The 113,109-nt window shown below is 59.5% G+C and carries 111 protein-coding genes and 1 tRNA gene (1 of these 112 running past the window's edge); 56 read left to right on the top strand and 56 right to left on the bottom strand.

Features of this window, described 5'->3' with window-relative positions; translation table 11 throughout:
- The 4 genes from ertC to OK142_RS17635 form a co-directional block, all read left to right on the top strand.
- On the top strand, positions 1-642 hold the 3' portion of the coding sequence (ertC, locus tag OK142_RS17650) for a thiohydantoin desulfurase (RefSeq protein WP_498684245.1). 450 nt of this gene lie to the left of the window's left edge; 642 of the gene's 1,092 nt are visible here — the last part of the coding sequence; the start codon falls outside the window, past its left edge; the stop codon is at positions 640-642.
- Position 643: 1 nt separating this feature from the next.
- Complete coding sequence (gene ertB, locus OK142_RS17645) at positions 644-2,302, top strand: thiourocanate hydratase (RefSeq protein WP_498684244.1); 1,659 nt, start codon at positions 644-646, stop codon at positions 2,300-2,302.
- 130 nt (positions 2,303-2,432) lie between these two features.
- Positions 2,433-3,713: an MFS transporter gene (locus tag OK142_RS17640; protein WP_498684256.1), complete on the top strand. Its 1,281-nt coding sequence runs from the start codon at positions 2,433-2,435 to the stop codon at positions 3,711-3,713.
- Between the two features lie 142 nt (positions 3,714-3,855).
- Positions 3,856-5,520, top strand: coding sequence for an HAL/PAL/TAL family ammonia-lyase (locus OK142_RS17635; RefSeq protein WP_498684242.1), 1,665 nt, complete (start codon positions 3,856-3,858; stop codon positions 5,518-5,520).
- Between the two features lie 174 nt (positions 5,521-5,694).
- On the opposite strand, the gene OK142_RS17630 is transcribed toward OK142_RS17635, so the two are convergent.
- Genes OK142_RS17630 through OK142_RS17615 form a run of 4 tightly spaced genes read right to left on the bottom strand, consistent with a single transcriptional unit; the run spans position 5,695 to position 11,004 of the window.
- Positions 5,695-7,305, bottom strand: a complete 1,611-nt coding sequence (locus OK142_RS17630) for an ABC transporter ATP-binding protein (protein WP_498684241.1) — start codon at positions 7,303-7,305, stop codon at positions 5,695-5,697.
- Between the two features lies 1 nt (position 7,306).
- Entirely contained in the window at positions 7,307-8,437 is a 1,131-nt protein-coding gene (locus tag OK142_RS17625; protein ID WP_003498066.1) for an ABC transporter permease, read from the bottom strand.
- The gene (gene oppB, locus OK142_RS17620; RefSeq protein WP_003498068.1) at positions 8,430-9,353 is read right to left on the bottom strand and encodes an oligopeptide ABC transporter permease OppB; all 924 of its coding nucleotides are present in this window, start codon (positions 9,351-9,353) and stop codon (positions 8,430-8,432) included. The genes OK142_RS17625 and oppB overlap by 8 nt, the downstream gene beginning before the upstream one ends.
- 55 nt (positions 9,354-9,408) lie before the next feature.
- Entirely contained in the window at positions 9,409-11,004 is a 1,596-nt protein-coding gene (locus OK142_RS17615; RefSeq protein WP_498684234.1) for a peptide ABC transporter substrate-binding protein, read from the bottom strand.
- A gap of 486 nt (positions 11,005-11,490) precedes the next feature.
- Between OK142_RS17615 and OK142_RS17610 the strand changes: the two genes are divergently transcribed.
- Positions 11,491-11,862 carry a PepSY domain-containing protein gene (locus OK142_RS17610; RefSeq protein ID WP_082185200.1) on the top strand — a complete coding sequence of 124 codons (372 nt, stop codon included), beginning with the start codon at positions 11,491-11,493 and terminating at the stop codon, positions 11,860-11,862.
- A gap of 192 nt (positions 11,863-12,054) precedes the next feature.
- Here the strand turns inward: OK142_RS17610 and OK142_RS17605 are convergent, their stop codons facing one another.
- Complete coding sequence (locus OK142_RS17605) at positions 12,055-12,840, bottom strand: COG4705 family protein (RefSeq protein WP_003498073.1); 786 nt, start codon at positions 12,838-12,840, stop codon at positions 12,055-12,057.
- 28 nt (positions 12,841-12,868) lie between these two features.
- The gene (locus tag OK142_RS17600) at positions 12,869-13,132 is read right to left on the bottom strand and encodes a hypothetical protein (RefSeq protein ID WP_003498075.1); all 264 of its coding nucleotides are present in this window, start codon (positions 13,130-13,132) and stop codon (positions 12,869-12,871) included.
- A 373-nt stretch (positions 13,133-13,505) separates the two neighbouring features.
- On the opposite strand from OK142_RS17600, the gene OK142_RS17595 reads away from it, so the two are divergent.
- The 10 genes from OK142_RS17595 to OK142_RS17550 all read left to right on the top strand — a co-directional run bounded on the left by OK142_RS17595 (position 13,506) and on the right by OK142_RS17550 (position 22,264).
- A complete protein-coding gene (locus tag OK142_RS17595) occupies positions 13,506-13,835 on the top strand; it encodes a hypothetical protein (protein WP_498684232.1) in 330 nt (109 codons plus the stop codon).
- Between the two features lie 149 nt (positions 13,836-13,984).
- Positions 13,985-14,662: a winged helix-turn-helix domain-containing protein gene (locus OK142_RS17590; protein ID WP_313607657.1), complete on the top strand. Its 678-nt coding sequence runs from the start codon at positions 13,985-13,987 to the stop codon at positions 14,660-14,662.
- A complete protein-coding gene (locus OK142_RS17585) occupies positions 14,649-16,019 on the top strand; it encodes a sensor histidine kinase (protein ID WP_498684230.1) in 1,371 nt (456 codons plus the stop codon). Before OK142_RS17590 ends, OK142_RS17585 begins: the two co-directional genes overlap by 14 nt.
- 343 nt (positions 16,020-16,362) lie before the next feature.
- Entirely contained in the window at positions 16,363-17,178 is an 816-nt protein-coding gene (locus OK142_RS17580; protein ID WP_216330241.1) for a DUF2189 domain-containing protein, read from the top strand.
- Positions 17,179-17,280: 102 nt separating this feature from the next.
- On the top strand, positions 17,281-17,667 hold the full coding sequence (locus tag OK142_RS17575; RefSeq protein WP_313609462.1) for a c-type cytochrome: 387 nt from the start codon (positions 17,281-17,283) through the stop codon (positions 17,665-17,667).
- Positions 17,668-17,834: 167 nt separating this feature from the next.
- Positions 17,835-18,650, top strand: a complete 816-nt coding sequence (locus OK142_RS17570) for a cytochrome c oxidase subunit II (RefSeq protein ID WP_498684227.1) — start codon at positions 17,835-17,837, stop codon at positions 18,648-18,650.
- A 55-nt stretch (positions 18,651-18,705) separates the two neighbouring features.
- Positions 18,706-20,484, top strand: a complete 1,779-nt coding sequence (locus OK142_RS17565; RefSeq protein ID WP_137039319.1) for a cbb3-type cytochrome c oxidase subunit I — start codon at positions 18,706-18,708, stop codon at positions 20,482-20,484.
- Entirely contained in the window at positions 20,481-21,182 is a 702-nt protein-coding gene (locus OK142_RS17560) for a cytochrome c oxidase subunit 3 (RefSeq protein WP_498684225.1), read from the top strand. Before OK142_RS17565 ends, OK142_RS17560 begins: the two co-directional genes overlap by 4 nt.
- 12 nt (positions 21,183-21,194) lie before the next feature.
- Complete coding sequence (locus tag OK142_RS17555) at positions 21,195-21,917, top strand: heme-copper oxidase subunit III family protein (protein WP_498684223.1); 723 nt, start codon at positions 21,195-21,197, stop codon at positions 21,915-21,917.
- Positions 21,918-21,931: 14 nt separating this feature from the next.
- Positions 21,932-22,264 (top strand): cytochrome C oxidase subunit IV family protein, encoded by a 333-nt coding sequence (locus OK142_RS17550; protein WP_498684221.1) that lies wholly within the window; start codon positions 21,932-21,934, stop codon positions 22,262-22,264.
- A 45-nt stretch (positions 22,265-22,309) separates the two neighbouring features.
- Here OK142_RS17550 and OK142_RS17545 read toward each other — a convergent pair whose 3' ends face one another.
- From OK142_RS17545 to OK142_RS17525, 5 genes are all read right to left on the bottom strand, one after another.
- Positions 22,310-22,954: a cytochrome b gene (locus OK142_RS17545; RefSeq protein WP_498684219.1), complete on the bottom strand. Its 645-nt coding sequence runs from the start codon at positions 22,952-22,954 to the stop codon at positions 22,310-22,312.
- Positions 22,955-22,957: 3 nt separating this feature from the next.
- Positions 22,958-23,740, bottom strand: coding sequence for an anti-sigma factor family protein (locus OK142_RS17540; protein ID WP_498684215.1), 783 nt, complete (start codon positions 23,738-23,740; stop codon positions 22,958-22,960).
- Positions 23,737-24,243: a sigma-70 family RNA polymerase sigma factor gene (locus OK142_RS17535; protein WP_313607652.1), complete on the bottom strand. Its 507-nt coding sequence runs from the start codon at positions 24,241-24,243 to the stop codon at positions 23,737-23,739. The genes OK142_RS17540 and OK142_RS17535 overlap by 4 nt, the downstream gene beginning before the upstream one ends.
- A gap of 5 nt (positions 24,244-24,248) precedes the next feature.
- On the bottom strand, positions 24,249-24,638 hold the full coding sequence (locus OK142_RS17530; RefSeq protein ID WP_498684212.1) for a COG4315 family predicted lipoprotein: 390 nt from the start codon (positions 24,636-24,638) through the stop codon (positions 24,249-24,251).
- Between the two features lie 92 nt (positions 24,639-24,730).
- The gene (locus tag OK142_RS17525; RefSeq protein ID WP_498684211.1) at positions 24,731-25,297 is read right to left on the bottom strand and encodes a YceI family protein; all 567 of its coding nucleotides are present in this window, start codon (positions 25,295-25,297) and stop codon (positions 24,731-24,733) included.
- A gap of 307 nt (positions 25,298-25,604) precedes the next feature.
- Between OK142_RS17525 and OK142_RS17520 the strand changes: the two genes are divergently transcribed.
- The 9 genes from OK142_RS17520 (at position 25,605) to paaZ (ending at position 34,515) form a co-directional block, all read left to right on the top strand.
- On the top strand, positions 25,605-26,459 hold the full coding sequence (locus OK142_RS17520) for a PaaX family transcriptional regulator C-terminal domain-containing protein (RefSeq protein WP_498684209.1): 855 nt from the start codon (positions 25,605-25,607) through the stop codon (positions 26,457-26,459).
- 161 nt (positions 26,460-26,620) lie between these two features.
- Positions 26,621-27,826: a 3-oxoadipyl-CoA thiolase gene (pcaF, locus tag OK142_RS17515; protein ID WP_498684207.1), complete on the top strand. Its 1,206-nt coding sequence runs from the start codon at positions 26,621-26,623 to the stop codon at positions 27,824-27,826.
- Positions 27,827-27,850: 24 nt separating this feature from the next.
- Complete coding sequence (paaA, locus tag OK142_RS17510) at positions 27,851-28,855, top strand: 1,2-phenylacetyl-CoA epoxidase subunit PaaA (RefSeq protein WP_035242963.1); 1,005 nt, start codon at positions 27,851-27,853, stop codon at positions 28,853-28,855.
- 100 nt (positions 28,856-28,955) lie between these two features.
- Complete coding sequence (gene paaB, locus OK142_RS17505; RefSeq protein WP_003498121.1) at positions 28,956-29,240, top strand: 1,2-phenylacetyl-CoA epoxidase subunit PaaB; 285 nt, start codon at positions 28,956-28,958, stop codon at positions 29,238-29,240.
- Positions 29,240-30,022, top strand: a complete 783-nt coding sequence (gene paaC / locus OK142_RS17500) for a 1,2-phenylacetyl-CoA epoxidase subunit PaaC (protein ID WP_498684204.1) — start codon at positions 29,240-29,242, stop codon at positions 30,020-30,022. Before paaB ends, paaC begins: the two co-directional genes overlap by 1 nt.
- Positions 30,023-30,034: 12 nt before the next feature.
- Complete coding sequence (paaD, locus tag OK142_RS17495; RefSeq protein ID WP_035243276.1) at positions 30,035-30,559, top strand: 1,2-phenylacetyl-CoA epoxidase subunit PaaD; 525 nt, start codon at positions 30,035-30,037, stop codon at positions 30,557-30,559.
- Positions 30,560-30,585: 26 nt separating this feature from the next.
- A complete protein-coding gene (gene paaE / locus OK142_RS17490) occupies positions 30,586-31,662 on the top strand; it encodes a 1,2-phenylacetyl-CoA epoxidase subunit PaaE (protein WP_080839388.1) in 1,077 nt (358 codons plus the stop codon).
- Between the two features lie 17 nt (positions 31,663-31,679).
- Complete coding sequence (locus tag OK142_RS17485; protein ID WP_498684201.1) at positions 31,680-32,441, top strand: Phenylacetic acid catabolic protein; 762 nt, start codon at positions 31,680-31,682, stop codon at positions 32,439-32,441.
- Positions 32,442-32,457: 16 nt separating this feature from the next.
- A complete protein-coding gene (paaZ, locus tag OK142_RS17480) occupies positions 32,458-34,515 on the top strand; it encodes a phenylacetic acid degradation bifunctional protein PaaZ (RefSeq protein WP_498684199.1) in 2,058 nt (685 codons plus the stop codon).
- A 114-nt stretch (positions 34,516-34,629) separates the two neighbouring features.
- Here the strand turns inward: paaZ and OK142_RS17475 are convergent, their stop codons facing one another.
- From OK142_RS17475 to paaG, 4 genes are all read right to left on the bottom strand, one after another.
- Positions 34,630-35,226 carry a TetR/AcrR family transcriptional regulator gene (locus OK142_RS17475; RefSeq protein WP_142171668.1) on the bottom strand — a complete coding sequence of 199 codons (597 nt, stop codon included), beginning with the start codon at positions 35,224-35,226 and terminating at the stop codon, positions 34,630-34,632.
- A 105-nt stretch (positions 35,227-35,331) separates the two neighbouring features.
- The gene (gene paaK, locus OK142_RS17470) at positions 35,332-36,642 is read right to left on the bottom strand and encodes a phenylacetate--CoA ligase PaaK (RefSeq protein WP_498684196.1); all 1,311 of its coding nucleotides are present in this window, start codon (positions 36,640-36,642) and stop codon (positions 35,332-35,334) included.
- Positions 36,643-36,682: 40 nt separating this feature from the next.
- Complete coding sequence (paaI, locus tag OK142_RS17465) at positions 36,683-37,123, bottom strand: hydroxyphenylacetyl-CoA thioesterase PaaI (protein ID WP_498684193.1); 441 nt, start codon at positions 37,121-37,123, stop codon at positions 36,683-36,685.
- Positions 37,120-37,908: a 2-(1,2-epoxy-1,2-dihydrophenyl)acetyl-CoA isomerase PaaG gene (paaG, locus tag OK142_RS17460; protein ID WP_498684191.1), complete on the bottom strand. Its 789-nt coding sequence runs from the start codon at positions 37,906-37,908 to the stop codon at positions 37,120-37,122. The genes paaI and paaG overlap by 4 nt, the downstream gene beginning before the upstream one ends.
- A 101-nt stretch (positions 37,909-38,009) precedes the next feature.
- Between paaG and paaN the strand changes: the two genes are divergently transcribed.
- From paaN to OK142_RS17425, 7 genes are all read left to right on the top strand, one after another.
- The gene (gene paaN / locus OK142_RS17455) at positions 38,010-39,674 is read left to right on the top strand and encodes a phenylacetic acid degradation protein PaaN (RefSeq protein ID WP_498684190.1); all 1,665 of its coding nucleotides are present in this window, start codon (positions 38,010-38,012) and stop codon (positions 39,672-39,674) included.
- Between the two features lie 45 nt (positions 39,675-39,719).
- Positions 39,720-40,868 carry an ABC transporter substrate-binding protein gene (locus OK142_RS17450; protein WP_498684188.1) on the top strand — a complete coding sequence of 383 codons (1,149 nt, stop codon included), beginning with the start codon at positions 39,720-39,722 and terminating at the stop codon, positions 40,866-40,868.
- Between the two features lie 73 nt (positions 40,869-40,941).
- Positions 40,942-41,814, top strand: coding sequence for a branched-chain amino acid ABC transporter permease (locus tag OK142_RS17445; RefSeq protein ID WP_498684187.1), 873 nt, complete (start codon positions 40,942-40,944; stop codon positions 41,812-41,814).
- Between the two features lie 2 nt (positions 41,815-41,816).
- On the top strand, positions 41,817-42,773 hold the full coding sequence (locus tag OK142_RS17440; protein ID WP_498684184.1) for a branched-chain amino acid ABC transporter permease: 957 nt from the start codon (positions 41,817-41,819) through the stop codon (positions 42,771-42,773).
- A complete protein-coding gene (locus tag OK142_RS17435) occupies positions 42,770-43,555 on the top strand; it encodes an ABC transporter ATP-binding protein (protein ID WP_498684182.1) in 786 nt (261 codons plus the stop codon). The genes OK142_RS17440 and OK142_RS17435 overlap by 4 nt, the downstream gene beginning before the upstream one ends.
- The gene (locus OK142_RS17430) at positions 43,542-44,243 is read left to right on the top strand and encodes an ABC transporter ATP-binding protein (RefSeq protein WP_498684180.1); all 702 of its coding nucleotides are present in this window, start codon (positions 43,542-43,544) and stop codon (positions 44,241-44,243) included. Before OK142_RS17435 ends, OK142_RS17430 begins: the two co-directional genes overlap by 14 nt.
- A 4-nt stretch (positions 44,244-44,247) precedes the next feature.
- Positions 44,248-46,293, top strand: coding sequence for a 3-hydroxyacyl-CoA dehydrogenase NAD-binding domain-containing protein (locus OK142_RS17425; protein ID WP_498684178.1), 2,046 nt, complete (start codon positions 44,248-44,250; stop codon positions 46,291-46,293).
- Positions 46,294-46,365: 72 nt separating this feature from the next.
- Here the strand turns inward: OK142_RS17425 and OK142_RS17420 are convergent, their stop codons facing one another.
- Positions 46,366-46,818, bottom strand: coding sequence for a MarR family winged helix-turn-helix transcriptional regulator (locus OK142_RS17420; protein ID WP_498684177.1), 453 nt, complete (start codon positions 46,816-46,818; stop codon positions 46,366-46,368).
- A gap of 153 nt (positions 46,819-46,971) precedes the next feature.
- Between OK142_RS17420 and OK142_RS17415 the strand changes: the two genes are divergently transcribed.
- Positions 46,972-47,742: an alpha/beta fold hydrolase gene (locus OK142_RS17415; protein WP_313608145.1), complete on the top strand. Its 771-nt coding sequence runs from the start codon at positions 46,972-46,974 to the stop codon at positions 47,740-47,742.
- An 87-nt stretch (positions 47,743-47,829) separates the two neighbouring features.
- Here the strand turns inward: OK142_RS17415 and OK142_RS17410 are convergent, their stop codons facing one another.
- The gene (locus tag OK142_RS17410; protein ID WP_498684176.1) at positions 47,830-48,777 is read right to left on the bottom strand and encodes a helix-turn-helix transcriptional regulator; all 948 of its coding nucleotides are present in this window, start codon (positions 48,775-48,777) and stop codon (positions 47,830-47,832) included.
- Positions 48,778-48,860: 83 nt separating this feature from the next.
- Between OK142_RS17410 and OK142_RS17405 the strand changes: the two genes are divergently transcribed.
- The 6 genes from OK142_RS17405 to OK142_RS17380 all read left to right on the top strand — a co-directional run bounded on the left by OK142_RS17405 (position 48,861) and on the right by OK142_RS17380 (position 55,035).
- Positions 48,861-50,153 carry an ABC transporter substrate-binding protein gene (locus OK142_RS17405; RefSeq protein ID WP_498684174.1) on the top strand — a complete coding sequence of 431 codons (1,293 nt, stop codon included), beginning with the start codon at positions 48,861-48,863 and terminating at the stop codon, positions 50,151-50,153.
- Between the two features lie 126 nt (positions 50,154-50,279).
- On the top strand, positions 50,280-51,164 hold the full coding sequence (locus tag OK142_RS17400) for a carbohydrate ABC transporter permease (RefSeq protein WP_498684172.1): 885 nt from the start codon (positions 50,280-50,282) through the stop codon (positions 51,162-51,164).
- Entirely contained in the window at positions 51,164-52,063 is a 900-nt protein-coding gene (locus OK142_RS17395; RefSeq protein ID WP_003498163.1) for a carbohydrate ABC transporter permease, read from the top strand. Before OK142_RS17400 ends, OK142_RS17395 begins: the two co-directional genes overlap by 1 nt.
- Positions 52,064-52,068: 5 nt before the next feature.
- Complete coding sequence (locus tag OK142_RS17390) at positions 52,069-53,160, top strand: ABC transporter ATP-binding protein (protein ID WP_498684171.1); 1,092 nt, start codon at positions 52,069-52,071, stop codon at positions 53,158-53,160.
- A 13-nt stretch (positions 53,161-53,173) separates the two neighbouring features.
- Entirely contained in the window at positions 53,174-54,187 is a 1,014-nt protein-coding gene (locus OK142_RS17385; RefSeq protein ID WP_035242970.1) for a Gfo/Idh/MocA family protein, read from the top strand.
- The gene (locus OK142_RS17380; protein WP_498684169.1) at positions 54,184-55,035 is read left to right on the top strand and encodes a ThuA domain-containing protein; all 852 of its coding nucleotides are present in this window, start codon (positions 54,184-54,186) and stop codon (positions 55,033-55,035) included. The genes OK142_RS17385 and OK142_RS17380 overlap by 4 nt, the downstream gene beginning before the upstream one ends.
- A gap of 4 nt (positions 55,036-55,039) precedes the next feature.
- Here the strand turns inward: OK142_RS17380 and OK142_RS17375 are convergent, their stop codons facing one another.
- From OK142_RS17375 to OK142_RS17320, 12 genes are all read right to left on the bottom strand, one after another.
- On the bottom strand, positions 55,040-56,287 hold the full coding sequence (locus OK142_RS17375; RefSeq protein ID WP_498684168.1) for a glucarate dehydratase family protein: 1,248 nt from the start codon (positions 56,285-56,287) through the stop codon (positions 55,040-55,042).
- Positions 56,287-57,084: a sugar phosphate isomerase/epimerase family protein gene (locus OK142_RS17370; RefSeq protein ID WP_498684165.1), complete on the bottom strand. Its 798-nt coding sequence runs from the start codon at positions 57,082-57,084 to the stop codon at positions 56,287-56,289. The genes OK142_RS17375 and OK142_RS17370 overlap by 1 nt, the downstream gene beginning before the upstream one ends.
- Positions 57,081-58,115, bottom strand: a complete 1,035-nt coding sequence (locus tag OK142_RS17365; protein WP_498684164.1) for a hydroxyacid dehydrogenase — start codon at positions 58,113-58,115, stop codon at positions 57,081-57,083. The genes OK142_RS17370 and OK142_RS17365 overlap by 4 nt, the downstream gene beginning before the upstream one ends.
- On the bottom strand, positions 58,112-59,281 hold the full coding sequence (locus OK142_RS17360; RefSeq protein WP_498684161.1) for an SGNH/GDSL hydrolase family protein: 1,170 nt from the start codon (positions 59,279-59,281) through the stop codon (positions 58,112-58,114). Before OK142_RS17360 ends, OK142_RS17365 begins: the two co-directional genes overlap by 4 nt.
- Positions 59,282-59,297: 16 nt before the next feature.
- Complete coding sequence (locus OK142_RS17355; RefSeq protein ID WP_003498178.1) at positions 59,298-60,047, bottom strand: SDR family NAD(P)-dependent oxidoreductase; 750 nt, start codon at positions 60,045-60,047, stop codon at positions 59,298-59,300.
- 18 nt (positions 60,048-60,065) lie between these two features.
- The gene (locus OK142_RS17350; protein ID WP_498684159.1) at positions 60,066-62,396 is read right to left on the bottom strand and encodes an alginate lyase; all 2,331 of its coding nucleotides are present in this window, start codon (positions 62,394-62,396) and stop codon (positions 60,066-60,068) included.
- A gap of 71 nt (positions 62,397-62,467) precedes the next feature.
- On the bottom strand, positions 62,468-63,997 hold the full coding sequence (locus OK142_RS17345) for an extracellular solute-binding protein (RefSeq protein ID WP_498684157.1): 1,530 nt from the start codon (positions 63,995-63,997) through the stop codon (positions 62,468-62,470).
- Positions 63,998-64,057: 60 nt separating this feature from the next.
- Positions 64,058-64,939, bottom strand: a complete 882-nt coding sequence (locus OK142_RS17340) for a carbohydrate ABC transporter permease (RefSeq protein ID WP_035223884.1) — start codon at positions 64,937-64,939, stop codon at positions 64,058-64,060.
- Positions 64,940-64,950: 11 nt separating this feature from the next.
- Positions 64,951-65,880, bottom strand: a complete 930-nt coding sequence (locus OK142_RS17335; protein ID WP_498684155.1) for an ABC transporter permease — start codon at positions 65,878-65,880, stop codon at positions 64,951-64,953.
- Positions 65,877-66,992: an ABC transporter ATP-binding protein gene (locus tag OK142_RS17330; protein WP_498684154.1), complete on the bottom strand. Its 1,116-nt coding sequence runs from the start codon at positions 66,990-66,992 to the stop codon at positions 65,877-65,879. The genes OK142_RS17335 and OK142_RS17330 overlap by 4 nt, the downstream gene beginning before the upstream one ends.
- Before the next feature lie 30 nt (positions 66,993-67,022).
- Positions 67,023-67,811: a GntR family transcriptional regulator gene (locus OK142_RS17325; RefSeq protein ID WP_313607624.1), complete on the bottom strand. Its 789-nt coding sequence runs from the start codon at positions 67,809-67,811 to the stop codon at positions 67,023-67,025.
- 347 nt (positions 67,812-68,158) lie between these two features.
- Positions 68,159-69,058 carry a LysR family transcriptional regulator gene (locus OK142_RS17320; protein ID WP_498684151.1) on the bottom strand — a complete coding sequence of 300 codons (900 nt, stop codon included), beginning with the start codon at positions 69,056-69,058 and terminating at the stop codon, positions 68,159-68,161.
- A gap of 115 nt (positions 69,059-69,173) precedes the next feature.
- On the opposite strand from OK142_RS17320, the gene OK142_RS17315 reads away from it, so the two are divergent.
- The 7 genes from OK142_RS17315 (at position 69,174) to OK142_RS17285 (ending at position 76,384) form a co-directional block, all read left to right on the top strand.
- A complete protein-coding gene (locus OK142_RS17315) occupies positions 69,174-70,106 on the top strand; it encodes a VOC family protein (RefSeq protein WP_082185162.1) in 933 nt (310 codons plus the stop codon).
- Positions 70,107-70,249: 143 nt separating this feature from the next.
- The gene (locus tag OK142_RS17310; protein WP_035242974.1) at positions 70,250-70,942 is read left to right on the top strand and encodes a hydrolase; all 693 of its coding nucleotides are present in this window, start codon (positions 70,250-70,252) and stop codon (positions 70,940-70,942) included.
- 71 nt (positions 70,943-71,013) lie between these two features.
- Complete coding sequence (locus OK142_RS17305; RefSeq protein WP_313607622.1) at positions 71,014-71,304, top strand: XapX domain-containing protein; 291 nt, start codon at positions 71,014-71,016, stop codon at positions 71,302-71,304.
- Positions 71,304-73,286, top strand: a complete 1,983-nt coding sequence (locus OK142_RS17300; protein WP_498684147.1) for an amidohydrolase — start codon at positions 71,304-71,306, stop codon at positions 73,284-73,286. Before OK142_RS17305 ends, OK142_RS17300 begins: the two co-directional genes overlap by 1 nt.
- Positions 73,287-73,475: 189 nt before the next feature.
- Complete coding sequence (locus tag OK142_RS17295) at positions 73,476-73,916, top strand: DoxX family protein (RefSeq protein WP_137039353.1); 441 nt, start codon at positions 73,476-73,478, stop codon at positions 73,914-73,916.
- Positions 73,913-75,511, top strand: coding sequence for an MFS transporter (locus tag OK142_RS17290; protein WP_498684145.1), 1,599 nt, complete (start codon positions 73,913-73,915; stop codon positions 75,509-75,511). The genes OK142_RS17295 and OK142_RS17290 overlap by 4 nt, the downstream gene beginning before the upstream one ends.
- 264 nt (positions 75,512-75,775) lie before the next feature.
- Complete coding sequence (locus OK142_RS17285; RefSeq protein ID WP_498684143.1) at positions 75,776-76,384, top strand: nucleotidyltransferase domain-containing protein; 609 nt, start codon at positions 75,776-75,778, stop codon at positions 76,382-76,384.
- A gap of 14 nt (positions 76,385-76,398) precedes the next feature.
- On the opposite strand, the gene OK142_RS17280 is transcribed toward OK142_RS17285, so the two are convergent.
- The 4 genes from OK142_RS17280 to OK142_RS17265 all read right to left on the bottom strand — a co-directional run bounded on the left by OK142_RS17280 (position 76,399) and on the right by OK142_RS17265 (position 79,683).
- Positions 76,399-77,181, bottom strand: a complete 783-nt coding sequence (locus OK142_RS17280; RefSeq protein WP_498684141.1) for a pyrroline-5-carboxylate reductase — start codon at positions 77,179-77,181, stop codon at positions 76,399-76,401.
- Positions 77,182-77,296: 115 nt separating this feature from the next.
- On the bottom strand, positions 77,297-78,043 hold the full coding sequence (locus OK142_RS17275) for a F0F1 ATP synthase subunit A (protein ID WP_082185155.1): 747 nt from the start codon (positions 78,041-78,043) through the stop codon (positions 77,297-77,299).
- A gap of 98 nt (positions 78,044-78,141) precedes the next feature.
- Positions 78,142-78,450 (bottom strand): hypothetical protein, encoded by a 309-nt coding sequence (locus OK142_RS17270; RefSeq protein WP_137039357.1) that lies wholly within the window; start codon positions 78,448-78,450, stop codon positions 78,142-78,144.
- 72 nt (positions 78,451-78,522) lie between these two features.
- Positions 78,523-79,683, bottom strand: coding sequence for a calcium:cation antiporter (locus OK142_RS17265; RefSeq protein WP_498684139.1), 1,161 nt, complete (start codon positions 79,681-79,683; stop codon positions 78,523-78,525).
- Between the two features lie 317 nt (positions 79,684-80,000).
- On the opposite strand from OK142_RS17265, the gene OK142_RS17260 reads away from it, so the two are divergent.
- Positions 80,001-80,282: a K+/H+ antiporter subunit F gene (locus OK142_RS17260; RefSeq protein ID WP_318283701.1), complete on the top strand. Its 282-nt coding sequence runs from the start codon at positions 80,001-80,003 to the stop codon at positions 80,280-80,282.
- A gap of 141 nt (positions 80,283-80,423) precedes the next feature.
- Here the strand turns inward: OK142_RS17260 and OK142_RS17255 are convergent, their stop codons facing one another.
- Both OK142_RS17255 and OK142_RS17250 read right to left on the bottom strand, forming a co-directional pair.
- On the bottom strand, positions 80,424-81,959 hold the full coding sequence (locus OK142_RS17255) for an FAD-dependent monooxygenase (protein WP_498684138.1): 1,536 nt from the start codon (positions 81,957-81,959) through the stop codon (positions 80,424-80,426).
- 254 nt (positions 81,960-82,213) lie between these two features.
- Entirely contained in the window at positions 82,214-83,068 is an 855-nt protein-coding gene (locus tag OK142_RS17250) for a LysR family transcriptional regulator (RefSeq protein WP_003498218.1), read from the bottom strand.
- 165 nt (positions 83,069-83,233) lie between these two features.
- Between OK142_RS17250 and OK142_RS17245 the strand changes: the two genes are divergently transcribed.
- Positions 83,234-84,754: an MFS transporter gene (locus OK142_RS17245; protein ID WP_498684135.1), complete on the top strand. Its 1,521-nt coding sequence runs from the start codon at positions 83,234-83,236 to the stop codon at positions 84,752-84,754.
- 151 nt (positions 84,755-84,905) lie between these two features.
- On the opposite strand, the gene OK142_RS17240 is transcribed toward OK142_RS17245, so the two are convergent.
- The 9 genes from OK142_RS17240 to OK142_RS17200 all read right to left on the bottom strand — a co-directional run bounded on the left by OK142_RS17240 (position 84,906) and on the right by OK142_RS17200 (position 91,852).
- A complete protein-coding gene (locus OK142_RS17240) occupies positions 84,906-85,190 on the bottom strand; it encodes a copper-binding protein (RefSeq protein WP_313607615.1) in 285 nt (94 codons plus the stop codon).
- Positions 85,191-85,214: 24 nt separating this feature from the next.
- A complete protein-coding gene (locus tag OK142_RS17235; RefSeq protein ID WP_003498221.1) occupies positions 85,215-85,691 on the bottom strand; it encodes a cupredoxin domain-containing protein in 477 nt (158 codons plus the stop codon).
- Between the two features lie 43 nt (positions 85,692-85,734).
- Positions 85,735-87,084 (bottom strand): multicopper oxidase family protein, encoded by a 1,350-nt coding sequence (locus OK142_RS17230; RefSeq protein WP_082185149.1) that lies wholly within the window; start codon positions 87,082-87,084, stop codon positions 85,735-85,737.
- 14 nt (positions 87,085-87,098) lie between these two features.
- Positions 87,099-88,559 (bottom strand): TolC family protein, encoded by a 1,461-nt coding sequence (locus tag OK142_RS17225; protein ID WP_498684131.1) that lies wholly within the window; start codon positions 88,557-88,559, stop codon positions 87,099-87,101.
- Positions 88,556-88,786 carry a hypothetical protein gene (locus tag OK142_RS17220; protein ID WP_035242983.1) on the bottom strand — a complete coding sequence of 77 codons (231 nt, stop codon included), beginning with the start codon at positions 88,784-88,786 and terminating at the stop codon, positions 88,556-88,558. The genes OK142_RS17225 and OK142_RS17220 overlap by 4 nt, the downstream gene beginning before the upstream one ends.
- An 87-nt stretch (positions 88,787-88,873) precedes the next feature.
- A complete protein-coding gene (locus OK142_RS17215; protein WP_035242985.1) occupies positions 88,874-89,284 on the bottom strand; it encodes a hypothetical protein in 411 nt (136 codons plus the stop codon).
- A gap of 89 nt (positions 89,285-89,373) precedes the next feature.
- Complete coding sequence (locus OK142_RS17210) at positions 89,374-90,303, bottom strand: hypothetical protein (protein ID WP_498684126.1); 930 nt, start codon at positions 90,301-90,303, stop codon at positions 89,374-89,376.
- A 97-nt stretch (positions 90,304-90,400) separates the two neighbouring features.
- A complete protein-coding gene (locus OK142_RS17205) occupies positions 90,401-91,300 on the bottom strand; it encodes an AraC family transcriptional regulator (protein ID WP_498684124.1) in 900 nt (299 codons plus the stop codon).
- A 105-nt stretch (positions 91,301-91,405) separates the two neighbouring features.
- A complete protein-coding gene (locus OK142_RS17200; RefSeq protein WP_082185146.1) occupies positions 91,406-91,852 on the bottom strand; it encodes an acetyltransferase in 447 nt (148 codons plus the stop codon).
- A gap of 234 nt (positions 91,853-92,086) precedes the next feature.
- On the opposite strand from OK142_RS17200, the gene bioB reads away from it, so the two are divergent.
- The 6 genes from bioB (at position 92,087) to OK142_RS17170 (ending at position 97,501) form a co-directional block, all read left to right on the top strand.
- Positions 92,087-93,106, top strand: a complete 1,020-nt coding sequence (gene bioB, locus OK142_RS17195; RefSeq protein ID WP_498684122.1) for a biotin synthase BioB — start codon at positions 92,087-92,089, stop codon at positions 93,104-93,106.
- Positions 93,103-94,245: an 8-amino-7-oxononanoate synthase gene (locus OK142_RS17190; protein ID WP_498684120.1), complete on the top strand. Its 1,143-nt coding sequence runs from the start codon at positions 93,103-93,105 to the stop codon at positions 94,243-94,245. The genes bioB and OK142_RS17190 overlap by 4 nt, the downstream gene beginning before the upstream one ends.
- Positions 94,242-94,880 carry a dethiobiotin synthase gene (gene bioD, locus OK142_RS17185; RefSeq protein ID WP_498684119.1) on the top strand — a complete coding sequence of 213 codons (639 nt, stop codon included), beginning with the start codon at positions 94,242-94,244 and terminating at the stop codon, positions 94,878-94,880. The genes OK142_RS17190 and bioD overlap by 4 nt, the downstream gene beginning before the upstream one ends.
- Entirely contained in the window at positions 94,877-96,172 is a 1,296-nt protein-coding gene (locus OK142_RS17180; RefSeq protein WP_498684117.1) for an adenosylmethionine--8-amino-7-oxononanoate transaminase, read from the top strand. The genes bioD and OK142_RS17180 overlap by 4 nt, the downstream gene beginning before the upstream one ends.
- Before the next feature lie 42 nt (positions 96,173-96,214).
- Positions 96,215-97,201, top strand: coding sequence for a 3-oxopimeloyl-[acyl-carrier-protein] synthase BioZ (gene bioZ, locus OK142_RS17175; RefSeq protein WP_498684115.1), 987 nt, complete (start codon positions 96,215-96,217; stop codon positions 97,199-97,201).
- 105 nt (positions 97,202-97,306) lie between these two features.
- Complete coding sequence (locus OK142_RS17170) at positions 97,307-97,501, top strand: hypothetical protein (RefSeq protein WP_082186011.1); 195 nt, start codon at positions 97,307-97,309, stop codon at positions 97,499-97,501.
- Positions 97,502-97,567: 66 nt separating this feature from the next.
- On the opposite strand, the gene OK142_RS17165 is transcribed toward OK142_RS17170, so the two are convergent.
- Both OK142_RS17165 and OK142_RS17160 read right to left on the bottom strand, forming a co-directional pair.
- Positions 97,568-97,641: transfer RNA gene (locus tag OK142_RS17165), tRNA-Gln, on the bottom strand.
- A gap of 123 nt (positions 97,642-97,764) precedes the next feature.
- Positions 97,765-98,202, bottom strand: a complete 438-nt coding sequence (locus OK142_RS17160; RefSeq protein ID WP_003498251.1) for an Lrp/AsnC family transcriptional regulator — start codon at positions 98,200-98,202, stop codon at positions 97,765-97,767.
- A gap of 128 nt (positions 98,203-98,330) precedes the next feature.
- Here OK142_RS17160 and rocF point away from each other — a divergent pair, with 128 nt between their 5' ends.
- Positions 98,331-99,251 (top strand): arginase, encoded by a 921-nt coding sequence (rocF, locus tag OK142_RS17155; protein WP_137039373.1) that lies wholly within the window; start codon positions 98,331-98,333, stop codon positions 99,249-99,251.
- Between the two features lie 13 nt (positions 99,252-99,264).
- On the top strand, positions 99,265-100,320 hold the full coding sequence (gene ocd / locus OK142_RS17150; protein ID WP_313617187.1) for an ornithine cyclodeaminase: 1,056 nt from the start codon (positions 99,265-99,267) through the stop codon (positions 100,318-100,320).
- Positions 100,321-100,343: 23 nt separating this feature from the next.
- Here ocd and OK142_RS17145 read toward each other — a convergent pair whose 3' ends face one another.
- From OK142_RS17145 to OK142_RS17125, 5 genes are all read right to left on the bottom strand, one after another.
- Positions 100,344-101,228 carry a DMT family transporter gene (locus OK142_RS17145; RefSeq protein WP_137039375.1) on the bottom strand — a complete coding sequence of 295 codons (885 nt, stop codon included), beginning with the start codon at positions 101,226-101,228 and terminating at the stop codon, positions 100,344-100,346.
- A 433-nt stretch (positions 101,229-101,661) separates the two neighbouring features.
- Complete coding sequence (iolG, locus tag OK142_RS17140; protein WP_498684110.1) at positions 101,662-102,654, bottom strand: inositol 2-dehydrogenase; 993 nt, start codon at positions 102,652-102,654, stop codon at positions 101,662-101,664.
- A gap of 232 nt (positions 102,655-102,886) precedes the next feature.
- Positions 102,887-104,137, bottom strand: a complete 1,251-nt coding sequence (locus OK142_RS17135; RefSeq protein WP_498684108.1) for an adenylate/guanylate cyclase domain-containing protein — start codon at positions 104,135-104,137, stop codon at positions 102,887-102,889.
- A gap of 219 nt (positions 104,138-104,356) precedes the next feature.
- On the bottom strand, positions 104,357-104,587 hold the full coding sequence (locus OK142_RS17130; protein ID WP_035223798.1) for a helix-turn-helix domain-containing protein: 231 nt from the start codon (positions 104,585-104,587) through the stop codon (positions 104,357-104,359).
- 253 nt (positions 104,588-104,840) lie between these two features.
- A complete protein-coding gene (locus OK142_RS17125; protein ID WP_498684104.1) occupies positions 104,841-105,956 on the bottom strand; it encodes an RHE_PE00001 family protein in 1,116 nt (371 codons plus the stop codon).
- Between the two features lie 292 nt (positions 105,957-106,248).
- Between OK142_RS17125 and OK142_RS17120 the strand changes: the two genes are divergently transcribed.
- Positions 106,249-107,553 carry an MFS transporter gene (locus tag OK142_RS17120; protein ID WP_003498264.1) on the top strand — a complete coding sequence of 435 codons (1,305 nt, stop codon included), beginning with the start codon at positions 106,249-106,251 and terminating at the stop codon, positions 107,551-107,553.
- Between the two features lie 64 nt (positions 107,554-107,617).
- Here OK142_RS17120 and OK142_RS17115 read toward each other — a convergent pair whose 3' ends face one another.
- The 5 genes from OK142_RS17115 to OK142_RS17095 form a co-directional block, all read right to left on the bottom strand.
- Positions 107,618-108,955 (bottom strand): sensor histidine kinase, encoded by a 1,338-nt coding sequence (locus OK142_RS17115; protein WP_498684102.1) that lies wholly within the window; start codon positions 108,953-108,955, stop codon positions 107,618-107,620.
- Positions 108,956-108,993: 38 nt separating this feature from the next.
- Complete coding sequence (locus tag OK142_RS17110) at positions 108,994-109,647, bottom strand: response regulator (RefSeq protein ID WP_003498266.1); 654 nt, start codon at positions 109,645-109,647, stop codon at positions 108,994-108,996.
- A gap of 65 nt (positions 109,648-109,712) precedes the next feature.
- The gene (locus OK142_RS17105; RefSeq protein ID WP_498684100.1) at positions 109,713-111,380 is read right to left on the bottom strand and encodes a phosphoethanolamine transferase; all 1,668 of its coding nucleotides are present in this window, start codon (positions 111,378-111,380) and stop codon (positions 109,713-109,715) included.
- Between the two features lie 198 nt (positions 111,381-111,578).
- On the bottom strand, positions 111,579-111,842 hold the full coding sequence (locus OK142_RS17100) for a spike base protein, RCAP_Rcc01079 family (protein ID WP_003498271.1): 264 nt from the start codon (positions 111,840-111,842) through the stop codon (positions 111,579-111,581).
- A gap of 261 nt (positions 111,843-112,103) precedes the next feature.
- On the bottom strand, positions 112,104-113,015 hold the full coding sequence (locus tag OK142_RS17095; protein ID WP_137039380.1) for a LysR family transcriptional regulator: 912 nt from the start codon (positions 113,013-113,015) through the stop codon (positions 112,104-112,106).
- Positions 113,016-113,109 lie beyond the last annotated feature (94 nt).

Below are 113,109 nucleotides of genomic sequence, written 5' to 3'. Positions count from 1 at the left end.
CAGACGGCCGTCGGCGGAAATCGCGATCAGAACCGCTATATCGAACTCGTAACGCGCGGCGCAACTGGCCGCATTTCTCCCATCCTGCGCACGGCCTCCGACATGTCGGGTGGTTTCATCGCCTCGGCTCGCAATCCGGTTCGCGCCGGCTACGTTGCGAAGAATGCGGCGCTCGGCGGAATTTCCAAGGCGCTGGAGCTTGGTCACGCAATCCTCGCCGCCGAACCTCGAGGGCATGCGGCCGTTCTCGACGCGATCCTTTCGACCACGGGCGGCAGGATCATGATTGAAGGAGAGATCACGGCGAAGGATGTCGTTTATACGAATGAGGCTTTCGACGTCGGTACGGTCACCATCGGCAGGGGCGATGCGGCGCTGACCCTGCATGTGATGAACGAATACATGGCGGTCGATGCGGTCGATGGCCGTCGTCTCGCAACCTTTCCGGACGTCATCACCACATTGTCGCAGGAGATCGAACCGCTGTCTGTCGGTGAGCTGAAGGTCGGCATGAAGATCCACCTGCTGCATGTCCCGAAGACCCTCATTCCGATCGGCGCGGGTCTGATGGACCCGGCGATCTATGTCCACCCCGAAAAGGTCATGGGTATCAACCTGACCAACTACGCATTGGAGGCCTGAGATGCCGAGAGAGAATCCCCGCAATCCCGGCTTCCCGATCCCTTCAGGCCCAGAGCTTCGAGCGAAGGGCTGGCGGCAGGAAGCCCTGCTGCGCCTCATGGAAAACGTGTTGGCTGTGGGTGAAGACCCGGAAAACCTCGTTGTCTATGCCGCGCTCGGGAAGGCGGCGCGCAACAAGGCCGCATATGATGCCATCGTACGCGCATTGACCACCATGGATGAGGATCAGACGCTTGTCATCCAGTCGGGAAAGCCGGTCGGCTTGATGAAGACTTCGACCGAGGCCCCGATGGTCATCATGGCCAATTGCAACATGGTCGGCCAATGGGCCAAGGCCGAGAATTTTTATGCTCTCGAACGCAAGGGCCTTATATGCTGGGGCGGCCTGACTGCGGGGGCATGGCAATATATCGGCTCGCAGGGCGTCATTCAGGGCACCTATGAAATCTTCATGCGCATTGCCGAACGCCGCTTCGGCGGCACGCTGAACGGGCGTTTCGTATTGACCGCAGGCCTTGGCGGCATGGGAGGCGCACAGCCGCTTGCCGGCCGCATGGCGGGCGCGGCCATCCTGTGCGTGGAGATCAATTCGGAACGGGCCCGCACCCGCAAGGATATCGGCTATCTGGACGAGATTGCCGATGATCTCGATAGTGCACTCGCACGGATTGAAGAGGCCCGTTCGAAGGGTGAGGCGCTGTCCGTCGGACTTGTCGGCAATGCAGCGGAAATCTATCCCGAAATAGCCGCGCGGGGGATCATTCCGGATATCGTGACGGACCAGACCTCCGCCCACGATCTCGTTTATGGCTATATTCCAATCGGCTATGACCTGGACCGGGTGCGCCGCCTGCGAAGCCAGAACCCGGATGAGCTGATCGAGGCCGGCAGGGCGTCGATTGCCAAACAGGTAACAGCCATGCTGGAATTCCAGCGGGCCGGCTCGGAGGTTTTCGACAATGGCAATCTGATCCGCACGCAGGCGCAGGCCGGTGGCGTTGCGGACGCCTTCGACATTCCGGTCTTCACCGAAGCCTATCTGCGCCCGCTGTTCTGCCGGGCGATTGGTCCCTTCCGCTGGATGGCCCTCTCGGGCGAGGCCTCGGACATTGCGCGGATAGACGAGCTGGTGCTGGAGATGTTTCCGGACAACAAGATCGTTACCAACTGGATTTCGCTGGCGCGCAAGTACGTTCCGTTCGAGGGGCTGCCGGCGCGCATCGCCTGGCTCGGCCATGGCGAACGAAGCGCACTCGCACGGCGGGTCAACGCTCTGGTCGCTTCGGGCGAATTGAAGGGGCCGGTCGCCTTCTCTCGCGATCACCTCGATTCAGCGGGCATGGCGCATCCGAACATCATGACGGAGAACATGCTCGACGGTTCGGACGCCATCGCCGACTGGCCGCTTCTCGATGCGATGTTGCTCTGCGCTTCGCGTGCCGACCTCGTCGCGCTTCATTCCGGCGGCGGGGGATATGCGGGCTTCATGACCTCGGCAGGGGTCACGATCGTCGCTGACGGCACCAACGCGGCCGACGACCGGCTTTCGCAATCACTCGACAATGATACCGGGCTCGGCGTCATCCGTTACGCGGATGCGGGCTATGCCGAGGCACAGGATGAAATTGCCAGCAAGGGCATAAATCACGTGCAGATCTGACAGGTCAAAGCGAGGAGACGTCATCAATCGCCACGAAGGGCGGAAAATTACGATTACCAATCAACACCGCCTGCCGGCACCGGCAGGCCAAGAGGGGACAATAATGGAAAAAACATATCAAAATTTGTCAGTGACACCGGCCAGACGGTCATCACCGGAGCGCGCCGTTGCCGCGGCATCGATAGGCAACGCCCTGGAATGGTATGACTTCACCGTCTATGCGCTGTTTGCAATCTACATCGCCCATAATTTCTTTCCCGGCGGCGATCATACGGTCGAACTCGTGAAAGCCTTTCTCGCCTTTGGGCTAGGCTTCGTGATCCGCCCCCTGGGAGCCATCGTGATCGGGGTCTATGGCGACAAGGCTGGCCGAAAGGCCGCACTGTTCCTGACCATCATGATCATGGCGGCGGGCACCCTGCTGATCGCGGTGGCGCCGACCTATGCCGCGATTGGTGTGGGAGCGCCGCTCATGATCCTTGCCGGACGAGTCCTTCAGGGCTTCTCCGCGGGTGGAGAAATCGGCGGAGCAGCCGCCTTTCTTGTCGAACATGCGCCCGCCGACAAAAAAGGCAAATATGCTTCCTGGCTGCAGGCGAGCATGGCGATTTCCAACATCATGGGTGCACTCGTCGCCTTTGCGGTTACCTCGCTTCTGACGGAGCAGGAGATCGGAGACTGGGGCTGGCGGATTCCGTTCTTCATTGGCGTATTGATCGCGCCGGTGGGTCTTTGGTTGCGCAAGACGCTGGACGAAACGCCGGCTTTTCAGGCTGAACAGGCAAGTCTGGAGAACCAGTCCGCCAAAACACCCCTGAAGCTCGTCTTCTCGGACTATTTCGGCCATCTGATCAAAGGCTTCGCTTTCTCGATCCTGTGGGCGGTTTGTGTTTATGTGCTGATCATCTACATGCCGATTTTCGTTCAGCGTGCTTTCGGTTTCAGCCCTTCGGAGGCGTTTACGGCATCGCTGATTGGTAACGTCTTCCTTGCCGTCGGTTGCGTCAGCGCCGGTAGCATTTCGGACAGGATCGGTCGACGCTTGATGCTCGCCATTGCCGCCGGCGCAATGCTGGTCGCTGTCTATCCCCTGATCTGGTGGCTGCAATCTTCGCCGACGCTGACGACGCTCATCATCGTGCAAAGCCTCTTCTGCATCATGGTCTCGGGATATGTCGGGGTTGCACCCGCAACCCTGTCCGAGGTTTTCCCGACGAATATCCGCACCACCGGTATGTCATTGGCCTACAATGCCGCCGTGACGATCTTCGGAGGATTTGCTCCGGCGACGCTGACTTGGCTTGGCAGCACTGGCATCGGTTATCACGCGCCCGGATTTTACGTCATGGCCGCGGCGTTCATATCGCTGATAGCGGTTCTGATCCTGCCGAAGCCGTATTCCACGAACTAAAGGAGATGGGCCGCTCAAGGCCCAGCTCCCCCAATTGCTCCACCCGTCATGTCTGGAAGTTTCCAGTCGAAGCGAAGCCGTTTCGACGCCGGACAGTGCTGCAAACATGACGGCATAATAATAACCAACTCAAGGGAACATCATGTCTGTTAAAAACGGGACTATTCATCGCTTCTCCATTGTCACAGCCTTTGCGATCATCGGGTTTGCTGCTTCAAACGCACGGGCGGAACATTGGCCCATCGACGGTCAAAACCTGACCGTGGAACAGGTCGTCGGCCTGGCGCGGGACGGCAACGCCAAAATTACTCTCACCGAGAGCGCGGGCAAACGGATCGCCGAAGGCTTCGATCTGGTGATGGAGGCCGCCCTGCAAGGTAAGGCGGTCTATGGCCTCACGGTCGGCGTTGGCTGGAACAAGGATCGCCCAGTTTTCGCGATGAAGGACGGCAAGCGCGTGCTGGACGACGATCTGCTGAAACTGTCACGCGCTTTCAATTCGACATCCCTGCGCGCGCATGGCGCAGGCGTGGGCGAGTCGATGGCGGTCGAGGCCGTGAGAGCGGGCATGGTGATCCGTCTAAACCAGATTGCAACCGGCCGAACCGGCGTTCAGAGCGCTGTCGCGGAAATGTATCGACAGTTTCTGGAGCAGGGGATCACCCCGGTGGTTCCTTCACGCGGTTCTGTGGGCGAGGCGGATATCACCCTTGCCTCCCATATAGGTCTGGCGATGGTCGGCGAGGGGGAGGTCTTCATGAAAGGCAACCGCATTCCCGCAGCACGCGCCCTGGCTGAGGCCGGCATCGCTCCGCTCGAACCGGTTGGCAAGGATTTCCTTTCGATCCTCAGCACGAATGCGCTGACCGCCGGACAGGCTGCCCTGCTGGCGCACGATACGGCGGGTTATCTCGAGAAGGAAGCGGTCGTCTTTGGTTTGGCACTGGAAGGTTTTAACGGCAATGTCGCCCCTTTCCTCGCGGCGACGAACGAACTGCGCCCCTTTGCCGAAAACACATCCGGGGCACTGATGGTTCGCTCTGCCCTTGACGGCAGCTATCTCTGGTCGCCCGCGAAGGATCGGGCACTGCAGGACCCGCTGTCTTATCGAACCATGGCCTATGTGCTTGGCGGAGCCGAAATTGCAACGCAGGATCTGACCAGGGCGCTGGAAATCCAGATCAATCACAGTGATGACAATCCGGGCGTCGTTGCGGGAGCCTCGGACGACAAGGCTTCCGGACAGGTCTCGCAGTATTTTATCGAGGGCGAAGTATCGGGAGCGATCTATCCGAGTGCGGGTTTTGAGATGTTGCCGGTGGCCTCGAGGGTTGAAACACTGAACACGGCGCTGGTGCGTCTGTCACAGGCCATTACGATGCAGACGATCCGCTTCGAAAACCCGGATTTGACGCATCTTTCGCGGTTCCTTGCTGCTGAAACCAATCAAGGACATGCGTTTGGCGCGATCCAGAAACCACTCGTCGCGCTTCTGGCCGAAAACCAGCAGATCGGCGCGCAGGCTCCCGTCGGCTCGATTGCGATGGCAGGAAATATCGAGGATCTGGACAGCCACGCACCGCTTTCGGTCGCCAATCTCAGTCGAATTCTGGATAACCTCTACTGGATGTCCTCGATCCAGTTGCTGCATGCTGCGCAAGCCGTTGATCTGCGCAAGCCCGGGCAGTTGGGGGCGGGAACAAAAGCGCTGTTTGAAGACTATCGCCGCAATGTGCCCTTTGTGGCGGTGGACCGTATATATAGCAATGATTTCAGTACGGGTTATCGCTTTCTCAAGGCCCGTTGAGCGGTTGTTATATTGGTGTTGACCAGATGAGAGGACCGATGTCTTCGGTTCCGTTTCGCAAAGCAAAGACTTTATGCTTGCGGCAAGGACCGAAGACCTCGGCTATCCCCATTCGTCAGGAACGCTGTACGGGATGCGTGCTTCCGGTTCCTCTCGTCGGTATCGGACTATAATCTATCGTGCCACCTCTGCCGAAAACGCGGATTTAATCAGTGTTTTGGTATATTCAGCCGTCGGCCTGTCGAATATCGCGTCCGTTTCTCCCTCCTCCACGATCTTCCCGTTTTTCATGACGATGACGTAATCCGAAATGGCCTTGATCACGGAAAGGTCGTGGCTGATGAAGATGTAGGAAAGGCCATGTGTCTTCTGCAAACCACGCAGCAGGTCGATAACTTGTCCCTGAACGGATCGGTCCAGCGCAGATGTGGGTTCGTCGAGAATGACGACATCAGGTTTGAGGATGATCGCGCGGGCAATTGCGATACGCTGACGTTGTCCGCCTGAAAACTCATGCGGGTAGCGATTGCGGGCGGCGGGATCGAGACCGACTTCTTTCAGAGCGGCGATTGCCCGCTCATCTCGCTCTGCGCGGCTGAGCTGCGGCTCGTGCACAAAAAGGCCCTCGGTGATGATCTCTCCAACAGTCTGTCTTGGCGAAAGAGATCCATAGGGATCCTGAAACACAAGCTGCAGCTGCCGCCGCAATGGCCTCATTGCCTTTCGGTCAAGTCCGGTGATTTCCGTCTTGCCGAAGAAAATCCGGCCTTTTGACGGTGCAAGACGAAGAAGTGCACGACCGAGCGTAGACTTGCCCGATCCGGATTCCCCGACGATGCCGATGGTCTGCCCTTGATGAAGGCTGACATTGACGCCGTCCACGGCGCGAAACTCCCGCGACTTCGACAGGAAGCCGCCAGGAATCACATAATCAATCGTCACGTTCTGGCCGGCGAGAACGACCGGCGCTCCTTCACCGACAGGCGGCTTGTGTCCGCTGGGCTCGGCATCGAGAAGCATCTTGGTATAGTCCGCCTGCGGGCGCTCGAAGATATCTTCCGTTGTACCGGCTTCAACGATCTCGCCACGGCGCATGACCGCAACACGATCAGCAAAATGTCTGACCACACCCAGATCGTGCGTGATCAGCACCACGGCCATGCCGAAGCGCTGCTGCAACGACTTCAGAAGATCGAGAATCTGCGCCTGGATTGTCACGTCGAGCGCAGTGGTTGGTTCATCCGCGATCAGAATATCCGGCTCGTTTGCCAGCGCCATGGCGATCATGACGCGCTGGCGCTGCCCGCCGGAAAGCTCGTGCGGATAGCTGTCGATGCGCCGCTCCGGCTCCGGAATCCCCACGAGCTTCAGAAGTTCGAGAACGCGTGCCCGCGCTTCCTTCTTGCTACCGCCCCGGTGGTGGACGATGGGTTCCGCGATCTGCGCGCCGATCCTGTAAAGCGGATCGAGCGAGGTCATCGGCTCCTGGAAAATCATGGTGATTTTCGCGCCACGGATATTGTTCAGCTCGTTGACCGGCAGGTTTATCAACTCGCGTCCACGATATTTGGCAGAACCCTGGATGATGCCGTTGGAGGATAGCAGTCCCATGATGCCCATCATGGTCTGGCTTTTGCCGGATCCGGATTCTCCGACAACGGCAAGCGTTTCCCCCTGTTTGACATCGAGATCGATGCCTTTGACGGCGTTTACCGTGCCGTCCGGCGTCGTGAAATCGACCTTGAGATTACGGACGGTGAGAATGGTTTCAGATGTCGTATTCATGTCAACGATCCTTGGGATCGAGTGCATCACGCAACCCGTCGCCCACAAAATTGAGCGAAAACAGGGTCAGCACGAAGAAGATTGCCGGAAATATCAATAGCCACGGGGCTGATTGGATATTGTTCGCGCCTTCGGAAATCAGCGCTCCCCAGCTCGTCAGTGGTGCCTGCACGCCAAGCCCGAGGAAGGAGAGGAAACTTTCCAGAAGAATGACTTTGGGTACGACAACCGTGACGAACACGACGACCGGCCCGATCGTATTCGGAATGATGTGGCGGCGGATGATCTGCCAGTCGGTCAGGCCCAAAGCCTGGGCCGCACCCACGAATTCCCGCCGTTTCAGGGCAAGCGTCTGGCCACGCACGATGCGGGCCATATCCAGCCACTCCACCGCACCGATGACCAGGAAGATCAGGATGAAGCTGCGCCCGAAAAAGACCACCAGAACGACGACCAGGAAGACGAAGGGGAGCGAATAGAGGATCTCGACGAAACGCATCATCACATTGTCGACGCGCCCACCGATGTAGCCCGCCGTTGCACCGTAAAGAACGCCGATGCCGAGCGAAACGAGACTGGCGAGAACGCCGACGGCGATGGAGATCTGACCGCCCAGCATGACGCGAGCCAGCATATCGCGACCGTTGGAATCCGTGCCGAAGAAGAAGTATTCGCGATTGACATCGCCTTCCAGCTTCAGCGTTCGACCATCATCTTCCGTTGCAACGACCTTCGTGTTTTCGAATTCGTTGGCGCGGTCGAAATACCGTGTCGTGCGCGGGTCGATCGGGCCGCTGGATGTGACGGTTGCCGTGAAGGTCTGGCCTTCGACGGAAAACTCCTTCAGCTCCACACGGGCGCGGCCCGCCACACCTTCCATGACGCTCTGGAGGTTGTTGACGTCCGGCCGCGGCTCGAGGCTTGGTGCGACGGAGACATAGGACGAAAACACCTGATCATAGGTGTGTGAAAGGAAATGCGGGCCGATAAACGAGAAAAGCGTGATCAGCACGAGCATGATGGAGCCAGCCATGGCGGCTTTGTTTCGTCTGAAACGCATGGCGGCAAGCTGGAACAGGCTTCGGCTTTTCACCGATGGTTGAGGGGCGATATTGCCGGAGATATCAGTCATGTCTGACCCTCGGATCGAGCAGGCCGTAGAGAATATCGACCACGAGATTGAACAGGATGACAAAAATGGCGATGAGAACGACCGTTCCCATGACCAGCGTGTAGTCACGATTGATGGCGCCAAGAACGAAGTAGCGACCGACACCCGGGATAGTGAAGATCGTCTCGATGACCGCCGAACCCGTCAACAGAGCTGCGGCACAAGGCGCGAGATAGGAAACGACCGGCAGCATTGCCGCGCGCATGGCGTGAAACACCACCACGCTTCGGGCTGGAAGGCCATAAGCCCTGGCGGTGCGAATATGGTCCATCCGCAGGGCCTCGATCATTGCGCCGCGTGTCAGGCGCGCGATGACGGCGAGCTGTGGCAAAGCGAGCGCGATCATCGGAAGAATGAGATATCGCAGCGATCCATCACCCCAGCTGCCGGCGGGCAGAAGCCCGAGCAACACGGCGAAGATCAGCGTGAGAACAGGCGCGACAACGAAGTTCGGCACGGTGATGCCAACGGTCGAGATGGACATGATCGAGAAATCGAAGGCGCTATTCTGCCTGAGTGCGGCAAAGGTGCCGGCAAGAACGCCGCCAACCAGCGCCAGCAGAAGAGCATAACAACCGAGCTCCAGCGAATAAGGCAGACCCTTGCCGATCAATTGCGCGACGGTGTTGTCCTTGTAGATGTAGCTAGGACCGAAATCGCCGGTGACGGCATTGCCGAGATAGATGAGATACTGGCGCCATAATGGCTCATCCAGATGATAGGTTCTCATCAGGTTTTCCATGGTCTGCGGCGGCAGGGGACGTTCGAGGTTGAACGGACCGCCCGGTGCAAAACGCATCAGGAAAAACGAAATCGTGACGACGATAAACAACGTCGGCACGGCGCTCGCCAAACGGCGCAGGATAAACGAGATCATGATTTTTCAGGCTCCCCGCATGGCACGGTGGTGTCAGCCACCGTGCCAGCACTGCTTATTCGGAAACGCTCAGGAAGCGGCTGAGGTGTTCGTTAGCAGCATTGTCTTCCCAACCCTTCACGCGGTTGGAAACCAGCCACAGGTCTGCCTGCGTCAGAAGCGGAGCGACCGGCTGTTCTTTCATGAGGATGGTTTCTGCCTCATGCAGCAGCTTGGAGCGAGCTGCCGGATCCTTTTCGTCATATGACTTCTGCATCAGCGCGTCATATTCGGCATTGTTGAACTTCGAATAGTTGAAGGTCTTATTGGAGGATATGGAAAGGGCGAGGAAGTTTTCCGCATCCGCATAGTCGGCAACCCACCCGGCACGCGCCACGTTGAACTTGCCGCCTTCCTGGAGATAGCCATAGTGCGAGGCGACGTCGAGGTTCACCAGCGATACCTTCGCGCCAAAGGTGTTCTTCCACATATCCGCGATAGCCGTTGCGACGCGTTCGTGGTTCGGGTTGGTGTTGTAGCGGATTTCGATGGAAAGCGGCTTGCCGCCCTCACCGTAACCGGCTTCCTTCATCAGCTTGAGGGCCTCGTCTTCACGATCAAGCTGTGACAGCGTGGCAAAATCGGCTTTTGCGGGTTCACCGTAGGAGTCCATGCCCGGGGGAACCATGGAATAGGCGGGAACCTGCGAACCGCTGTAGATTTCCTTGGCAAGGAAATCGCGGTCGACTGCCATGGACAGGGCCTGGCGGACACGGACATCGTCATACGGCGCTTCGCGTGTGTCGAAGGTGTAATAATAGGTCGCAAGCGTCGGCGAAACGTGAACCTGTTCGCCATAGGAGTTGCGCAGACGGTCGATCTGGTCCGCGGAAAAATTATACGCGAGGTCCATTTCCTTGGCTTCGAAACGACGGACGGATGCGGCCTGATCATCGATCGGGTAGAAAATCACCTTGTCGATCTTGGTGTTCGATGCGTCCCAGAAGCTGGTGTTCTTGACGACCGTCAAGCTGTCATTGGGAACATGCGCTTCGAGCTTGTAAGCACCGTTCGAGACCATGACGCCCGGTTTTACGAAGTCGGTGCCGTTCTTTTCGTAACTTGCCTTCGAAATTGGCAGAGCCGCCTGGTGAGCGAGGAGCTCAACGAAGAAAGGTGTCGGGCGCTCAAGCGTGATCTCAAGGGTCTTGTCATCCACCGCCTTGACGCCAAGCTGGTCAACCGGCGTTTCGCCCTTGTTGATCTTTTCGGCGTTCTTGATCGGGTAGAGAATATTCGCATATTTGGCTGCGGTCTTCGGGTCTTCGACGCGCTGGTAGGAGAAAACAAAATCTCCAGCCGTTACCGGCGTGCCATCCGACCACTTTGCATCCGCACGCAGTTTGAACGTGTAAACGGTGCCATCCTCAGAAAGCGTCCAGCTTTCTGCCGTCCCGGGAATGATCTTGCCGGCGGCATCGTAAATGGTGAGACCTTCATAAAGGTCTTTCAGGATAAAAGCTTCGATGTTGATGGAGGTCTGCGCCTGATCGAGCGTCTGCGGTTCCCCGGCATTGCCACGATGCAGAACTGTTTCTGCAAATGCGGAACTGGCGCCAATCAGAAGCGATCCCACCAGCAGGGTGGCGCGAGTTGTTGCTGTTATCGACATTGTTTTCTCTCCCCGTGAGTATTTTGAGTCCACAAACAAGGCCAAATTGCTCCGAAGTGCAACCACAATAAATTGTGAGCTCATGCGCAACCATGACTTTCAGTTTGGCGGACGTGCCCGGCATCCCAAGCTTGAGTCGGCGGTTCCGGGGAAGTGCGGTTGCGGACGGGGAGACGGGCGCAATCGGCTCGTTCCAGACGATCATGATTGATCTCAATCAGTTAATTCGCAATCACCGTGCCCGCTCTGATCCGATCTGTCGTGCTTACAAAGGGAAGCCGCTTGCGTCGTGGCCATCCGTTCTGACCATCGCTGGCTATTGCCGATAGTGTCAAAAAACTCGTGGATTGACAGCCGATACCCCTGTTTCGGTCCTGCGCCATGCGCCCTTTACCGAAGTGTAAGTTCCGGCCGAGACCGTCGTAAGCTGGGGCGCTCATATTCCCGCCAGGTGCACCATTCCGGTTCGCCCGATTGGAGTAGATCATGACCAGATACAAATCCCTCGTCACGGCAATGGCTGCCATCATCGCCGTAGGTACCTTCGCGCCATTGACCGTCCTTCCTGCCGCGATGGCTGCTGAACACCAGAACGGGGCGGATGATTCCGCCGAATTTGCCAAGTTGAATGGCGCGAAACTTAACCTTGCGGACGCCATCGGCGCGGCCGAAAAGTCCATTGGTGGCAAGGCGGTCAACGCCGCACTCGACAACGAACAGGCTGATGCCGTTTTTGAAGTCGAACTGATGACGGCCGATGGATCGAAGAGCGTTTCGGTCGATGCGATGACTGGCAAGGTCAATCCGGTCGCGGATGATGCCAAGGGCGAGAACGGCGGCGAAAACGACGTTGAATAGTCGCCGGTGATATGACGGTATTCCACCTGAATTCAAAAAAGCCTCCGCAAGAAATTGCGGAGGCCTTTTGTTGGGCGGCGTGCACCGTTCCCGGCCATGCACCGGTCATGGAAAAGGCCTCCTCGGTATTTCCGGGAAGGCCTTCCAAAAGTGTCGTCGCGGTTGAACGTAATGGCAGCGTACCAATCGTCGTTAATTTTGCTCACCCTGCAACGCCACCGGGCTCGGGGTCGGCTTGAGCGTCAGGTAGCAGACCAGAGCGATGATGACGGCGAGGAAGATGAAGCTGGTCACGATGGTGCCGAAACCGAGGCCGCCATAATCGACTGGCTGCGACAACAGGTCGCCGAAGGATGCGCCGAGCGGGCGGGTGAAGATATAGGCCAGCCAGAACGCCAGGATCGCATCCATCTTCAGGAAGTAATAGGCCGCCGCGATCGCGGCGATGACGGCCCCGAACAGGATACCGGTCGTCAGGTAGCCAAGTGCGAAAACCTCGGCCACAAGGTCGCCGGCGGCCGTTCCGAGCGCGAAGGTGAAAAGGATGGCGAGCCAGTAGAATCCTTCCCGGCGTGCCGTGAAGATTGAGTGGATCGACAGCGTCTTTTCCGCCCCGTACCAGATGGCAAAGGTTGCGGCCAGGGCCAGCGTGAAGCCGATCGCGGTGGTTTCCAGTGCGACGCCGAAATTATCGACGAGGTTGTCCGTCACAAGCGTGCCGACAATGCTGATCAGAACCACCGCCGTCCAATAGACGCCCGGCACATAACGTTTCTGCGCAAACTGGAACCGGAGCGCGACAATGAGGATGGCCGTCATCAAAATGGAGGTGACCGTCAGGCCGAAACCCAGGTTGACCGCCAGATAGTCCGCAGCGGTTTCGCCCATGGTGACGGCCATGAGCTTGATGAGCCAGAATTCCACGGTGACTTCGGGAACCCGGTTTTCCGGAATGGAAGGGGAAGCGGTTTGTGTCATCGTCGTACTCCGATCAAACGTGGACGGGTTACTTGCCCATGACGGTCATGGCTTCTTTCAGGAAGCCGTCGGAACGGGCATCGTCATCGGCGTTGCAGCGTTCGACGGCTTTTGTTTCCAGCTCGTTGACCTTGGCCATGTCAGCTTCGCTCAGCGTTGCTTTTGCCTTGGCTGCACGCATGTCCTTCAGCATTTCCTCGCAGGGGACATTGGCTGCGTGCGCGCTGGAAACGGAAAGCGATACGCCGGCGATGCTGGTGAGGAGCGCAGTGGCGAAAAAGACTTTTTTCATTGGATCTATCCTTAAATGCTGGGCGTGATTGCCCGAATTCGGACCGTCGAGCCGTGACGGACGAACATTCTCTACCGGCGCGCCCATACGCTCGCTTTGCCGTAAGGATACGGTTTCGTAAGGTGAGCACGAACATGCCTCAGCCAACTTCGCAATTCGTGGTCGGAATGCCGCATATGCTTGAGCAGGCGGCCCGTCTGCCGATGGAAAAAGGCGCACCTCCACCGGAACTTACAAATCGGTAATCCCGGTGCGAAGCTGCGGTAAAATCGTGCATTCATGGTTGCCCGGTCGGACGAAAGGTCCGCACTCGAACGGAGACAACGATGAAAAAAAACTCCTAGTCGCCACACTCTTCATGGCGTCCGTCACGATGACAAATTTCATGCCTGCGGCGGTTGCGGCGACGATAGTCAGCGATCTCGGCGATCTGTCCACTTTCAAGACGATCGCCAAGGACACGCTGGCGCTTGTTGCCAAGGGTGATCTCGCCACGGCAAAAAAGCGGATAACGGATTTCGAAACCGCCTGGGATAAGAATGAGCCGACACTCTACCCGATGAACAAGACCGAATGGGGTGTCATCGATGACGCTGCGGATGCGGCAATTCGCTCCCTGCGCCGGAGCAATCCGGATGCGACCGAAGCGGAGCAGGCCGTTACCGGGCTGCTGAACGTGCTCGACGATCCCGTGGCGCACTAGAGGCGGCTGCTTGTCACCCAATGAAGGTTCCGGCCCGCGCAACAGCCTTGGCCGGAGCGGCCGCTCCCCTGTGTCAGAGGGCTGATCCGGTGAAGACCGGCGGCCCGTTTCCTGCTAATGAGACGCCTGACGGAACAAGCGAGATTTCAATGCGTATCCTTCTGATCGAGGATGATCGAAAAACCATCGAGTATATCGTCAGGGGCCTGACGGAGGCGGGGCATGTCTGCGATCCGATTGCTGACGGGCGTGATGGCCTGTTCCAGGCGACCCTTGAAGCCTATGATGTTCTCATCGTCGACCGGATGCTGCCGGGTCTAGACGGTCTTTCAGTCGTCAAGGCAATTCGGGCGGCGCAGGTCAAGACGCCGGTGCTCTTCTTGACCTCCGTCGGCGGCGTCGACGATCGCGTCGAGGGGTTGGAAGCCGGCGGAGACGACTATCTCGTCAAACCCTTCGCCTTTTCCGAACTGCTCGCGCGCGTCAACGCACTTGGCCGCCGCCCGCCGCCCCAGGAGCAGACGACGGTGCTGCGTGTGGCCGATCTCGAGATCGACCTGATCAGGCGGGTGGTGCGCAGGAGCGATCAGACCATCGACCTGCAGCCCCGTGAATTCACGTTGCTCGAAACATTAATGCGCGGCGAGGGCAGGGTGCTCACCCGAACCATGCTTCTGGAACGCGTCTGGGACTTTCATTTCGATCCGAAGACAAGCGTCGTCGAGACGCATATCAGCCGCCTGCGTGCCAAGATCGACAAGCCTTTCACGGTCCAGCTTCTCCATACGATCCGCAATATCGGTTATAGCCTGCATGCACCGCGCTAGGCTGTATCGCAGCACGCCCTTTCGGCTGGCGCTGGCCTTCGGCCTCCTGTTCATCCTCGGCTTCCTGATTTCCGGTCTCATCACCTATCAGTACCTGAAGCGGGAACTGATGGGTGCCTTGGATACATCCGTCACGGAAATGCATGCGGTTACCACATCGAACTATGCACCCAACGACATGGAAGACCTCGTCGCGGCGATCGAAGCCTATGGCAGGCACCCGACGTCGGACGAGCGGGTCTTTTCACTGGTTGATCCCAACGGTCGGCGCATCGCCGGCAACGCCACCGTTCCGCGCCTTCCGGATGGTCTCGCGAGCATTACGGCGAGGGAAATCGGTCTGCCGGATGACACGGTCTTCCGTGTTGTCTCCGGGCCGGTCGGCCAGAACCGCCTGACTGTCGGACGCAGCCTCTCGGAAACCGATGATTTCGAGGATATCGCCCTTTTCAGTTTCGCCTGGGTGGCGGTGCTGACCATTGCCTTTGCCGCGGTGGGTGGGGTCATCCTGGCGAAGCGGGCACAGAGGCGCCTTGACGGTGTGGTCGAGACCATGGTGGATATTTCCAATGGCCGGATGCAGGCGCGCATTCCGTTGAGTGGCAGGCGCGATGACATTGATCTCCTGTCAATCCAGATCAACGACGCGCTGGAGCGCCTCTCTCGGCTGGTGGAGAGCATGCGCCAGGTCAGCGCCGACATCGCTCACGATCTCAAGACGCCGCTCAACCGCCTGAAGATGACGATCCAGGATGCCATGGGCCGCAACGAGCGTCGCGAGCCGATCGAGGATCTTCTCGCCGATGCGCTTGGCGAAAGCGACCAGATCAATGCCACTTTTGAGGCGTTGCTGCGAATTTCACAGATCGAGGCGGGTGGCCGCAAGGTTCGTTTCCGCCCTGTCGATCTTCTCGGCCTGATGAACGACATCGTGGAAATTTATGCCGATGTCGCCGAAGACAATGGCCAGTTCCTAAGTTTTGCCGCACCATCGCCCGGTGTTTGGCTGGTATCCGGCGATCGCGAATTGCTGATGCAGCTCTTCGTCAATCTCATCGAAAATGCGATCAATCATTGCCGGCCGGGTACCCGCATCGACCTTTCGCTTGCGGCCACCGGAAACAGACTGCTCGCGACCGTCCGTGACACTGGGCCGGGTATTCCGGAAGCCGAGCGCGACAAGGTCTTCCGCCGCCTCTACCGGCTCGACAAGAGCCGCTCGACACCCGGAAGCGGCCTCGGCCTCAGCCTCGTCCGCGCCATCGCCGACCTGCATGGCGTAGATATTACGCTGGCCGACAACCAGCCGGGACTGGTGGTCTCGCTTTCGATGGCGCGTGCAGATTCCAAGATCTAGCAAAAGCTACCTTCGAGGGCAGCTTTTCCGTTGTGGGAAGGTCAATGTCTAGCGGTTCGGGGGCGGGTGGCTGACGCAAATGCTGTTTTCAGGATGCGCTGCCCGATTAGCTGGAAAATCCACCCTTCAGGTCCGCAGGAGCTATTATCCTGAGGTGTGCGCCTTGAAAATCGCCGCTAGTGACGACGGCCTGCATGTCATTTTCCCAATTTAAAGAACAGGCGACAAAGGCGAGAAAATTTGATAGATTTAAAACAACCGGTTGCGGTTTGACGCATAGGTAAAAAAGTCACCGCACGTCCTTACACCGCCAGCCGGATCATGGCGCAGGAGGAGAGATGCTATGACGGCATTCCATGTCATGGCCGGCGCGAGCGGCGGATTTGCACGCCCGGAAGTCCGGAAGATAGGTATTGCGGATCTTGTTGATGCTCTGAGGTTGGGGCTGGCGGATTTTCGGGAGAAACCGTCGCACTATGTCTTCATCTGTCTCATGTATCCGATAGCGGGTGTTTTTCTCGTCATGTGGAGTTCCGGCGCCAATCTATTGCCGCTGATTTATCCCTTGATGTCGGGCTTTGCGCTGATCGGCCCCATTGCGGCCATCGGTCTATATGAAATCAGTCGACGCCGCGAGCAGGGGCTGGATACCTCCTGGCGTCACGCGCTGGAGGTTCGCCACTCTCCCGCGCTGCCGTCGATCCTCGCGGTCGGCTTTATGCTGTTTGCTCTTTTCATCGTCTGGCTGATTGTTGCGCAGCATATCTATACCACGACTTTCGAAGCGGTCGGTCCGGTCTCTTTCTCAACATTTCTGTCAGATGTTCTGACGACCTCGCAGGGCCTTTCCCTTATAATCTGGGGCAATCTGGCCGGTTTCGTTTTTGCGGTCATTGTGCTGGCGACAACTGTTGTGGCGTTTCCGCTGATGCTGGATCGGGATGTGGGTGCTGTCGCGGCCGTGGATGCGAGCATCCGCGCCACGCTTGCCAATCCGGTGCCGGTTGCACTTTGGGGCTTGATTGTCGCGGCGCTGCTCGTCGTCGGGACGATCCCGGTTTTCATCGGCCTTGCTGTGGTCATGCCTGTCCTCGGGCATTCGACCTGGCATCTGTATCGAAAACTGATCGTTCCCGTTTATCCAAATCGCATGCCCTGAATTCATAAAGGAAATCCAGTTGTAGATCATCCGTCCCGCCGTTGCGGCCCGCCTTGCGCGGGCAGTCTCGGCCGGGATGGCGATGGAGCGCGTGAGGATGTCATGTTGTATCGTTTTCCTGCCATCTGTCTGCTTTTCGCCATTACCCTTCCGCTTGAGGCGCACGCCCAGGAGGGTGACCCTGCTGCAGGCGCCACGGTCTTCAAAAAATGCGGCATTTGTCATGTCGCCGAAACGGACCAGAACAAGGTCGGCCCCTCGCTGAACGGCCTGTTTGGCAGAACCGCCGGCACGCATCCGAATTTCGCCTATTCCCAGGCAATGCAGGATGCCGGCAAGGCCGGGCTGGTGTGGAGCGAGACGTCGCTTCGCGACTATCTGCACGACCCCAAGGCGAAGGTGAAGGGCACGAAAATGGCGTTTGCCGGACTGAAGGACGACACCGATATCACCAATCTGATCGCCTATCTGAAGCAATATTCCAAGTAGCGGGATGACGCGCGGAAGAGCCGGGGCGGATCGGGAGAATTGGGCCGATTGAGGGGCGAGCCGCTGTTGGCGCCGCAATTGCTCGCCATACCTGTTCATGAGATAATGCTAATACGTTTCGCGACAGGATTGTAGAAATTGTCGCGGCCGTGTCAGGGGAGGAGACGATGGCTGTCGTTGTGGTTCTCGTTCTGCTGGTAGTGGGGTCAATCGCTTTCCACCTGCTGAGCCCTTGGTGGTGGACGCCGATTGCCTCGAACTGGAGCTACATCGACAATACCATCATCATCACCTTCTGGATCACCGGCTTTGTTTTCTCGGCCGTCGTGTTGTTTGTCGCCTATTGCGTGTTCCGCTTCAGACACCGCCCCGGAAACCGGGCAGCATACCAGCCCGAAAACAAGCGTCTGGAATGGTGGCTGGCGGGTGGAACCGGGATCGGGGTGGCCGCGATGCTGTTGCCGGGCCTTTTCGTGTGGAAACAGTTCGTCACGGTGCCGGACGGCGCCAGCGAGGTGGAGGTCGTCGGTCAGCAATGGCAATGGAGTTTCCGGTTGCCAGGAGCGGACGGACGGCTCGGACGGGCGGACACGCGCGCCATTACGTCGGACAATCCGCTTGGTTTGAACCGGAACGACCCGGCCGGAATGGACGACGTCATTATTGAAGGCGGCGAGTTGCATCTGCCCGCCGGCAGGCCGGTGAAAATGCTGCTGCGCGCGATTGACGTGGTGCATGATTTCTACGTGCCGGAGTTCCGGGCCAAGATGGACATGATCCCCGGTTCGGTCACCTATTACTGGTTCACCCCGACACGGACGGGAACCTTCGAGGTTCTCTGCGCGGAACTGTGCGGCGTCGGCCACCCACAGATGCGCGGCACCGTCGTCGTTGATACCGAGGCCGACTATCAGGCCTGGCTGCAACAGCAGCCGACATTCGCGAAATCGCTGGCATTGGCGGAAAAGTCGGCGGCCCGATGAGCGCCATGTGTCGTTGAAGGGAAAAGCAGCATCGGGGGAAGAGGGAGGATGGAATATGGTCGAGATTGGGTCCGGCGCCGGGCAGGTCATCCAGCCCGCTGAAGTTGAGGATGTCGAGCTTTATCATCCGAAAAGCTGGTGGACGAAATATGTCTTCAGCCAGGATGCCAAGATCATCGCCATTCAGTACTTCCTGACTGCAACGGCAATCGGCATGGTGGCATTGGTTTTGTCCTGGCTGATGCGACTGCAACTCGGTTTTCCCGGCTATTTCTCCTTCATCGATGCGGAACATTATTATCAGTTCATCACCATGCACGGCATGATCATGGTGATCTATCTGCTCACCGCGCTGTTTCTCGGTGGTTTCGGCAATTATCTGATCCCCTTGATGCTCGGCGCGCGAGACATGGTCTTCCCCTATGCGAACATGCTGAGCTACTGGCTTTATCTGCTCGCCGTCCTCGTGCTGGTCGCCGGTTTTTTCGCGCCCGGCGGGCCAACGGGTGCAGGCTGGACGCTTTATCCGCCGCAGTCCCTGCTTTCGGGAACGCCCGGCGGGCGCGACTGGGGCATCATCCTGATGCTCTCGTCGCTCATCCTTTTCATCATCGGCTTCACGCTTGGCGGGCTGAACTACGTCGTCACGGTGCTGCAGGGGCGCACGCGCGGCATGACGCTGATGCGAATGCCCCTGACGATATGGGGCATATTCACCGCGACCGTCATGGCGCTGCTCGCCTTCCCGGCACTTTTCGTCGCCGCTGTCATGATGTTGTTCGACCGATTGCTCGGCACGAGCTTCTTCATGCCTTCCATTGTGGAGATGGGTGAGCAATTGAAGCAGGGGGGCGGCAGTCCGATCCTGTTCCAGCATCTGTTCTGGTTCTTCGGTCATCCGGAAGTCTATATCGTCGCGCTTCCGGCCTTCGGCATCGTTTCTGATCTCATCAGCACCCATGCGCGCAAGAACATCTTCGGTTACCGGATGATGGTCTGGGCAATCGTCATCATCGCGGCGCTGAGCTTCGTCGTCTGGGCGCATCATATGTATGTCAGCGGCATGAATCCGAACTTCGGGTTCTTTTTCGCCACGACGACGCTGATCATCGCCGTGCCGACGGCGATCAAGGTCTATAATTGGGTGCTGACGCTCTGGCGCGGCGATATCCATCTGAATTTGCCGATGCTGTTTGCGCTTGCTTTCATCGTCACATTCGTCAACGGCGGATTGACCGGCCTCTTCCTCGGCAATGTCGTCGTCGATGTGCCGCTTTCGGATACCATGTTCGTCGTTGCCCATTTCCATATGGTGATGGGGGTTGCGCCGATCATGGTGATCTTCGGCGCGATCCACCACTGGTATCCGAAAGTCACCGGCCGCATGCTGAATGCGACTATGGGGCATATCCATTTCTGGATCACCTTTATCGGCGCCTATGCCATCTTCTTCCCCATGCATTATCTCGGCCTGATCGGTGTGCCGCGCCGTTATTACGAACTGGGTGAAACCGCTTTCATTCCACCTTCGGCGCATACGCTGAACATGTTCATCTCCGTCGCAGCACTTGTCGTCGGCGCTGCCCAGCTTCTGTTCCTGTTCAATCTCGCCTGGAGCCTGCGCTGGGGCAAGCAGGCCGGCGGCAATCCATGGCGGGCGACAACACTGGAGTGGCAGACCCCGCAAACGCCGCCGGTTCACGGAAACTGGGGCAAGGAATTGCCGGTCGTCTATCGCTGGCCCTATGACTACAGCGTGCCCGGCGCGGCTGAGGACTTCCTGCCGCAGAACCAGCCGGCTGCGGCCGGGCCTTCCGAGAGGGTGTTGTCATGAGCGCCATTCTCATTTTCCTGGCCGGGATCGGCGGCATCATCGGCTGGTGGATGGCAAGGCAGAGACTGGCCTCCAAGCCCTGGCTGGAGGTGGGTCTGGCAGGCGATGCGCCGCAGATGCGCGGATCGTCGGAGACAAAAGCGAAACTCGGGCTCGGCATCTTCCTTGCCGTCGTCGGCGCGCTGTTCGCGCTGCTCATCAGCGCCTATCTCGGGCGCATGGGCGGTGCCGACTGGTGGGGTATCCCGATCCCACGACTGCTGTGGGTGAATACCGTGGCCCTTGCCACCAGCAGCGTAGCGCTGCAATGGGCGAAAACCGAAGCCCGCCTGGATCGCCGCGAAATGCTGGACGTAGCTCTTGTCGTGGCGTTTGTTGCGGCTGTTCTCTTTGTTGTCGGGCAGGTTCTGGCGTGGCGGCAACTGGCGTCCGCGGGTTACGTGCTGGCGGATAACCCATCGAACAGCTTCTTCTACATGATCACCGGATTGCATGGCCTGCACATATTGGGCGGGCTTTTCGTGCTCGGGCGCACGGCAATCCGCGCCGGGATCGGCCCTGCGGCGAGAGTTCGCCTGAGCGTGGAGCTTTGCACCATCTACTGGCATTTCATGTTCGTCGTCTGGCTGATCCTTTTTGCAATTTTCGCCGGCTGGGCGAACAGTTTTGTCGATCTCTGCCGTCAATTGGTCACCTGAGGAGTGTCGATCATGACCGCATCCATGGAAAGACCTTTAAACGATCCACATCTGCGGCCAACGGGACTACGCGGCGTTGCCGCCGATCTGTCATCGGACCAGCGGGCGTTCAAGAACGTCTCCTGGGGCAAGGCGATGATGTGGCTCTTCATTCTGAGCGACACCTTCATTTTCGGCTGCTTTCTCCTGGCCTATATGACGGCGAGGATGTCGACCACTGTCGGCTGGCCCAATCCGAGCGAGGTTTTCGCTCTGACGATCGGTGGCAAGGATATTCCGCTGATCCTGATCGCCATCATGACCTTCGTCCTTATCAGCAGCAGCGGAACGATGGCCATGGCCGTCAATTTCGGATACCGCCGCGATCGCCGCAAAACCGCCGCGCTGATGGTGGTAACGGCCGCTCTCGGCGCGACGTTCGTCGGAATGCAGGTATTCGAATGGACGAAACTGATCGGGGAAGGCGTTCGCCCCTGGGAGAACCCCTTCGGTGCTGCGCAATTCGGTTCGTCTTTCTTCATGATCACGGGCTTTCACGGCACCCATGTCTCGATCGGGGTGGTGTTCCTTCTGATCATGGCGCGCAAGGTCTGGCGGGGAGATTTCGATCAGGAAAGACGGGGATTTTTCACCAGCCGGAAAGGCAACTACGAGATCGTCGAAATAATGGGGCTTTACTGGCACTTCGTCGATCTGGTGTGGGTATTCATCTTTGCATTCTTCTATCTGTGGTGAGTGAGGATGACATCATGGCGCAGCAACAGTCACAACAGGGACAGCAGCATCCGATAAGACTTTACATGGTGGTCTGGGGACTGCTTTTCGTCCTCAGCGCCTGCTCCTATCTCGTCGATTATCTCGGCATACAGAGCTATCCCAGATGGTCTCTGATCATCGCTTTTATGCTCCTGAAGGCGGGGCTGATCATTGCGATTTTCATGCACATGGCCTGGGAACGACTGATCTTGATCTACGCCATCCTTCTTCCCCCCGTCCTCGTACTCGTTTTCACAGCTTTGATGGTGTCGGAATCCAACTACACGCTCCTTGCGCGAGAGACTTTTCTCGGAGGCGGGTCATAGGGCACTGGCAGGTGCAAATATCAATCACAGACGCTTAACTGCCATCTATTTTCGAGTGGAGGATGCTCCCCTCTCGTTATCTGCGGGTGCCAGATAAGGGATCATGCGCCGAAGGGTCGGGTCTCTTCGGAGGAAATGGTGCCACAATGCCGCTATCACATGAAAGAAGACGATAATTGCTGCGAGATAGGCCAGAGTAGCGTGAACCTCCGTCCAGAAGGCTTCGGCCTGGTCCGAGATTGCCATGGGCAGCGCTGGCACGACGATGAGATCGAAGACATAGCTGGGGATCTGCAGAGGAGATGTCGACGCGACTGCCCAACCGGCAAGCGGAACGGCAAGGGTAAGAAACAGCAGCGCAGCATGAGCGACCCGCGCGGCCAGCCGGGAAACGAGACCTTCGCCCTCAAGTGCCCGCGGCCTCCTGCTGGAAAGCGACCATAGCAAACGGGGCACGGCCAAGGTCAGCACCAGAAACCCTATCGATTTGTGATATTGAAAAAGGTCGAACTGGAGCACCGGATCGATGTTGTCTCGGCTCATCCAATATCCCAGCCCAAGCTGCGTGAGGAAAAGGACCGCGATCGCCCAGTGGAAAGCGATCGTCACCAGTCCAAAGGAGACGGCCGTATTTCGCCACCTCCGTTCAGCCGTCGGTGCGCCATCGAAATGCTCCTGAAAATGTTGCATCGGTCAACTCAGCTGTTGATAGGTGTCTTTGGCGATGGCGTCCATGCGGTCGCCCGGCAGGTTGCCGACCAGGGCGCAGCGGATCGTTTCATCGTCCCAGGATACGGTTTCGAGCGAGCCGACACTGGAGCGCCGCATGGCGGTGTCGCTCGAGTCAGTCGCGGCCACGATATAAAGAGTGACGCGCTGTCCACTTTTGTCTTCGTACATCAGCTGAGCGGCGGCTCCTTGCGAGCTCGGAAGCATCCGTCCGCCAAGAAGGGACAGACCGTGGCGGGTGAGATCCGGGATATTCAGTTTGCGGTCCAGCCGTTTCGACAGCCATTTGGGCAGATTGGAAGCGTTCTCGGCATCGGCGCGAAGCTCCACCGGATGGAGAATATCGCTCGCGAACAATTTATGTGCCTGCGTCGCATCCGCCACGATGGAATGGGCAGGCTCCGCGACCTGCGAGAGAAGCCCGCGCGCAAACCAGCCGCCCGTCAATCCAACAGCCAGGATAAGGACGGAAGCCGCCGCCATGTTGCGCCAGTCGGCCCGCTTTGATCGCAAGCGCCGCTCCATCCGATAAACATCGAGGCGCGCGGGCAAGACATCGACATTAACAGGGTTATAGAGAGCTGCCAGCGTTGCATTTTGCTGCTGCCACATCTCGACCTTGCGCGCATCGACCGGATTGGAGGCGAGATGGGCACGAACGGCGTCACGCCGCTGCTCGTCCTCAAGCTGCCCGTCGACATAAGAGATAAGATCGGTTTCGGTTATCCGGGGCTGGCTGCCAGTCATTTTATCACCTTGAGATTTGGCTGGTCTTCCTGTGTCATTCGGGCCAAGGCTGTTCGGGCTCGCCCCAGACGGGACATCAGGGTGCCCAGAGGAATTTCAAGAACCTTTGCCGCTTCCGCATAACTCAGACCCTCGATGACGACGAGGAGGAGTGCTTCGCGGTGTTCGCCGGACAGGTTTTCAATAGCGCGGGCCATTTCGGCAAGCGCTATCCGGCCTGTCTGCGCGGCCGGCACAAACAGCTGTTCCGCGACATCGTCAATCGGGATTTGCAACGGCCGTCGATTTCGGCCGCGCAGATTGTTGCGGTAGACATTGACAAGCACCCGGTACAGCCATGGACGCAACGGACCCTGCGGCCGCCACAACGCCTTTTTACGGATAGCCCTTTCCAGACAGTCCTGAACGAGATCGTCAGCGGTGTCGCGATCGTGCGTGAGCGCGTTCGCATAACGTCGAAGCGCTGGTATGCAACTCGTTATCTCGTCCAGAAAATCCGGCATGAGTGCTATTCCTTGGCAACGTGCCAGACACCGCCTGCGCCATCGCCTGTGACGTCTCCGGGCTTCTTGTCCATCTGCCAGCGATAGAGCGGCTTTCCGTCATGCGACCATTGCATCGTCCCGTCCTTGCGGGCGATTGGTTTGTAGTCGCCATCCGCCTTGTCGGTTTTCGATGCGGCGAGCGGCGGCCATTTCTTCGCACAGGCATCATAGCAGGCCGACGAACCATCGGCATCCTTGTCGAAGGTATAAAGGGTCATGCCTTTGGCGTCAGTCAGGATTGTGCCCTTGGCCGTTGCCGTTTCAACCACTGCGCCACCGGCGTAGGGTTCGGCAAGGGCAGCAGTGGAGATGAGCGCCAGAGTGCCGACCAGAACGAAATGATCTACACGCATGAGATAGTCCTTTGAGAGTAACGGATCGGACACCATGTCCGATACTGGACAGAACACCGGCCAGCGGCACTTAATCCCGGTCCCGCTGGTTTTTATCTGACGCCCTTCAAATCTATGTCGAACGCGACCGTATTCGAGTAGAGCGGGACGCCGACACCCATTCCATAGGGCATCCGGGGGACATTGCCGGTGACATGGAAGATGACCGATCCCTTTTGCTGCTCCACGAATGTTGCGTGGAAGGTTTCGGATCTGGATACGCCTCTCGCCGTCAGAATACCTTCGACCACCGCGCTGCGCGGCCCGTCCTGGGTAACGCGGCTGGAGCGAAACACGATTTGCGGATAGGCGGCGATATTGAAAACCGCGCTCGATCGCAGGAAATTTTCCACCCGTTCCTGTCCTGTCCGGACGCTGGAAGGGTTCAATTTGATTTCCACGAAGGACCTGGAAGGCTGGTCCGGGTCGATGTCGAAGCGGCCGGATATATCGGGAATTGTGCCGTTAATTCCCGGGCCGGCAACCTGCGCAATTGAAAACCCTATGTGGGATGCGGGATCGATCCGATAATGTCCGGCAGCGGCGGAGAACGGACTGGCAGACACTGGCGTATAAGCAAGTGTCACAATCAGGAATATGATGGAGCAGGGGGATTTCACGGCGCTACCTCCTTATACGTACGTCGTCGTACCCAGGAGAACACCGCAGGAAACTATTTAATCCAGAATAGTTCTGGCAAACGACCAAAATCCCTGCCCCATATGACATTCGTTAAGACGCGCTGGCATGCCATTGGTCTAAACTCCGGGGCTCTCTGCCCGATAGTCTCCGATTGGAAAGATTGCCGCCAGCATCTGAGTTGCCTTATCCATCGATGTCATGCATGCAGGTGAGCGACCGCGCAGCTTTTCGTCCTGATTCATCCACGACAGGGGAGAGCCCGCATAAAAGGTGGATCACGAGGACATGTCGCTAAGCCTTCTCCTGGGTAATGCTTCGCTCAGAGCTGCGAGCTTCATCGTCACGATTTACGGTGATGTCGTCGAGCCGAGGGGCGGCGCGATCTGGGTCGGTAACCTGATCGAAACCTGCGCGGAAGTCGGCATCAGCGAGACTTTGGTGCGCACGGCAGCGTCCAGGCTGGTTTCTGCCGGCCAGTTGATCGGCGAGCGGCAGGGGCGTCGCAGCTATTACCGTCTTACCGAGGTAGCGCAGACTGATTTTGCGGCAGCCGCGCGTCTGCTTTTCGGCACTGCCGATCACCCCGTCTGGCGTTTCGTGTACCTCGGGGGACCTGCCTTCGAGGCCGATGCGCGGGCTTTGGAACAGGCTGGATACACAAGGCTTGGTTCCCGCCTGTCAATTGGAGCACGGCCGCTTCCGCCCCTGTCCGCCGGAGCCGTCACCTTCAATGCCGAGGTTGCCGGTGCCGCCTCCGGTCTCAAGGAACTGGCAGCTGAACATTGGGATCTGCCGAGTTACGACACGGCTTATCGCGAATTCCTTGAACGGTACGGTAAATTTTCCGAGGCGCTGGAAGGGGGAGCGACACTCAGCCCGATAGAGCACCTCGCCGCCCGTCTTCTTCTTGTCCATCAATACCGGATGATTGTCCTGCACGACCCGCGGCTTCCGGCGACCGCGCTACCGGATGATTGGCCGCACGCTGACGTCCGGCGCCTTTTTGCCCGGCTCTATTTCCGCCTGTCAAAAAAGGCGGACGACTTCATTGCGCGGAGATTTTTGACGGAGGACGGGCCTCTTCCGGCCGAAACGGCTGCCACCAGGCATCGAATAGACGGTCTCCTCGCCATCATGTGAGTCCTGTTTTTTGCGAGCGCAAGCGTGCGAACAAAATCGCAGAATTTCTAATGTCACAAGAATCGGCAAAAATCGTATTGAACTGTGACATAAGGAATGGTATTAACTAACCGATCGGTCGGCTAATGGCCCGCCGGGCTGAGGAGGACGAGGAGGAATTCGTGCCTGAAGCATTTATCTGCGACGCTGTTCGCACTCCGATTGGACGATATGCGGGTCTGTTGGCCTCTGTGCGTGCCGACAATCTTGCCGCTGTTCCGCTCGCGGCACTGATGGCGCGTAATCCGCAGGTTGACTGGTCGAAGGTCGATGACCTGATCTATGGATGCGCCAATCAGGCCGGCGAGGACAATCGCAATGTTGCACGCATGGCGGCCCTTCTATCGGGCATGCCTGTCTCCGTCCCCGGCACGACCGTAAACCGCCTCTGTGGTTCCGGCATGGACGCCGTTGGCATGGCCGCCCGGGCAATTCGCGCCGGTGACTGCGATTTCGTCATTGCCGGTGGCACCGAAAGCATGAGCCGCGCCCCATTTGTCATGCCCAAGGCGGAGAGCGCCTTTTCGCGTGCCAATGCCGTATACGACACGACAATCGGATGGCGCTTTATCAATCCGAAGATGAAAAAGGCTTTTGGCGTCGATTCCATGCCTGAAACGGCCGACAATGTCGCTGCCGACTATGGGGTTAGCCGTGAGGATCAGGATGCTTTTGCTGCGCGCAGCCAGGCGCGGTGGGCCGCAGCATACGAGGCCGGTGTCTTTGCCGATGAGATAGCCCCCGTTTCCGTGCCGCAGAAGAAGGGTGACCCGATCATCGTTGATCGGGACGAGCATCCGCGACCCGGAACGACGGCCGAGCAGCTGGCCAAACTCAAGGGTGTCAACGGACCGGATCTTTCGGTCACTGCCGGCAATGCTTCAGGCGTCAATGATGGTGCTGCTGCCCTGTTGATCGCAAGCGAGGCGACGGCCAAGGCACAGGGCTTGACGCCGAAGGCCCGCATCGTGGCCATGGCCGCCGCAGGCGTCGAGCCCCGCATTATGGGCATTGGCCCTGCGCCTGCCGCGCGCCGCGTGCTGGAACGTGCTAAACTGTCCATCGGCCAGATGGATGTCATCGAACTGAACGAGGCCTTTGCCTCGCAGGCGCTCGCCACGTTGCGTGACCTCGGTCTGCCCGACGATGCGGCGCATGTGAACCCGAATGGTGGCGCGATCGCCATGGGCCATCCGCTCGGTATGAGCGGCGCCCGCCTCGTCACCACCGCCGCCTACCAGCTTCATCGTCAGGGCGGCCGCTATGCGCTGTGTACGATGTGCATCGGTGTCGGCCAGGGCATCGCACTCATTCTCGAACGTGTCTGACGCGATAAAACAGGAGGAATGGCCATGTATGCACAGATGGTGAAAACCGACGCCGCCCACGTCCGCAGCCTCGATGAAATGGACCCGGTCGAGCGCGCCTTCCAGGAGCGCATCGACGCCGGCCAGAAGATCGAGCCGAAGGAATGGATGCCGGAAGGTTACCGCAAGACGCTGGTGCGGCAGATAAGCCAGCATGCCCATTCCGAGATCGTCGGCCAGCTGCCGGAAGGCAACTGGATCACCCGCGCACCGACACTGGAGCGCAAGGCGATCCTGCTGGCCAAGGTGCAGGACGAAGCGGGTCACGGTCTCTATCTCTATTGCGCCGCCGAAACCCTCGGCATCAGCCGCGACGAAATGTACGAGCAGCTGCATTCCGGCAAGGCCAAATATTCCTCTATCTTCAATTACCCGACACTGAGCTGGGCCGATATCGGCGCGGTCGGCTGGCTGGTTGATGGCGCGGCGATCATGAACCAGGTGCCGTTGCAGCGCTGTTCCTACGGGCCTTATGCCCGCGCGATGGTTCGCATCTGCAAGGAAGAAAGTTTCCATCAACGTCAGGGTTTCGACATCCTGATGAAAATGGTGAAGGGCACCCCGGCACAGAAGGCGCTGGTTCAGGATGCGCTGAACCGCTGGTGGTGGCCGTCGCTGATGATGTTTGGTCCTTCCGACGACGCCTCCGTGCATTCAGCCCAGTCGATGGCGTGGAAGATCAAGCAGAATTCGAATGACGAGCTGCGCCAGAAATTTGTCGATCAGACCGTGCCGCAGGCAACCTATCTCGGCCTGACTGTCCCCGACCCGGACCTTAAGTGGAACGAGGAAAAGGGTGGTTACGATTTCGGCGAGCCGGACTGGAGCGAATTCTTTGCGGTGATCGCCGGCAATGGCCCCTGCAATGCCGAGCGTCTCAATGCCCGCAAAAAGGCCTGGGACGATGGCGAGTGGTTCCGTGACGGTCTCGTCGCCCATGCCGAAAAGGTGCAGTCGCGCCGGCAGGCCGCCCGTATCGCCGCCGAATAGGTGTGTTCCGGATCGCGCGTGCGGTCCCTTGGTCCCAATCGCAGTCAATACGCTCGCATCGCGGCCCGCCGCTGACGAGCGCGAATAAGGGAGAGAAATCATGTCCAGCGAATGGCCCCTCTGGGAGGTCTTCATCCGCGGCCAGCACGGCCTCAATCATCGCCATGTCGGCAGCCTGCATGCGCCGGATGCGGAAATGGCAGTCAACAATGCCCGCGACGTCTATACCCGCCGCAATGAGGGTGTCAGCATCTGGGTGGTCCGCTCCAGCGACATCACCGCCAGTGCGCCGTCGGAAAAGGGACCGCTGTTCGAGCCGTCCAATTCCAAGGTTTACCGTCATCCGACCTTCTTCGACGTGCCTGAAGAAGTGGGGCATATGTGATGGGCGCGGCTCAAGAGACTGCCACCGTCGACAATGCCGCCCTTTTCGAGTTCCTGCTGCGGATGGGCGACAATACCCTCATTCTCGGTCATCGCGTTTCGGAATGGTGTGGTCACTCGCCGGCACTCGAAGAGGATATCGCGCTTTCCAACACCGCGCTCGACCTGATCGGCCAGACGCAGCTCTGGCTTGGCCTTGCCGGCGAAGTGGAGGGGAAGGGGCGTTCCGCCGACGATCTCGCCTATCTGCGTGACGGTCTGGATTTTCGCAACGTGCTGCTTGTCGAGCGCCCGAACGGCGATTTCGGCAAGACGTTGATGCGGCAGTTCCTGTTCGATGCGTGGCACTACGTTCTGCTGAAGTGGCTCAAAAGCTCCAGCGACCATCGCATCGCCGAAATCGCCGAAAAATCCTTGAAGGAAGTGTCCTATCATCTCGATCGCAGCCGAGATCTGGTGATCAGACTTGGCGACGGCACGGTGGAGAGCCATCGCCGCATGCAGGCGGCACTCGACGATCTCTGGCCCTTTACCGGCGAGTTGTTCCTCGGCGACGCCTCGGATACGGCCATCGCCGCCGCCGGCGTGGCGCCGGAGCCCGCATCGCTCAAGGCATCCTGGGATGAAATCGTGGCCGAGACGCTGGAAGAGGCGACGCTGAAGACGCCGGCCGATGGCTATATGCAGAAGGGTGGCAAGCGCGGCATCCACACCGAACATCTCGGCTTCATTCTCTCCGATCTGCAGTTCCTGCAACGCGCCTATCCCGGCGGGACCTGGTAGGAGGCGTCGATGATGGCGGCCGAGCATCACCCTTCTGCGCGGCAGGTCTGGACCTGGCTTGCGGACGTTCCGGACCCGGAAATTCCTGTCATATCGCTGGTCGATCTCGGCATCATCCGCGATGTCGCCTGGGAAGAAGAGGGGCTGGTCGTGACGGTCACGCCGACCTATTCCGGCTGTCCGGCAACGACGATTATCAACCTCGATATCGAGCGAGCGCTGAACGAGCGGGGTATCGAAAAGGTCAGGCTGAAGCGCCAGCTTTCGCCCGCCTGGACGACCGACTGGATCAGCGCGGAAGGCCGAGAGAAGCTCAGGGCCTATGGTATAGCACCGCCGATTGACGGAACCGCCGCTGACGGTGTGCTGATGAAGCGCATCGACCGGCTTTCGGGCCGCTCTAACCTGACGATCGCCTGTCCGCGCTGCGGGTCGGCCAATACCGAAAAGATCAGCCAGTTCGGCTCGACGCCATGCAAGGCCAGCTATCGCTGCACCGACTGCCTGGAACCCTTCGATTATTTCAAGTGCATCTGACCTGACGCAAAGGATGAGGGCCACCCATGGCACGTTTCCATTCCCTGAATGTTACTGAAGTGCGCCGCGAAACCCGCGATGCTGTTGTCGTGACGCTGGTTCCCGCCGAGGAAGACCGCGCCGCCTTCGATTTCACCCAGGGCCAGTACCTGACCTTCCGCCGCAAGTTCGATGGTGAGGAACTGCGCCGCTCCTATTCGATCTGCGCGGGGCGCGATGAAGGTGTGTTGCGCGTCGGCATCAAGCGGGTGGATGGCGGCTGCTTCTCCAGCTGGGCCAATGAGGGGTTGAAAGCCGGCGATACGCTGGAAGCCATGCCGCCGATGGGGGCCTTCTTCACCGATATCGAACCCGAAGCATCCAAGCATTATCTCGGCTTTGCCGGCGGCAGCGGCATTACGCCCGTCCTGTCGATCATCAAGACAACGCTCAAGCGCGAGCCGCGCTCCAGCTTCACGCTGGTTTATGCCAACCGCCAGATTTCCTCGATCATGTTTCGTGAGGAACTGGAGGACCTGAAGAACAGCTATCTTGGCCGTTTTTCCGTCCTGCATGTGCTCGAAAGCGAGGCGCAGGACATCGACCTCTTCACCGGCCGCGTCAATGCGGAAAAATGTGCGGCGCTGTTCAAGAGCTGGATCGACCTGACCTCGGTGACGACAGCCTTCATCTGCGGTCCCGAGCCGATGATGCTGGCGATTGCGGGCGCGCTGCGCGAGCACGGACTGCGCGACGACCAGATCAAGTTCGAGCTTTTCGCCTCTTCGCAGCCCGGCCGCGCACGGGCGAGGGCACAGAATGCCCATGGCACGGATGCAAATGCCAGCTGTCAGGCAACGGTGACGCTCGATGGCGCCACCCGCATCTTCAACATGCCCAAACAGGGCCAGAGCCTGCTCGACGCCGCGCTCGAAAACAATATCGACGCGCCCTATGCCTGCAAGGCCGGCGTCTGCTCCACCTGTCGCGCCAAGGTCATCGAGGGCGAGACGGAGATGGAGGTCAATCATGCGCTTGAGGATTACGAGGTTCGGCAGGGCTATGTGTTGACCTGCCAGTGCTACCCGCTGAGCGACAAGGTCGTCGTCAGCTACGACCAGTAAGAGCGGAGGACGACCGCATGACCCACACCGAAACGATGCCGATCGAAGACTATCTCGCGCAGGGCGGTGTCCTAACCTCCCCGGACAATGTGCCGGCGCGCTATCGCGGCGAATTGCTACGCCTGATGGCAAGCTTCGTCGATAGCGAACTGGCGGGTTCCGCCGGTTTTGCCGATATCATCAACGACGCGCCGGGTATCCAGGAGCGTATCTCTGCCGCCCGCATCGTGCTCGAAAAGACCGATCATGCCGGCCAGATCCTGAAGGTGATGGAAAGCTTCGGCGCTGATGGCGAACGCTACGCCGTCCACCACCCCTGGGCCGAGCGCCGTGCCCGCGATGCCGATATCGGTGCTGCCCGCCAGAAAGGCGACATGCGTCTTTCGGTCTTCCATTATCCGCTTGGCGGCTGGGTCGACGCCGTCGTCATGAATGTGCTGATGGGCAAGGCGGGGGTCATTCAGCTGCGCGAGCTTTCACATGTCTCCTACCAGCCGCTGGCCGAGGTTTTCCGCCGCATCCTGCCGCGCGAGGCGCGCCATCTCGAACTTGGCATCGCCGGTCTTGAGCGCATCGCGGCAAATCCGGCCGAACGTGATACAGCCATGGCCTCCATCACCTATTGGCGGCCGCGGGTTGCCGCGAGCTTCGGGCTTTCCGGCTCGGCGCGCTTTGGCACGCTGGCACGGTTCGGCCTTCGCCATACTCCCAATGAAACACTCCTTGCCGAATGGCAGGCGGAGGTTGAGGCGCAATTGTCTGCGCTGAAACTGATCTGACAGGAAGGAAATGACTATGAACGTTCTGGCGTCCCGGCCTCGCCGGCTCGAAAGCTATGTCTGTGGCAGCTGGACTACGGGGGCCAGGGAAGGCGTTCCGCTTCTTGACGCCTCGACCGGTGCGCCCGTCGCCTTCATCGATTCGAGCGGCATCGATTTTGCCAACACCCTTGCCTATGGTCGGGAGAAGGCCGGTCCGGCGCTGCGCCGCATGTCGTTCCATGAACGGGCCGCGATGCTGAAGGCGCTTGGCCTGGCGCTGATGGACCGCAAGGAAGAGTTCTATGCGCTTTCTGCCGCCACCGGTGCTACCCGTGCCGACAGCTGGGTCGATATTGACGGCGGCATCGGCACGTTGCTTTCCTACGCCTCCAAGGGCCGGCGCGAACTGCCCAATACCCGCGTGCTGCTGGATGGCGATGCCGAGGCTTTGTCGAAGGACGGCACCTTCTCCGCCCAGCATATTCTAAGCCCGCTTCAAGGTGTGGCGGTACACATCAATGCCTTCAATTTCCCCTGCTGGGGAATGCTGGAAAAGCTTGCCCCGACGCTGCTTGCCGGCATGCCGGCAATCGTCAAACCCGCTAGCCAGACGGCCTATCTGACGGAACTGATGGTGCGCCGGATGATTGAGACAGGGCTTCTGCCGGAAGGCGCGGTGCAGCTTATTGCCGGCTCGGTCGGCGATCTGCTCGATCATGTCGAGGGGCAGGACGTCGTCACTTTCACCGGCTCGGCCTCCACCGGCCGTAAACTAAAGAGCCATCCTGCCGTTATCGGCAATTCCGTCCGCTTCACCATGGAAGCCGATAGCCTGAACGCATCCGTGCTCGGCATCGATGCCGGGCCCGGAACCGAGGAATTCGATCTCTTCGTCAAGGAAGTCGCCCGTGAAATGACGTCGAAAGCCGGGCAGAAATGCACGGCCATCCGTCGTGTCATCGCGCCGCGCGCCCATTGTGATGCGCTGGTCGCGGCTTTGGGCGACCGGCTGGGCAAGACGGTGCTTGGCAATCCCACGGACGAAAACGTCCGCATGGGCCCGCTCGCCAGCCTCGACCAGCGCGACGAAGTGCGCGCCCGCATCCGCGATCTGCTCGGCGATGCGGAAATCGTTGCCGGTGATCCCGATATGCCGCGCATCGTTTCCGGTGACGCCGAGGCCGGCGCCTTTCTCAATCCGGTGCTGCTTTATTGCGACCGCCCCTTCGAGGCGAAGGCCGTGCATGACGTCGAGGCTTTCGGCCCGGTCAGCACCGTCATGCCCTATGACAGCGCCGATGAGGCCGTTGATCTCGCGCGTCGTGGCAAGGGCAGTCTCGTCGCCTCGGTCTTCACCAATGATCCGGCCTTTGCGGAAGAGGTCGTGCTTGGCATGGCGCCGTTCCATGGCCGGGTGATGATCGGCAACCGCGTCAGCGCCAGGACCTCGACCGGCCACGGCTCGCCGTTGCCCGGCCTCGTCCATGGCGGTCCCGGCCGCGCCGGTGGCGGCGAGGAGCTTGGCGGCATGCGCGGCGTCAAACATTACATGCAGCGCACTGCCATACAGGGCTCGCCGACACTTCTGTCAGCGGTCACCGGCCGCTGGGTTGCCGGCGCGCAGACACAGACGGACGGCGAACATCCCTTCCGCAAGTCGTTGGCGGAGCTTCGCATCGGCGATCAGCTGGTCACCGCCACCCGTACAGTGACGCTGGAGGATATCGAACATTTCGCCAATTTTACCGGCGATACATTCTACGCACATATGGACGAGGAAGCGGCCAGGGCCAATCCGTTCTTCGAAGGACGCGTTGCCCACGGTTATCTGATCGTCTCCTTCGCGGCAGGCCTGTTCGTCGATCCGGCACCGGGCCCGGTGCTTGCCAATTACGGTGTCGACAATCTGCGCTTCCTCACTCCGGTCAATCCGGGGGACACGTTGCAGGTGCAGCTGACTTGCAAGGAAATCAATCCGCGCGTCGATGCCGAGCACGGGGAGGTGCGCTGGGACTGCAAGGTCATCAACCAGAACGATGTTGCCGTCGCCCAGTATGACGTTCTGACCATGGTGGCGAAAACGAGAAGCTGAACCTTCGGGCACGGCGAGAAGGCCTGATCTTGAGTGCGAGATCGGGCCGGTCGGATCAGGGAGATGTGGGGAAGGGCGTCTTGAGTGCGCCCTCGAAAAGAGCGATGGTTAGCGTCAGCGTACGGCTTTAACGCCTTCGAGGATGAGCGTGGTTGCTATATCCGCATATTCGTCGCGCGTGACAGGGCCGTTCGGCCTGAACCACATATAGACCCAGTTCATCATGCCGAAGAGCGACATGGTCACTGGCATCAGCAATGGCCGGTCCCGGTTAAGCTCGGGGTTGACCTGCTGTATCACACCGGAGAAGCGCTTGACGATGCGTCTTTCGATCGCCTGCAGCTCTGCAAGCTGTTCCTGCGACAGCGCGCTGGTGCCGTTGAGCTGCACCTTGTGTTCGTTATCGCGGCCTTCATAGTTCTTCATGACGGCCTTCACGAGAAGGCGCAGGCGCTCCTGCGGCGCCACATCGCTGCGATCCGCCGCTTCGATCGCGCCGTCGAGTTCCGTCAGGTGCGTGCGGACGATGTCGAAGATCAACGCGTCCTTGCCGGGATAATAGTGATAGAGCAGGGCCTTGGAGACATTGCTGTGCGAGGCGATCATCGACATGGAAGCCTTCTCCATGCCCACCTCGGCAAACACCGCCGCGGCACTCGTCAGAATGCCACGCTGTTTTTCCTCGAAATCAACTGCCCGCGTCCGTGCCATGGTCTTCCTGTTTCTGCTCATTCCCGGGCGATTGCCGTGGGAGGGTTGCCGCTCCTCCCTTTACAAAGTCAACCCGGTGCCGGACTATTCCGGCTTTTCCTTCATTCATTCTTTCGGGCGGTTGTCCACCACCCGCTTCGCCTTGCCTTCCGAGCGCGCCACGCCACCGGGCTCATGCACCGAAATCTTCGTGGAAACGCCAACCACGCTCTTGATGTAGTGGGCAAGCTCTTTCGCAGATCCGGTGCGTGCGCCCTCATCGGTCGCGTCCAGCGTACATTCGACGTGAACCGTCATGTTGTCCATACGGCCCGAACGGCTGAGTTCGATCTGGAAATGAGGGGCAAGGCCGCGACATTTCAGGATCTGTTCCTCGATCTGCGTGGGGAAAACATTGACGCCGCGCAGGATCATCATGTCGTCGGAACGCCCGGTTATCTTCTCCATGCGGCGCATGGACCGCGCCGTGCCGGGGAGAAGCCGTGTCAGGTCCCGCGTGCGGTAGCGCACGATCGGCAGGCCTTCCTTGGTCAGTGTCGTGAAGACCAGTTCGCCAAGTTCGCCATCCGGCAGCACGTCACCGGTCACCGGATCGATGATTTCGGGGTAGAAATGATCCTCCCAGATGTGCAGGCCGTCCTTCGTCTCGACGCATTCGTTGGCGACACCGGGGCCCATCACTTCCGAAAGACCGTAGATATCGACGGCGTGCATGTCGAAAGCCTGCTCTATCTCCTGCCGCATCGAATTGGTCCATGGTTCGGCGCCGAAAATGCCGACGGCGAGGGAGCTTTCGCGCGGGTCGATGCCATGACGGCGGAACTCGTCGAGGATGGAGAGCATATAGGAAGGCGTGACCATGATGATGCGCGGCTTGAAATCCTGCATCAAGGTCACCTGGCGTTCTGTCATGCCGCCGGAAATTGGCACGACCGTGCAGCCGAGTTTCTCTGCGCCGTAATGCGCGCCGAGGCCGCCGGTGAACAGGCCATAACCATAGGCGACATGGACGATATCGCCGGCGCGGCCGCCCGAGGCGCGGATCGAACGGGCGACGACGGTTGCCCAGGTATCGATGTCCTTTGCGGTGTAGCCAACGACGGTCGGCTTGCCGGTGGTGCCGGAGGAGGCGTGGATGCGGGCGAGCTTTTCGCGCGGCACGGCGAACATGCCAAACGGATAGGTGTCGCGCAGGTCCTTCTTGGTGGTGAAGGGGAATTTTGCGAGATCCGACAATGTCTTCAGGTCTGAGGGGTGAACGCCGACCTCATCGAAGCGCTGGCGGTAAAAAGGGGAATTCTCGTAGGCGTGGGTCAGCGACCACTTCATGCGCTCAAGCTGCAGCGCGGAAATCTCGTCGCGCGACGCCGTCTCGATCGTGTCGAGGTCGCCGGGGCGGGGGGAAAGGTCTTCCATTAAAATCTCCTCCGAGAATGCGATGGTACCGGCGTCGGCTTTATTCCGGCAGATGGGTACCCTTGACTGTTCGCGAGTGGCCGCGGAATTCCGCAACGTGCTCGCCCTCCTGGTTGGTGATGCGGATATCGTAGATTCCGCCCCGTCCACGGCGCGACACCTCCCGTGCCGTCGCCGTCAGCCGGTCGCCCTTGAAAGCCGGCGCGATATAGGTCACCGAACAGTGCTGGGCGACAGTGCGCTGGTTATAGGTATTGCAGGCAAAGGCGAATGCGGAATCCGCCAGCGTGAAGATATATCCGCCATGGCAGGTGCCGTGGCCATTCGTCATGATCTCGGCAATCGTCATGGTGATCGTTGCCTCACCGGGCGCAACCGAAACTAGCTCCATGCCGAGATGGCGGGTGGCGTTGTCATCGTCCCACATGGCTTTGGCGCAGGCTTCGGCCAGTGCCTGCGGGGAAAGGCTGGCGGCGCTCATTTGCCTTTGAACTCCGGTTTGCGCTTTTCGAGGAAGGCGGCAACGCCTTCGGCATAATCGGCGCTGCGCCCGGCCTCGCGCTGAAGGTCGCGTTCGAGGTCGAGCTGCTGATCCAGCGAGTTCGTCGCAGCCGCCTGTATGGCGCGCTTCGTCATGCCAAGCCCTTTGGTCGGACCTGCGGCGAGGCGGGTGGCGAGCGCGGATGCCTCCTCCAGCAACTTGTCGTCATCGACGGCGCGCCAGATCAGGCCCCAGTCGGCAGCGGTTTCAGCTGCAAGCGGTTCTGCGGTGAGCGTGAGCGCCTTGGCACGGGCCTCGCCGATCAGACGCGGCAGGCTCCAGGTGCCGCCGGAATCCGGCACGAGGCCGATCTTGGCGAAGGCCTGGATGAAGCGGGCGGAGCGGGCGGCAAGGGTGATATCGCAGGCAAAGGCGATATTGGCGCCAGCGCCGGCGGCAACGCCGTTGACGGCACAGATGACCGGCTTCTCCAGGCTGCGGATCAGGCGCAGCAACGGATTATAGAAGGTCTCGATGGTGTGGCCGAGATCCGGCACGCCCTTCTTGGGGTCGCGATCGCCAAGGTCTTGCCCTGCGCAGAAACCGCGGCCGGCGCCGGTCAACAGGACGGCGCGGACATCCGCATCCGCATGGGCGCGCTCGAAACCGGCGCGTAGTGCAAGATGCATTTCTTCGTTGAAGGCATTGAGCCTGTCCGGGCGGTTCAGCGTCAGGCTGAGAACGCCATCGGCAAACGCAGACAGAATAGTGTCTGAATCCGACATGTTTCCTCCCTGTCGCCCTTCCCAGCGGCGACTGTAAAAAAGTTCTTGCATAAACCGGCCGGTCAGTCAATTATAAAACAACAGACTGGGAGGAGTGGGACATGACCGGACTATTCGAGCGCCATCATCCGACGCTGCAAGCGGCGACCGATGCTGCGGTCAAGCGCGATTACTGGTCGGCCTATCCGGAAGTTCCAAGCGGCAAGATCTATGGCGAAACCGCCAAGGATGATGGTCTGGCCTCTTACAAAGCGCGCCTCGCGCAGCCCTTCGACCTGCCCGGACACCCGGCAGATAAAAGTCCTGTCGGCGTGGAAATCTCTCCCTTCGGCCCGGTGCTCGGCATTACCTATCCCGCCGCATCCCCTGATCTGCTGATTTCGGCGTCTCGCGCCGCCGCGCCGCAATGGGCATCCGCATCGCCGGAGGTGCGCACCGGCATCTGTCTGGAAATCCTGGCGCGACTGAATGCCAGAAGCTTCGAAATGGCGAATGCCGTCATGCACACGACGGGCCAGGCTTTTGCCATGGCCTTTCAGGCCGGCGGCCCGCATGCCCAGGATCGTGGTCTTGAGGCGGTGGCCTATGCCTATGCCGAGATGACCCGCACGCCTTTGCAGGCGATCTGGACGAAGCCGCAGGGCAGGGGCGAGCCGATCGTCATGGAAAAACACTGGCGCATTTTTCCGCGCGGTATTTCCCTGGTCATCGGCTGCAACACGTTTCCCACCTGGAACAGCTATCCCGGCCTTTTCGCCAGCCTTGCCACCGGCAATACGGTCATCGTCAAGCCACACCCGGCTGCGATCCTGCCTCTGGCCATCACCGTCGAGATAGCCCGTCAGGTGCTGGTGGAAGAGGGGTTTGCGGCCGACATCGTGCTGCTCGCCGCTGACGCGCCCGGCGTCGAGATTACGAAAGATCTCGTGCAGCATCCCGCCATCGCTATCATCGACTATACCGGTTCGAACAGTTTCGGCAGCTGGGTGCGCGAAAACGCCGGCAGCGCCGATGTCTATACCGAAGAGGCGGGCGTCAATTCCATCGTCATCGGCGCCACCGACAATTTCGCCGGCATGTGCAGCAACATCGCCTTTTCGCTGTCGCTCTATTCCGGCCAGATGTGCACGGCGCCACAGGATATTTTCGTGCCGCGCGGCGGCATTGAAACGGATGAGGGTCACAAGAACTTCGATGAAGTCGCGTCCGGTATTGCCGCTGCCGTCGATGCCCTGCTTGCTGACCCGGCGCGTGCTGCCGGTATCTGCGGAGCGATCGCCAATCCCGACACGCTTGCCCGCATTGCGGCGGCCCGGTCGGTCGGCCGCGTGTTGCGCGAGTCCATGCCGGTCGAGGGACTTGAGGAGGCGCGCACCGCGACACCCCTGATCCTTGCCGTCGATGCGGCCGATACGGATGCCTATGGTGAGGAGCGCTTCGGCCCGATTGCCTTCGTCGTTGCTGTCGATAACGTGACCGAGGGCGTCAACCGCGCCGCTGAACTTGCCGAGCGCAAGGGGGCGATTACGGCCGCACTCTACGAAACGGATGAGGCACGAATTCTCGGCGCAGCCGACCGTTTCGCTGCCGCGGGCGTCAATCTTTCGGTCAATCTGACCGGCGGCATCTATGTCAACCAGAGTGCCGCTTTCAGCGATTTCCACGTTACCGGTGCCAACCCTGCGGGCAATGCCAGCCTGACGGATGCGGCATTTGTTACAAACCGGTTCCGCGTGGTGATGTGGCGCCGCCCTGTGGCGGCGTGAGAGGAATTTCGACTTAAACTTTTTTCTTTGGGAGGAGAAATCAACATGAAATTTTTGACGACGACTGCGCTTGCAGCTTCGCTGGCCTTTGCCCTCGGCTTTGCCGCGCCCGCTTTGGCCGACATCAAGATCGGCGCCACCGTTTCCGAAACCGGCCCCGCATCGTTCTTGGGCGACCCGGAAGCCAAGACGCTGAAGATGCTCGTGGAAGAGATCAATGCGGCAGGTGGCGTCAATGGCGAGAAGCTGCAGCTTGTCATCTATGATGATGGCGGCGACCCGAACAAGGCCCGCACCTTTGCGACCCGCCTCGTCGAGGATGATGAAGTCGTTGCGGTCATCGGTGGCACCACGACCGGCACATCCATGGCCGTCATCCCGGTCCTTTCTGATGCCGAAGTGCCGTTCATCTCGCTTGCCGGCGCAATCGAAATCATCGATCCGGTCAAGCCCTTCGTCTTCAAGACGCCGCATACGGATCGCATGGCCTGCGCCAAGATTTTCGAGGACATGAAGAAGGCCGGCATCGCCAAGATCGGCCTGATCTCCGGCTCGGACGGTTTCGGCGCTTCCATGCGCAAGCAGTGCCTGGCAATCACCGGCGAATATGGCATCGAGGTTCTGGCCGACGAGACCTATGGCCCGACCGATGCCGACATGACGCCGCAGCTGACCAACATCAAGGGCAAGAATGGCATTCAGGCCGTGCTCAATCCCGGCTTCGGCCAGGGCCCGGCGATCGTCACGCGCAACTATGCGCAGCTTGCCGTCGGCCTGCCGCTCTACCAGTCGCATGGCGTCGCCTCGGACGGCTTTATCGAGCTTGCCGGTGCGCAGGCTTCGGAAGGCGTGCGCCTGCCGGGCACGGCGCTGCTCGTCGCCGGGCTGCTTCCGGAAAGCGACCCGCAGCGCGCCGTGGTCGTCGCCTACAAGCAAGCCTATGAGAAGGCGACCGGAAAGCCGGTCTCGACCTTCGGTGGCTATGCTCATGACGCCCTGCGCATTCTCGTTGATGCGATCAAGCGGGCCGGCAGCGCCGAACCTTCGGCAATCCGTGATGCCATTGAAGGCACGTCGGGTCTTGTCGGGACGACCGGTACGGTGACGATGTCGGCAACAGATCACCTTGGCCTCGATCTCTCAGCCTTTCGCATGCTGAAGATCGAAAACGGCGGTTGGAAAATCGTCGAATAACCGGACCGTGCCGCCGGTCTGCGCCATCAAGGCGCTGACCGGCGGGAACCGTCGCGCCAAGCGGAGGCCCCCCATGCCCGAATTGCTGCAATTCCTTCTGTCCGGGATAACGGTCGGCGCCGTCTATGCGCTGGTCGCCCTCGGTTTCACGATTATCTACAACGCCTCCGACGTTGTGAACTTCGCTCAGGGCGAGTTCGTCATGCTGGGCGGCATGATCACGTTCTTCGCGCATGCCGCAGGCGTGCCGCTGCCGCTGGCCGCGCTCATCGCCATAGTGACAACGGCGGCGATCGGCGTCGCGCTCAACAAGCTGGCAATCGAGCCCGCGCGCGGCGCGCCGGTCGTTTCGCTGATCATCATCACCATCGGCGCTTCGATTTTCATCAGAGGCGCCACGCAGCTCGTTTTCGACAAGCAGCTTCACCGTTTTCCGGCCTTTTCCGGCGACCAGCCGATTGCCATCGGCGGCGCGACCATCCTGCCGCAGAGCCTCTGGGTCATTGCCGGTGCGTTGGCTGTCTTCTTCTGTCTCTGGCTGTTCTTCACCCGCACGCTTATCGGCCGTGCGGTGCTGGCAACCGCCAATAACCGCGTCGCCGCGCAGCTTGTCGGCATCAACACCAATTATGTGATGACGCTCTCTTTCGCCATGTCCGCCGCCATCGGGGCACTGGCCGGCGTGCTGGTGACGCCGATTACGCTGACGGGCTACGATGTCGGCCTTGCGCTGGCGCTGAAAGGTTTTGCCGCAGCCATGCTTGGCGGCATGGGCAACCCGAAGGGCGCGCTGGTCGGTGGCCTGCTGCTCGGCATTCTGGAAGCAATGACGGCTGGTTATATCAACTCGCAATATAAGGATGCGGCTGCGTTCATCATCATCCTCGCCGTGCTTTTCGCCATGCCACAGGGGCTGTTTGGCCACAAGTCGACGGATCGGGTGTGACAATGCGGTTATCCAGCAAGGCAACCACGCTTCTCATCCTCGCAGCAGTCATCGCGATTGCGCCGGTCTTTTTCCCGTCGTCCTATTATTTCCGTGTCGGATCGCTGATTTTCGTGAACGGTCTTGCCGTGACGGGCCTCGTCATCCTCATCGGTTATGCCGGTCAGATCAGCCTCGGTCATGCGGGCTTTGCCGGTATCGGTGCCTATGCCTGCGCGCTGGCACCGGTGCATCTCGGCCTGCACCCGGCGCTTGCGGCCGTCCTCGGCGCGCTTGTCTCTGCGGCCATCGCCTATCTTGTCGGTCGGCCGATCCTGCGCCTCAAGGGATATTATCTTGCCGTCGCCAGCCTAGGCTTCGGCATCCTCGTCTCGATGGTGCTCTCCAACGAGGCCAAATTGACCGGCGGGCCGGATGGCACGGCGGTGCCCGAACTGGGTCTGCGTGCCATGCTGAAGTCGATCGGCATCGATCTGTCCAATACGGAATTCTGGTACGCTTTTTCCGGCGTTGTGCTGGTAATCGGCGCCTGGCTGGCGCTCAATCTCTACCATAGCCCGACCGGGCGGGCGCTGCGGGCATTACATGGATCGGAAGTCGCCGCCCGCACGGTTGGCGTCGATGTTGCGCACCACAAGCTGGTCGCGTTCGTCATCTCGGCTGTCTATGCCTCGGTTTCGGGCTCGCTGCTGGCGCTGCAGAACAAGTTCATCACGCCTGACGTCGCGGGTTTCATGCATTCCATCGAAATGGTGACCATGACGGTGCTCGGCGGTGCCGGTTCGGTGCCGGGCGCCATTCTGGGTGCCGCGATCCTCACCACGCTGCCGCAGGTGCTGACGATCTTTCAGGAATATGAACAGCTCATGCTCGGCCTCGTGATGATGCTGGTGATGATCTTCATGCGCGAGGGCCTGCTGCCGTCCATCGCGCGCCGTCTCAGAGGGAGGGGAGAATGAGCCTGCTTCAGATAGAGGGTCTCGGCATCGATTTCGGCGGATTGCGCGCCGTCCAGGATGTCGGCTTTTCCCTGAAACCCGGTGAGATCGTCTCCGTCATCGGCCCGAACGGCGCCGGCAAAACGACCCTCTTCAACATGATCTCCGGCGTCTATGCCCCGACGCGGGGCCGCGTTCTGCTGGATGGCGAGGACGTCACCCGCATGTCGCCGCACCTGCTCGCCCGCCGCGGCCTGTCGCGGACCTTTCAGAATTTGCAGATATTCCAGTCGATGAGCGTGCTCGAAAACGCCATTGTCGGCCATCATCTGCATGAGCGCGGTTCGGTCTTCGCCGATCTCTTCTCGCTGCCTGCCACGCGTCGCCGCAGCCGGGCGTCCGAGGAAAGTGCGCGGGCCCTGCTGGACCGGGTCGGTCTCGGCCGGGCCGCCGAACAGGAGGCGGGCTCGCTCTCCTATGGCGCGTTGAAGCGTTTGGAGATTGCCCGCGCGCTAGCGCTGAAACCCCGTGCGCTGCTGCTCGATGAACCGGCCGCCGGCTGCAACGCCGTCGAGACGGAGGAGATCGATCACCTTATCGCGCAGGTCGCGGCCGAGGGCGTGTCGATCCTGCTGGTGGAGCACGACATGAAGATGGTCATGCGCATTTCCAACCAGATCGTCGTGCTCGACCATGGCGAAAAGATCGCCGAAGGCGAACCGGCGGCGATTTCGCGCGATCCGCGCGTTATCGAGGCCTACCTTGGAACACAGGCAGCGGAGGTCCAGAATGCTGACGGTTGAGGGACTACGCTCACGTTACGGCCGCATCGAGGTGCTGCACGGCATTGATCTCGACGTGGCTTCCGGCGAGATCGTTACTGTCGTTGGCGCAAATGGCGCCGGCAAGACGACGCTTTTGAAGTGCCTCTCCGGCATCCAGCCGGTTTCGGCAGGCTCCATCATGTTTCGGGGTGAGGCATTGACGACTGTTCCGGCGCATACCCGCGTGAAACGCGGTCTCGCCCAATCACCGGAAGGTCGCCAGATTTTCACCAATCTCACGGTGGAGGAGAACCTTCGGCTCGGCGCCTATCTCTTCGCCGACGACAAGGTGGAGCGCGATATGCAGGATGCCTTCATGATGTTTCCGATCCTCAAGGAGAAGCGGAACCTTGCGGCCGGTGGTCTTTCCGGCGGCCAGCAGCAGATGCTGGCGATTGCCCGTGCACTGATGGCGCGCCCCTCCTGTCTGCTTCTGGATGAACCGAGCATGGGCCTCGCCCCCATCCTCGTTGCGCAGATCTTCGATGTGGTGAAGAGCATGAAGGCGCTCGGTGTCACCGTGCTTCTTGTCGAGCAGAACGCCTTCGGCGCGCTGTCCGTCGCCGATCGCGGTTATGTCATGGAAACGGGGCGCATAACCATGTCCGGCCCTGCCGCAGATCTGATCGCGGACGAACGCATCCGCGCCGCTTACCTGGGAATATGAGACAATGACCGTTACCATCGCCCGCGAAGACACCATCGCCGTCGTCACAGTGGACAATCCGCCCGTCAATGCGCTGTCGCAGGCGCTCCGCCAGGCGCTCGTCGACACGGTGGCGGAACTGGACGCGAACGCGGGGGTGAAGGCCGTGGTACTGTGCTGCGCCGGACGCACCTTTATCGCTGGTGCTGACGTCAGCGAGTTCGGCAAGCCGCCGCTTCCGCCGCATCTGCCGGACGTGGTTGCGAGTCTCGAAAACGCAAAAAAGCCATGGGTCGCGGCGATCCACGGCAGTGCGCTCGGCGGCGGTCTCGAAGTGACGCTCGGCTGCGCCTATCGGGTAGCGCTTTCCACCGCCAGCCTCGGTCTGCCGGAAGTCAAGCTCGGCATCATTCCGGGTGCCGGCGGTACGGTGCGCCTGCCGCGGCTGATCGGTGCCGCTGCCGCCGTCGATCTGGTGACGAGTGGCAGCCCGGTCGGGGCGAAGAAGGCAAGAGACCTTGGTCTCATCGATGCCGTGATCGACAGCGACCTGCGCGCAGGTGCGATTGCCTTCGCGAAAGGTGTCGCTGAAGAACCCCTCCCGCAGCCGATCTCCAGCCGTGCCGTGCCGGCCGTCGAAACCGGCTTTTGGGAAAGCGCCGAAAAAGCCGTGGCCGCCAAGTCCAGGCGTGAGGTTGCGCCACTGCGTGCACTCGCTTCCGTCCGCAAGGCGAGCGAGGCCGAATTCGCCGACGCCATGGCCTTCGAGCGGGAGACCTTCCTGGAGCTGCGTGGTTCTTCCCAGGCAGCCGCACTGCGCCATGTCTTCTTCGCCGAGCGCGCGGCGCCACGTCCGCCGGAGCTATCCGGCATTACGCCGCGTGATATTCGCTCCGCAGCCGTCATCGGCGGTGGCACGATGGGGGCTGGTATTGCCGCGGCGCTGCTAGACGCCGGCCTGCCGGTCACCCTCATCGAGCGAGACACGGCGGCGGTCGAGCGCGGGCTTGCGAATATCCGTATTATCTTCGAAGGCTCAGTGAAACGCGGCCGTATCGCGAAGGACGTTGCAGACCAGCGCATCGCCGGCGTCATCGGCAGCGATGATTATGGCCTGCTTGCCGATACCGATCTCGTTATCGAAGCAGTATTCGAGGACCTCGCCGTGAAGCGCGCTGTCTTTGAAAAACTCTCCGACATCTGCCGACCGGATGCGGTGCTGGCGACAAACACCTCCTATCTCGATCCCGACGCGATCAGCGAAGGCGTAAGGCAGCCCGAACGGTTCCTCGGCCTGCATTTCTTCAGTCCCGCTCACGTCATGAAGCTGCTGGAAATCGTGCCGACGGCGGCGACGTCGCCGGAGGTACTGGCAACCGGCTTCGCGCTCGCCCGGCTGCTGGGCAAGATCCCGGTTCGCGCCGGCATTTGCGATGGCTTCATCGGCAACCGCATTCTGAAGGTAACACGAGCGCAGGCCGAACGTTTGCTGCTTTCCGGCGCAACACCTTCGGCCGTCGATGCCGCCATGCGCGCTTTCGGCCTGCCGATGGGGCCTTTCGAAGCGCAGGATCTCGGCGGTCTCGATATCGCCGCCTTCCAGCGCAAGGCTGCCCGCGCGCGGGGCGAAACACCTTTTGCACCTGTGGCGGACCGGCTTTGCGCCATTGAGCGTTTCGGCCAGAAATCCGGTGGTGGCTGGTACGATTACCTGCCGGGCGACCGTGCGCCAAAGCCGTCCGAAACCGTGGCGGCGATCATCGCCGAAGAGATGGGCGGTCGAACGCAGCGGGTTTGGGACGACGCATCGATCGCCGACGCGATCATTCTGCCGATGGTCAACGAAGCGATGCGCATTCTGCAGGAGCACATCGCCCTGCGCTCTGCCGATATCGATCTCGTCAAGATCCATGGCTACGGCTTCCCGCGATGGCGCGGCGGGCCGATGCATTATGCCGGGGAGCGCGGTCTTGGCGAGGTCGTGGCTGTACTCGACCGCCTGTCAGCCGAGGGCCTTGCCGAGCCTCCATGCGATGGCCTGCGCCGAGCTGCCATGCAGCCAGCGCTATAGAGCTTCGACACCTGCCGCTGCCCTCGATGACGGCTGGCCGCGATGTGCCGCGGCATTATCGGCGCGCTGCGCCTATGGCTGCTCGGTGCTGGCGCGGACCAAACCATCTCGCAGTGATTGAACCTTCTCGTTCAGATCGATCATCTGGGGTATGGTGAATCCGGAGCGGCGCAGCAGCGCATCGGTGAGGCAGCAGGTCTTGGGCTGGAGTTCCGTTCCCTTAGGCGTGAGAAACACTTCGACCAGACGCTCGTCCGTCGTGCTGCGCCGCCGCGACAGAAAACCGGCAGCTTCCAGCCGTTTGACAGCAGGCGTAATCGTGCTCGGCTCAAGTCCGAGCCGGTCGGCAATGGCGGATATGCTCAGGCCGTCGCGCTCCCATAAGGCGCTCAGCGCCAGATACTGCGTATAGGTGACGCCAAGCGCGTCAAGCATGGGCTTGTAGGCCCGGTTAATCGCAATGGCAGCGGAATAGATCGAGAAGCACAATTGGCTGTCGAGCGGCAGGGTCGGGGCATCGGTCATGTCGGATCTCCAAAATTTTCTGCGAATGTTTTCATTACATTATCACAGAAACCATTATTGCGATAATAAAAAAGTAGACAGATAAAGCGCGATGGCGTACAAGATGATTATCGCAATAATGGTTATCGCGAAAAAGAAAAAGGAGTTACGCACATGCTCAAGAATATCCTGCTTGCCGCCGCCGCCTCCATCGCAGTGGCCGCCACCGGCACCTCCATCGCATCGGCGCAGAATGATGCTGCCGTCAAGAACATCGTCCTCGTCCACGGCGGCTTCGTCGACGGTTCCGGCTGGAAGGGCGTTTATGATATCCTGAAGAAGGATGGCTACACGGTCAGCATCGTCCAGAACCCGACCACCTCCCTTGCGGATGACGTTGCCGTTACCAGACGCGCCATCGACCAGCTGGATGGCCCGGTCGTGCTCGTCGGCCACTCCTATGGGGGTGTTGTCGTCAGTGAGGCCGGCACCAACGAGAAGGTCAAGTCGGTCGTCTACATCGCCGCTTTTGCACCCGACAAGGGCGAATCTGTTTCCTCGCTGATCGCCAATCCGCCGGAAGGCGCTTCGGTGCCGCCGATCCTGCCCCCGGTTGACGGCTTCCTGTTCCTCGACAAGGCAAAGTTCGCAGCGTCCTTCGCCGCCGACGTCGATCCCGAAACTGCCGCCTTCATGGCCGACTCCCAGGTTCCATGGGGTGTTGAAGCCTTGGCTGGCGCCGTGACCGAACCGGCCTGGAAGGTCAAGCCGAGCTTCTATCTGGTCGCCTCCGATGATCACATGATCCCGCCGCCCGCCCAGCGCCTGATGGCCAAGCGCGCCGGAGCGACCGTCACCGAGGTTTCCGGCAGCCACGCGGTCTATGTCTCGAACCCGCAAGCCGTCGCTGATGTCATCGAAAAGGCGGCTAAAGCCGGGAATTGAGATGCATGAAATCGAAATCGAGAACGATAACCGGGGAGACGATCCCCGGTTATATAACTGTAGCCCGTCTGTCCGGCCTCCATGCCTTCAGAATGTTGCATCCTGCGGGTGTACAAGATCGACATGTACCTTGCGGCGGTATCGCATCGGGCTGATGCCGTGGATTTGTCGGAAGAGCCTGTAGAAATGACTAAGGTCATCGATGCCGCAGTCGAGCGCGATCTCCGAAATCGGTGTGTTTGACGTCGCCAGATGCCGGGCGGCGTGGTCCATTCTCACGGTATTGACATAGGCAGAGGGCGTTTGACCCAGAAGCCGGCGGAACGTGCGCGAAACATGTTCATGGCTACGGCCGGAAAACTTGACGAGCGCCGGCACGCCACTCCGTAATGCTTGCGGATCTGCCATCGCATCGCAGGCCCGCATCATCCAGTCCGGTGCCTCTGCAGGCGCTGCATCCACCGCATCGATGAGCAGATCAGTCATCAACGCGAGCAGGAAAGATTCGATACGTGCGAGCGATCTGTTCCCGCGGTCAAGGATCTGTTCCAAAGCGGACAATTCTCTGAGCTTCGTAGCATTCAGCCGGAATGCGGCCGGCATCCGGCCATTTGTCCAGAAGTACCGTCCTGCCAACTCGCCTGCGTAGCGGTCAAGAAGATGCGCTGCGGTCTCCAGGCTAAATGCAACGTTGACCATCCGACAGGGTGCTTCCTCGGTGTTTTGAAACGCGTGACGGTCCGACGGGCGAATGAACATCAGCCCACCGGATTCGACTCGCTCGACCGCACCATTGATGAAATGCGAGCAACTGCCGGTGACAATCCAGAAACACTCGAAAAAATCATGATCGTGAAGCGCAGGAGGGGGTGTCCGTTCGACCCAAGGTCGATTGACATGGAATGCTTCATTTGGCCCGATCTTTGCGGCAAGACTGATTGTGAAACGCTTACTCACATCAAATAATCCCGTAAAATTATCAAGCTGGCCCAAGAAATCTGGGAGTATCTGAATAACATTGTCAATGATTGTCAAGTCGTGGTTGTTGGATCAGTCGTCTGGGAGAGGCGGCTCCAACGGGGAAGCGGCTTGGACAATGACTAGGGAGGAGAACGCAGATGTTGCAGAAAGTTTTGTGGGCGAGTTGTGTCCTGGCATTGAGTGTCGTTGGCACTCCGGCCTTTGCCGCAACCGTCAGAATTGCAGAACACCGGCAGGCCAGGATCGAAGCCCTGAAAGCTGTTATCCCGGACATCGAAAAGCAGACCGGTGTCGACATTGAACTTGTCGAATATCCAGGCCCTGATCGCGAGTATGTTTCAAAATTGCTGACAGAGATTGCCGCCGGGGCTGGCCCCGACGTGTTTTCCCTGCCGAGCATCAGTCAGGTCGTCGATTTCGCGACCGCCGGCTATCTGCAGGACGTGACCGAAGAGGTGAAGGCATCGGACGCCTATAGCAACTTCTACGATATCACCAAAAAGGCCGCCACGTTCGATGACGGCAAAATCTATGTGATGCCGACCATGCTGTCGGTGCAGCAGCTGTTTTTTCGCCGCGACATTCTGGAAAAGGCGGGCATCTCGACGGAACAGCCCAAGGACTGGAACGACCTGCTGCAGCGTTCGATTGACGCAAAGGCAAAAACCGGCAGTTACGCGCTGATGCTGCCGATGGGCGTGACCTGGGGCTCGGGGTCTTTCGTTGAGAGTTTCAGATTTTTGATTGCCGGCAGCTCCACACCGCAGATTGCGTCCGCCGATGGGAAGCTCGATCTGACCAGCAAGGGGGTCGGTGAGGTGTTTGGCTTCTATGAGCAGATGGTGGCTAACAAGCTCCTGCCGGTCGATCCGCTGCTTGGCCCAGAGCCCTGGGTGATCCCGAAATACGAGATGTTTCCTGCGGGCAAGTTGTTGATCACGAGTTGCGGATCCTGGTGCTACATTTTCGATTGGGGTCCAAAGAGCAAGAACCCTATTCCTGATGTCACCAAGACAGTGGGTACATGGGCGGTTCCCGGTAAGGACGGTGGCCAATACGTGATGGTGGATCTCAGCCATCCCTGGGCGGTGAATACTTCGGCTTCAGATCCGGATGCTGCCAAGAACGTCCTCAAAGCCATGGGTTCGGTCAAGCTCATGGTTAGTTATGCCGCAAACGAAGGCAATCTGCCCTCGCGCAAGGACGCGGTGGACGATATGGAATTTCAGAAACTCACAGCGCTCGTCCCACTCATGAAGGACCTGGATCGCGGTGCCTATCTGAAAAGCGCACCGGGCTTCTCGACGGTTATGGAGGGTGTCGGCCGAGCCACGGAGGCGTTGCTGCTCGAAAAGGCCGATGCAGCCGGCGCCCAAAAAATCCTCGTCGATTACGTCAAGGCGACGCTCGGCGACGATGTGGTCAAGTAAGCCGACCGACCATATCGAGACCGGGGCACGGCAAGCGCCCCGGTCGCCACCGAACGAAACGGTCCGCTCTGCAACGGTCGATCAACGGCTGACCTGGCCATATCTTTCATGAAAGACGAGTGAAACATGTCAGAGAGCTTCAGACACAGGGAGGTATGGCGCAACCGATTGCTCATCCTGCCTTCCGTATTGCTGTTGACAGCCTTTGTGATCTATCCCGCCTTCGTTGCAATTCAAACCAGCCTGACCAACGCGGCCCTGACGGGACCTGCCGCCATGAGCCCCCGTTTTATCGGTCTGGCGAACTACTCCAGGCTTCTTTCCGACGGCAACTTCTGGCGCTCGCTGGCCATCACCTTCTGGTTCGTACTGTTCTCAGCCGTGATCGGCCAGCTTGTGCTCGGTCTCCTCTCGGCCATCTTGTTGCGGCGGCGTTTTGCACTGAGACCCCTGATCAACGCCATCATCCTGATGCCCAATGCGGTGCCGGAAGTCGTCGCGGCCTTGATGTGGGCATCGATGCTCGCGGCCGGGGAATATGGCACGCTCAACAACATCGTCGCTTGGTTCGGTATCGATCCGCAGCGCTGGCTGACGACCTTTCCGTTGACGATGATCGTCATCGTCAACATCTGGCGCGGCATAGGTTTTGCAATGATCCTGATGACGTCGGGCCTGAGCGCGATCTCGGACGAACTCTATGAAGCGGCCTGGATGGACGGCGCCAGTGCCAGCCAGATATTCTGCCGCATCACACTGCCTCTGCTTGTTCCAACCATTTTCCTCTATCTGCTCGTTTCGACGGTCTCCACCATAGGAATATTCGGCCTTGTTTTCGCGCTGACCCGAGGTGGGCCGGCCGGGGCAACAGAGATCATCGGCATCTACATCTACAATCAGTCATTTAACGCCTATCAACTCGGATATGGTTCGGCGGTCGCCGTTGTGGTGCTGGCCTTCTCGCTGGTGATCGGGATGATCTATGTCCGCGCGCTGAAGGTGGAAGTCTGATGGCTGAACGCACCGAGACCGCGAAGGCAGCCGCGAGCCGTTATGGGCTCCTCCTCGTCATTAGCCTCTATTGTATAATGCCCTTCCTCTGGCTTCTTGCAGCCGCCTTCGACGCGGATGCGACGCTGTTCCTGAAAATGCCTGCGCAGTTCAGCCTGACCAACGTCTTCCGGGTTTTCCTGGAGCAGGACGGGCTGCGATGGCTGATGAACTCCCTCATCGTCTGTGGCCTGTCGACCGTGCTCGTTCTCTTCCTCGCGGGGTTCGGGGGCTATGCCCTGTCGAGGACGCAAGCCTGGTGGAAACGGCCGTTTCTCTATTCGATCATACTCATCCGGGTCCTCCCGACGACCGCGCTCATCGTTCCGCTCTACAAGGTCATGTTGAGCGGCAATCAGTTTATCGCGAGTGTTGTCCGCCCGGTTGTCGATCCTGAATATTTCCGGGCGACGATGCGTATCGTTGGTTTCATCGACGGCTATTTCGGGCTGATAGTGCTGATGGCGACGATGCATTTGCCGCTGGCGCTCTGGATCATGAAGACCTTTTTCGACACGGTTCCGCGGGAATATGAAGAGGCGGCGATCATGGATGGCGCAACCTTCGCGCAACGCCTGCGTCGCGTGCTTATTCCACTCGCAATGCCGGGTCTCGCCGCCTCAGGTCTTTTTGCCTTCATCGCCGCCTGGGGTGACTTTCTTCTGCCACTGACTTTCATCTCGTCGCCGGAACTGCGGATGCTCCCGCTTGGAATCTACAGTGCCTTTCTGCGCACCAGCGAGATCGACTACGGCCTTCTGGCCGCGATCGCAACCATCTACACCATCCCCGCCATAATCGCTTTTGCCTTCGCACGGCGCTTTCTGGTTCAGACCTTCGGCGGCGGATTGAAGGGATAACACTGATGTCTTCCATTACCCTCAGCAAAATTCGCAAAAGCTTCGGCGCACTCGAGATTATCAAAGGCGTCGACATCTCGATCAAGCAAGGCGAATTCGCAGTCTTTGTCGGCCCTTCCGGCTGCGGCAAGTCCACGCTCCTGCGCATGATCGCGGGCCTGGAATCGATCAGTGGTGGTGAGTTCCGCCTTGATGGCGAGCTCATGAACGATGTCTCGCCGGACAAGCGGGGGCTCGCGATGGTTTTCCAGTCCTACGCGCTTTACCCGCACATGACGGTCGCGGAGAACATCGGCTTTTCCCTTGATCTGAAAGGCGTCGACAAGGCCGACATCAAGCGGAAAGTCGGTGCGGTGGCGGAGAAACTCCAGTTGAGCGCGCTGCTCGATCGCAAGCCTCAGGCGTTGTCCGGCGGTCAGCGTCAGCGGGTGGCGATCGGTCGGGCAATCATAAAAGAGCCCAAGGTGATCCTGTTTGATGAGCCGCTTTCCAATCTGGACGCTGCGTTGCGGGTCCAGATGCGCGCGGAGTTACAGGAGCTGCACCGCACGACAGGTTCCACCATCATCTACGTTACCCATGACCAGGTGGAGGCAATGACACTCGCTGATCGTATTGTCGTCCTGAAAGACGGGGAGGTACAGCAGGCGGATCATCCGATCGCACTCTACAAGGAGCCAGACAACCTTTTTGTGGCCCAGTTCATCGGTTCCCCCAGGATGAACGTATTTCCCGCGCATGTCGAAGCTGTGAACGACGCCATCGCCACGATACTGACCGTTGACGGATGGAGAGTGCGCCTAGAAGGGTTCAAAGACCTTGTTCCCGGGCGAGCCGTGCAACTTGGACTTCGCCCGGAGGACCTTTCTCTCGCAGATCCTTTGGATGCGGACTTTACCGCCGAAACCCTCCTGTCGGAACGCCTTGGTATGGAGACCTATATCTCCTTCAAAACCGACGGCACTCCGGCGATCGCCAGAATTGTCGGAGATCATCGGATCGGAACCGGGGAGCCCGTGCCCCTGAAGATTAACCACCTCGCGTGCCATCTCTTCGACCAATCCGGTCGAGCGATCCAGCGCGTTCAAAATCACTAGATACGGAGAAAACATGCCTCTGAAACTCGGAGTTATTGGCTGTGGCCTGAAGGCCGCTGGCTACGCGCGAGCATGGGTGAAAAGTCCGCTTGCTCCCACCTTCGTCGCCCTGACCGATACCAGCCCCGCTTCGGTAGAACGTTTTGTCGAGATCGTTCGGCAAGGCGGCGAGCCGAAAGTATATGACACGGCCGACGCGCTGCTGGCGTCGGAGGCGGCCAATCTCGATGCCATCTACATCTCAACGCCGCATGCCTTTCACGCCGGCTATGCCAAAGCGGCTCTGGAACATGGGCTGGATCTGCTCCTCGAAAAACCGATGTCGCTCAATTCGCATGAGGCGCGCGAAATTCTGGAGGCCCGTGAACGCGCCGGTCGCCAGGTCGTTGTCGCTTATCAGTCCTCGCTCTCGCCGCTTCTACGGCGCATGCGGGAACGGGCCGATGCCGGTGAATTCGGCGCGCTGCTGGCGGTTCACGGCGAGGTCTGGGAGAATTGGCAAAGCCGCTACGGCACCAGCTGGAAGCAGGTGCCAGCCCTTTCCGGAGGTGGCTTCATCTTCGACACCGGTTCGCATCTTTTTAACGCGGTCCTGCAGATGACCGGAATTGGTTATCAGAGCGTTTCCGCGAGCCTCGATAACCGCGGCCGCGACTTTGAACTGGTCGGAGGCGTTTTCGCCAAACTGGAAAATGGAACGACCGTAAATCTGACTTTCTGCGGCGACACGATTCCCGGCTGTGAATCCTGCCTGACGCTCTTCTACGAAAGGGCCATTCTCCGCGTCGATATCTGGGGCAAATGGTCGGAGCTGCGCCAGGGACAGATATCCATACGTGAAACCGCCGGGGAAGACCTGAACGCTGTTCTCGAAATCTTCGCTGATACCTGCGCGGGTCGCCGCGCCAATCCATCCACCGCCGAGCGAAGCCTGCATCTCGCAGAACTGTGGGATCTGATCAAGCAATCTTCGCAACATGGCGGTGAGCGTCTGACACTGCAAACCAAGCCTGGAGACCTGAAATGACGAGACCAATCCGCATTACGATATGGAACGAGAACTGGCATGAGACCAAGCAGCCAGAAATCCGGGCGGTGTATCCGGAGGGGATACACGGCGCCATCGCAAACGGAATAGCGGCAGAAGATTTCCAGATCAGAACGGCTACCTTCTTCGACCCGGAATTCGGCCTGACCGACGAAGTTCTGGCTGAAACCGACGTGCTGTTCTGGTGGGGCCACGTCGTTCACAAGGAAATACCTGACGAACTCGTTACCCGGGTACAGAAGCGGGTTCTCGATGGCATGGGTCTCGTCGTCCTGCATTCCGGACATCATTCGAAGCTGTTTGGACGGCTCATGGGTACCTCCTGCAATCTTAGCTGGCGCGAGCATGAAGGCGGCGAGCGTGAACGGGTATGGATTGTCGACCCCGCACATCCCATTGCACAAGGCCTGCCGGAATCCATTGTTGTTCCCCAGTCGGAAATGTACGGCGAGCCCTTCGATATCCCGCAGCCGGACCACCTGGTTTTAGTTAGTTGGGTTGAGGGCGGAGAGGTTTTTCGATCGGGTTGCTGCTATCACAGGGGACGCGGGCGCATTTTCTATTTCAGTCCCGGCCATGAAAGCTTTCCGATCTATTTCATGCCGGAAATCCATCGGGTCCTCTCCAATGCGGCCCGCTGGTGCGCATCGCCGCACGAAGATGGAACCCGTATGGTAAACAGGCATCGCCCTGTGCCGCTTGAAACAATCCGAAGCGATGAGGGGTCGCCCTCCGGCTCGGCATCTTCTGATCCGGTTTTAAAACAAGGTGAGGCCGGCTCTGCCGGCGATGAGCAAATCCAAAACGGCCAAGCACATCGCCTATGATCCGTTACCAGCGCGGCACCCGCCTTTCATAAGCGGGATCGAAGAGCTTCATATAGGCTGTATCATCCCGCTCTTTCATCGCGGTCTGATCATAAAGAGCCGCGAGTTCGGCGAGTTTTCGCCGGTCGAGCGTGACGCCAAGTCCCGGTCCTTCGGGTACATCCAGGCGACCGCCACGGAACGTAAATGGCGTGCCCTCGATCACGTCGACGCCGGTCCATGGGTAATGTGTGTCGCAGTCGAAGCTCAGGTTCGGCGTTGCTGCGGCCACATGGATCATTGCCGCAAGGGTGATGCCGAGATGCGAGTTGGAATGCATGGAGACGCCGAGCCCCAGTGTCTCGCAGATCTTTCCGAGATGGGTCGAGGCGCGCAGCCCGCCCCAGTAATGGTGATCCGACAGCACGATCTGCACCGCGTTTTTGCGGAAGGCAGCGGCGATCTGGTCGAATTCCAGAACGATCATATTCGTGGCGAGCGGGATCGACGTCGCGGCTGCGACCTGCGCCATCTGGTCCATGCCGATGACCGGATCCTCGAGATATTCGAGAATGTTTTCGAGCTTGCTGGCGATGTAGATCGCAGTTTCAACGGTCCAGCCGCCATTGGGATCGATCCGCAGCGGATGATTGGGAAAGGCTTCCCGAAGCTTCAGCATGGTCTCGATTTCGAGATCGGGATGCAGCACGCCGCCCTTGAGCTTCAGTGACTGGAAGCCGTATGTATCGACCATCCTGCGGGCTTCGCCAACCATCTGATCGGGTGTTAGAACCTCCCCCCATTCATCCGGGGTTTCCCCCATATGGGCCGCGAATTTGAAAAACAGATAGGCGCTGAAGGGAACGCTGGTGCGGACCGCACCGCCAAGCAGGTCTGAGACCGGCCGCCCGAGAAGCTTGCCCTGAATGTCGAGGCAGGGGACTTCGAAGGCCGAGGCGACCACGTCCGTCAGCTTGTGATCGGCCACCGCCGATTTGGCATTGATGCCGCCGCTGCCGGGCAATGCGGTGATGACGCGCGATTTCAGCTCGTGAAGATGAAACGGATCGAGCCCGATCAAAGCGGGGGCTGCGCGTCGCAACCCATCCAGCGCCTTGATGCTTCCGTAACTTTCCCCGAGGCCGACCGTGCCGTCGTCACATATGACCTCGATGACGGTGCGCAGCGCGTGGGGCTGATGCACGCCTTTACAGTTCAGCAGCGGCCTGTCGGGAATGGCGACCGGCGTGAGATGAATTTCGGCTATGCGCATCAAAAAGCTCCTTGTCGCCACCAGTCGCGCGCCGCCTTCAGCGCATCGTCCAGCGGGGGCAGTGCGGGATGCCAGTGGCGCTCCCATTCCAGACTGAGGGGGATGTGTCGTTCATCCGACTGTAAAATCGAAAGCAGTTGCGCCATGGGAAAATCGCCGTGGCCCGGCAAAACGTAGCGCCGTCGGCCATCGCTGTCCGTGGTGCTGTCCTTGACGTGCAGATGCACGACATTTTGTGCGATATGCTGCCAAAGGGTTTTGAGATCGCTGCCTTTGGCCCAGGTGTGGTGGGTGTCCCACAAAATCCTGGCTGCCGGCACGCGCGTGACGAAGGCGAGAAGCTGCTCGAAGTCCGCCAGCGCGTCGTGTGTCTCGATCATCAGGTCGACATTCAGCCCGCGTGATTGTCGCAGCGCCCGCCAGTCGTCCAACAGGCGCGCTGCCTGTGTCATCTCGTCCAGTCCCACCTGTTTGCCGCCGTCGAAGATGCGCAGATAGGAAATGTCTGCCGCTTCCGCCCAGTCGATGAAAGGCTCGACGGCGGAAAGATCGGCGCTGCCGAACAGCCGAATGGACGTGTTGAGAGCGGCGACCTTGAGACCGCGTTCGGCCAGAAAGGCTGCAAATCTGGAAGGAGTGGCAAACTCGACCGTGAGCGCCGGGATCAGGTCGACCGTACCGGACAGCGTGCGCAACTCCACATGCGCGATGCCGTGTCGCTGTGCCAGATCGGCGGTTTCATGCAGACTGAGTTCGGAGCAGCCAAGCGTTGAAAAACAATAATCGAAAGCGCTCATGCCATGCGCTCCATATCCCGTTTATGGACTGGGTGAAGCGGGGCAAGCCCCGCGACGAAACGTTCGATCTCGGTAATGGCGAGATCCGAAAGTGCCCGCAATTCATTGCCCAGCGCCCCGGCAATGTGGGGGGTGAGCACGACATTGGGCAAATCGTAGAACGGACTATCCGTCGGCAAGGGTTCTGGCTCCGGCGTATCGATCAGAATACGCAGCCGTCCGGAAAGCGCCTCGGCGAGCAATGCGTCATGATCGACCAGCCAGCCGCGCGCCGTGTTGATGAAGATTGCATGATCGGCCATCAGCGCCAGTTCGCGGGCGCCAATCATGTGACGGGTTTCGGGCAGGATCGGCGCGTGCAGGGAGACCACATCTGACCAGACGAGAAGCGCATCGAGCTCCATTTTCGTAGCACCAAGTGCGGCCGCGTCTTCCACCGAAAGAAAGGGGTCGTAGACGGCGATCTCGAATTTTCCACGCGCCAGCATCTCCATGACCAGCCGGCCAATCCTTGATGCGCCGACAATGCCGACTTTGCGCGAATAATTGCCGAGATAGGGCAGGCTCATGCCACGCCTGCTGCCAAAACCGCCCGTGCCGCGCTCTGCCCGATGTTCGTCTTGCAGACGAAACACATCCTTGCCGCACATGATGATTGCCGCATAGGTAAATTCGGCAACCGGAACGGCCATGGCGGATGCCGCCGTGGTGATGAGAATATCGGATGTTTCCCAGAATTCGGCGGGTGCGACGGTGCGCACCGAGGATGCGGCATAGGCAACCATCCTGAGCTTTGGCGCACGGGCGAGGCGCGCGCGCGTCAGGGACGGCGTGCCCCAGGCGGCCAGCAGAATATCCGCCTCGGCCAGCGCCTCGGCGCCCGCTTCCGTGTCGAAATCCGTATAGGGGAAATCGGGGATGATGTCGGTTACGGCATTCAACCGTGCCCATTCGCGCGAACCGAAGAAACCGTCGGGAAGCTCGTTGCGCATGGCGATCAACAGCCGTGGCTTGTCTTGATATTGTCTCATGGGCGCACCGGACTTGAAAGGGGGCGAAGCTCGATAAGGGTGACGTCGATTTCGATCGGTCGAGAACCGGGCCGCAGGATCACATCGAGAAAAAGCTCGGGAGGGGCTTCACCTGGCCCGAGTTTCAGGGGAGGAGTTCTGAGCGCCCCGCTCCATTGGGTGGCTGGGAAAGGAAAAAATGTGCCGTCCTCTCCACGGAAAGGCGCAAGTGCGACTGCCTCCTGCCCTTCGGCTGCAGCATCTTTCAGGCGGAGCGATATTCCCAGCACGTCGCTATGCGCCGGTACCTCCACATCGCATATGGCCCCCACCCAGGAACCTGTGCCCGGATGGACAAGCTGCCCGCCGAGACGGTGGCTCTGCTCACGCATTTCAGTGACTGTCAGGGCTGAAAAATCCGATGCCAGATTGCCTGCTGGATTGTTCACCTTGTCAAAACGATCGTCTCTCGCCAGGATACGGGCTGGCGCACGCGGCACGATCGTCTCCAGATAGGTTGCGAGCAGCTTTCCGACGACAAAGGCGCCGGTCACCGCAAAATGGGTGCCGTCGTCGGAATAGCCGGGATAGGGTTCGCCGAATTCACTTTCGGGATCGACCCAGGCGGAGTTCCAGTCGAAGACATGGCAATTGGCGTGATCTGCGGCAAATTCGATGCTTTGCCGGTTGATCCAATGCGCCTTTGCCCGTTCCGCACCGCCAGCCGGCCATTTCCCGATGCCACGGGCGAGGATCGGAAGCAGGATGACGGTCTTGCCCGCGTCGAGCAGAGCCGAAACGATCCGCGCCCGGGTATCGGCAATCGTCTGGCGTGTTTCCACCATCATGTCGTTGGTGCCGGCATCGACGATGATCAGATCGAAATCCGATTGCAGCAGTCGCGTCAGCCGCCGTTCGATCTCGATTGCCTTCTGGCCGGAAACCCCGAAATTGAGGCCGGAAAAGAACCGGCTGACACCCGGCCGATTGCTCGGTTCCCAGCCGGGCGGTGCGGATGGATCATGGTGGACAGGGCAGCAGAGCCTGCCATGCGACAGGACCTCGGCCCAGCTCATCCAGCCGCGTGCCGATGTGGCAAGCGAGGTTGCGTCGCCAATATGGTTCTGCTGGACGAGCGAAGTGCCGAGAACGGCAATCCGGCTCGCCCTTGGTAACGATACGGACATGGTTTTTACCAGGATATCAGGAGAAGAGGACGCCGCCATTGATGTCGTAGCAGGCGCCGGTGATATAAGCGGCATCGTCGGACGCAAGGAAAGCCACCAGACCGGCAACGTCTTCGCTCGATCCTTCCCGCTTCAGCGATGTGGCGCCTGCCACCCTTTCACGCACTTCCGGTTTGGTGAAGGTGTCGTGGAAGGTGGTCGAGATCATGCCCGGGCAGACGGCGTTGACGCGAATGTTCGGGCCTGCTTCCTTGGCAAGTCCGCGGGTGAACGTCATCACGGCACCCTTGGAGGTCGCATAGGCGAGCGCGCCCGGACCGCCGCCATCACGGCCCGCCTGCGACGAGAAGGTGACGATCGCGCCGCCCTTTGCCATTTTGGGCAGTGCGGCCTTGGCTGTCAGGAATAGCGACGTCAGGTTGACGTCGAGGACCTGATGCCAGAAGGCTTCGTCCATATCCGCAATTGTCTTGCGGGCGATAAGGCCACCGGCAACATGGACGAGGCCATGGATCTCGCCGAATTTGTCTGCGGCAGCAGAAATCGCGGCCTCGACTTCGCTTGCATTTGTCAGATCCGCTTTGATTGCCAGAGCCGAACGGCCAAGCTTTTCGATTTCGGCAACCGCCGTGGCTGCACCCTCGGCCGCACCATTATAGGTGAGGACGACATTGGCGCCTTCCTGCGCAAAACGTATGGCGCATGCCCGGCCGATATCCCGGCCTGCACCGGCGACAACAACGGTCCTGTTGGTAAAACGCTGCATTTGAAAAACCTCGTATGGTTAGAATTGCTTGGGAAGGGAGAGCTTGAAACGCTCGTCGTCGACATCGCTGAAATAGATGTCGGTCGAAAAACCCTGGTCGTCGATGAAGCTGAAGATGCGCTTCGGCTCCTTCAAACTGTAAGGCACCAGAAGGGTGACAAGGCGATGCCGGGTTGCGGCTGGAACCGTGGCGCAGACATGATGGTGAATGTCGAGTCCCTCGAACTCTTTCGGATCGATGTCGGGAAAACCCTCGACGGCGCTGATCTGCGGCGTGCCGGCTGACGAATAGACGAACTGCCCGTAAAAGCCTGCTTTCTTGCCACTGTAGCGGAAGCTCGACCTGCCGGTCTGTGGGGCTCCAATAGTATGGCAAAGCCATTGCAGTTCCTGAGGTTCTGAACATTCGACCTCATCGACAATCACGAAATAGCTGTCGTTGACGAAGTGGATCTCGCGTTCAGCCTTCAGAACCAGCGGGTTCACGACCCGATAAGCTGCTGTCGCATCGCCGAGGATCCGGATATGTCCGGGCTTTTCCTCAACCGAGACGATGCGGCCGGCGGCGCGGCGCGCGAGCGCCTTGTCCTTTTCCGCATATTGTCCCTTGCCGCCGATCAGGATGGCGTTTTTCGACCGTGTCTGGCGTCGCCAGTTCAGATGCATCTGCGAATTGAACGCCACGTAATAACCGGACTGGATCGCCAGATCCTCACCATGGGCATAGAGGACAAAGGCATTCTGGTCGCCATGGCTGTGGCTCAGCGAACCGTAAGGGCTGGATTTGAAGACGAATTGCAGATGCCGTTCCGGGTCTTCCATATGTTTCTGGATGGTCGCCCAGCCGATATCATCGAAAACGGCGAGTGCCGGCAGGTCGGCAGGCGAGACGGCTTCCACCTGCTGATAATCGTGGCGGTAGACGAGATCATCGAAGTTCAGGTCCCACCAGCCGTAATTATAGAAGGCCATTTCCGTACCCGTCGCATCGGCCTTGATGTGATCGAAATACCATTGGTAATGGCCGTTGCCGGTAACGCCGGCAAATTGCCGAACATTGTAACCCAGCTTCAGGCCGGGAAGATCGCCAAGCGTGGAATCGTCGCCAAAGTTGGCGCGGCGGGTTCCCGGCGCCTTGGTGTAAAGCGGGAAGCGCCCCGTGCTCTGGAAAAACGGCCGCTGATAGAGGTCGTAGCCGATATAGGAGCGGATAAGATTGGCGGCCTCGATGAGATAGGCCATGCCGGTCATCCAGTAATGTGGACCTTCCGCCCAGCCGCCATCGGTTCCGGCCCATGGGGAATAGAGGGTGGCAAGGAATTCAACGGTATAGTCGAGCCATTCGCCCGCCTCGTCGCTTTCGCCCTGAAGCGCGATACAGGCCGGTGTCAGGACTGCCGAAAGCGAACGCACCGCGTGGCTGTCATAGGGAAACACGTGGATGCGGGCATGCGCAATGACGTGGTCGGCAACCTCGCGTGTCCGTTCAAGCAGAACCGACCGCACTGTCTCGCGCTCGTCCTCGCTCAGATGGTCGTAGAGCCAGTCGTAGCCCCAGGCGAGTGCGACGACGACACGGAATCCCGCCTCGTCATTATAGGCCCGGGAGGTCGCGCCTTTCGGATCCCAGCCGGCGACCGCCAGCAGCCACTTGCGGGATGTATCGAGCAGATCGTCGCGTCCGAGCACGCGGCCGGCAATCGCCAGGTGCCGGATCGCATAGATCACCTCCTGGCAGTCAATATACATCTGCCGCCAGAGTGTCGCGACGCGCATATTGTTGGGATAGGGCTGTGGTTCCGGCATGACCGGCCGCTCCAGCCACGGTTTGACCGATTTTTCGTAGAATTCGGACCAGCCGCAATGGTTGGGGTCCCTTGCCACGGTGTCTGCGAAGGCGCTCAACTGCTCTGGATTGAGCCAGAGCCGAGGATGGCTGGCATGGGAGGCTGCATGACGGGCCTGCCTGCCGGGCAGCGGCGTTTTCGGCAGCGAAGCGTCGATCTCGAAGCTGCGCACAGCGCTCCAGTTGGAATCCGGCGTCGCGGACGTCTGGTCCCACAGCGCATAACACCAGTGATAACGGCCTTCCGGCAAGGCTTCGTCCGGCGTGAAGAAATTCCAGGTGAGATCTTCGAAGACGAGTGTTTTTTTGTCGGCGAAACCGGGATCGATGGAAATGCGCAGCACGTAACGCGCGCCGTCGTCGATGTCGGGCAGCCATGAAAAGCGCGGAGGGTTCTCCGTCGGTGGTGCTTCTTCGCTCGGCTCGTAGCCAATGGTCAATGAACCCGGCCGGGGTTCATCGAGAAGTGTCTGTCTGGAGATGGCCGGGGCAGAGGGACGCATTGCGCTCTAACTCCTATGAAAACGGAAGGAAAAGGATGGCGGCGACAAAGCCGCCATCACGGTCGAAGGGTTTATTGCGCGGCCTTGTACTGGCGGTCATAGGCCGATTGCATCATCTTGATGACCTCGTCGTAGCCGAGTGCGGTGAGGCGCTTCTTGTAGGCGTCCCAGCCGGTATCGACGTCCTGCGCGCCGAGAATCCAGGTCTGCTGCATCTCGGTCATGTAGGTGAGGATGCTTGGCCAGTAGCGGTCGAAGGTCGCCTTTTCCTCGGCGTTCAGGGAAACACCCATGAACTCGTCCTTGAGGCAATTGCACTTCTCGTACATGTCGATGCCTTCGAGCGCGATCTTGTTCGTCCACTGGCGTTCATATTCGTAGTCCATCCAGTATCCGCGCGGGATCGCCGCACCGACCGCCCATAGCTGGGCATTGACCGGATCCTTGTTGTCGAGGATTTCCTTCTTGAACTGCGGCTTGCCGTCAACCATCTCGTAGGTCAGGCCCTCGACGCCGAAATTCGACAGGATGCGTCCCTGCTGCGAGAACCAGAAATCGAAATATTTGATGGTTTCGACCGGGTGCTCATTGGTCGCCGAAATGGCCCAGCCGACGGGCTGGACACGCAGGCGGCGGGAATCTTCGAAGCGCTGGCCGGAGACCGTCTTTGGCGGCAGCATCGGCTTCAGCGCGAAGCCGTCGATCTTCGGCGACAGGGCGTCGTTATAGGTCGAGGTACTGGCGAACCAGTCATGCGTCATGCCGCCGAGATTGTTGCCCAAGAGATATTCGCGCGAGCGAGCGCCGCGGGTGAAAATCTCCTTGTCGATCAGGCCTTCCTTGTACCACTTGGCAACATTGGAAATGCCGGTCTTGTAGTTTTCCTCCGCCCAGGGGTGACGCAGCTGTCCGTCATAGACGGCAAAGTCGCCATAACGTTCGGATCCGGACACGCGCGCATCCCACAGATTGATGAGGCGGACGGCATCGATTTCCTCGCGGGCGAAATAGGGAACCTCATCCTTGAGGCCGTTGCCATTCGGGTCCTTGTCGCGGAAGGCTTTGAGAACCTCATAGACTTCTTCCGGCGTTTCCGGCTGCTTGAGGCCAAGCTTGTCGAGCCAGTCCTGACGGATGAACCAGCCGCGCGAGAACTTGCCATCAGGCACATAGGGAATGAAATAAAGCTTGCCGTCCGGTCCGGAGATCGCGTTGCGGATTTCCTTGTGGCTGTCGAAGAAGGCCTTGAGGTTGGGGGCGTTTTCCTCGATCAGCTCATCAAGCGGAATGAACGCGCCTTCCAGCCCGTAGCGAATGAAGTCTTCCTTCAGTCCGCCTGTGGCATCACCGCCGACGATATCGGGAAGGTTGCCAGAGGCGATCAGAAGGTTGAAGGCATCGCGGCTGCTGGTGGTCGCCAGCGACGCCACGTTGCGGACATGGATGTTGGTGATTTCCGCGGCCTTCTGTTCCACCGGCCATTTTTCCGAATAGACGTATTTGTCACGGAAATGGAAATGGATCGTAAGCTCCAGCGGGTCTTCTGTGATCTTGCCCGAATCCTGTGCCAATGCCGGCAAGGCTAGGGTCGCGGCTGTCATCAACGCCAGTAGGGGCGCGCCTTTTCGTAGTGCTCTCACAGGTTCTCCTCCCTTGTGTTGCTACTCTTTCACTCCGCCCAGCAGAATTCCTTTGGTGAAATACTTCTGCGCGTAGGGGTAAATGATGAGGACGGGAATGATGGAAGCGATCATGATCGCTGATGTCACCGTCTCGAACGAATAGTGGGCGGTGAGCAGGCTCGAGGCGAATTCGTCGTTCGAATTCAGATCGACGATCACGCGCTTCAGATAGACCTGAAGCGGGATTTTCTCTTCGCCGCGCAGCAGCACCATGGCCCAGAAATAACCGTTCCAGCGCGAGACGATGCAGAACAGCGCAACGGTGACGATGGCGGGTTTGGAAAGCGGAATGAATACCTTCCACAGTAGCTGCAATTCGCTGGCGCCATCCATCTTGGCGGCTTCTTCGAAGGACTTCGGAACGGCCTCGAAGAAATTGCGCAGCAGAATGACGTTGAAGGCGTTGGCCGCAAAGCCGAGGATGATGCCGAAACGGCTGTCGAGAAGTCCAAGATCGCGCATGTTCAGAAAGAAGGGGATCATGCCGGCGTTGAACCAAAGCGTAAACGCGATGGCGATGTTGAAGAAGGTGCGGCCGCGCAGGCGCTTGCGCGAAAGGGCGTAGGCTCCGGGGATCATGATCAGCAGGCTCATCAGCGTGCCGCCGAAGGTGTAGATGAAGGTGTTGCCATAGGCGACCCAGAACATCCTGTCGGACAATACCCGGTCATAGGCGGCAAGCGTGACGTCGACCGGCCAGAGCGTGACGCGGCCGGCCGTGACGGCAGCGCCCGAGGAGAGCGAGACCGACAGCACGTAAATGAAGGGATAGAGCGTCGACAGGACGAACAGTCCTAGAAGAATGGCGTTTGCCCAGCCGAAAATCTTGTCGCCGCGGGAATAGAGATTGAAGTTAGCCATGTTTCAGCTCCTCACCACAGCGATGTCGACGAGACTTTTCGGCTGATGCGATTGGCCGAATAGACGAGAACGAAAGCGATGACGGCGTTGAACAGTCCGGCGGCCGTGGCCAGGTCATATTGGGTGCCCTGCAGGCCGGTGCGGTAGATGAAGGTGGAAACGACGTCCGCCGTCTCGTAGGTGGATGGGCGATAGAGCAGAATGATATATTCGAACCCGACCTCGACCAGATTGCCGATGCGGATGATCAGCATGATCACGATTGTCGGCAGGATGCAGGGCAGCGTAATGCGCCACATCATCTGCCAGCGCGATGCGCCGTCAACCCGGGCGGATTCGTAAAGCGTCGGGCTCACGCCTGCGATGGCGGCGAGATAGACGATGGATTCGAAGCCTGCCTCTTTCCAGACGGACGAGCCGATGTAAATCGGACGGAACCATTCCGGCTGGGTCAGGAAGTAGATCGGCTCGAATCCAAGGCCTTTCAGCAGGATATTGACGATGCCGATCGATGGCGACAGGAAATTGATGACGATGCCGGCAACGATCACCACCGAGATGAAGTGCGGCAGGTAAACGACCGTCTGCGCCCAGCGGCGGGCAACGCCACTTTGAACCTCGTTGAACATCAGGGCCAGGATGATGGGGACGGGAAAGGCGAAAATCAGGCCAAGGCCACTGATCTTGATGGTGTTCCAGAAGGAGCGCACGAACATGTCATTGTGGAAGAGTTCGACGAAATTCGCAAAACCGACCCAGGGACTTTTTTCGATACCGCGAAAAATCGAGAAATCCTGGAATGCGATGACCAGCCCGTACATGGGTTTGTAGAGGAAGACCGCAAACCAGATGAGCATCGGCGCCAGCAGCAGGTAGAGCTGCCAGTCGCGGCGCACATCTTCCTGGAGATCATCAAGACGTTCCTGAAAACCCTGTTTCATGCCCGCGCTCCGCCTTTGGCTTTCAGCGACCTGCCGGTCGCCGCATCGAAGACGTGGATGCGGGTGGTATCGATGCTAAGCTGGCTGACGCCGTTGAGTGTATGATCGCCATAGAGCGTTTCGGCCTTGGCGATAAATGGCTGGCCATCGGCCGTGCCATGCAGGAGCGCTTCCGCGCCCAGCGGCTCCACGAGGTCGATGCTGCAATTTAATGTTTCACGACCCTCTTCGGTCTCTACCGACATGATTTCCGGTCGCAGGCCGAGTTTGATCGGCTGCCCTTCCGTGGCGTTCTTCGCGAAAGCTTCGGGAATACTGAAGTGCTGGCCGGAACCGCCCGTAAGCTTAACCTTCACGCTGCCATCTCGCTTCTCGATGATCCCATCGAGAAGGTTCATCGGCGGCGAGCCTATGAAGCTTGCGACAAACGTATTTGCCGGTTCGAGGAAGACCTCCATCGGCGAGCCGACCTGTTCGATATGGCCGCCATTCATGATGACGATGCGGTCGGCGAGCGTCATCGCCTCGACCTGATCATGGGTAACGTAGATGCTGGTGGCATGCATCCGCTTGTGGAGAAGCTTTATCTCGGCGCGCATATGGGTGCGCAGCTTGGCGTCGAGGTTCGAGAGCGGTTCATCGAACAGGAAGATTTTCGGCCTGCGCACAATGGCGCGGCCCATGGCGACGCGCTGACGCTGGCCGCCGGAAAGATCAGCCGGCTTGCGGGCCAGATATTCTGTGAGCCCGAGAATCTGGGCAGCTTCCGCAACCGCCTTGTCGATGACGGCTCGTTTCTCGCCCCTGACGCGCAGGCCGAAGGCGATGTTATCGGCCACACTCAGATGCGGGTAAAGCGCATAGTTCTGGAACACCATGGCGACATCGCGGTCTTTCGGAGCGATCTTGTTGACCACCCGGCCGTCCATCGAAACCGTGCCGTCCGAGATGTCTTCCAGACCTGCAAGCATGCGCAGCGTGGTGGATTTTCCGCATCCCGAAGGACCAACGAGGACAACGAATTCCTGCGGCTGTATGGAAAGATTGATACCATGGACGACTTCGAGAGCACCGTAGCGCTTGACGACATCGTTGATTTGAACTGCGGACATGAAAGGCCCCTCCTCAAAAGCCTTGAATGTTCAGTCAGGCGTCTTCGACCCCCGTGAAACGCGCTTCCTCGTGACACGCGTGTTGACCTGCTCGATGAAGGTCCAGATCTTCGGGTTCTTGGAGAGTTCTGCGATTTTGGTTTCGAGGGATCCGAGATGGCGCTGGACGGCCTCGCGTGCGGCCTCGACATCGCCCGACTCGATGGCATTCACGATCGCTTCGTGCTCTTCGATCACCTTTTCGGTGCGTCGCACTGCAAAAACGCGCTTCAGGTGGCGCATCCGGTCCATTTCGCCCTTCGCCTGATTGACGACGCTCCAGGCGCCGGGAAGGCGGGCGGCCGCAAAGATGGTGCGGTGGAACTCTTCGTCCAGCAGGAAGAAGTCCGTGAATTCCTCGTCTTCGGCGGCGGTGCGCTGCTGGGAAATGCAGGTTTTCAGACGGGCGATATCTTCCAGCGAATGCCGCTTGGTCGCCTCGACGACGGCGCCCTCTTCCAGCTTGAACCGGATGAAGCAGGCTTCCATGTAACGCTGCACGTCGATCGGCGAGATGTAAGTGCCACCCTGCGGCACGACGGTCACAAAACCTTCTTCGGAAAGGCGAATGATCGCTTCGCGCACGGGCGTCTTGCTGACATGCAGCAGTGCCGCGATTTCCTTTTCCGACAGCGCCCGCCCCGGAAGCAGCTTCACCTCGACAATCAGTTTGCGAAGCAAGGCATGGATCCGATTGGTCATGTTCCCCTCAGCCGGCAGGTCTTGCGGGGTGACGAGTTCGGACAGCGGCAGCGATGGAAATTCGATGGGGTTAGACATATCAATTACCAAACTGAGATATCAGATGTGATTATGACATATCTGTTGTGTTTTGGTGAGTCAAGTGGCAGTTGCTGCCGATCGGTGCGAACGGGCAATGAGCTCGCCTTAAGCGCTGGAGCAGTGGATGTCTGTGTCGAAGAGCCGGCGCTCTCATGCAGCTTGAGAGGTCTGCAATGCGGGGAGCGTAAGGCTTTAACTTGCAATTGTGAGCCAACTCTCGCCCGAGCAATTTCGGGGCGAGATGCGGCTTTGCAATCAAAAGGGTGGAGGCTCAGGCGCTGTGCTAACGCGATTTATTGCTCGGGCCTTTGGTAACGTGCGACGATCATGCGACAGCGCGCTGCCTATTCGAGCGCAACCATATAGGCCGGCAGCTGCTCCTCGAAGAATTTCGAAAAAGTGGCGATGCGGGGTGGCAGGGCCTGGTAGGGCGGATAATAGAGCGTCAGCCAGAGTTCCGGCGGCGCCCAGCCGCGCAAAATGTGAACGAGCCGGCCGCTGCGGAGATGTTCGGCAATGTGAAATCCCGGCAGCATGGCCACACCCGCACCATCCGCAGCCATATCAGCCAGAACCTCGCCATTATTGGCGCTGAATGCGCGGCCGGCCGCGATGCTGATGCTCGATCCGCCGTCCGAGAGCGCCCAGTTTTCCCGCCGGCTGTCACCGCTATAGGCAAGGCAATCGTCAGGGGTTAGTTCGCCTGGATGTTCCATCTGCGCAAACCGGCTGCCCGGTGCCGCGACCAATATTCGCGGCACGGCCCTGATCTTGCGCCAGATGGTGAATTTGTCGGAGGGGGCGGACGAGATGCGGATCGCGAGATCGTAGTCGTCATCAACGATGTTGACGAGGCCGTCCGAAAGGGAAATCTCGAAGCACATTTTCGGATATAATTCACGGAAGCCGGAGAGGATCGGCGGCAGCACCGTCTTGCCGAGCCATGTCGGCGCACTGATCCTCAGCCGCCCTTCCTCTGCCTTGTGGGCATTGCGGACATCGCGCCGCGCATTTTCGAGCGCCTCAACTGCCGGTTGAATCTGGGCGGCAAAGACGGCGCCGTCCGTCGTCAGCGACACCTGACGCGTGGTGCGGACAAATAGTTGCACACCCAGGTCATCTTCGAGCGCGGCGATGGCCCGGGTAACGGCAGCCGCCGTCATGCCCAGTTCGCGTGCGACCTGCGCGAAGTTGCGCTTTTCGGCCGCCATCAGAAACGTTTTGAGAGCTTTGTGGTCGTTCATTTGATTATTTCAAAATCCGCAATTCATTCGAGAAAAATATTGCAATTCCGCGATGCAATCAAGCGGGTTAAATCTTTGTCCAGCGAAACGGACAACCAGTAGAAAGGCTCCGGCCATGATTAAGGATATCAAGGGTCTGCACCACGTCACGTCCATGGCGTCGGATGCGCGGCAGAACAACAGATTTTTCACCGAAACGCTTGGGCTTCGCCGGGTAAAGAAGACCGTCAACTTCGACGAACCCAGCGTCTATCACCTCTATTACGGTGACGAAAAGGGAACGCCGGGCACGGTGATGACCTATTTTCCCTTCGCTCAAATGATGACCGGCCGTCCAGGCGTCGGCGAAGTGGGCGAGACCCAGTTCTCCATTCCCAAGGGTGCAATTGGCTTCTGGAAAGAGCGTCTCATTGCCAAAGGCGCCACCGGCATTCAGGCCGACACGGTCTTTGGCGCCAATCGCCTGCGCTTCACCGGTCCTGACGGCGATGGCCTTGCACTGATCGAAACAGGCGATGACGCCCGTGAAGGCTGGCTCGCCGAAGGCATTTCCGAAGACAACGCCATACGCGGTTTCACCGGCGCACGCTTCAATCTGCATGATACGGCTGCGACCGAAGAACTCCTGCGTTTCATGGGATATGAGCGGACTGAGGTTGAAGGCAATGTAACGCGTTTCGTCATTCCCGGCGGTAACGGGGCAGATACGATCGATCTTGCGGCCCTGCCGAAGACCCCCTTTGCCCGTCCGGGAGCCGGCTCGGTCCACCATATCGCTTTCGCAGTCGAAAACCGCGAAAAGCAGCTCGAAGTGCGCAAGGCGCTGATGGATACCGGTTATCAGGTCACCCCCGTCATCGACCGCGATTATTTCTGGGCGATCTATTTCCGCACGCCGGGCGGTGTCCTGTTCGAGATCGCAACCAACGAACCCGGCTTCGACCGGGACGAGGATACCGCGCATCTGGGTGAAGCGCTCAAGCTTCCGAACCGCTACGAGCCTTTTCGCAACCAGATCGAGGCGAACCTCGCTCCCCTTGCGGCATAGACTGGGCCGCTGACCCGCATCCACTGACCGAAACAGATTTGCGCTTTTCAAGACGGCTGCCCCTGCCGGGCAGCCGACAGGCGAAGCCTTCTCAATTTCCACCGCCGCAGATCGGCAATCACCACCTGAACGGAGAACTGAAAATGTCCAAGCTCGAAGTCCTTACCCCCGCCAACAGCCAGCTCATCTTCATCGACCAGCAGCCGCAGATGGCTTTCGGTGTGCAGTCGATAGACCGGCAGACACTGAAGAACAATGTCGTCGGCCTCGCAAAGGCGGCAAAGATTTTCAATATCCCGACGACCATCACCACGGTTGAAACGGAAAGCTTTTCTGGCAACACCTTTCCGGAACTGCTCGCGGTCTTCCCGGAAAACGACATTCTCGAGCGCACCTCGATGAATTCCTGGGATGACCAGAATGTTCGCGACGCGCTGGCGAAGAATGCCGCGGCCGGCCGCAAGAAGATCGTCGTCTCCGGCCTCTGGACGGAAGTGTGCAACACCACCTTCGCGCTCTCGGCGCTCCATGATGTCGCGGACTACGAGATCTACATGGTGGCGGACGCCTCCGGCGGCACCTCTGTCGATGCACATAAATATGCCATGGACCGCATGGTGCAGGCCGGCATCATTCCCGTCACCTGGCAGCAGGTTCTGCTTGAATGGCAGCGCGACTGGGCGCGCAAGGAAACCTACGATGCCGTCACCTCGCTCGTGAAGGAACATTCCGGCGCCTACGGCATGGGCATCGACTACGCCGTCACCCATGTCCATGGCGGTGAGGAACGCGTCAAGCATGGCAAGCGCATCGGCCCGAACCCGGCCAACAAATAAGCTTTCAACCGTGCCGTGCCGGCTGGATGACATCCAGTCCGGTGCGGCCTTCATTGATCGAGGAGGTTTCCATGAAAGTCTATCTTCTGTCCCTTGGTGCCGGTCTGCTGGTCGGCATTGTTTACAGCCTGCTCAATGTGCGTTCGCCCGCACCGCCCGTCATTGCTCTGGTCGGCCTGCTCGGCATATTGGTTGGAGAACAGATTATTCCCTTTGCAAGGACGATCATCGGCAAGGAGCCGGCCGTCGTTTCGTGGATCAACCAGATCAAGCCGCATATGTTCGGCCATTTGCCGAAGGGTAGCGGAGAGCGCACAGATCTCGCCAAGGCTGAACGGCCTGCAGACAGGGAGAGAAGCTGATGCCGACGCGACGCACCTTTCTCGGCGCGGCATCGAGCCTCGCCTTCCCCCATCTATTTTCACCCGCTAGTGCGGCTGACCCCATTCAGACAGGAGCCCGTTCTATGTATCCCGATACCATCCTTCACAATGGCCGCCTGACGACACTCGATCGCGCCAACCCGAATGCAACCGCAGTCGCCATCAGGGAAGGCCTGTTCATGGAGGTGGGAACGGACACCGATGTCATGGCGCTCGCCGGACCGGAGACAAAGATCATCGACCTGAAGGGTAAGCGCGTATTGCCGGGCCTGATCGACAACCATACCCACGTCGTTCGCGGCGGCTTGAACTTCAACATGGAACTGCGCTGGGATGGCGTGCGTTCGCTCGCAGATGCCATGGACATGCTGAAACGCCAGGTGGCGATCACACCCGCCCCGCAATGGGTGCGCGTCGTCGGTGGTTTTACCGAGCATCAATTTGTCGAAAAAAGACTGCCGACCATCGAGGAAATCAATGCGGTGGCGCCCGACACGCCGGTCTTCCTGCTGCATCTTTACGACCGGGCGCTGCTGAATGGCGCAGCCCTTCGGGCCGTCGGCTACACAAGGGATACGCCGAACCCACCCGGCGGTGAGATCACTCGCGATGTGAACGGCAATCCCACGGGAATGCTGCTGGCCAAGCCGAATGCTGGCATCCTCTATTCGACGCTCGCCAAGGGGCCGAAGCTGCCCTTCGACTATCAGGTCAATTCCACCCGCCATTTCATGCGTGAGCTGAACCGGCTGGGCGTCACCGGCGTCATCGATGCGGGCGGCGGCTTCCAGAACTACCCTGACGATTACGAGGTGATCCAGAAGCTTTCCGACGAAGGCCAGATGACCGTGCGTCTCGCCTACAACCTCTTCACGCAGAAGCCCAAGCAGGAAAAGGAGGACTTCCTCAACTGGACCTCGTCGGTGAAATACAAACAGGGCAACGACTATTTCCGCCACAATGGCGCAGGCGAAATGCTGGTCTTTTCCGCTGCCGATTTCGAGGATTTCCGTCAGCCGCGACCGGACATGCCACCGGAAATGGAGGGCGAACTCGAAGAGGTTGTCCGGGTTCTGGCGGAAAACCGCTGGCCCTGGCGTCTGCACGCCACCTACGACGAGACGATCTCCCGTGCTCTCGATGTCTTCGAAAAGGTCAACCGGGACATTCCGCTCGAAGGACTGAACTGGTTCTTCGATCATGCCGAGACGATCTCTGAACGGTCAATCGACCGCATCGCGGCTCTGGGCGGCGGCATCGCGACCCAGCACCGCATGGCCTATCAGGGCGAATATTTCGTCGAGCGTTACGGCCAGGGCGTGGCGGAAGCCACGCCGCCGATTGCGAGAATGCTGGAAAAGGGCGTGAACGTTTCGGCCGGTACGGATGCAACGCGCGTCGCCTCCTATAATCCGTGGGTGTCGCTGTTCTGGATGGTGACGGGCAAGACGGTCGGCGGCATGCAGCTTTATCCGCGCGCCAATTGCCTCGACCGCGAGACGGCGCTGCGTATGTGGACCGAAAAAGTTGCCTGGTTCTCGAACGAGGAAGGCAAGAAGGGCCGCATCGAAAAAGGCCAGTTCGCCGATCTCGTGGTGCCGGACAAGGATTATTTCTCCTGCGCGGAGGATGAGATTTCCTTCCTCACCTCTGAACTGACCATGGTGGGCGGCAAGATCGTTTATGGCGCCGGTGACTTCAGGACGCTGGATGAAAGCAATATTCCGCCGGCGATGCCCGACTGGTCGCCTGTGCGAACCTTCGGCGGTTATGCCGCCTGGGGAGAGCCGCAGGGCGCTGGAAAGAACTCGCTCAGACGCGCAGCCATCACATCCTGCGGCTGCGCCAATGATTGCGGCGTTCACGGCCACGACCACGCCGGCGCATGGACGTCGAAATTGCCGATTGCCGATCTGAAGGGCTTCTTCGGAGCGCTGGGCTGCTCCTGCTGGGCAGTCTGAGCCCGGCCAGCGGAAAAATCCACCGGGCAGCGGATCGCCGCTGCCCGGCCTGCTCAAGAATATTGCGGAATACGCAATTATATAGAAACTATTGATGCAATTGTTGGCGATAATCCTTTGCGCCAATATCGCTCCATCAGATGAACGCAGCGCCGCTCGAACCGACCGGCCAGATCGCAGGAGCAAAAAATGACTGAGCCATCTTCAACCCTTCACCCTCGCGGGCTTCTCGCCGATATCGTTGCCGCGCCCGCCACAAAAACCCTAGCGCTTCTGGCGCTCTGCTCGGCCTATATTCAGGGGCCGCTGACCAAGATCTTCGACTTCCCCGGCGCGATTGCCGAGATGAATCATTTTGGCCTTCAGCCGGCGGTCGCATTCGCTATCGTCGTCATCCTGTTCGAGCTTACCGCCTCCGCTCTGGTGGTGTCGGGCTTCCTGCGCTGGGCCGGTGCTCTGGCGCTTGCAGGCTTCACGCTTCTCGCCACCCTCATCGCTCTCCGTTTCTGGGAAATGGCGCCCGGCATGGACCGCATGATGGCCACCAACGCCTTCTTCGAGCATCTTGGCCTTGCCGGCGCCTTCATCATCGTCGCTGCAATCGATCTCACGAAAGGAACAGGCAAATGAATGCCGCAAAACCCTCCGCGAGCAGCTTTGCTCCCCTTGCACAACCGGTTTTCGCGGTCCTCTGGGCGGCGACAGTGCTTGGCAATACCGGCAGCTTCATGCGCGATGTCGCCAGTTCATGGTTGATGACCGATCTTTCGGCCTCGCCAGCGGCCGTCGCCATGGTTCAGGCGGCCGGAACCCTGCCGATCTTTCTTCTGGCGATCCCGGCCGGCGTGCTGACCGATATTCTCGACCGCCGCAAGTTCCTGATCGCCGTGCAGCTTCTGCTGGCCTCGGTCAGCGTCACCCTCATGGTTCTTTCCCATACCGGCCTGTTGTCCGTCAGCGCGCTGATCGGGCTCACCTTCCTCGGCGGTATTGGTGCGGCGCTGATGGGGCCGACCTGGCAGGCCATCGTGCCGGAACTGGTGAAACGTGAGGATATCAAGAGCGCCGTGGCGCTGAACTCGCTGGGCATCAATATCGCCCGCTCCATCGGTCCCGCCGCCGGCGGCATCCTGCTCGCGGCTTTCGGCGCGGCATTCACTTATGGCGCCGATGTCGCAAGCTATTTCGTGGTCATCGCAGCGCTTTTATGGTGGCCAAGGGCGAAGAACGCCAATGATACACTGGCCGAAGGTTTCTTCGGGGCATTCCGGGCGGGCCTTCGTTACACCCGCGCCAGCCGGCCGTTGCATGTCGTCCTGCTGCGGGCCGCGATCTTCTTTGCTTTTGCCAGTGCCGTCTGGGCACTGTTGCCTCTGGTCGCCCGGCAATTACTCGGCGGAGATGCCAGCTTTTATGGCATCCTGCTTGGCGCGGTCGGTGCCGGCGCCATCGGCGGCGCGCTGATCATGCCGAAACTGCGCGCACGTTTTGATGCCGACGCCCTGCTTCTAGGGGCTGCCCTCATCACTGCGCTCGTCATGGCCGGGCTGTCGTTCGCTCCGCCCCAATGGCTGGCCCTCATCATCCTGCTCTTCCTCGGTGGCGCTTGGATCACGGCGCTAACGACGCTGAATGGCACTGCGCAGGCCGTCCTGCCTAACTGGGTCCGCGGCCGTGGCCTTGCGGTCTATCTCACCGTCTTTAACGGCGCGATGACGGCGGGCAGCCTCGGCTGGGGTGCGGTTGGCGAAGCGGCGGGCGTGCCGGGAACCTTGCTGATCGGCGCGGCCGGTCTGTTCGTCGCCGGTCTCGTCATGCATCGCCTGAAGTTGCCCACCGGTGATGCGGATATGGTGCCTTCCAACCATTGGCCGGAGCCGCTCATTGCCGAGCCGGTGGCCCATGACCGCGGCCCGGTTCTGATATTGATCGAATACAATGTCGAAAAACATCACCGCAGCGCATTCCTGCATGCGCTTGACGAACTCTCCCAGGAGCGTCGGCGTGATGGCGCCTATGGGTGGGGTGTGACCGAAGACTCCGCCGATCCGCAGAAGATCGTCGAATGGTTCATGGTCGAATCCTGGGCGGAGCACCTGCGCCAGCACAAGCGGGTCTCCAATGCCGATGCGGATCTCCAGGGCAAGGTACTCGCCTATCACTCGGGGCTGGAAAGACCGGTCGTGCGGCACTTCCTGACAATCAATCGTCCAGGAAAAGCTTGAATTGGAAAAGGGGCCGACAGGCCCCTTTTTATTGTCTGCAGACCCTTCGTTTTCCTGTAAAAGCCGAAGGGCGAAATGCTGCAGCAGAATAATCGTCTTGATATCACGACGTCGCCGCGGTCGATCGAGGAGGCGCGCCCCGCCCCGAGCCGCTTCTTTCTTCGGTGCGAACGAACTTGTCTCACATCCCGATGCATATAACATCCCGGTGGCCGCCGGAACTAAACTCACCACCATGACAACCGCATAAAGAGACCTGCCAGCATGAATAATCAAACCCCCGTCCCGGACCAGGATGCCTGGGAGGCCTGGAGCCCTGCCGAGCTTTTCCGGCGATTGAGCAGTGTATCGCGACCCTGGTGCGTGGTTGGCGGCTGGGCGCTCGATCTCTGGCATGGGAAGAAGACACGCGAGCACGAGGATCTGGAATTCACGATTCTTCGTGCGGATCTGGGCATTTTCCGGCGCGAATTGAACGATGTGGAATTTTATACCGTCAATGACGGCGTGCTCGAACGGTTGGCCGCCGACCGGGAACCGGCGACAGAGATTTTCCAGATATGGTGTTTTGATCGTGCCGCCCTCCGCTGGCGGGTTGATATGATGATCGAGCCGGGAACGGATGAAAGCTGGGTCTATAAGAGGGAGCCGCAGATTAGCCGGCCCCGCACCGAAATGGTCTCGCGGACCGCGGGCGGGATTCCTTACCTCAACCCCGCCGCCGTGCTGCTGTTCAAGGCAAAGCACCGCCGGCCCAAGGACGAGGAAGACTTCGCATACGCCGTGCCGAAATTGCCCGCGGCGGAGCGTCGGTGGCTGCGGGATTGTCTCGAGCGCCTCCACCCGGACCACGAGTGGGCAAAGGCGCTGTAGGCGTCGAATTGCGCCTATTGCGTAATTCGGTCCAGAACGCGGCTCAAAGCCTGCTTCAGCGCGTCCGAACCGCCATTGTCGTTGAAATCGTTCAAGACCTGCTCGTTGAGCCCGCCTTTGGTGGCGAATTCGCGGCTGAGATCGATGAAGTCGGCGTCCCTGCCGGCATTCAGCGCCACTTCGGAGAGGCCGGCGAAGAGAGGTGCAAGATAGGCGCGACCCTTCTCTTCCGGCAGGCCGTTCTCAACAAGCCACTCCGTCGTGTGCTGCATGATGCCGAAATAGGTGGCCATCAACGCGCTTGCGGCGGCGAGAAGGTCGTATTCCGCCTTGGTTTCGCATTCCACCGCATTGCCGAGCACGTTGAAGATCGCCGCCGTGTCCGTATCGGGCGGATATAGGGCAGTGACGCCTTTGCGCCGGGCAACGAAGGGCAGGGGGATCGCCTGCGTTAGGCGCACATCCGCGTCGATCCAGTCGAGAAGGGCCTGCCGGTCTGTCGCGGCAACGACGCTTATGACCTTTTGCCCATCCCGGAATCGCAAGGCGCGGATGACCTCTTCGGCGATCTGCGGACGGATCGCCAGCATGACGGTGTCGCAGCCGTCGATGATAACCTGATTATCGCCGGACACGATCACCTGCGGGAAATCGCTGGCAAGCCTGGCGGAGATATCTGCGCTGCGCTGGGACACCATGACATGCGGCACGGCGGCGGGCTTGCCGAGCAGGCCCCTTACCATGGCATCGGTGATCGCTCCGGTTCCGATAAAACCGATCTTCTGGGGAAGGGACATGCTTGCTCCGCGCGGCGAGGGCCGAAAGTGAGGTCGTTCGTCTGGTTTTCACGCAATGCTAAATTTTCCACCCGGAATTGTCGACAAGGAGACGGCCGATTTCCAGATCGATGCTCTAGTGCCCCGGATGCAGGGCGTCATTGAGATACATGCAGGTCAGCATCGTGAACACATAGGCCTGAATAGCGGCCATCAGAAACTCCAGCGCCGTGATTGCGACCGTCATGAAAAGCGGCGCGATGGCGCCGATCATGCCGAGAGCATTGACGCTCGCCAGCGACACGACAAAACCGGCAAAGACCTTCAGGGTGATGTGACCGGCAAGCATGACGGCGAACAGGCGGACGGAATGGCTGACCGGTCGCGAAATATAGGAGATGATTTCAATCGGCACGATGATGGGCGCGAGAATTGCCGGTATTCCCGCCGGTTTGAACAGGCCGAGAAAACGGATGCCGTGTTTGAAGATGCCATACAGCGTGACGGTGCCGAACACCATCATCGCCAAGCCAAATGTGACGATGATCTGGCTCGTAACCGTGAAAGCGTAAGGAAACATGCCGATCATGTTCGCAAACAGAATGAACATGAAAAGCGAGAAAACGAAGGGGAAGAACCGCATTCCCTGCTCGCCGGCATTGTCACGCAGTGTCTTGGCGACGAACAGGTAAAGCATTTCCGCGCTGGATTGCCACCGGCCGGGCACGAGGCGCGCCCTGCTCGTGGCAAGCAGCAGGAACGAACTCGCCAGGGTGACGGTGAGGAACATGTATGCCGAGGCATTGGTGAAGCTGAGATCGATATCACCGATGGTAATTTCAACGAGAGGTTTGACTTCGAATTGCTCGATAGGGCCGGCCATGGAGGGTCCTTCAGTAAATTGCGGCAATGACAGGGATATGCTGATGCTCCAGGTCGCGGCTGTGCCGGACGCAGGAAGACCGCGTGTGTGGTGGAGCATCAGAAATGAGGAGGGTGTTCGCTATGTCGGTCATCCTGATCCCAAGTTTGAGAATCAGGGCCGTCCCCGGAACGTTTCAAGGCGCGGGTCGTCCCGCGCGAGCGCTTTCTAGCCAAATCGTCGGCGGGTGGCAATGGCTTTCGGGCAAATGCATCGGCGCGGGAAAGTCTGACCGCGTTGTTGGCGACAAGAATGAAGATCACGGCCGCTGAGATCAGCGTTTTCCAGCTTGCAGTGCGCTCGTGTGCACTTCGCATGGCCGTATTCGAAATGTCTCGATAAAGCGTCTGCTGCGTTTTCCACATCATGAATCTCACGATTGTGGGGCCGTCCCCGTGTGGGTTTGCAGAGCGCGGGTCGTCCCGCGATGCCGGACGTTCTCAGGCCGTAAACAAGAGCAGCCCAAAGATTGCAAACAGCATCAGATGCAGCAGCCCCTGCACCGCAGATGTCCGCCGGCCAAGATATGTCAGTGTCGTCAGCGCGATGGTCAGCGCAAAGAGGATGGTTTCCGTGGGCGAAATTCCGAAGATCACCGTTTTGCCGGACAGGAGGCCGACCGTCAGAACCGCCGGCACAGTCAGCCCGACAGTGGAGACAAATGCCCCAAGGCACAGGTTGATTGCCCGTTGCGTCTCGTTTTTCAGCGCAGCCTTCACGGCCGTAATCGATTCCGGTGTGAAGACGATGATCGCGATGAGCACGCCGCCAACCGCAACGGGAGCACCGGCCCGGGCGACGCCAAAATCGATGACGATGGCAAGGTCGTGCGCGAGCAGCACGATTGGCAACATCAACCCGATCAGCATCGCCGAGTGAACGATGTTCTTTTTGCGGGCTCCGCCACCCGCCGCAATATCGGCCTCCGGGGCCGGGCGAGCAATTGGCTCCGCCAGCCGGATCGACATCCGACCCGGCGCGGGCTGCATGAAATGGCTGCGGTAACGGCCCATCTGAAGCACGAGGAAACCGCCGTAGACAATCACGGTTACGACCGAAACCACGACGGCCTGGAGAGCGGTGAACGTGCCATCGCCAGCCGACAGCGTATTCGGAACCAGAAGCGCGACACCGGCCAATACGACCGTCATTGCGATGAAGGAGACGGCACCCGGCGCATTATATTCCTGCTCGCCGTACCGTATCGCGCCCGCAAGCAGGCAGATACCCGTCACGAGGTTGAGGATGATCATCATCACGGCGAATATGGAATCTCTTCCGATCGTCGAGGCCTCGTTTGGCCCGAGCATCACGGCGGCAATCAGGATCACCTCGATTGCAACGATCGAGAGGGTGAGAATGAGCGTTCCGTAGGGTTCGCCCAACTGATGGGCCAGTTCATCGGCCTCTTTCACAACCCCGAAAGCCGCCATCAGAATGGTGGCGAAGAGAACGAGAAAGCAGGATATTGCAACGGTCGGGGTCATATCCGGCGAAAGCCACGACGTCCCGGCGGACTGAAAAACCACGACGACCAGCCAGGCCACGACGAGTTTGGGCCAGGCGCCACGGATAAATGATGGAGATTTTGTATCTGACATTGCAGGCGACCTCATCTGGGGTCGTCCCCGGCAATCTGTCGCATTCGGGTCGTCCCGAACGAAGCTTCGTCAAGCAGTTACGGTTAGCGATATCATGACAGTGTTCTTGAAGGCAATGGTGCTGGAATGCCTGCCTTGAAGATCTGTGTCGCTGATGATAGCACACTTCCGTGCAGGACGACCTGCGCCATCCGGATCAAGAGGGGACGGCCCCGTGTGTAAAGAACACGAGGAGCAAAGCCATGATCCCCTGCAATTACCCTGAGCAGATTTGCCTTTTTTCTCCCGCGCGACCGCATTGAGCGGTGCCGGCGATGTTGAGTTCGGATATCATTTACTGGTCGACCACCTTTGCGCAGGGAATGCTTCTGCTTTCCATGGCGCTCGTCACATATCGCCTGATCAAGGGGCCACGGGCGCAGGATCGCGTCATGGCTGTCGACACGATCTATAATCTGGCAATATTGCAGGCCTTGGTGCTGGCGATCAAAACCGGAAACGCTCTCTATCTCCCCTTTATTCTCATCCTTGCAGTTCTCGGCTTCGTTTCGACAGTCGCGCTCGCAAAGTTTCTGATGCGAGGGGAGGTGATCGAGTGATGAGGCGGTAGACGGTTTCAGCTCAGGATTGACAAGTCGCTGGAAGAATTGGTCAAATTGCCGGCGCGGACAATGTAGCGATGCAAAATCCCTGTCGATTTCGCATCGCTACGCAATGCCAGTTCCTGCTTCAGCTGAACGTCAAATTTCACCGAACCATCGGGCCGCCACCTCCGCGAATTCCGCCTCATCAGGAATGGCCTCCGTGGCCCAGGCGACGATGCCGTCGGGTCGCACGAGGACAGCGCTCAATCCCACCCGGTCTTCGACATCGCCTGCGACATAGGCGATCCGTCCATTCCAGCGATGCGCCAGCGCTTCAAGGGATGCGTCCGCGGCAAAGTTCAAAAGCAGACCGCGTCCTTCCCTCAGAAGTTCTCCGGTCCTCCTCCCGTCTGCCAGTTTGAAATCAGGAATGCTGCGGCCGACAAGCGGATGTTCGCCGCCAAGCTCATAGCGGATGGAAACGCCCCATACGCGTTCGGCGAAGTATGTCGCGCCATCACGGGTCTCGATGAGATCGCGAATGATGGCTGCGAGCGCCCGAGTACTCCGGCTTGGGCGCATAAGTGCGACCTGGGCACGCGACCAGTCAAGGATCTGTGCGCCCAATGGGTGCCGTTCGCTCGTATAGCTGTCCAGCAATCCGTCCGGTGCATCGCCACGGATCGTCGCTGCAAGCTTCCAGCCGAGATTGATCGCATCGCCCAGTCCGAGATTGAGCCCCTGCCCACCAAGCGGAGAGTGGATATGCGCGGCATCGCCCGCCAGCAATACCCGGCCCTTGCGGTATGCGGTGGCCTGATAGGCTCGGTCCGTCCAGGTGGTTGCGAGGTGAAGGCTTGAGACCGTGACGTCGGTGCCGGAAATATGCCGCAGCACGGCCTGCACATGCTCACGCGTGATCGGCTGGGTTCGGTGAAACCGGCCGCCATCAAAATCGACCATCGCGATGGTTCCAAGTTTTTGATAGGTGTACATGCCGGTCGGCGTGTAGTGGCGGCCGGAAGTGAGTTTTTCCGCATCCGCCATGTCGACCTCGACGGAATAGCCCGTGAATTCGGGATCGGTGCCAACGAAATCGAAACCGCCAGCCTTGCGCACGGTGCTGCGGCCGCCATCGCAGCCAACGAGCCACCGTCCACGAAATGTCTTGCCGCCGGCGCGAATGGTCACGGCCTCATCCGACTGCTCGAAGCCCTCGACACCGGCGCCACGCCTGATCTCGGCTCCCATTGCGGTTGCGCGTTTCTCCAGAACGGCTTCGATTTCCTCCATGCTGGAAGCCAGGGTGACGGGTGTCGAATCCGCAAGGCGATAGGCCCATTTCGAAATGTCGATATTTTCGTGGAAGAACTGAATGCCGGCGAAGTGGCCGCCCGGCCGGTGCTGCTGGTGCATCCAGTGTGCGGCCGATTGGCCGGTGCTCGATTGCTCTTTCGCGCGCTGCCGTTCGGTAAGCTCATCCAGCAGGCCGCGCCGGTCAAAGCTTTCGATCGTGGGTGTGGAAAGACCGCGCATGCCGAAGGGAAGTTGCTTTAGCGGCGAGTAAGGGTCCGATGCCTGCTCCAGCACCAGCACCGAGCGGTTTGCGAGACGCAGCTCGCAGGCGAGAAACAGGCCGACCGGACCGGCACCGGCAATGACAACATCGTAAGTCTCTGGGGTATTTGACATGAACTGCTCCTTTGGGTCGTTCGACCGGAGCGGCTCGTCGTTTTTGAGAACCACACGGACGAACAATTTGACGCCTGAACAGCGTCGTTGTTCGTCGTGGGACTCATGCACGGGGCATGGACAGAGCTTTCGTTTCCGAAAGGACTTGGGCTAGACCACACCAAGTCGTGCCTTTTTCGACGCTTTTCTATAGTGCCGCAGCGATCGCCCGGCAAGCCAAATCCGGTTTCCGGCAGTTCGGCAATTGTCATTGCTCACAATGTCGGCCGATGCTCCCGGAAAGCGGCGGCGAGCGTGCGTAGCGCCTCGCGGGATCTGCTGTCGGTCAGGGTCGAGAACATGATGATCTCTGTGGAAGGCAGCGCCGGCAGGCCGAAACGCTGGCTGACCTCGACAGTGCCGGGCGGCGCCAGACGGCAGGAAAAAGCAGAAATGGCGAGACCGGCCGAAACGGCCGCAGTCACCATCGAGGAGGTGCCGCCAAGAAAGACTTCCGTCCAGGCGATGGCGGCGGAGTCGAGCGCGCGGGCGGCGATGTCGCGCACGCCGCAGGCGGGCGAAAGTGCCGCCAGCCGCAGTGGCTCGCCCTGACGATGCTCGAACTGCGGGGCTGCGAACCAGCCGAAATGCTCTGGCCCGAGTACTTCGCCATCCCGCCTGTCATCCTCGCGCCGGATGATCGCGGCGTCGATCTCGCCGCGGTCGAAGGCATCCAGCAGCGTGCGGGAATTGTCCATCCGCACCTCAATCGTCAGTCCGGGATCATGCGCGTTGAGCCGCGCCAGCAGCGTTGGCACTTCCGGGCCGGCAACATGGGCGGAAATGCCAAGGCCAAAGCGTCGGCGCGTGGAAAAAAGCCCGGCCATGGCGCGATCATGCGCGGCGAGGAATTCGCGCGCGGGTGCGAGAAATACGGCGCCCTGCGCAGACAGCCTCACCGAGCGCGGTGTCCGTTCGAGGAGCCGCTGGCCGAGCCGGTCTTCAAGCCGCTTCAGCCTGACACTGATGGCGCCCTGTGTGGTTCCGAGCGTTTCGGCCGCACGGGTGAAGCTCTGCAGATCGGCGATGGTTACGAAAGCCTGGACGGCATCCACATCCAGCGTGGTCATGGCAATGATCCAAATTTGTTGTCTCTGAAATAGCCAATCATCCAATTCAGTTATGGTCAAGCTTTCACTAGTTTGCCTTCGACATTGCAACATATCGACTGCAGCGAGCGCACCCCGTCATGCCCGGATTTACCGCCGCGGTCTGAACCACGAAAGGCTGAAGAAGTGACCCTTGCCGTTACCGCCCCAACCGCCAGCAGAAGCGCGCTTGCGCTTGCTGCCGTCTGTCTTTCCGCGCTGATGTTCGGACTGGAAATCTCCAGCGTGCCGGCAATCCTGCCGACGCTCGAACAGGTTCTGCATGCGGATTTCCGGCAGCTTCAGTGGATCATGAACGCCTATACGATCGGCGTGACGATGGTGCTGATGGCAACCGGCGCGCTGGCCGACCGTTTCGGCCGCAAACGGGTCTTCATCGGAAGCATCGTCGCTTTCTCGCTTTCCTCACTCGCCTGCGGAATGACGGAAAGTGTGGCGGTGCTGATTGGCGCGCGCTTTCTTCAGGGCTTAAGCGGCGGGGCGATGCTGGTGTGCCAGATCGCCATCCTGTCCCATCAATTCCGCACGGCGCGCGAGCGCGGCATGGCGTTTGGCTGGTGGGGCATTGTTTCCGGCGTGGGGCTGGGCTTCGGCCCGATCATCGGCGGCGCCATTGTTGCCCTGTGGAGCTGGGAATGGGTCTTTCTCGTTCACGTGGCGCTCGGCATCGTCACATTGCTGCTTGCCATGGCCGGTGTGAAGGAATCGCACGACCCGGAGGCGACACGCCTTGATCTTGCGGGCATTGCGACGCTCTCTGCTGCCGTGTTCTGCCTCGCCTTTTTCATCACCCAAGGACCGGAACTCGGATTTGCCAGCCCAGAGGCACTTTTGATCCTTGGTGTTGCGGCTGCGAGTTTCATCGCCTTTGTCATCGCCGAAAAGCTCACGCCAAGGCCGATGTTCGATTTCTCCGTGTTTCGCATCCGGCCCTTTTCCGGCGCGATCATCGGCTCAGCGGCGATGAACATCAGTTTCTGGCCGTTCATGATCTATCTGCCGATCTGGTTTCAGGCAGGGCTAGGGTATGACAGTGTCACCGCCGGTCTCGGTCTGCTTGCCTATACGCTGCCCGCACTGGTCGTGCCACCATTGGCAGAACGCCTGTCGTTGCGTTATCAACCCCGCCTTGTCGTCCCGGCCGGGCTGTTCACCATCGGTCTCGGTTTCATGCTGATGAAGCTCGGCAGCGATGCCGCAAATGCGAGCTGGCTGACCATGCTGCCCGGCTGCATCCTGTCCGGTGTCGGGCTTGGCCTTACCAACACGCCGGTGACCAACACGACCACGGGTGCGGTCCCGGCCGCCCGTTCCGGCATGGCCTCCGGCATCGACATGAGCGCCAGAATGATCTCGCTTGCCATCAACATCCCGATCATGGGTTTTATTCTGGTCGAGGGCGTCTGGTCTTCGCTTCAGGCGAATTTGCCGTCCGGCATGGATGCTTACGACCTGCGTTCGCTCGCGGAGAAGATTGCGGCGGGAACAGCGGGATCGTCGGCAGAACATGTTTCGGATGCGCTCGTCCATCAGGCGCTGGCCGACGGTTTCGGTCTGGTCATGCTCTATGCAGGCATCAGTGTCTGGCTGCTCGCCGCTCTCAGCTTTGTGGTCTTCGGCCCGGCGCGAAAGCCTGTCCACGTTTAGGGGGCGTTGATCGGGCACGATACGTCAGGCGTTTTCAAAACCTGCAATTCTGCTTCGGACCCGGCGCCCAGACTATTGTGGGAATATGATATCGCACACACCCGTTCCGGTTCCTTTTGGACCTCACGGGTGTGTGCAGGCTGTGGAGGCCTTATTTCACCTGGGCGACGACCAGCTTGCCGTCGGCACGTTCGGCGACGAACTCGATGTTTGCGCCTTCCTTGAGCTTGGCGAGCAGGGCGTCGTCCTTGACGCGGAACACCATCGTCATGGCCGGCATGTCGAGGTTCTTCAGTTCCTCATGGATGATGGTGACTTTCTTGGCGGCGGCGTCGAGCTTCTTCACCGTGCCCTTGGTGAATTCCTGTGCGAATGCGCCGAAGGGAGCGGCAAGCAGGAACGCTGCTGCAACGGAGATTTTAACGATTGTCTTCATGGTCAGATTCCTCTGGTGAATGGGTTACTTTGCCGAAACTTTGAGATCGCCGCGCATGCCGGCCTCGTAATGCCCGGGCTTCAGGCAGGCGAATTCGAACATGCCGTCATTGGTGAACTTCCAGATGATTTCGCCGCTTTCGCCCGGTGCGAGGCTGATCGCGTTGGGATTGTCGTGTTCCATCTCCGGGGCCTTTTCCATGGCGGCCTTGTGCTCCAGATTGGCGCTCTGTTCATCGAGAATGAATTCATGATCGAGCTCGCCGACATTCTTCACGGCAAAACGCACGGTCTTGCCCTTCTTGAATTCGAACTTGGCGGGGGTGAACAGCATCTTGCCGTCAGGTGTTTCCTTCATCGTCACCTGTATGGTCTGCGTTACCTTGGATTTGTCGCCGGGTTCGCCGATCGCCATCGCTTCATGGCCGCCGCCGTGGGTGCCGGAGGCGAAGGCGGGCGTGGCAAGGGCGGTGAGAAGCAGTGCAAGTTTCAGTCTGGTCATTGCATGGTTTCCTTGGTTTTGTGGGGGGTGGTGGTCTGCACGATCAGCCGTGTTTCATCGGTTTCGGCGTGATCTGTGTTTTGGGATCATTGGTCTTTTCGGTCGCCGGCACGTCGCCGGTCCATTCCCAGGCCTGGGTTCCGGGCGGGTTTTCGTACCAGCCGGGATCTGAGTAATCGCTGGCGGAGATGCCTTCGCGGACCTTCACCACGGAGAACATGCCGCCCATCTCGATTGGGCCGTGCGGACCCCAGCCGGTCATCATGGGAACGGTGTTCTCAGGGATTTCCATTTCCATGGCGCCCATATCGGCCATGCCGGCGGTACCCATCGGCATATATTCCGGCCGGACCTTGCGGATCTTTTCGGTGACGGTTTTCTTGTCGACGCCGATGAAGGTCGGGACGTCATGCCCCATGGCGTTCATCGTATGATGCGACTTGTGGCAATGGATCGCCCAGTCGCCGACATATTTGGCGTCGAATTCATAGGCCCGCATCGCGCCGACGGGGATGTCGATGCTCACTTCCGGCCACCGCGCCTCGGGCCTCACCCAGCCGCCATCGGTGCAGGTCACCTCAAAATCGTAGCCATGCATGTGGATCGGATGGTTTGTCATGGTCAGGTTGCCGACGCGCACGCGCACCCGGTCGTCCTTGGAAACCACCAGCGGATCGATGCCCGGAAACACCCGGCTGTTCCATGACCACAGATTGAAATCCGTCATCGTCATGATTTTCGGCACATAGGAGCCGGGGTTGATGTCATAGGCGTTGATCAGGAACACGAAGTCGCGATCAACCGGCATGAATGTCGGATCCTTCGGATGGATGACGAAGAAGCCCATCATGCCCATCGCCATCTGGACCATTTCGTCCGAATGCGGGTGGTACATGAAGGTACCCGATTTCACGAGATCGAACTCGTAAACGAAGGTCTTGCCGACGGGGATATGCGGCTGCGACAGGCCGCCGACGCCATCCATGCCCGATGGCAGGATCATGCCGTGCCAGTGGATCGTCGTATGTTCCGGCAGCTTGTTGGTCACGAAAATGCGCACCCGGTCGCCTTCGACGGCCTCGATGGTCGGACCGGGCGACTGGCCGTTATAGCCCCAGAGGCGGGCGGTCATGCCCTCCGCCATTTCGCGTTCCACCGGCTCGGCGACAAGGTGGAATTCCTTGACGCCATTGTTCATCCGGAAGGGCAGGGTCCAGCCATTGAGGGTGACGACCGGGTTGTAATCGGGACCGGTGGTTGGCTTGACCGGCGCCTGGGTTGCTGCCGTTTCCATCACGGCCGCTTCCGGCAGGCTGCTATTCGATGTCTTTGCCCAGGCCGCCGTGGAGACCATTGCGGCGCCGACACCCAGAAAGTTTCTTCTATTGAACATGGCCGTTTCCTTTCTCAATGTCCGCCACCGCCGCCACCAGCGGCGGCAACTTCTGTTTCTGCCCCTGCCGTAGCCGCGCCACCGCCATAGATGGCGGGAGCGAGGTCGGCTTCCGCGAGCCAGAAGTCGCGTTTGGCATTGATGGCGAGCAGGTTCGAGTTGACCTTTTCGCGGCTGTCGGCGAGCAGTTCGAAGGTGTTGGTGAGCATGCCGTTATAGGTGAGCAGCGACTCTTCCTCGATCTTCGTTCGCAGCGGCACCACGCTGTTGCGATAGTGCCGGGCGATATCGTAGTTCGAGCGATAGGCCTGATAGGCCGAGCGGGCTTCGGAGCGGACATTGACCGCCTTTTCCGCCAGCAGGTTTGCTGCGCGCATATAGGCAAGTTCGGATTCCCGCATTCTCGCCCGGCCGGAATCGAAGATCGGAATGACGAATTCCAGTTCCGCATTGCCCGTCGTCTGCTTGTTTATGGCGTCCTCATCGCGCTCGCGTTCGGTTTCAAAACCGGAACGAAGCTCGAGATCGGTGACATATCGGGTGGCTTCGGTGAGCTTGAACGACCGGGCGGTCGATTCCAGATCGAGTTTGGCCATCTGCAGATCGACGCGGCGTTGCAGCGCCTCGGCTTCGATCATGTCGCGTTTGGCCAGATCCTTCGGAAGTTGCGGCAGGCGGTTGGGGATGCTGTATTCGATGTCTCCTCCCCACAGTCCCATCAGCCTTGTCAGTTCCTCCTTCGCAAGGCGGGCCTCAAGCCGCGCCTTGGCGATCTGGCCTGTCAGCTCGGCATAAAAGACCTGTTCGCGGGCCTGGCCTTCCTTGTTGAGCGAGCCCGCCTCACCAAGCTTCTTGGCAAGTTCCGAGGCGGCATCCGCCGCAGCCTGCGCCTGAGCCAGCTGGCCAACATTTTCCCAGGCCGCAACGGCGGTGATCCAGGCGCGACGGGTATCTGCCGCAAGCTGCAGCGTCTTCAGCGCGGCGGCGAGCTGCGCCTTGCGGAAGCCGGTATCAGCAATTTCGACATTCTGTTTGAGGGTGGCCAGCGCCAGAATATTGGTGACGATCACACCCTCGATCGCCTTATAGGCTCTTAGCCCCGGCGTGCCGATGCCCGTCAGCCCGATGCCTACCCTCGGATTGACCAGCATGGTCGACTGCCAGGCGGTCGCGGCCGATTCGCCGAGATCCGTATAGGCCGCCTGAAGGCCTTTATTGTTGAGCAGTGCGACCTGAACCGCCGTCTCGACATCGATGGTTTTCGCTGACATCAGCGATTTGACGCGGGTTGCGGTTGCCTGCGCCTCGGCCCGGTTCTGTATCCAGACCGTCTGCTTACCGGTCGCTTCGGATGTTTTGGCCGAGACGGTGGTGAAGCCCGCATTCTTCGAGGTGTACTCGGCGGCCGTGACGCAGCCGCCGAGAATGACGGGGAAGGAAAGGGCGGCCGCGAGTTTGAATATACGTATTGTCATGATGCGTCTCCTTTCGGAGCCTGCGCATCGTTCTGGTTACGCCAGGGCTTCGGATCCGCCGGGGCGCGGTGGGTATAACCCGTGACCGGCGTTTGATAACGGATGGGTGCGACGCCGAGCGACGGGTTCGCCGCGTCTTCATACGAGGCAGCCTCGTTCATTGACGATGTGGCCGTGCAGCCGCCCAGAAGCAGGGGCGCTGCCACCACGATGTAAATAGGATTCATGGTAATGTCCGAACAGGAGATGTAACGGCGCGACGGCGCTAAAGCCGCTCACGCACGGTCATTGCCCAGAAGGCGGGCCTTGCCTGTTCAGATATTCGGTGGACGGTGAAGGAGCGGGATCTCGCCCACGGCCTTGCTGTCGTCGAGGAAGGAACGGATGGAATTAACGACGGGTTTGCCCAGCGCATCATGAGCGATCAGCACGGCCATGCCGAGACAGAAATCGCCGCAACATTCCGGCTTGACCGGCTTTTTAACGCCGCTGTCATGCTCTGCCGCATCCATCTTGTGATGATCATCGGACGCCATGGCCGAACCACCGTGGCTCTTCATCGCGCCATGATCCATCTTGACCGATTGGTCATGCGGCATTCCCGCAGCGTCTGGGCCATGCATTGCGGCATTGACGGTGGAAACGCTATAACCCGCCAGTGACAGTATCATCACCAGTCTAAACAGCAGTGCCGTCAATTTCGATGTTTGCAACATCTTACGCATGGACAGTAGAAGAGCCGTAGTTCTCGAATTTTGTCAATGGGTATCACTCATAACCATCGACAAATACCGTGCCCTCCGGTTCCGCAACCTCACGCCATCTCCATGAAGGCATCATCGAGAATGAGAAGCTTGCGCGCCTGCATGCGGGCATATTCCTCGTAAAAGCCCTGGGATATCCAGAGCGCCGAGCGACCCCGCCTTCCGCTCCAGCCGATGCCGCCGATCAGTTCGGCCGCGTCAAGCTTGCGGGCGACATGGGTGCGGGTCAGGCAGAGCGGTTTTGCCAGTTCCGATACCGTTTTTACATCTGTCAGGTGCCTGCCCTGTTCGGTCGGTTTTTCCCAGTCAATCCCTGCGATCAGGCGGTCCATCAGCAACCCGCCGGCATCGAACCAGTTGAAGATGATGGAAAGCGGGCCCGGGCAACGTACCTCCGGATTGGAAAGCAGCGCGTCCGCCACACGCGGATGGATGTGTGCGAGCATGGTTTGAGATTGCTTGATGAACCTTGAGGCCCTGAACCCCTCGTCGATGAGGTCCAGTGCCTGAAAATGCACATCGTACCATTGGGCAAGCATTGCCAGTGTCAGCGGTGAAGGCGTTACCCCATCGGTCTCCTGTCCGCTGGCTTTCACCTCAATTGTCAGCCCGCGTTTCAGCGCCTCTTTGAAAAAGGCATAAGCGACATCGTCGCTGGCGAGGCCATGGCGCAATGCGAGGCGGCCGAAATCTTCCCGGGTCAGGGCAGGTTCCCCCGCTCCGTTCGTGCAGGTATCGCGCTTTTGAAAATAGAGCGCCAACAGCGCGTGGCAAAGCAGCCGGCTCTGGCGTGTGGCGAAAAGCCCGGTCAGCTCAGGCGAGCCTTCGTAGAGGGTAATGAAACTTCCCGACAGCAGACGCAGCGCGGCGGCAAAAGACCCCGTTCGAATCAGCCGCTCGATTTCGCCGGGCGGCGGGCTGCGGCGAAATGCGGTGACATCCGGCAGCCCGGAAATCGCGAAATCGAAAAAATTGGTCATGGGAAGCGCTCCTCGAATTGCCGGCCGGGACTGCACGATCCATGGGCTTTACAGAGGTGATGATGAGGCGTCTTCTCATTGCGCGCAGAGGCGAATTTTATGCCGTCGGCAGCCGGATCGTGCGGACTTCGCCGGGCGCCATGCCATAGGTGCTGCTGAACACCCGGTAGAAGGTGGCGAGGCTGTCAAAGCCGCAGCCATAGGCGATCTGCGTTATTGGCAAAGCGGGAAATTCCAGCAGCAGGCGTTTCGCTTCCTCTATCCGCATGGAGGACAGTGTCCGCGAAAACGACAGTTCCGCACCCTCGAAAACGACGTGCAGCTGCCGAAGCGAAATGCCGAGCTCCCTTGCCACCGTGGCAGGCGTCAGGTTCTGCCTTGATTTCTTGCGCATCATGATGTCCTGGGCCGCATAACAAAGTCCGGTGCGGAGTGCGGCTCGCACTTCCGGCATGGCGGGCGAAAGGCGTCCGCGCGCCGTCATGGCAAGCCGCGCGACATGCGCCACATCACGAGCGGGATCGATGAGCCTGCCATGCTCGGCATTCAGCGCATTAAAGAGCGCCCGAAACGGCCGGGAAAATGCGGTATTGTCGCCATAACGCGTCGCAAACAGGTCATCGGCCGTCTGGCCAAGCATGACCTCGTCGTCGACGGGGATCTTGAGCATCTTATAGTGAAAATCCGCCTCGCCGCCCGGTATCGCGTCATAGGGCAAATCCGAATAGTTGATGGTGATATCGCCGCCGCTGACGGAATGGACCCGGTCTCTGCCGGCATGTAACAGCCCAGACCCTGTCACCTGCAGGCCGATGCAGAGGCTGTTGCCGGCAATGCGGGCGATATCGGCCTGCGTGCGGTTGACCCGATAGGAGGAAGCGCGCATCTCGCTCACGACGGCGCCGGCAATGGCGCGCGCCTGAAACGAACCCTTGAAGCTGTGGCGACGATCCGGCGCAAGCTCGATCGTCACGCCGAACAGGCTTTTGCCGCGCACTTCGCGCCATTGATCGAAGCGATGCTCGGGCAGAAAATCCTCGGTTGCGAAGCGGATGATGGTGTTCGTGACGTCCTCCTCCCCGATGATCCCGGCCCCGGCGGCTTATTTTTCCGTCGCGCGAAATTGCAGATGAACGAGTGGATAGGGCCGTCCCTGCCCGTCGAGATCGGAACGTCCCGTCGGTTCGAAACCGAGCTTGCGATAAAAGCCCATGGCCTGCGCATTCTGTTCGTTGACATCGGTGGTCAGCGCCGGATGCGCTGCGAGCGCCGCCTGCACGAGCGCGCTTCCGATCCCTTTGCCATGATGGCCCGGATCGATGAAAAGCGCCTCCATATGCCCTTCATGCAGAAACATGAAGCCAATCGGCTGATCCGACGCATCGACCGCGAGTGTCAAAGGGACCTGCGGAAGAAAAGCCTTAACTTCGTCCTCGATTGCGATGCGATCTTCGGCGCGAAGGAAACCATGGGTGGCGTCAACGGCCTTGCGCCATATCTCAAGGATGCGGCCCGTGTCGCGAGTGTCGGAAGTGCGAAGTGTAATCATGGCTTTCCCTTAGCAATTACCGGCTTTTCGCGCCATGGGGGTGATTCTGATCTTTCTCAAAAAGTGTTTTTTCATCTGCTGAATTACCCTTCGAAGCCCGGCGATTTGGCTGTGCATATTCCCTTCGATTTCTAAGGCCGACAATTTTCGTGAAAAAAGCACTTGCAAAAGGCGTGTTAAAAAAAATAGATAAAACCGAGTTCTATCTATTTATTTTAATCGAGAGGCCGCCAAATGGATCAGATTGTCGCGCAAATGGAGCCGGATATCGTGTCGACTCCCGTCATTGAAGCGGATACGTCACTCGCAGAAGCAAAAATTATCTATAATTTACCATTTAACGATCTTCTCTTCCGCGCACAGCAGGTGCATCGTCGTCATTTCGATGCCAATGCCATTCAGATGAGCCGGCTTTTATCCATCAAGACTGGCGGCTGCCCGGAGGATTGCAGCTATTGCAGCCAGTCCGCCCGCAATCCGACGGGTCTGAAGGCCTCCAAGCTGATGGAGGTGGAGCGGGTGCTGGCCGAGGCGCGCAAGGCGAAGGAGGGCGGGGCGACGCGGTATTGCATGGGGGCGGCATGGCGCAATCCCAAGGAGCGCGACATGGAAGCGGTGGTGGCCATGGTCGAAGGCGTCAAGGCGCTCGGCATGGAAACCTGCATGACGCTCGGCATGCTGACGCCGGAACAGTCCGAACGGCTCGCCGATGCCGGGCTCGATTATTACAATCACAACGTCGACACATCGGAACGGTTCTATTCGCAGATCATCACCACCCGCACCTTCGAGGACCGGCTGGAAACGCTCGCCAATGTCCGTGATGCCGGCATAAAGGTTTGCGCAGGCGGCATTCTCGGCATGGGGGAGACGGTCGATGACCGTATTTCGATGCTGGTGACGCTCGCCAATCTGCCGGTCCCGCCGGAAAGCGTGCCGATCAATATGCTGATCCCGATCCCCGGCTCGAAGCTTGCCAATGCCGATCCGGTCGACCCGATCGATTTCGTCCGCAGCATTGCGCTTGCGCGCATCCTGATGCCAACGTCGCATGTGCGACTTTCCGCCGGACGCACGGAAATGAGCGATGAGACGCAGGCGCTCTGTTTTCTGGCCGGGGCCAATTCCATCTTCATTGGCGAGACGCTGCTGACGGCGGATAATCCGGGTGAGGATCACGATACGGCGCTGTTCCGGCGGCTGGGTCTGAAGCCGATGGAATTGCAGCCTGCGGAGGCGGGAGGGTGCCGGTGACCGTTTCGGCGCTCTCTCCCTATGAAGCGAAGCTTGCCGGCCTGCGCCGCAAATCGCGGCTGCGCGCGCTCTCCCCTCAGGAGGGGATCGACTTCACCTCCAACGATTATCTGGGGCTTGCCGATGCGCCCCGGCTGAAGGCAGCGATTGCCGCCGCGATCGACCGGGGCGTGCCCGTCGGAGCCGGTGGCTCGCGGCTGCTGCGCGGTAACCATCCGGAACATGAGGCGCTTGAAGCGGAGGCGGCGATGTTCTTCGGTTCCGAAAGAACGATCTATTTCGGCAGCGGATTTGCCGCCAATGTCGCGCTTTTCTCTGCCTTGCCGCTTCGGGACGATCTCGTGCTTCACGATGAACTGATCCATGCCAGCGTGCATGATGGCATTGCGGCGGGCAAGGCGAATGCGGTCGCCGTGTCGCATAATCAGGTCGAGGCATTTGAGCGGGAAATAAACCGCTGGCGACAGGCGGGCGGCAAAGGTCGACCGTGGATCGCGGTGGAAAGCCTTTATTCCATGGATGGAGATTGCGCGCCGCTTGCGGCCCTTGCCGATCTCGCCGAGAAACACGAAGGCGTCCTTGTCGTCGACGAGGCCCATGCCACTGGCGTGTTTGGCCCCGGCGGGCGTGGCTTTGCTGCGGAACTGGAGGGTCGGGACAATGTGGTGGCGCTGCACACCTGCGGCAAGGCACTTGGCCTCTCCGGTGCGCTTTTGAGCCTGCCTGCGATTCTTGCCGATTATCTCACCAACCGAGCCCGCGGTTTCATCTATTCGACCGCCCCGTCGCCGCTGATGGCGGCGGCGATGCGGGAGGCCTTGCGGATCGTCACCGACGAATCCTGGCGGCGCACGCGGCTGAAAGAGTTGATGAACTTTGCCGGCGAACAATTGCATGCCCGGCTTGGTATGGCACCCAGCGGCTCGCAGATCTTGCCGGTGATGATCGGTGACAATGCCCGTGCGCTGCGGATTGCCGCGCGTATGCGGGATGGCGGTTTCGACGTCAGGGCAATCCGCCCGCCGACGGTGCCGGAAGGCACGGCGCGCCTGCGCATCTCCATCACGCTCAATGTCGATGAGAACCAGATCGCCACCATGATCGGGCGGCTTGCCCTGGTTATGGAGGAAGGACAATGAGCCTTCGTTTCGTCGTTTCCGGCACCGATACGGGTATTGGCAAGACGGTTTTTTCCGCCGCGCTCACCCATGCCCTGCAGGCATATTACTGGAAACCGGTGCAATCCGGCCTCGATGAAGAGACCGATAGCGAAGTGGTTGAGCGGCTGGGCGGCGTATCCCGCGCACGCATCCTGCCGGAAGCCTATCGGCTGAAAATGCCAGCCTCACCGCATCTTTCGGCCCGACTTGAAGGCGTGACGATCGACCCCGAACGTCTGATTCCGCCGGAAACGGACGGGCCGCTGGTGATCGAAGGGGCGGGCGGCCTGCTGGTGCCGCTGACCGACAAATTGCTGTTCGCCGATATTTTCGCCCGCTGGCGAACTCCGCTGATCCTGTGCGCCAGAACCTCACTCGGCACCATCAACCACACGCTGCTGTCGCTTGAGGCCCTGCGGCAAAGGGCAATTCCGGTCCACGGTGTGGTTTTCATCGGCGACGAGAACCGGGAAAATCAGCGCATCATCGCCGATATTGGCGGTGTCCGTTCGCTTGGCCGGTTGCCGCGCCTGCCGGAGATGAGCGCCGAGACGCTCCACCAGACATTCGCCCAACAATTTGATCTCGCTGATTTTCTGGAGGCGCCGGCATGAGCCGTTCCCCTGTCTGGCATCCTTTCACCCAGCATGGGCTGGAACCGCCGATGAAACGCATTGTCTCGGCGGAAGGCGCCTTTCTGGTCGATGAGGATGGCAAGCGGCTGTTCGATGCCATCTCATCCTGGTGGGTCATCACCCACGGCCACCGGCACCCGGCAATCATGGCAGCCATTCGCGCCGCGACCGAGGCACTAGACCAGATCATCTTCGCCGAATTCTCGCATGAACCGGCCGAAACGCTGGCGAAAGGGCTGATCGAGCGCGCTCCTGCCGGGTTGGAACATGTATTTTATTCCGATAGCGGCTCGACCTCGGTGGAAGTGGCGCTGAAAATGGCGCTCGGTTATTTTCACAATCGCGGGGAAAAGCGCGACCGCATCGTGGTCATGGAGCACGGCTATCATGGGGATACGATCGGCACCATGTCGACGGGTGAGCGCGGCGTGTTCAATGCCGCTTATGAAGCGCTGCTTTTTGGTGTCGACCGGCTCGCTTTTCCAGAACATGGCGGCGAGCAGGAGACGCTCGACATGTTCGAGAGTTACTGCCGTTCGGGCCGCATTGCCGCCCTGCTCATCGAGCCGCTGGTTCTCGGCTCCGGTGGCATGAAGATTTACGGCGCGGAGGTTCTGACCGGGCTGAAGCAGATCGCCGAACGTTACGGCTGCCTGCTCATAGCCGATGAGGTGATGACGGGCTGGGGCAGAACGGGAACCATCTTCGCCTGTGAACAGGCCGGGATTTCACCGGATATTCTATGCACTTCCAAGGGGCTTACCGGCGGTTCGCTGCCGCTTGCGGCAACGCTGTGCAGCGGAGACATCTTCGACGCGCATTTTTCAACCGATCGCCGCAAGACGTTTTTCCATTCAAGTTCCTACACCGCCAACCCGATCGCCTGCGCCGCCGCCGTTGCCAATCTGCAGGTCTGGCGCGATGAGCCCGTAGCGCAGCGCATCGGGCAACTGCAAGAAACCCTGCAAAACAACCTCGGGCGTTTTGCGGGGGACAGGCGTTTCACCAATATTCGCCAGGCGGGAACCATAGCGGCGCTCGACCTCGCGGTGCCCTCCGGCGGTTATCTCGCCGAGGCCGGCCCGCGCATGCGGAAACTCTTCCGGGAGCGTGGGCTCATCATCCGCCCGCTCGGCAACGTCATCTATCTGATGCCGCCCTATTGCACGACGGCGCAGGACCTGGCCCACGTCTTCGACGCCATTGATGAAGTGGCCGCGATCGTGACCGAGGCCATGCCGGCAAATTCCCGTGCCGCCTGGATCGCGTAAGCCGGACATCCGCTTTTTCAAGAATTTCCGAAAGGCCTGACAATGCAGACACGTTCTTCCCGCATGGCCGGTTTCGGACATGCCGTCCCGGCGCGATGTGTCGGCAATGCCGAGATTGAGACGCGTCTTGGGCTGGAAGCGAGCTGGATCGAGCGGCGGACAGGCATCCGGACACGCTATTGGGCCGAAGAGGGCGAGACGTTAAGCGGCCTTGCGGCAAGAGCCGGGCGCATGGCGCTGGAGGACGCGAAACTTGGCTCTGAGGACATCGCCCTGACATTGCTGGCGACGTCAACTCCAGACCACCTTCTGCCACCTTCCGCACCATTGCTCGCCCATCAGCTGGGTCTGACACGCTCCGGCGCAATCGATCTTGCCGGTGCCTGCTCCGGTTTTCTTTATGCGCTCACCCTTGCGGATGGTTTTGTCCGCACCCACGGCCGCGCGGTACTCGTCGTCGCCGCCAATATTTTAAGCCGCCGCATCAATCCGGCGGAAAGGGCGAGCGCGGTTCTGTTCGCCGATGCCGCCGGGGCCGTCGTGCTTGCCCCGTGCCGGGACGCGCAACGCGGACTTCTCTCCGCCGATCTCGTTTCTGATGGCAGCGGTTACGACCTTATCCAGATAGCGGCTGGTGGCAGCAGCCAGCCTTTTTCCGCTGGGATGCCCGCCGAAGATGCCCTGATGACGATGCGGGATGGCCGGGAAGTCTTCTCCCGCGCCGTGGCCATGATGACGCAGACTTCACAGCAGGTGCTGCAACAGGCCGGAATTGAAGCAGCCAGTATCGACCGTTTCGTTCCGCATCAGGCCAATGCACGCATGTTCGATGCCGTCTGCGGCAATCTCGGCATTGACCGGCAAAAAACGGTGCGCACGATCGAGACTTTCGGTAATTCGTCCGCTGCCACCATTCCGCTTTCGCTTTCGGTTGCCAATGCTGAAAGACGCTTTGTTGAGGGAGAGACGCTGTTATTGACTGCGGCAGGGGCGGGCCTGACCGGAGGTGCAGTTATTTATCGAGTTTAAGCCAACTCAAAAAACGACAGGCCGCATCGCGTGAACGGGGCTGCGCATGTCATTGCGGCCCCGCTGCTTTTCGTCATAGTCTCAAAGTAAACCGGGAGGCTGCCATTGAACCTCGATGAAAAAGAACATGATGCAACACAGCCAAGACGCCCAATCTGGCCGTGGCTGCTGCTGGCGGTTCTGACGCTTTTGGCCATTTACGCCTATACAGAAGTGACAGCGATGATCGATGACACCGTCAGGCTCTGGAACGACCTCGTGCAACTATTCTGGTGGATCGTCCCGGACCAGCCGTCATAATGCGCAATGCCGGATATTTCGGCACTTCGGTCTGTCTAATTTCTTGATTTGATGGATGAAGAAGATTGGCTGGGGAACCTGGATTCGAACCAAGATTAACGGAGTCAGAGTCCGTCGTTCTACCATTGAACTATTCCCCAAAAGCCCGAAGCGCGTTGCCGCGTTCGCTTTGGTGGGTCGTCATATAGATGATTTATTGCGGCGCGCAAGTCGAAAAAATCGAAAAATGCGTTTTCACCGCTCTTTTGCGTTTCGTCTGTTGATTACAGCCGCGCACGGGTGGAGCGCGGGGTGGAGAGCAGAATGCTTGTCTCGCTGCCGGTGATGCCGGGCACGAGGCGGATGCGGCGCAGCACCGCGTCGAAATCGCTGAGCGTCGCGGCGTTGAGTTCCACGATCAGATCCCAGCGCCCATTGGTGGTGTGGATTTCGGATATTTCCGGGAAGCCGCCAAGCGTGCGGATGACGCGGTCCGTCACATGGCCTTCAATCTCGATCATCATGATGCCGCGGATTGCTGCCTCCACGGCATCGGCGCGCAGGATGACGGTGTAACCGATGATGGTGCCGTCATTTTCCATTTTTTCGATATGCGACCGCACCGTCGCGCGCGAAGTCGCCGTCTCGATCGCCAGATCGGAAATGCTGCGTCTGCCATTGTGCCGCAAAAGGGTCACGAGCCGTTCGTCGAGAATATCCATACATAGCCATTCTGAGAAATAGATTTTACCAAACTGATAGCCTTCTTCGATAAGATTGCCAATATTTGATGTTCATTCCGCCATGTCTCTGTGGTCTATTGAGGGTCGATTGAAAAGCGAGGGTTCAAATGGATATCAGGCTGATCGGTGCGCCGTTGCAAATCGGTGCCGGGCAACTGGGATGTGAGATGGGGCCGAGTGCCTATCGCATCGCCGGTCTCACACGCGCTCTCGAAGATCTGGGCCATCGCGTGGTTGATACCGGCAATGTGACGCCAGCGCCGCTCAAGGAATTTTCCCACCCCAATCCAGCGGTGCATCATCTCGCTGAGACTGTGGCCTGGACCGAGGCGCTGACGGACGCCGCCTATCGCGAGAGCGCTTCGGCCGTGCCGATCTTTCTTGGCGGCGACCATGCGATCTCGGCCGGAACGGTTGCCGGCATGGCGCGCCGGGTGGCCGAAAGCGGCCGTCCGTTTTTCGTGCTCTGGCTCGATGCCCATACTGATTATCACACGCTGGAAACGACGCGCAGCGGCAATCTGCATGGTACGCCGGTCGCCTATTTCAGCGGCCGCGACGGGTTTGCGGGTTATTTCCCACCTTTGTCCCATGCGGTTCCCGAAGAAAATATCGGCATGATCGGTATCCGCAGCGTTGATCCGGCCGAGAGGGCGGCGCTGGAAAAAAGCGGCATCACCGTTCACGACATGCGCTCCATAGACGAACATGGCGTGGCCGTGCTGTTGCGCGCATTCCTGGCGAAGGTGCAGGCGGCAAACGGCCTGCTGCATGTCAGTCTCGATGTCGATTTCCTTGAGCCTTCGATTGCCCCTGCGGTCGGCACCACGGTTCCGGGGGGCGCGACATTCCGTGAGGCGCATCTGGTGATGGAAATGCTGCATGATAGCGGGCTGGTGTGCAGTCTCGATCTGGTGGAGCTCAATCCGTTCCTCGACGAGCGCGGCAGGACCGCAACCCTGATGGTCGATCTCGCGGCCAGCCTCATGGGCAAGCGGGTCATGGACCGCCCCACGCGGGCCGGCTGAAAGGGGTTATCCGATGACGGCAATACCGAACCTCAATATCGTGCCTTTCGTCAGCGTCGATCACATGATGAAACTCGTGCTTCGGGTGGGGATAGATACGTTCCTGCGTGAGCTTGCGGATGTGGTGGAGGAAGATTTCCGCCGCTGGGAAAGCTTCGACAAGACGCCACGTATCGCCTCGCATTCCAAGGAGGGCGTCATCGAGTTGATGCCCACCAGTGACGGGACGCTTTACGGCTTCAAATATGTCAACGGCCATCCGAAAAACATGAAGGAAGGCCGCCAGACGGTGACGGCATTCGGCGTGCTTTCCGATGTCGGCAACGGTTATCCGCTGCTTCTGACCGAAATGACGATCCTGACGGCGCTGCGCACCGCCGCCACCTCCGCCGTCGCTGCAAAACATCTCGCCCGTAAAAATGCCCGCTCGATGGCCATTATCGGCAATGGTGCGCAGAGCGAGTTTCAGGCGCGCGCCTTCAAGGCCATTCTTGGCATCGATACGGTGCGGCTTTTCGATATCGACTGCTCGGCCAGTGAAAAATGCGCCCGCAATCTTGCCGGGCAGGGCTTCACCATCGAGATTTGCGATAGCGCGCAAAGCGCGGTGGAAGGTGCCGATATCATCACCACCGTCACGGCCGACAAGCAATATGCAACGATCCTCACCGACAACATGGTTGGTCCCGGCATTCACATCAATGCCGTTGGCGGCGATTGTCCCGGAAAGACGGAATTACACCGGGATATTCTGCTGCGATCGGATATTTTCGTCGAATACCCGCCGCAGACGCGCATCGAAGGCGAAATCCAGCAATTGCCGGCGGACTATCCCGTTACCGAGCTTTGGCAGGTCATGACCGGGGAAAAACAGGGGCGGGTAAGCGACAGGCAGATCACGCTCTTCGACAGCGTCGGTTTTGCGACCGAGGATTTTTCGGCGCTGCGTTATGTGCGCTCGAAACTGGCAGCGACCGGGCTTTATACCGAGCTTGACTTGCTGGCCGATCCGGACGAGCCGCGCGACCTGTTCGGAATGCTGCTGCGTTGCGAGGCGGCTCTCGTCTAAGGGGGTGTCCGGCGCGGACGACGTTAGTCCGCCTGCCGGCGTTCCTTCCGGCCGACCACATGTTCGCGCCAGATGGTGAAGAGACCGGCGGCAATCACGATCGCTGCGCCCAGAACCATATTCGACGTCACGACCTCGCCGTAGACGGTGACGCCGATGATCGAGACAAGCACCAGCTGGTAATAGGAAAAGGGCTGTACCGAGGCTGCATCCGCCAGTTCGAATGCCTTGATCAGGCAATAATGGCCGCTCATGCCGGTAATGCAGAGCGCCAGCATCCATCCCCAGTCCTGCGGTGCGATGCTTACCCAGTAAAACGGGCCGACCAGCGTCAGTGCTGCCGCACCGGCCACGCCGGTATAAAAAAAGCTCGTCATCGCTGAGTCGCTCTTGCTGCCGAGGCGGGTCAGGACGCTATAAAGCGCAAGCATGAAGACGGCGACAAAGGTGATCAGCAGGCTGTTGTCGAAACCCTCGCCATCCGGCTTCAGGATGACGAGAACGCCGATGAAGCCGACGAAAATGGCGCACCAGCGCCGCCAGCCCACATGTTCTCCCAGCAATGGCACGGAAAGAGCCGCAACGATCAGCGGGGCGGAGGCGAGGATGGAATGGCTGTGCGCCAGCCCGACAACGGCAAAGGTGAAGATGGAAAAAACGATCTGAACGGCAAGCAGGACGCCGCGGCTTATTTGCAGCCACGGACGGTTGGCCATGACGGCGCCACGGATGCCGCCAGAAGATCTTGCAGCCATCAGCAGAACGAAGACGGCGAAGGCCCAGTATCGCAGCATGGCGACGAAGACGGGCGGATAGAAGGTGCCCAGGTGTTTCGATATGCCATCCTGCGCCGCAAAGATCGTGAAGGCGACAAGCGCATAAAGATAACCGGTCTTGTGAGATGGCATAAGAAACCGTCGGGATGTTGCCGGCGAAATCGGCGTGAATGAGGTGATAGCCGCCATATGTTACGGCCGCATCTTGTCAGACAACCTTATTTTCCGAATGGCTGCTATGCAAGTGCGGTGGCTGCCTTTTTCAAGGCAGGTTGCCGGCTGGATGTATTGTCGTGTCAGAGGATTCATAGCCTATGATCGCCGGCTGCCGTCCTGGATTGGGCTTTTCCCGACAACCTCCGCTCCGTCATCCTCGGGCTTGACCAGAGGATCCATAAACGTCGAAACCCTGGACCCTCGGGTCAAGCCCGAGGGTGACGTTGAGACTGGCGAAACATTGCCGCCGCCATTGGCGGGGACCTGGTAAAATGTGCTGTCCGCCGTCAGCGATTGCGCGGCGGACAGGATGTTCAGAATACGCTGCGGCTTAAGCAGTCGGCAGCCTTCAGCCGATCGTCACGGCCGTCTTCGAAGTCGCGGATTTCAACGCGGCGTCAGCCAGTTTCAACGCGATCAGGCCATCCTTGATGGAGGGTGCCGGTGCGACATTGTTTTCGATGCTATCGATGAAAGCGGTGATTTCCGCAGCATAGGCTGCCGTATAACGCGTCATGAAGAAATCATGCAGCGGCGGACGGGTGTAGCCTTCGGCATTGGCGATTTCGATGGAGACAGGCCGCTGGTTTTCAGCCGCTGCCGAACCGAGCGAACCATGCACCTCGATACGCTGATCGTAACCATAGGTCGCGCGCCGCGAATTCGAGATGATCGCCTGCCTGCCGCTCTTCGTCGTCAGGATGATGCTGGCGCTGTCGAAATCGCCAAGTGCACCGATCTCGAGATTGACGAGAACGGAACCTGTTGCGAACACGCTTTCCACTTCCTCGCCTAGCAGGAACCGGGCCATGTCGAAATCATGAATGGTCATGTCACGGAAAATACCGCCGGAAACCTTGATATATTCGGCAGGCGGCGGGCCGGGATCGCGGCTGGTAATGGTCACCATTTCAACCTTGCCGATGCGGCCATCCTCTATTGCCTTGTGCACGGCCTGGAAATGCGGATCGAAACGCCGGTTGAAACCGAGCATCACCTTCGCGCCGGTTTCTTCAACCACCTTGGCGCAGGCTTCCGCGCGGGCAACATCCAGATCAACGGGCTTTTCGCAGAAGATGGCCTTGCCGGCGCGGGCGAAACGCTCGATCAGATCGGCATGGGTGTTTGTCGGCGTGCAGATGATGACGGCGTCGATCGTCTTGTCGGCCAGAACCTCGTCGATCGTGCTGACCTTGCACTGCGCTTCGCGGGCGATTGCTTCCGCAGCGCCGGCCATGGCGTCCACGACGGCAACCAGCTTCGCGCGGCTGTCGGTGGTAATCGCCTTGGCGTGGACCTTGCCGATCCGTCCAGCGCCGAGCAGTGCCAATTTCGTAACCATCTTTCCTCCGGTTCCTCACACCCGTCCCTCACTCCCGGAAAGACAGAATATGAACGCAAACAATGTTTCGATATGGAATATATGTTCCATTTTGCTAGATCGACATCGGAGGCGTGTCAAGCGTTTTGACGATGGTTGAGGCGGCCGAAATCATTCCGCGACGGCCACTCGCTACGGACGGCCGCTGCGGTGAAAAAAACAAAACGGGAGGCGTTGAAAGCCGGTGGGGCAATCAGTCGACGGAAGGCGCCGTAACCGTATTTTGGGGAAGCGCATAAACCTCGACCGGGGTTTCGAGGCCGCGCAGCAGCCATGGCCCCAGATTTTCCAGCTTGTCCCGATATCCGGCCATACGGACGAAGTCCTCGGAAAAAAGCACGCTGCGGCCGGTTTCTTTCGTCAGGGTTTCAAGCCGCGAGGCGATGTTCACGGCGGGGCCGATGACGGTGAAATCGAGACGGGTTTTGGAACCGATATTGCCGTACATGACATCGCCGACATGGACGCCGATGCCGTAGCCCAGAGGATCGTGGCCCTTCTGGCAATTGATTTCGTTAAGCGCGACGAGGCTTTTCTGTGCGCTTGCAATGGCTTTCAGCAGGTTTTCACAGGCCTGCGGATCGCTGAGCGGAAAAACCGCCAGCAGCCCGTCGCCCATGAATTTCAGGATTTCCCCGCCGAACTCCTCGATCGGATCGCACATGGCGTCGAAATAGCCGTTCAGAAGTTCGATGACGTCGTCGCGCGGCCAGAGGTCGGAAATATGGGTAAAGTTGCGCAGGTCGCAGATCAGGATCGCTGCACCCACCGTCATGCCGCTGCCGCGTGTCGTTGCGCCATTGAGGATTTTTTCGCCCGCATGGGGACCCACATAGGTCTCCAGCAGCGTGCGCGTCATGCGGTTCTTCAGGCGTATTTCGCTCACCAGCGCGAGCGCCGGCAGCAGGTTTTTCAAGGCGAGGATTTCCGCTTCCGTAAAGCCGCCCGCCCGGTCACTGGAAAAAGTCGCGACATGGCGCTTGCCGAACGTATGTTCGATTGGCCACGCCAGATAATCCGTCAACCCGTCGGCCCGCAACTCCTCATAGATCGTATAGCCGGTTTCATCGTCCCCCTCATCATCCAGGCGGAGGCGAATCTCTGTGGCCCCCTGATGGATGTCATTGATGGGGCTGTTCAGATATTCCGGCGTACTTTCCGAGCCATAGCCATAGGTGGCGATGTCGGCGGACGACATGCCGGCTTTCCACAAAATCCGCGCGCCAAGCCATTGCGGATGACGAATGCGGAAAGCGAGCACGCCGCGGGCGACGGAAACGCCGCTTGCCCGCAACCTGCTGCAAAGCTCGACGAAAATCTCGTCGATAAAGCGTTCATCCTTCGTGCCGGTGATGAGCCAGTCGAGAATTTCCGTTTTCTCCGCCGGCCACAATTCATCCAAAGCTGAAGAAACCCGTTCTTCGGTGTCGAGATTAAATGTCATGGCAGGATTCCGGAGGTTGTTGCTGCTCTCGTGCGGGCGGGCCAGATGCGGAGCATGGCCCGTGCGGACAACATGTGGTGCCGGGTAACGGAAATGTTAAGAGAGCGGTCCGGAAAATGTTCGCAAGGGCTGCCAATGCTCAGCCGCGCGCGCCGCCCGGATATTCGTGTGAACATCGTCCCCGGCGGCGCTGAAAGTTGCTGTGATCGTTCTGAACGATCAGATTACGGTTTCTACGGGAATATGCAGGGCGGCGGCAACACGCCTGATGCGGAGCGGATCGCTGTCCGTGCCGTCTTCCAGGGCGCGAATTTCGCTGGTTGTCAGGCCGCAGGTTATTGCAAGCTGCTCGACGGTATAACCGGCGAGATTGCGAGCGGTCAGAACCTTTCTGGCAAAAGGAGCATCTGTTTCTTGATCTGAATCGGGTTGTGAGACTGAAATTGTCATTTGCATCTCCCTCATGATGGACACTTTAATGCGGGCGGCAGAAAAAAGTTGCCGGACCGAATGCGACCGCGTTGCCGGAGAATAAGTTGGTGCTGCAACGCAGCGAGGAACATAGACGCTTCGTCCACCTACGCAATAGTTAAATTTTGTTACGATTCGTGATCGCCGCATTCCCGAGGCATTTTTCAGTTATGAAAAGGGGCGGATAAAACGTGTGTTTGCCGTGTCACGCAGGCCTTTAAGGGTGGCTGGCTTACAGCATGCCCCAGGCGCGGAAACGGCCGCGGCCGGTAACTTCCCGCAATTCCAGCTGATTGGCGAGCCCGATTGCGCCCTGTGGCGTGGTGCCGAGTTCCTTGACGATCATCGCCGCCGAGACCACCGGCCGGGAGACCACAAGCTCCACCAGTTCGGGCAGACGCGAGGAAGATCGCCGGCCGGCCAGCTTGCGCATCATGCGCTCGCGCGCATGGGTCAGCCTGTCATGTTCCTTCATGCTGGCGAATGCTGCTTCATAAAAGCTGTCGAGAAGGGCGAGGAGGCGCTGCGTCTGGTTTCTGGCGTGCCGCCGCTCGCGTGGAACGGCGCGAAGGCCGGCGCTGAGCGCCGGCAGATGATCGGGAGAGACAGCTCCGTCGCGCAGAAAAGCCGCCGCCAGCAGCCTGCCCAGCCATGGACTGCGCTGCAGGACCTCGATCATGTTCCAGGCATCCAGCAGGATTGCGGTGCGCAGGATCGTCGGCAGTTCCTCCGTCTGGCTGTGGACCTGCCGCCATTCCTTCAGCCTTTCCTCCTCATCCCAGTCGGGATCGTTGACCATCGGATGGGCCTCTTCCCTATGTGCCGCAGGCGCAAGCGTCGTGCCGGCGGTGATGGCGTTCAGCGTTGCGGCGCTTCGCGCCAGCAACGCGTCCAGCTCAGAAAAAGCCCCGTCCAGCGGCGTCTCTCCATCCGTTTCCGCCTCTTCGCTGTTGGATTGAGCGACCGCTTTACTCGCAAATGCCGTCTCGTCGGCGGCAATTGCCATCTTGCCGCGCAGGCGGGAAAGACCCTGCGCAGTGAAGGCCCAGCCGGTCGCATTGGAAAAGATCAATCGCCTCGAGCGCAGGATGCGGTGCGCCGCCGTCATCTCGTGGGTTGGCGCCCGCACGTCCATATGGGCGTCATGCAGAACAAGATCTTCCATATGGACGAGTTCGCCATCCACCCACATGGATGAAATGGCATCGGTAAAATCCTGTCTTTCGATGAAGCCCTGTTTCATCGGCGAGCGGCTGATCCGCTCGTCCAGCCGCGCCAGTGCCTCGCCCGCGCGGGCGGCGGGTATGAGAAGCTTTTCGATCTGGACGTCGGATATATCGTAAATCATTGATATTTTTTAGTTTGAGCAAAGGCGGGTGACAAGATCGATAACAGGTCTCTGGTTTTGCTGTCGCGGCATCGGTTTTAAAACATGCCGAACTTCACAGTACCCGAACACCAAAAATCGCGATAATATCCACCCCTATCGTCATTACGCCCGTCATATTGCGATGCGGCATAAGCTTGCGCATTGCAATATGACGGGTATATACCCCCACCGAGAGCGACAAATTATCACACCTTCCTTTCGCCCTTCCATCTCCCAGACGAAGATGAATTGGAGTTAAACCGTGAATATTATGGCAAATGGTCCTGCCACGGCACCGGACCAGAAAACCCGTTTGAAATCCATTATCGGCGGATCTGCTGGCAACCTCGTTGAATGGTACGACTGGTACGTCTATTCGGCCTTCACCCTTTATTTCGCGCCGGTGTTTTTCCCTTCCGGAAACCAGACTGCCGAATTGTTGAGCGCAGCTGCCGTTTTTGCCGTCGGATTTCTGATGCGCCCCATCGGCGCATGGTTCATGGGAACCTATGCCGACCGCAAGGGCCGCAAGGCCGGCCTGACACTGTCGGTCACGCTGATGTGTCTCGGCTCGCTGCTGATTGCCATCACCCCCGGCCATGACGCGATCGGCATCGCAGCCCCTGCCATTCTGGTTTTCGCCCGCCTTCTGCAGGGCATCAGCGTCGGCGGCGAATATGGCGCGAGCGCGACTTACCTCAGTGAAATGGCCGGCAAGAACCGCCGAGGCTTCTTCTCCAGCTTTCAGTATGTGACGCTGATTTCCGGTCAGCTTCTGGCGCTGGCGGTGCTTCTGGTGCTGCAGCGGGTTTTGACTCCGGAACAGCTCAGCGCCTGGGGCTGGCGCATCCCCTTCTTCATCGGTGGCCTTCTTGCGATTGCGGTGTTTTATATCCGTCGTGGTCTTGTCGAGACGCAGTCCTTCGAAAATGCCAAGGCGGGTGAGGCGGACAAGCCGAAATCCAGCGGATGGGCGCTGTTCAAGCACTATCCGAGGGAAGCGATGATGGTCATGGCGCTGACATCAGGCGGCACGCTCGCCTTTTACGCCTACACGACCTATCTGCAGAAATTCCTCGTCAATACGTCCGGCTTCAGCAAGGAAAGTGCGACCGAAATCACCACGGCAGCCCTCTTCGTCTTCATGCTGTGCCAGCCGATCGCCGGTGCGCTCTCCGACAAGGTCGGCCGCAAGCCGCTGATGGTGGGCTTCGGCATTCTCGGCACGCTGTTCACCTATCTGATCTTCAGCACGCTGGCGACGACGACCGATCCGATCATGGCTTTCGCTCTCGTTCTGGTCGGCCTGTTGATCGTCACCGGCTACACCTCCATCAATGCCGTGGTGAAGGCGGAGATGTTCCCCGCCCATATCCGCGCGCTCGGTGTGGCTTTGCCCTATGCGTTGGCGAACACCATATTTGGTGGAACGGCGGAATTCGTGGCGCTGAAGTTCAAGCAGATCGGCCACGAAAACTGGTTCTTCTGGTATGTGACGATCATGATCGCGCTGTCGCTGGTGGTTTATGTGAAGATGCGCGATACGCGCGATCACAGCCATATCCACGAGGATTGAGCCGCTGTAATCCAGACGAAAAAAGCCCCGCCAATCCTGGCGGGGCTTTTTGTTTTCAGCGCATTCAGGCGGCTTCGACCGGAAGAACGATGCGGGCTTCGAACCCGTCCTGTCTGCCCGGTGCCGGAGAGGAGAGCACCAGCTCTCCGCCCGTTTGCTCCACCAGGCTCTTGACGATGGCAAGGCCAAGCCCGGTGCCATCCGCTTTGGTCGGGCCTCGGGCAAAACGTGTCGTCAGTTTCGGCAGCAGCGCCCTGTCGATTGCCGGTCCGGAATTGATGACGCGGATTGTCCCGTCCTCTTCGGCGAATATCTGTACCGGGCTTCCCGCCGGGCTGTGGATCAGGGCGTTTTCCAGAAGGTTGCGGATGATGATGCCGAAGCCATCCGCGCCGATCTTGCAATTCATGCCGCCTTCGCAGCGATTGGTGAAGCGAATGCGGGATGTGCCGATCGCCGTCCTGCTCATGTCGTCGATGACGAGTTCGAGCACGGGGATAAGATCGCTCGTGGTGTCGGTCACGCCGATCCTTGCTTCGGCGCGTGACATCTGAAGAAGTTTTTCGGCAAGATGGCCGAGGTGCTGCAGGGATTTTTCGATATTTTCCACGCGCGGGGCAAGTTCCGGTGGAATATCGGCACGCAACCGCTGCGCCTGCGCCAGCGCCCCGGCAATGGGGGTGCGCAATTCATGGGCGCTGTTGGCGGTAAATTCCCGCTCCGCCTCGATTGCCGATCGCAGCCGTCCGAGAAGGAGATTGACCGAACGGGCGATGGGATGGAGTTCGGCCGGAAAGGGCTGTGTTTCCAGCGGTGCAAGATTGCCGCCGTCCTTTCTGCCGATCTCGTCGCGAAGGGTCTGTATCGGCTGCAGGGTTCTGCGCACGACGACGATGACGGCGAAGATGCTGGCGGGGATGAGGATGAGGACGGGCAGCAAGAGCGCGCTGCCGGCTTCTTCTATCGCCTCGCGCCTGTTGGCAAAGGCATCGGCGACCTGAAGGAAATATTCCCCGTCCGGCGTCGCCACCGTATAGATGCGCTGCGTGGCCGTTTCGGAAAAGCCGGGTTCGAGCGAGGCCTCGAAAGGCTCCGTCGAACTGTCATGCGAATGCAGCACGACCTGTCCTTCCGGGTCGCGCACTTGATAGGTGAGATATTCGGCACCTTCCGCCGAGGGGTTGAGCTTTCGCGAGGCGGGGGCCGTGTTGTTTTCCCTGAGGTCGTCGGCCAGAAGCGGCAGCAGCCTTTCGGCCGTTTCCTGCACGCCTGCATCGAAAATTTCGGCGAACTCGTCCTGCATCACCATGACGCCCAGCCCGCAGGCAAGAAGCCAGGATATGGCAACGACGCTGGTCAGCGCCGTCACGAGCTTGCGGGTCATGCTGGTCGGTCTGGCCATCTATGCCTACTTGTAATTCTGTCTATCTGCCATTCTGTCTATCTGATCGTGTAGCCGACACCGCGCACGGTCTCGACGCGGTCATGACCGATTTTCTTGCGCAGCCGGCTGATATAGACCTCGACCGTGTTGCTTTCTATTTCGGCGCCGAATTCGTAAAGCGTGTCATGCAGCTGCGCTTTCGAGACGACGGCGCCGGGGTACTCGACCAGTTTTTCGAGAACCGCCCATTCCCGGGCGCTGAGCGTCTGCGCCGTTCCATCGACGGTGATATTGCGCGCCACCTGGTTGATTTCGATGCCGGGCAGGCGAATGACCGGGGCCGAGCGGCCTTCGTAACGCCGCGAGACCGCCAGCATGCGCGCCGAAAGCTCGTTGAGATCGAAGGGTTTGACCAGATAGTCGTCGGCGCCGGCATTCAGTCCGGCAATCCGGTCCGACACCTGGTCGTGCGCCGTCAGAATGATCACCGGCGTCGCATCGTCGCGGTTGCGCAGGTCCTGCAAAAGGGTGATACCCTCGCCGTCGGGTAAGCGCATGTCGAGCAGGATCAGGCCATAGGCCATCGTCCGCGTCGCTGCCGTTGCGTCGCCCAGCGTCTTGAACCAGTCGACAGCGTGTCCCGCCGCCGCCACATGGTCTCTCAGCGCCTCTCCCAGAACATGATCGTCTTCAACAAGCAGAACCCGCAAGACAGCTCCTTTATCGCGTCGTCCTGCGTATCGCTTTCACGGGATATGCGTCAAGCACTGTCTGTTCAGCTGCTCTGACGCTGGGTGCAACCACCGAAGACGTCCAGCGAGGGATCGTAGACGGAGGTGGAGACGTTCATCATGCCAAGGATGCTGTGGAAATAATTGTCGTGGGAGCGTCCGCCCTGGGCTGCGCTCTTTGCAAGGCAGGCACGGTCAAGGCCCATGGATTTGGCAAAATCATCGTCGAACCAGACGAGGAAGGGCACGTGGGTCTGCTGGTCAGGCGCCAGGAGATAGGGCGCGCCGTGCAGATAGACGCCGTTTTCGCCAAGCGATTCACCATGGTCCGAGGCGTAGATCATGCCGGTTGCCAGCTTGTCGGAGCGCGCTTTCAGCTTGTCGATCACGGTCGAAAGGAAATGGTCGGTGTAGAGAAGCGTGTTGTCGTAGGAATTGACGATCTCGGCGTCGGTGCAATTGCCAAGTTCGGCGGTCCGGCAGTCAGGGGTGAATTTCCGGAATTCGTCAATGTAGCGAAGATAGTAGGTCGGCCCGTGGCTGCCCATCTGGTGCAGTACGATGACGCTGTCCTTCGTGACGTTGTTAAGCCAGGCGTCGAGCTTGTCGAAGAAGATGTCGTCGCGGCATTCTCCGCCGGTGCAGAAGCGGCTGTCGTTCGTAGACGGCAGGTCGAAATAGGGAATGCGGTCGGCGACGTTCTTGCTGCCGGTATTGTTGTCCAGCCATGTCGCACTGACACCGGCGTGGACGAGGACGTCCATGACGTTTTCGTTGGCGAGCGCCTTGCTATGGCTGTATTCCGAACGCGGGAACTTCGAGAACATGCAGGGAATGGACATCGCCGTTGCGGTGCCGCAGCTGGTGGTATTCGGGAAATAGATCACGTCGCGTTTGGCAAGTTCCGGATTGGTATCGCGGCCATAACCGTTGAGCGCAAAGTTTGCGGCACGCGCGGTCTCGCCCGCCACGATGACGGTGATGCGCGGCTTGTGGACGCCGCCTGCTGCTGGAAGAACCTTCGCATCCTTGCCGATGGGGCTGACCTGTATGTCCGCTTCTTTTCCGGCCTGCGTGAAATAATGAACGGTGGACATGATCGGCGACAGGGGATTGACGCTTTTGACGATGTCCTTGTGCTGGCGAATGGCGGTGGTGAAAGTCTTGGAATTCGCAAAGCTGATGATACCGACGATGGTGAGGCAGATCAGGATGCTGATGGTGTTCCACAGAAGCTTTTCGAGGATCGGACGATGCCTGACGCGGACGGCGACGATGACGAGCGACGGTGCCAGCCCGTAGATGGCGAGATGCCAGAAAAGGCCAGGTGTCATCAGATTGCCCGCTTCCGCCGGCGTCGTTTCCATGGCGTTGCGGATCATGTCGCTGTCGATGACGATGCCGTAGCGGTCAATGAACCAGGAGGACGCTGCCGCCGCGAAGACAAGGAAGATCAGGAATGGCTTGATGAGGTATTTGGCGGAAAAAATCGTGATGAGGGCGCCAAAAAGTGCGGCCATCGCAACATAAAGTGAGACGATGGCGACAGGATAGGCGGAAAGATAGGTGTGAACCTTCGACCACAAGGTCTGGTTGGTGAAAAACAGCAGATAGGCAGCCGTCAGCAGGCTGAGCGGCACGCTGCCGATTTCCGGACGATAAGTTTCAGTTCCTGTCGCTTTCGCGGTAAAAAGAGCCACTGTCAGTTCCACCAGATCCATATGTGCCGGTGGGAGCGAGGAACATGCGGGAACACCCGTATTCCAGCTGCCACATCGGCCGATTGATGGCGGATGCGTCATTTAGCTGACATCAACCTGAAAGCTTTGTCATGAAAGTGTCACACTTTGCGGTGTCACCCCGGGATGACAGCATTTCAAATCAATGGTCAGATAGCGGCATGATATCATTTAATTCAGCCCGACGATGCCCGTTGCGGTGGTGCGCGTTAAAAATACCCGCGTTGCCCGAACCGGCAGCAGGCTGCCCGCGGGCAGGTTCTGGAAGGTCACCGTCGCCCCGGAAAGCAGGGTGAGGCACAGCTGCCCGCCATTGCCGACATAAATAGCGCGTGTCGGGGAAGGAAGCAGGTTCGTATCATCCGGAACGATGTCGAAACCGTGGGACGCCGGTGATTCCAGGCCGGCGGCATAGTGTGTGTAAATCTCAGCCATTGCTGTCTCCCGTAAAACAAATCCGCCCTGATTATGCAGCCATGCGGGCGGGTGGGGAAAAGCGGGGACGTTGGATGCCTTGCGGCGTTTCGATGCCGCACCCGTCTTGTACGGGGAGGCGGATATTATGCGTGTCTTCTCACGCGATTGGCCGCTCCGGCCATATCGTCACCCGCATAGGCCAAATTGGCGGTCAGGGATTTTCATCCACGGGATCGCGAAGCGGCTAGATATTCGCCACCTGGGCGGGTGCTTCGCGCCTCAGTTCCTGGTGTGAAGAATGAAGGCTCTGACGGCGGGAGAGGCTTCCGTCTTCCGGTGGGCGATGGCGAGGTCCGAGGTTGCCGAGCTTGCCGCAAGCGGTACATAACGCACGCCCGGAAGCCGCAGGCAATCGAGCGAGCGGGGCACCAGCGCAACGCCGAGGCCGATGGCCACCATGCTGGCAATGGTGGTGTAGTCCCGGCCCTCCGGGCTGATGACGGGCTTGAACCCTGCTTCGTTGCAGGCCTCGATCGTATTGTAGTGAAAGCCGACATCCGGTGGCTGACGCGGGGTGATGAAGGTTTCTGCGGCGAGGTTCTTGAGATCGATCTGCAAAGCAAAGGCCAGCGGATGATTTTCCGGCAGCGCGGCCATCAGCGGTTCGCGCAGGACCACATGCATCGCAACGCCTTCCGGGATGGGCGCGGGCGGGCGGATGAAGGCGAAATCCAGATTGCCGTCGGCGATCTTGGCCAATTGCAGCCGCATCTCCATTTCGATGAGCTGCAATTCCACATCGGGATGGGAGGCGCGGAAACTGGCGATCGACTGAATGAGCAGCCCGGAATAGGCGGCGGACGCCACATAGCCGATGGAGATGCGGCCGGTTTCCCCACGGTCGACGCGCTTCAGCGCCGCAAGCGTCGCTTCGGCATTGGCAAGGATTTTGCGGGCGTCCTCATAGAGAAGCTGGCCGGGGGTGGTCAGTTTCACTGACCGGCGCGTCCGGTCCAAGAGCGGCATGCCGACAATATCCTCAAGCGCCATGATCTGCTGGCTCAGCCCCGGCTGGGCGATGCCGAGGCGGGCGGCCGCTCGTTCGAAATTGCGTTCATCCACCAGCACGGTGAAATAGCGCAGATGTCGCAATTCGAATGTTTCCGCCCGGCTTGCCGGTTTCCTGCCCATCTTCATGGCCTTTTTAGCAGATTTGAATAATTCCAAGCTATTATCGGGCGGCATTTTCATAATCAATACTTCTGAAAAAAACCGGCTTCGCTTA

Source organism: Agrobacterium sp. BT-220-3, from assembly GCF_025910175.1.
Taxonomy (GTDB): domain Bacteria; phylum Pseudomonadota; class Alphaproteobacteria; order Rhizobiales; family Rhizobiaceae; genus Agrobacterium; species Agrobacterium oryzihabitans.
The sequence above is the reverse complement of the archived record's forward strand: the minus strand, read 5'-3'. Positions and strand labels throughout refer to the sequence as shown.

What these genes read in the sequence shown, in the direction of transcription:
- OK142_RS17115 (WP_498684102.1), bottom strand. Translation starts at nt 108,955, where the DNA reads ATGGCCAGACCGACCAGCATGACCCGCAAGCTCGTGACGGCGCTGACC.
- bioZ (WP_498684115.1), top strand. Translation starts at nt 96,215, where the DNA reads ATGCAGACACGTTCTTCCCGCATGGCCGGTTTCGGACATGCCGTCCCG.
- OK142_RS17215 (WP_035242985.1), bottom strand. Translation starts at nt 89,284, where the DNA reads ATGCGTAAGATGTTGCAAACATCGAAATTGACGGCACTGCTGTTTAGA.
- OK142_RS17375 (WP_498684168.1), bottom strand. Translation starts at nt 56,287, where the DNA reads ATGCGCATAGCCGAAATTCATCTCACGCCGGTCGCCATTCCCGACAGG.
- OK142_RS17570 (WP_498684227.1), top strand. Translation starts at nt 17,835, where the DNA reads ATGGCTGTCGTTGTGGTTCTCGTTCTGCTGGTAGTGGGGTCAATCGCT.
- OK142_RS17345 (WP_498684157.1), bottom strand. Translation starts at nt 63,997, where the DNA reads ATGACAGCCGCGACCCTAGCCTTGCCGGCATTGGCACAGGATTCGGGC.
- OK142_RS17095 (WP_137039380.1), bottom strand. Translation starts at nt 113,015, where the DNA reads ATGGGCAGGAAACCGGCAAGCCGGGCGGAAACATTCGAATTGCGACAT.
- OK142_RS17535 (WP_313607652.1), bottom strand. Translation starts at nt 24,243, where the DNA reads ATGCCGGATTTTCTGGACGAGATAACGAGTTGCATACCAGCGCTTCGA.
- paaB (WP_003498121.1), top strand. Translation starts at nt 28,956, where the DNA reads ATGTCCAGCGAATGGCCCCTCTGGGAGGTCTTCATCCGCGGCCAGCAC.
- OK142_RS17130 (WP_035223798.1), bottom strand. Translation starts at nt 104,587, where the DNA reads ATGACAATTTCAGTCTCACAACCCGATTCAGATCAAGAAACAGATGCT.
- OK142_RS17605 (WP_003498073.1), bottom strand. Translation starts at nt 12,840, where the DNA reads ATGACACAAACCGCTTCCCCTTCCATTCCGGAAAACCGGGTTCCCGAA.
- OK142_RS17630 (WP_498684241.1), bottom strand. Translation starts at nt 7,305, where the DNA reads ATGAATACGACATCTGAAACCATTCTCACCGTCCGTAATCTCAAGGTC.
- OK142_RS17595 (WP_498684232.1), top strand. Translation starts at nt 13,506, where the DNA reads ATGACAAATTTCATGCCTGCGGCGGTTGCGGCGACGATAGTCAGCGAT.
- paaG (WP_498684191.1), bottom strand. Translation starts at nt 37,908, where the DNA reads ATGTCGGATTCAGACACTATTCTGTCTGCGTTTGCCGATGGCGTTCTC.
- OK142_RS17300 (WP_498684147.1), top strand. Translation starts at nt 71,304, where the DNA reads ATGCCGACGCGACGCACCTTTCTCGGCGCGGCATCGAGCCTCGCCTTC.
- OK142_RS17575 (WP_313609462.1), top strand. Translation starts at nt 17,281, where the DNA reads ATGTTGTATCGTTTTCCTGCCATCTGTCTGCTTTTCGCCATTACCCTT.
- OK142_RS17125 (WP_498684104.1), bottom strand. Translation starts at nt 105,956, where the DNA reads ATGATTTACGATATATCCGACGTCCAGATCGAAAAGCTTCTCATACCC.
- OK142_RS17580 (WP_216330241.1), top strand. Translation starts at nt 16,363, where the DNA reads ATGACGGCATTCCATGTCATGGCCGGCGCGAGCGGCGGATTTGCACGC.
- OK142_RS17635 (WP_498684242.1), top strand. Translation starts at nt 3,856, where the DNA reads ATGTCTGTTAAAAACGGGACTATTCATCGCTTCTCCATTGTCACAGCC.
- OK142_RS17220 (WP_035242983.1), bottom strand. Translation starts at nt 88,786, where the DNA reads ATGAATCCTATTTACATCGTGGTGGCAGCGCCCCTGCTTCTGGGCGGC.
- OK142_RS17585 (WP_498684230.1), top strand. Translation starts at nt 14,649, where the DNA reads ATGCACCGCGCTAGGCTGTATCGCAGCACGCCCTTTCGGCTGGCGCTG.
- paaN (WP_498684190.1), top strand. Translation starts at nt 38,010, where the DNA reads ATGACCGGACTATTCGAGCGCCATCATCCGACGCTGCAAGCGGCGACC.
- OK142_RS17415 (WP_313608145.1), top strand. Translation starts at nt 46,972, where the DNA reads ATGCTCAAGAATATCCTGCTTGCCGCCGCCGCCTCCATCGCAGTGGCC.
- OK142_RS17235 (WP_003498221.1), bottom strand. Translation starts at nt 85,691, where the DNA reads ATGACCAGACTGAAACTTGCACTGCTTCTCACCGCCCTTGCCACGCCC.
- OK142_RS17100 (WP_003498271.1), bottom strand. Translation starts at nt 111,842, where the DNA reads ATGGCTGAGATTTACACACACTATGCCGCCGGCCTGGAATCACCGGCG.
- OK142_RS17420 (WP_498684177.1), bottom strand. Translation starts at nt 46,818, where the DNA reads ATGACCGATGCCCCGACCCTGCCGCTCGACAGCCAATTGTGCTTCTCG.
- OK142_RS17230 (WP_082185149.1), bottom strand. Translation starts at nt 87,084, where the DNA reads ATGTTCAATAGAAGAAACTTTCTGGGTGTCGGCGCCGCAATGGTCTCC.
- OK142_RS17405 (WP_498684174.1), top strand. Translation starts at nt 48,861, where the DNA reads ATGTTGCAGAAAGTTTTGTGGGCGAGTTGTGTCCTGGCATTGAGTGTC.
- iolG (WP_498684110.1), bottom strand. Translation starts at nt 102,654, where the DNA reads ATGGTTACGAAATTGGCACTGCTCGGCGCTGGACGGATCGGCAAGGTC.
- OK142_RS17355 (WP_003498178.1), bottom strand. Translation starts at nt 60,047, where the DNA reads ATGCAGCGTTTTACCAACAGGACCGTTGTTGTCGCCGGTGCAGGCCGG.
- OK142_RS17325 (WP_313607624.1), bottom strand. Translation starts at nt 67,811, where the DNA reads ATGTCTAACCCCATCGAATTTCCATCGCTGCCGCTGTCCGAACTCGTC.
- OK142_RS17310 (WP_035242974.1), top strand. Translation starts at nt 70,250, where the DNA reads ATGTCCAAGCTCGAAGTCCTTACCCCCGCCAACAGCCAGCTCATCTTC.
- OK142_RS17450 (WP_498684188.1), top strand. Translation starts at nt 39,720, where the DNA reads ATGAAATTTTTGACGACGACTGCGCTTGCAGCTTCGCTGGCCTTTGCC.
- OK142_RS17265 (WP_498684139.1), bottom strand. Translation starts at nt 79,683, where the DNA reads ATGTCAGATACAAAATCTCCATCATTTATCCGTGGCGCCTGGCCCAAA.
- OK142_RS17180 (WP_498684117.1), top strand. Translation starts at nt 94,877, where the DNA reads ATGAGCCGTTCCCCTGTCTGGCATCCTTTCACCCAGCATGGGCTGGAA.
- OK142_RS17380 (WP_498684169.1), top strand. Translation starts at nt 54,184, where the DNA reads ATGACGAGACCAATCCGCATTACGATATGGAACGAGAACTGGCATGAG.
- rocF (WP_137039373.1), top strand. Translation starts at nt 98,331, where the DNA reads ATGGATATCAGGCTGATCGGTGCGCCGTTGCAAATCGGTGCCGGGCAA.
- OK142_RS17160 (WP_003498251.1), bottom strand. Translation starts at nt 98,202, where the DNA reads ATGGATATTCTCGACGAACGGCTCGTGACCCTTTTGCGGCACAATGGC.
- oppB (WP_003498068.1), bottom strand. Translation starts at nt 9,353, where the DNA reads ATGATCTCGTTTATCCTGCGCCGTTTGGCGAGCGCCGTGCCGACGTTG.
- bioD (WP_498684119.1), top strand. Translation starts at nt 94,242, where the DNA reads ATGAGCCTTCGTTTCGTCGTTTCCGGCACCGATACGGGTATTGGCAAG.
- OK142_RS17425 (WP_498684178.1), top strand. Translation starts at nt 44,248, where the DNA reads ATGACCGTTACCATCGCCCGCGAAGACACCATCGCCGTCGTCACAGTG.
- OK142_RS17590 (WP_313607657.1), top strand. Translation starts at nt 13,985, where the DNA reads ATGCGTATCCTTCTGATCGAGGATGATCGAAAAACCATCGAGTATATC.
- paaK (WP_498684196.1), bottom strand. Translation starts at nt 36,642, where the DNA reads ATGGAAGACCTTTCCCCCCGCCCCGGCGACCTCGACACGATCGAGACG.
- OK142_RS17565 (WP_137039319.1), top strand. Translation starts at nt 18,706, where the DNA reads ATGGTCGAGATTGGGTCCGGCGCCGGGCAGGTCATCCAGCCCGCTGAA.
- OK142_RS17120 (WP_003498264.1), top strand. Translation starts at nt 106,249, where the DNA reads ATGGCAAATGGTCCTGCCACGGCACCGGACCAGAAAACCCGTTTGAAA.
- OK142_RS17315 (WP_082185162.1), top strand. Translation starts at nt 69,174, where the DNA reads ATGATTAAGGATATCAAGGGTCTGCACCACGTCACGTCCATGGCGTCG.
- OK142_RS17555 (WP_498684223.1), top strand. Translation starts at nt 21,195, where the DNA reads ATGACCGCATCCATGGAAAGACCTTTAAACGATCCACATCTGCGGCCA.
- OK142_RS17275 (WP_082185155.1), bottom strand. Translation starts at nt 78,043, where the DNA reads ATGGCCGGCCCTATCGAGCAATTCGAAGTCAAACCTCTCGTTGAAATT.
- OK142_RS17250 (WP_003498218.1), bottom strand. Translation starts at nt 83,068, where the DNA reads ATGACCACGCTGGATGTGGATGCCGTCCAGGCTTTCGTAACCATCGCC.
- OK142_RS17440 (WP_498684184.1), top strand. Translation starts at nt 41,817, where the DNA reads ATGCGGTTATCCAGCAAGGCAACCACGCTTCTCATCCTCGCAGCAGTC.
- OK142_RS17285 (WP_498684143.1), top strand. Translation starts at nt 75,776, where the DNA reads ATGAATAATCAAACCCCCGTCCCGGACCAGGATGCCTGGGAGGCCTGG.
- OK142_RS17520 (WP_498684209.1), top strand. Translation starts at nt 25,605, where the DNA reads ATGTCGCTAAGCCTTCTCCTGGGTAATGCTTCGCTCAGAGCTGCGAGC.
- paaC (WP_498684204.1), top strand. Translation starts at nt 29,240, where the DNA reads ATGGGCGCGGCTCAAGAGACTGCCACCGTCGACAATGCCGCCCTTTTC.
- OK142_RS17385 (WP_035242970.1), top strand. Translation starts at nt 53,174, where the DNA reads ATGCCTCTGAAACTCGGAGTTATTGGCTGTGGCCTGAAGGCCGCTGGC.
- OK142_RS17445 (WP_498684187.1), top strand. Translation starts at nt 40,942, where the DNA reads ATGCCCGAATTGCTGCAATTCCTTCTGTCCGGGATAACGGTCGGCGCC.
- OK142_RS17295 (WP_137039353.1), top strand. Translation starts at nt 73,476, where the DNA reads ATGACTGAGCCATCTTCAACCCTTCACCCTCGCGGGCTTCTCGCCGAT.
- OK142_RS17320 (WP_498684151.1), bottom strand. Translation starts at nt 69,058, where the DNA reads ATGAACGACCACAAAGCTCTCAAAACGTTTCTGATGGCGGCCGAAAAG.
- OK142_RS17625 (WP_003498066.1), bottom strand. Translation starts at nt 8,437, where the DNA reads ATGACTGATATCTCCGGCAATATCGCCCCTCAACCATCGGTGAAAAGC.
- OK142_RS17200 (WP_082185146.1), bottom strand. Translation starts at nt 91,852, where the DNA reads ATGATTACACTTCGCACTTCCGACACTCGCGACACGGGCCGCATCCTT.
- OK142_RS17430 (WP_498684180.1), top strand. Translation starts at nt 43,542, where the DNA reads ATGCTGACGGTTGAGGGACTACGCTCACGTTACGGCCGCATCGAGGTG.
- OK142_RS17335 (WP_498684155.1), bottom strand. Translation starts at nt 65,880, where the DNA reads ATGAAACAGGGTTTTCAGGAACGTCTTGATGATCTCCAGGAAGATGTG.
- paaZ (WP_498684199.1), top strand. Translation starts at nt 32,458, where the DNA reads ATGAACGTTCTGGCGTCCCGGCCTCGCCGGCTCGAAAGCTATGTCTGT.
- ertB (WP_498684244.1), top strand. Translation starts at nt 644, where the DNA reads ATGCCGAGAGAGAATCCCCGCAATCCCGGCTTCCCGATCCCTTCAGGC.
- OK142_RS17210 (WP_498684126.1), bottom strand. Translation starts at nt 90,303, where the DNA reads ATGACCAATTTTTTCGATTTCGCGATTTCCGGGCTGCCGGATGTCACC.
- OK142_RS17475 (WP_142171668.1), bottom strand. Translation starts at nt 35,226, where the DNA reads ATGGCACGGACGCGGGCAGTTGATTTCGAGGAAAAACAGCGTGGCATT.
- OK142_RS17485 (WP_498684201.1), top strand. Translation starts at nt 31,680, where the DNA reads ATGACCCACACCGAAACGATGCCGATCGAAGACTATCTCGCGCAGGGC.
- OK142_RS17225 (WP_498684131.1), bottom strand. Translation starts at nt 88,559, where the DNA reads ATGACAATACGTATATTCAAACTCGCGGCCGCCCTTTCCTTCCCCGTC.
- paaD (WP_035243276.1), top strand. Translation starts at nt 30,035, where the DNA reads ATGGCGGCCGAGCATCACCCTTCTGCGCGGCAGGTCTGGACCTGGCTT.
- OK142_RS17270 (WP_137039357.1), bottom strand. Translation starts at nt 78,450, where the DNA reads ATGATGTGGAAAACGCAGCAGACGCTTTATCGAGACATTTCGAATACG.
- OK142_RS17240 (WP_313607615.1), bottom strand. Translation starts at nt 85,190, where the DNA reads ATGAAGACAATCGTTAAAATCTCCGTTGCAGCAGCGTTCCTGCTTGCC.
- OK142_RS17360 (WP_498684161.1), bottom strand. Translation starts at nt 59,281, where the DNA reads ATGTCCGTATCGTTACCAAGGGCGAGCCGGATTGCCGTTCTCGGCACT.
- OK142_RS17540 (WP_498684215.1), bottom strand. Translation starts at nt 23,740, where the DNA reads ATGACTGGCAGCCAGCCCCGGATAACCGAAACCGATCTTATCTCTTAT.
- OK142_RS17370 (WP_498684165.1), bottom strand. Translation starts at nt 57,084, where the DNA reads ATGAGCGCTTTCGATTATTGTTTTTCAACGCTTGGCTGCTCCGAACTC.
- OK142_RS17550 (WP_498684221.1), top strand. Translation starts at nt 21,932, where the DNA reads ATGGCGCAGCAACAGTCACAACAGGGACAGCAGCATCCGATAAGACTT.
- OK142_RS17610 (WP_082185200.1), top strand. Translation starts at nt 11,491, where the DNA reads ATGACCAGATACAAATCCCTCGTCACGGCAATGGCTGCCATCATCGCC.
- OK142_RS17400 (WP_498684172.1), top strand. Translation starts at nt 50,280, where the DNA reads ATGTCAGAGAGCTTCAGACACAGGGAGGTATGGCGCAACCGATTGCTC.
- OK142_RS17545 (WP_498684219.1), bottom strand. Translation starts at nt 22,954, where the DNA reads ATGCAACATTTTCAGGAGCATTTCGATGGCGCACCGACGGCTGAACGG.
- OK142_RS17290 (WP_498684145.1), top strand. Translation starts at nt 73,913, where the DNA reads ATGAATGCCGCAAAACCCTCCGCGAGCAGCTTTGCTCCCCTTGCACAA.
- OK142_RS17615 (WP_498684234.1), bottom strand. Translation starts at nt 11,004, where the DNA reads ATGTCGATAACAGCAACAACTCGCGCCACCCTGCTGGTGGGATCGCTT.
- paaE (WP_080839388.1), top strand. Translation starts at nt 30,586, where the DNA reads ATGGCACGTTTCCATTCCCTGAATGTTACTGAAGTGCGCCGCGAAACC.
- OK142_RS17280 (WP_498684141.1), bottom strand. Translation starts at nt 77,181, where the DNA reads ATGTCCCTTCCCCAGAAGATCGGTTTTATCGGAACCGGAGCGATCACC.
- paaI (WP_498684193.1), bottom strand. Translation starts at nt 37,123, where the DNA reads ATGAGCGCCGCCAGCCTTTCCCCGCAGGCACTGGCCGAAGCCTGCGCC.
- OK142_RS17330 (WP_498684154.1), bottom strand. Translation starts at nt 66,992, where the DNA reads ATGTCCGCAGTTCAAATCAACGATGTCGTCAAGCGCTACGGTGCTCTC.
- OK142_RS17365 (WP_498684164.1), bottom strand. Translation starts at nt 58,115, where the DNA reads ATGAGACAATATCAAGACAAGCCACGGCTGTTGATCGCCATGCGCAAC.
- OK142_RS17530 (WP_498684212.1), bottom strand. Translation starts at nt 24,638, where the DNA reads ATGCGTGTAGATCATTTCGTTCTGGTCGGCACTCTGGCGCTCATCTCC.
- OK142_RS17350 (WP_498684159.1), bottom strand. Translation starts at nt 62,396, where the DNA reads ATGCGTCCCTCTGCCCCGGCCATCTCCAGACAGACACTTCTCGATGAA.
- OK142_RS17340 (WP_035223884.1), bottom strand. Translation starts at nt 64,939, where the DNA reads ATGGCTAACTTCAATCTCTATTCCCGCGGCGACAAGATTTTCGGCTGG.
- OK142_RS17435 (WP_498684182.1), top strand. Translation starts at nt 42,770, where the DNA reads ATGAGCCTGCTTCAGATAGAGGGTCTCGGCATCGATTTCGGCGGATTG.
- ocd (WP_313617187.1), top strand. Translation starts at nt 99,265, where the DNA reads ATGACGGCAATACCGAACCTCAATATCGTGCCTTTCGTCAGCGTCGAT.
- OK142_RS17560 (WP_498684225.1), top strand. Translation starts at nt 20,481, where the DNA reads ATGAGCGCCATTCTCATTTTCCTGGCCGGGATCGGCGGCATCATCGGC.
- OK142_RS17135 (WP_498684108.1), bottom strand. Translation starts at nt 104,137, where the DNA reads ATGACATTTAATCTCGACACCGAAGAACGGGTTTCTTCAGCTTTGGAT.
- OK142_RS17145 (WP_137039375.1), bottom strand. Translation starts at nt 101,228, where the DNA reads ATGCCATCTCACAAGACCGGTTATCTTTATGCGCTTGTCGCCTTCACG.
- OK142_RS17305 (WP_313607622.1), top strand. Translation starts at nt 71,014, where the DNA reads ATGAAAGTCTATCTTCTGTCCCTTGGTGCCGGTCTGCTGGTCGGCATT.
- OK142_RS17390 (WP_498684171.1), top strand. Translation starts at nt 52,069, where the DNA reads ATGTCTTCCATTACCCTCAGCAAAATTCGCAAAAGCTTCGGCGCACTC.
- OK142_RS17600 (WP_003498075.1), bottom strand. Translation starts at nt 13,132, where the DNA reads ATGAAAAAAGTCTTTTTCGCCACTGCGCTCCTCACCAGCATCGCCGGC.
- OK142_RS17255 (WP_498684138.1), bottom strand. Translation starts at nt 81,959, where the DNA reads ATGTCAAATACCCCAGAGACTTACGATGTTGTCATTGCCGGTGCCGGT.
- paaA (WP_035242963.1), top strand. Translation starts at nt 27,851, where the DNA reads ATGTATGCACAGATGGTGAAAACCGACGCCGCCCACGTCCGCAGCCTC.
- OK142_RS17395 (WP_003498163.1), top strand. Translation starts at nt 51,164, where the DNA reads ATGGCTGAACGCACCGAGACCGCGAAGGCAGCCGCGAGCCGTTATGGG.
- bioB (WP_498684122.1), top strand. Translation starts at nt 92,087, where the DNA reads ATGGATCAGATTGTCGCGCAAATGGAGCCGGATATCGTGTCGACTCCC.